Raw genomic sequence first — 115,343 nt, forward strand, 5'->3', positions numbered from 1 at the left:
GGTTCATGATCTGGCCGACCGTGATGGAGCTCAGGTGCAGTTCGTCGAGCGGGTTGGCGGACGGGTCGACGGTTTCGACCGGCAGTTCGGCCCGTTCGGCGGCCAGCCGGATCAGCACCTCCAGGCTGGAGGCGCCCTCCCCCGCAAGGGCGGCCGCGGGGCCGGCCTCGGCGGTGACGGCCTTGCGCGGAACGGTCTGCTCCAGCACGAATTCCTCGCCGCCGACCTCGCAGGGGCTGGCGAAGAACCGGAACTGCTTGTCGAGCGGCAGGGGCCGGGTGAAGCGGTCCGCGAACAGCTGCTCGTGCCGGACCGGCGCGCCCATCGTCCAGGCGGCGGCGACGGCGCCGAGCAGCCCGCCCAGCGAGGTCGCGTCGGCCTCGGTGGCGACGGCGGGCACGGCGGGCAGGATCTCGCCGGCCAGCGACTTGAGGATCTGCCCGGGGCCGACCTCGATCAGCAGGTCGACCTGTCCGGCCATCGCCTGCAGCGCCTCGGTGAAGCGCACCGGCTGGACGACCTGGCGGGTCAGCAGGTCCACCACGTCGGTGTCCGCGGGCAGCAGGCCGCCGGTGACGGTGGAGACCAGGCCCTCGCCGACCGGCGCGAAGGCCTCCTGGGCGAGGTGGTCGGCGAGGCCGGCCGCGGCGGGCGCGACGGCCGGGGAGTGGAAGGCGTGCGAGACGCGGACCCGGCCCACGCCGACGCCCTGGCGTTCGGCGAGCGCGCAGACCCGTTCGACCGCGTCCGCCGGGCCCGAGACCACCGTCTGGCCGGGGCTGTTGTAGCCGGCGATGACGACCGGCTCGCCGACGATCAGCGCCTCGGCGAGCGCCGGGGTGGTGGCGAGGGCGGCCATCGCGCCGCCGCCGTCACTGGCGGTCGCCATGATCCGGCCGCGGGCGGCGGCCGCGCGCAGCACCGTCTCCTCGTCCATGGCGCCCGCCCAGTGCAGGGCCGTGAGTTCGCCGAGGCTGTGGCCGGTGGCGCGGGCGGCCTCGATACCGAGCGTCTCCAGCACCCGCAGGCCCGCCACCGAGGCGGCGACGATGCGGGGCTGGGCGACGTCGGTGGCGACCTGGTCGCCGTCGACGGGCAGGCCGAGCCGGGCGTACAGCTCCTCGACGGCGGCGAAGCGGCGGCGCAGCGCCCCGCCGTCGCCGCGCCGGCCGGCGCCCTGGCCGGGGAACAGGTAGCCGATCCGGGGGGCGCGGCCGGCGCTGCCGAGGTAGATGCCCTGGGCGGTGCCGATGGCGGAGCGGGCGCCGGAGTCGAGCAGCGCGGTCAGCGCGGCGAAGCGCTCGACGGCCTGGTCGGGCGAGGCCGCCAGCACGGCGGCGCGCAGCGGCCGGTCGGCCAGGTCGCGTTCCAACGTGGCGGCGAGGTCGCCGAGTTCGGCGTACGACAGCTGGGCGCAGAACTCGCCGAGCCGGGTCGCCTTGGCGCGCAGTTCGTCCGGGTCGGCGCCGTCCAGCAGGAACAGTTCGACGTCCTGCCGGGAGGCGACCAGGCGGTGCGCGACGGTGGGCACGGCGGTGCGCAGGACGCCGTCGGCGTGCTCGACGACGACGTGCGCGTTGATGCCGCCGAAGCCCATGGAGGAGATGCCGGCCCGGATCGGCGCGCCGTCGGGCCACAGTTCGGCGCGGTCGGGGACGCGCACCGCCGGTGCGGGGCCGGTGAGTTCCGGGTGCGGGTCGACGTGGCTGGTGGCGGGCGGGATGACCTGGTGGCGGACCGCGAGGATCGCCTTGAGCAGCCCGGCGACGCCGGCGGCGGCCTTGGTGTGGCCGAAGTTGCCCTTGACGGTGCTGAGCGCGGCGGGCGTCTCGGCGCCGGCCGCCCGGCGGGCCTCGGAGAAGGCGCGCAGTTCGGTGGCGTCGCCGACGGCGGTGCCGGTGCCGTGGCCCTCGAAGTAGCCGACCGTCTCGATGCCGAAGCCCGCCGCGCGGTAGGCGCGGGCCAGGGCGAGCCGGTGGCCGCTGGCCTCGGGGCGGGTGATGCCGCCCTTGCCGTCGGAGGAGTAGCCCCAGCCGGGGATGGTGGCGTAGCGGAACCGGCCCTGGGCGCGGGCGTCCTCGTCGCGCATCAGGACGACCATGCCGCAGCCCTCGCCGGGCCAGAAGCCGTTGGAGCCCTTGTCGTAGACCCGCATCTCGCCGGTGGCGAGCGCCCCGGTCTTGGCGAAGCCGATGACCTCGAACGGGTCGATGCTGAGGTCGACGCCGCCGGCCACCGCGACGTCCATCCGGCCGTCGATCAGCGCGTCGCAGGCGGTGGAGACGGACAGCAGCGAGGAGGAGCAGGCGCCGTCGACGGTGAAGCCGCCGCCCTTGAAGTCGAAGTGGTTGCAGATCCGGCCGGCGATGGTGTTGGCCAGGCCGCCGGCCAGGGTGTCCTCGCCGATCGGCGGGAACGCGCTCTTGTAGCGGCCCTCCAGGCCGTCCAGGAAATCGCCCAACTGCGCGTCGTCCCAGCCCTGTTCGCGCAGGGCGGCGCCGACGGTGCGGCGCACGTACGGCCAGCGCAGGCGCATCAGGTTGGCGCGGCTGAACTCGCCGGTGAGGGTGTTGCCGATGACGACGCCGGTGTTGGCGTCCTCCAGGCCCTCGCCGAACGGGAAGCCGGCGTCCTCCAGGGCGCGGGCGGCGGTGTCCAGGGCCAGCCAGTGCGTCATGTCGGTGGCGCGGAAGGTGCTGCCGGCGACGCGGTGGCGGACCCGGTCGAACTCGAAGCCCTCGATGACGGCGGCCTTGGCGCTGTAGAAGCGGTCCGGGGCGGCCGGGTCGGGCGAGTAGTAGTCCTCGGCGCGCATCCGGACGTCGGGGAGCTTGCGGAACGCCCGGCGGCCGGCCAGCACGTTCTGCCACAGCTGTTCGGGGGACTCGGCGTCGGGGTAGCGGCAGGCCATGCCGACCACCGCGATCCGTCCGCGGCCGGTCGGCTCCTCGCCGTCCCGGGCCGGTCGGAGCTGTCGGTCCGTCACGCCGCCACCGCCTCGTTGCCCATGGGCCGCCCGGGGGCCGCCGCCTCTCCGGTCGGGCCGGCGAGGACGCCGTCGGCCTGCTTGCGCTTGTTCAGGAAGTGCGCGACCCACCAGCCGGCGCCGCGCAGGCCGCAGACCAGGGTGGTGGCGAAGAACAGGGTGTAGACCACGTTGAAGAGCATCAGCACGCCGTAGGCCATGGCCACCGAGGCGCCGAACATGAACTGGTTGCGGCCCTTGCTGGGCGTGGTGCCCGGGTCGGTGATCATGTAGTTGGTGTAGAGCACGAACGCGACGCCGCTCATCGGGCCGAGTGCGGAGAAGATCGCCACGTCCCAGATCCAGTGCCGCAGCAGCGCCTGGATGACGAAGCCGCCGAGCCAGCCGACGATCAGCGGGACGCGCTTGGTCAGCATGGCGTTGATGACGGTGCCGGCGGTGGTGATGATCAGCGGGATGCCGATCCGGAAGAAGGTGTTGGCGTTCTCGGTGAACTCGTACGGCGGGGCGATGCTGACCCACGAGCCGAACATCACCAGCGCCATCGTGATGCCGAAGTTCGACGGGTTCATGAAGTGCCGCATCCGGCCGTACACCGGGGCCTGCAGGGCGTGCTTGGCGGCGACGCCGATGAACACGGCGAGCAGGATCGGCAGCAGCCGGTCGTTCGCGTAGAGCAGCATGTTCGCGGCGAGGGCGGTGATGTGGGACGGCAGCAGGAACTCGTACAGGCCGCGGGCGCCGTTGCCGCGGAAGCGCGGGGTGCGATCCTGCGCCCAGGCGCTGACCATCTCCAGGACGATCTCGACGACGTAGGCGAACGGCGCGCAGATCAGCGGCCACAGCCAGGGCTGCTCGAAGCCCAGCAGGGTGTAGCCGAAGATGTTGAAGACGGACATCGAGAGGGCGAAGTTGCGCAGCGCCAGGTAGCGCGGGTCGCGGTTGGGCTGCCTCTTCTTCGGGGCGGCGTGCGGGCGGACGGCGGCGGTGGCCGCACCGGAGATGTCGGTCGCGGTCATCGGGCCGCCACCTCCTTGATGTCGTCGGTCAGCATGAGGGTGTGGGTGCCGGCGGTCAGCTGCTGGGTCTTGGTGTGCATGACGCCGGAGGCGTCGCGCCAGCAGAGGTCGGCGGTGACGGGGCCGCTCTGGTCGCCGAGGCCGAAGCGGACCTCGAAGCTGCGGTAGCCGCCGTGGCCGCCGCCGCCGTCGAGCTGGGCGATCTGCTTCTTGCCGTCGGGGGTGGTGACGGTGACGGTGGCGCCGTAGGCGGGCGAGCCGGTGTTGGCCAGGTTCTGGCCGGCGGTGGAGCCGGTGGCGGGCCGGAACAGGTTCAGCGTCAGGTGGTGGCCGAGCGCCGGGGCCTGGTTGGCGTAGAAGGCCGGCGGTCCCCACTGGCGGGCGATGGCGAAGTCGAGGGCGCCGCTGCCGGTGGTGTCGGCGGTGGCGATGCCGCGGGTCGGGATCGGCACGTCGAGGCCGAGCTGCTTGCTGATGTTGGCGAACTTGCCGTTGGCGGTGCGGGCGTAGAAGGCCATCGTCTCGTCGCCGGCCAGGTCGTCGCCGGGGCCGACGTTCGGCCAGATCTTCGGGTTCGACAGCAGGTCGTCGTTGGTCATGGCCATCTCCTGCAGCCACGGCCAGCGGTCGATGTCGCCCTTGACGAAGCCGTCGGCCTGCAGGATGTTCTGCTTGCCGTTGTTGAGGAAGTCGCCCATCTTGGCGTCCCAGCCCCAGCCGGTCCAGGCGACGCCCTGGTCGGCGGCCTCCTGGGTGAACGGGGCGATGCCGGCGGAGAGCTTCTTCTTCATGTCGGCCTGGTCCTTGGCCTGGTTGATCCAGAGGAAGTTGCTCTCCTCCAGGCCCCACGCCACGGTGATGTTGCTGACCATCATGTCGAAGCTGCCGTTGCCGTCCACGTCGCCGAAGTCGACGCCCATGCCCTTGAACGAGCCCTTGCCGAGCACGAAGGACTTCGGGGTGGTGGCGGTGCGCTCGCCGGTGGCCTCCTCGAAGCGGATCCGGCCCGGGGTGGAGACGTTGTGCAGCAGGTGCGCGTGGCCGAAGTCGTTGGCGATGTAGATGTCCGGCACTCCGGAGCCGGTCAGGTCGGCGCCGGCGATGGCCAGCGTCCAGCCGGTGGAGGCGTCGAACGGGATGGCGTCCTTCTCCTCGACGAACCGGGCGTCCGGCTCGTTGCCGGTCGCGGAGTCGTGGAAGCGCAGCACGTGGTCGCCGCCGGCGTTCTTCGCGCTGGACAGCGAGTCGTTCATCTGGACGTTGCGGATGCCCTGCGGGTCGAGCACGTCCGAGTCGGGGAAGTAGTTGCCGATGATGATCGACGGGTGGCCGCTGCCGTCCAGGTCGCCGACGTACGCGGCGTCGGTGTTCCAGCGCGGTCCGTGGTAGCGGCCGTCCAGGCTCTCCGAGGCGACCAACTCGCGTGGCACGTAGGAGTCGTGGCTCGGCGTGGCGGCGTCCGCCTTGGCCATGAACAGCACCGGGGTGCGGCCCCAGTAGGTGACCAGGAAGTCGGTGCGGCCGTCGCCGTTGAAGTCGCCGGGCGTGCAGCCGGTGGGCGCCATGGTGTCGTCCATCGGCAGCGGCTTGCCGTCCAGGACGAACGGCGTGAACCGGTCGGCCTCGGGGGCGGTCGGCGTCCAGGAGACGATCACCGAGTCGGTGCGGGTGTCGACGATGCACATGCCGTCGGCGCGGCCGTGGCCGGTGACGTCGTTGATGGCGATGCTGGCGCCGACCGAGGAGATCCAGGCGCGGATCTTCTCGTAGGCCGGGTTCACCTTGCGGATCGTGTTCATCGGCCGCGACTCGTAGCCCGGCGGCATCGCGATCGGCATCTCCTTGAATTTGTACGCCGCGGCTGCATCGTCACCGCCCGCGACCGCCACCGAGGAACGGATGACGAAGAACATCGAGGCAGCCACCAAAATGGTGACCAACCCGGGTACTAGTCTGCGGAATCGTCGTTGTTGCGACATTCCAATTCCCTCCCGTGGGCGACGATGAAAAGGGCGTCCGAGGCCGGTCCGAACGAATTCGTCGGCTATCCGCCATGCGGACCTGACACTTGAGGATGTCCGCCCTCCGCAAAGTGTGCTTCTCTGACGTTGCCAGGGTTCGAACGGCGGACCGGGCGCGGTACACGGAATATCCCGGACGGCCGGTCGGGCACTCTCGGAGAAGACCCGGCGCGGATGCGCTGTGAAACTCGGGTGAGATCGGCCCCTTCGAATCCCCCGTCTGGCGAGGTAATCCATGGTGCACACGTATGACGTGATAGTCGTCGGGTCCGGCTCGGCCGGCGCGACCCTGGCGGCCCGGTTGAGCGAGGACCCGGGCCGTTCCGTGCTCCTCGTCGAGGCGGGCCCCGACTTTCCCGATCCGGCCGACATTCCGCGCGAGATCGTCAACGGCAACGCGATGTCGATGCACGCGCACGACTGGCGGTTCCGCGCCGAGATCCTGGACGGCCGGCGGATCATCTTCCCGCGCGGGAAGATCACCGGCGGCTCCTCCGCGGTCGGCGCGACGATCGCGCTGCGCGGCGTCCCGGAGAACTTCGACCGGTGGGCCGCGGGCGGCAACCCGGCGTGGACGTACCAGCAGGTCCTGCCGTACTACCGGCGCCTGGAGGACGACCAGAACTTCACCGACGAGTACCACGGCAACAGCGGCCCGGTGCCGATCCGCCGGGTCCGGACGCAGGACATGTCGCCGATGGAGATCGCCTTCACCGAGGCCAGCCTGGCCGCCGGATTCCCCGAGATCACCGACCACAACCACCCCGAGGCGACCGGCATCGGCCCGATCCCGTCCAACCGCCGCGACGGCCTGCGGGTCTCCACCGCGATGGCGTACCTGACCCCCGACGTACGCTCCCGCCCCAACCTGACGGTCGTCGGGGACACCCTGGTGCACGAGGTGCTGTTCGAGGGCGATCGGGCCGTCGGCGTGCTGGCCGGCCCGGCCGGCCGGGTGCCGGAGGAGCTCCGCGCGCACCGCGTGGTGCTGTCCGCCGGCGCGGTCAACTCGCCCACGCTGCTGATGCGTTCGGGCATCGGCCCGGCCGACGACCTGACCCGCCTGGGCATCCGGGTGCGGCTCGACCGCCCCGGCGTCGGCGCCCACCTGCAGGACCACCCGCGCACCGGCGTCTTCCTGCGCCCCAAGGAGGGCATGCCCACCGACGTGCCGTTCCTGCAGGCGATGGTGCGGACCACCTCCAAGGGCTCCGCCGACTTCAACGACATGCAGTACTACATGGTCAACCACTTCGACCTGACGCTCTTCCCCGAGCTGCAGATGCTCGCCCAGGCCCCGATGATCTTCGGTGTGATGGTGGTCGACCAGCAGCCCGAGTCGGTCGGCCGGCTCCGCCTGACCTCCACCGACCCGGCCGCCGGGCCCGACATCCAGCTGGACTTCCTCTCCACCGAACGCGACCTGGAGAAGATGGTCGAGGGCGTGCGCACCTGCTGGGAGCTGGCCAACCACCCCGGCATCGCCTCCCAGGGCGACGGCTTCATCGTGCTGAGCGACCGGCTGATCGAGAAGGACGCGATGGTCGAGCAGTACGTCCGCACCAGCCTCGACAGCGGCTACCACCCGGTCGGCACGGCCCGGATGGGCGCCGCCGACGACGCCGGCTCGGTCGTCGACCAGCGGCTGCGGGTGCACGGCACCGAGGGCCTGTACGTGGCCGACGCCTCGATCATGCCGCAGATCGTCAACTGCAACACCAACCTGACCTCGATCATGATCGGCGAGCGGCTGGCGGACTGGCTGCGCGCCGAGTGACCCCCCTGCGCCCGTGACGACGGCCGCCCCGGTGCCCCGCGCACCGCGGCGGCCGTCGCCGTTCCCGGCCTCCCGGCCTCCCGGCCTGCGGGGTCTCCCGGCCGGCCGGCTCCCCCGCGGAAGTCAGGGCAATTTGGGAGACGAGCGGAGGGCCCCATTCCTGCCACCATGGGAAAAACCCCGCCGCCTCCTGCCCGGGACGGAATTCCGCGCTTTCCCCGCCGGAATTCCGAGCACATTCCCGCAGGACGGCGGCACCGTCGAATGGGAGGGCGAGCACCATGACCGATCCGAACGTGCTGAGCACGGTCCGCGTCCCGCTGATCGAGGAGGACCAGGCCGAGGGCCGCACGAAGGAGCTGTACGACGCGATCAAGTCGCGGATGGGCATCCCCTTCGTTCCCGACATGTTCCGGCTGGTCTCCAGCCGCCCCGACCTGCTGGAAGTGGTGATCACCGGCTACGGCGGCGTCTTCAACGACGGCGTGCTGCCCCGCGCGACCCGCGAGATGATCTCCGCCTGGAGTTCCAAGGTCAACGGCTGCCCCTACTGCGTCGGCACCCACAACTGGTTCCTCGCCCAGTTCGGCGGCCCGCAGGAGCTGACCGACGCGATCCAGAACTCCGGCTCCGTCGAGGAGCTGCCGATCGACGAGCGCACCAAGGTGCTGATGCGCCTGGTCACCAAGGTCGGCACCGGCGCGTTCCGGATCACCGACGAGGACTGGGCCGCCACCGAGGAGGCCGGCTGGAGCAACGAGGAGATGCTGGAGGCGGTCTTCACCGCCGCCCTGTTCGCCTTCATCAACCGCCTGGTGGACGGCCTGGGCCTCGGCAACTCGGTGACCCGCAGCCGGATCGCCTCCCAGCCGGAGGACGCCACCGTCTCCGCCGAGCGCCTGGCGGAGGGCACGTGAGCGGGCGCTCGCGCGCGATCCTGCTGACCGGCGCCTCCTCCAGCACCGGCAAGTCCTCCGGGACCGGCCGGGCCGCGGCACTGCGGCTGCACCGGGCCGGCTGGCCGGTGTACGCCACCGCCCGCCGCCCCGAGGCGCTGGCCGACCTCGCCGCCGAGGGCATCCGGGTGCTGCACCTGGACGTCAACGACGAGGAGTCGATGACCGCCGCCGTGGAGAAGATCACCGCCGAGCACGGCGCGGTCGGCACCCTGATCAACAACGCGGCGTACAGCCTCAACGGCACCATCGGCGAGACCCCGTTGGACGAGGTGCGCAGCCAGTTCGAGACCAACCTGTTCGGGCTGTGCCGGCTGACCCAGCTGGTGCTGCCCGGCATGCGGGAGCAGGGCGGCGGCCGGATCGTCATGATGTCGTCGATCTTCGGCCAGTTCGCCACCCCCGGACGCGGCTACTACCAGGCCACCAAGCACGCCCTGGAGGCGGTCAGCGACTCGCTGCGGCTGGAGGTGGCCCGGGACGGCATCAAGGTGGTGCTGATCGAGCCGTCGCCGGTGCTCGGCGGGTTCGTGCCGATGTCGGTCGCCGACCTCGGCATGACCGGGCAGGAACGGACCGGCCTGTACGACGACTTCTGGAAGTATTTCGTCGACTGGCACGGCGCCTACCGGGAGACCGAGAACCCCACCGGCCGGGGCCGGATGGCGGTGCGCGCGGAGACCGTGGCGAAGGTGATCGAGAAGGCCGTGGCCAGCGAACACCCGCGGATCCGCTACCGGATCGGGGTGCCGTCCCGGCTGCTGCCGCGGATGCGCTGGACCATCGGCGACGCGCTGTTCGAGCGCTTCGTCCGGGCGTTCTTCCCGATCCCGTAGGCCTCCCGGGCCCCGGTTCCGCGCTTCGGCGTCCGTGAGCCGGGGCACACCTCCGCAAGGACGAAGAAGGACGCGCCCGCTCCGAATGTCACGATCGGGTGTAGCACCGGCGCACGCCGCCGACGAGCCGAGGGAGATCGCGCGAATGCCTGCGGGGGACGGAAGACGGACGCATCGCGGCGGCCCTCGGGCCCGGGCCGGGGCCGGGGCCGAGTCGTGAGCGCCGCACGGCGGCTCGTCCAGGCGCCCCTGCGGGGGCTGTCCCTGCTCCAGGTCCGGCACGTCGGGACGGTGTCGTTCGGCGCGGCGGCCGGCGACACCGCGCGGGTCTACCGCGAACTGGAGCGGGACTTCGGGGTGCTGGCCCCGCCGGTGGTGCTGCACGCCCCCGTCCCCGCGCTGCTCGCCGCGTGCTGGACGGTCCTGCGCGAGACGATGCTGGCCGAGGGGCGCGCCCCCCGGGCGGCGAAGGAGGCGGTGGCGGCCGCCGTCTCGGCAAGCAACCGGTGCCCGTTCTGCATCACCGTGCACAGCGGCATGCTCGACTCGCTGTCGGCACGGCCGATCTCCCGCCGCCGGACCGAAAGCAGGCCCGCCACCGAGGAGTTGACGGCGTGGGTGCGCGACGGCGGCAAGCCGCCGTTCCCGCCCGAGCTGCTCCCCGAGCTGGCCGGGACGGCGCTCTGCCTGCAGTACCTCAACCGCATGGTCAACATCTTCCTCGGCCCGATGCCGCTCCCGCCGAACGCCCCCGCGCAGGCGCTGGGGCCGGTGCTGCGGGTGCTGGTCGGCCTGATGCGCTCCTCCGCCGGGACGGGCACCGCCCCGGGCACCTCGCTGTCCCTGCTGCCGCCCGCCGAACTGCCGTCCGACCTGGACTGGGCCGCCGCCGACCCGCGGATCGCCGACACGCTGGCCCGCGCCGCGGCGGCCGTCGACCGGACCGGCGCCGAACTGCTGCCCGCCCCGGTCCGCGAGCCGGTGGCCGCCGCGGTGGCCCGCTGGGACGGCGCCGACCCCGGCCTCGGCCGGGCCTGGCTGGACGAGCCGCTGACGGCGCTGCCACCCGAGCAGCGCCCGCTCGCCGAGCTGGCGCTGCTCACCGCGCTGGCCTCCTACCGGGTCGACGAGCGGGTGATCGCCGCCGCCCGGCAGGCCGGCGCCGACGACCGGCAGATCCTCGCGGCCTGCGCCTGGGCGAGCCTGCTGGCCGCCCGGCGGCGGGTCGGGCAGCTGCTGTCCGACCACTGAACTCCGGCGCCCGCCGGCCCCGGCCACTTCGGCGGGGGCCGGTCGGCGTTCCGGCGCATTTCCCGTTCCGTTTTCTCCTCCGCACGTCGAAAGACGCGGATCCACCGATGTACACACGCTCCCGCTTTCGTCTCCGGAAATAGGCACATCCCCAGCCGAGGGAGAAAGGTCACAGCCCTCGGAATCCTCCGGAGGGCTGTCACCGATTCATCGACGAACTTGGAGATTCGCTGTGCAGATCGCCGTCGAACGCGCCATCGAGACCATGTGGAACAGATACGAGGAGCCGCTCTCGCTCGACGAGATAGCGAATACGGCGATCCTCAGCAAGTTCTACTTCTCCCGGGTGTTCCGAAATCTCACCGGGACCTCTCCGGGCCGATTCCTCTCCGCCGTCCGCCTGCACCAGGCGAAGACCATGCTGCTGGAGACCGATTTCAGCGTCACCGAGATCTCCTACCGCGTCGGGTACAACAGCCTCGGCACCTTCACCAGCCGCTTCACCCGGTCCGTCAGCCTCTCCCCCGCCCGCTACCGGACCCTCGCGCGGGCCGGCCTGACCGAGCGCACCGGTGCCGCGCACGACGGCCGCCGCACCTGTTCGGTGAGCGGCAGCATCCGCACGCCAGACACCGGCTGTCCGGTGCGGATCTACATCGGCGCGTTCCGTGAACCCATCGTGCAGGGCCGCCCGGTCGCCTGCGAAATCCTCGACGGCTCCGGCCAGTTCACGCTGCGCGTCCCCGAGGGCGTGTGGTTCGTCCGGGCGGCCGTGGTCGCCGCGAGCGACTTCCCCGCCCCGCCGTGGGAGCGGCGTCCGCTGCTGGTCGCCTCCGGGCCGGAGCTCAGCGTGCGCCACGGCCACGACCTGCCGCCCATCCGGCTGACCGCCCGTCCGCTGACCGCGCTGGACCTGCCGATCCTGCTGGCCCTGCCCGGGCTCGACTCCCCGCAGCGGCCCGCCCCGGAGGCGGCCGCGGTGCGCGTCCCCTCGTTGAGCGGCGCGTGAGGGGCCCGCGCAGGACGAACGGGCGGGACCGCTGACCGGCGGTTCCGCCCGTTCGTCGTTTCCGGTGCTCAGCGTCCGAGGACCGGCTCCACCTCTGCGGCGGGCGGCGCGAACGGGCCCCAGGCGAACGCCTGCGCCCAGCGGTCGGCCGGTTCGCCGGACCACTCCAGGCCCTCGATCTGCGGGCGGGTGCGGCGGCCGGTCAGCGACCGGAACACGTCCACCGCCGGCCCGCGGACCGTCGCCGCGGGCGCGCCCTCGCCGACCACCCAGCTCTGCCCTGGGGTCTCGATCCGCAGCGCCGGCAGCCCGCCGCCGTTCACCGCCAGGCCGAAGCCGATCGTGGACAGGTCGAGCGCGCCCTCGAACCCGGGGTGCGCGGTCGGCTCCACCGGCAGGTCCAGGCCCAGCCGCAGGTCGATCTCGTGCGAGACCACGTCCAGCAGCATGATCCGCCGCCGCAGCTCCGGGCTGCGCTCCAGCGCGGCGGGCAGCTCGGCGTCCAATTCGGCCCAGCGGTCGAGCAGTTCGGCCGCCGGGACGCCGGACAGCGGCACCAGGTCGATCTGGCTGTCCTCCAGGGCGACGAAGGACTGGCAGATGTGCACCAGGTGTCCGAGCAGGTCCCGGACGCTCCAGTCCGGGCAGGCCGGCACGGTGACGGCGGCCGGGTCGGGCAGCGCGGCCGCCAGGGTGGATATCGCCTCCCGGCTGCGCCGGTAGGCGGCGAGCTGTTCGGCCGGGTCGTGCTGGTCGGGTGCCGCTGTCACGTTCGTCTCCTCGGGGTCCGGAGTGCGGCTCGGTGCCGCCGTCATCGGGTGGTGCGCTCGGCCGCGCGGCCGATCTGCCGCTGCGTCAGGAATCCCGCACGGTACAGCCAGTGGGCGGTTTCGGCCATCGTCTCCTCGACCGGACGGGGCGCGGGGCCGCCCGCGGTGGCGGCCTTCGCGACGGGCACGGCGTGGACGCAGGTGTAGGCGGCGCCGTACTCGGCCGGGATGTGCCAGGGCCAGCCGCGCTGCAGGACGTCGGCGAGGCGGGCGGCGGGCAGCATGGCCCGGCCGGGGAGCCGGGCGGCGGGCAGCGCGCGGCCGGTGGCGGCGCGCAGCGCCGTCAGGTAGTCGGCGGTGGAGAGCCAGTGGTTGGGGGCGAAGATCCGGTCGGGGGTGTCGGCGGCGGGCGCGGTGGCGAGGCCGGCCAGCACGGCGGCGGTGTCGCGGACGTCGCCGAGCGGGAAGCCGCCGGTGGGCCAGAGCGGCATCAGGCCGCGCAGCGCGTCGCGCAGCCGCCCGGTCTGGTCGCCGAGCCGGGGGTCGTGCGGGCCGAGCAGCGCCGGCGGGTAGACGATGCGCACCGGCGCGCCCTCGTGCCGGTGCTGCCGGGCGACGTGTTCGCAGGCGGCCTTGCTGGCGAGGTACGGCTCGGCGGGCCGGCCGACGGCGCTGTCGGCGTGCAGCTCCGGGTCGGCGCTGGGGATCAGCGCGCCGACCGTCGACACGTGCACCACCGTGCCGGCGCCGGAGCGGACGGCGGCCCGCAGCACCGTCTCGGTGCCGAGCACGTTGGTGCGGGCGATGTCCTCGCGGCGGCGGCGGTCGAAGGAGTACACCGATCCGAGGTGCAGCACGGCGTCGGCGCCCTGGCAGACCCGGCGCGCGGCGTCGGCGTCGGTGACGTCGCCGACGACCGTCCGGACGGCGTCGGGGTCGAGGCCGAGCGGGGCGAGGGCGGGCGCGACCCGGGCCGGGTCGCGGACCAGCAGCCGCACCCGGGCCCCGGCGGCGAGCAGCGCGGCGACGGTGTGCGCGCCGAGGAAGCCGGTGCCGCCGGTGACGGCGACGACGGGGGCGGTCCGGCCGGCGTGGGCGGCGGGGCCGGCGTGGGCGGCGGGGCCGACGGGGTCGGCGGGGGCGTTCACGCCCGGTCCTGCGAGTGCTCGGCGTCCGTGCGGCGTTCGGCGTCCACCTGGACGTCCTTGGCGAAGGACGCCATCAGCACGGGGACGGCCTCGGCCTGGAAGTCGACCTCGGAGTCGAACTCCTTGATCATGCCTTCCAGCACCAGCAGCGACAGCAGCGGGAAGGCGAACTCCGATGCGGCGAACACCCCGTGGTCGCGCTGGAGCTGGAACAGGCGGGGGGCGAACGCGCCGAGTTCGAAGTCCTTGGAGAGCGCCCCGAACGCCTCGTCCACCAGCTCCGTCACGGCGGTCCGGAAGGCCTCCCGGTCGAGGTTCTCGGGCAGTCGGGCGGCGCTTTCGAGGACGATGTCGGCGCACTTGGGGCCGTTGCCCTGCGCCATGTTGAGGAAGAAGCCGGCGAAGGAGCGCCGGACGGCGTCGGGCAGCCGGACCACGAACCCGGCGTCGAGGACGACGACCCGGCCCTTGCCGTCCAGGCAGAGGTTGCCGGGGTGCAGGTCGCAGTGGACCAGGCCGTCGACGAAGAGCATCCGGTAGACGGCCCGCAGCACGTCGCGGACCACTTCGCGGCGGCGCTCCATGGTCATGCCGAGCGGCCGGAAACGGCCCAGGTCGGAGACGAACTCCATGGTGAGCACCTGGGGCCCGCACAGGCCGTCGACGGGGGCGGGGATGCGCAGGTCGGTGTGGTCGGCGAGGTTGGCGCGCAGCAGCAGCAGCGAGTCGCGTTCGGCAATGAAGTCGAGCTGGTGCAGGACGGCGCCGCCGAGTTGGCCGATCATCTCCTCGGCGGGCAGGTCGCGCATGCTCGGCAGCACCCGTCCGGCGCGGGCGCCGAGCAGGGCGAGCCGCAGGTCGGCCTCCAGCACCGGGCGGATGCCGTGGCGCTGGACCTTGACGGCGACCTCGGTGCCGTCGGCGAGCCGGGCACGGTGGACGCTGGCGATGCTGCCGCAGGCGACCGGCTCCCACTCGAACTCGGCGAAGGCGTCGGCAAGTCCGGCCTCGGCGAGGGTGCGGGCGACATCGGCGCGGCTCGGCGGGCGGACGTCGTCGGCGAGTTCGGCGAGCGCGTCGCACACGTGTGCGGGGAGCAGGTCGCGGCGGGTGCTGACCAGCTGCCCGGCCTTGACGAAGAACGGGCCGAGCGCGGTCAGCAGCCGCGGCGCGCGGTGGGCCAGCCGGGCCCGGCCGCCTCGGGTTCCCAGGTGCGGTAGGGCGGCTATCAGGTGTCCGGTGACGATGGCCGCGGTGGTGCAGGCCCGACGGGCCAGCAGCCACCCACTCGTGCGGTGTTCCGGCACGGTACCTCCAGGTCCCTCGTGGCGGTCGGGCCCGAACCGGCCCGACAGCGAGGAAACCAGGCCGCCGACCGGCCCATCTATACGCGATATTGCCCAATGCGCCGGGGCGGCGGTCCGGGCCGGCCGGCGTAGGTCTGCGCGATGCCCAGCCAGTGGTCGGCGACCGCGCCGACGGCGGTCAGCGCGAGGTCGTCGCGGTGCCGGCGGCGGGTGACGAGCAGGCAGAAGTCCGCGGCGGGGCCGGAGATCCGCTGCTCGGCGTCCTCCGGGCCGAACGCCCAGGCGACGCCGGACGGGCCGGTCAGCTCGAACCGGAACGGCTCGGCGGGCGGTTCCAGGCCGCGGACCTGGTACGCGAGGTCCCGGGTGCGGGTGCCGAGGTAGGCGATGTGGCCGATCCGGTCGGTGAGGTCGGCCGGGACGCCCAGGGCGTCGCGGATGTCCTGGCCGTGGGCGAACAGCTCCGTCAGCGCGCCCGCGGCGAGCACGCTCGCGGGCAGCGGGCCGGCCAGCCAGGGCACCTCCTCGCGCCGGGGCGTCGCGGCGAGACCCTTCTCCGCGGCGGCGCGCCACTCGGCCCAGTGCCGCAGCAACTCCGGGACGGGCTCGGCGAGGTGGGCGGCGAGCAGGGTGGTCAGGCCGGCGTCCAGGTCGTCGCGGACGGGAGCGGTCTCGGCCGTGAACGCGGCCGGCTCGCACACGGCGAGGTCGATCAGGCGGGCGACCAGCGCCAGGTGTGCCACCTGGTGCCGGACCGTCCAGCCCGCGGCCGGGGTCGGCTCGGACCACTGCCCGGGCGACAGTCCGGCCACCAGCCGGGCCAGTTCGGAGCCTTCTGCGGCCAGGTCGACGCAGACGTCCTGCATTGCGGTCATGTCGGCATTCCCTTCCCCGGTGAGGCGTGTTCAATCCGGTTCCGCGTCCATTTTCCGAACGCGTCACCGGCGTGTGCTTCTCCATGCGTGCCGCCCCGTTCCGGGCCCCGGACATTCAGGGACGTACGGGTCTGCGCCACAGATGGCCGAGTTCCGACACTGTGGACCACACCGCAATCCAGAAGGTGCGAGAGTCCCCCTTTGGCAAAACGATGTGTCTTGCCCCACATCCGTCCGGTCGAGCCCCGCGGCAGGGCCCGCACCGGGCCGGAGCGGCCGGGGCGCGACCTCACGAAGACCAGAGCCGAACCACGGATCCACGGCAAGCGAGACACCAACGAGCCCAGGCGGGGAGATCCGAATGCCGATTGCGGCGGCGATTGAGCGCAGCATTGACGTCATGTGGCAGCACCACGCGAACCCGATTTCCCTGGAGCAGTTGGCCGAAATTGCCGCCTACAGTAAATTCCATTACTGCCGCATGTTCAATCAGCTGACCGGTACATCACCCGGGCGTTTCCTCACGGCAATCCGAATTTACATGGCGAAGCGGCACCTGCTGGAGACCCCGGACAGCGTCACCGACATCACCTACCGGGTCGGCTACAACAGCCTGGGCACGTTCACCAGCCGTTTCACCCGCAGCGTCGGGGTCTCGCCGACCCGCTACCGCTCGCTGGCGCAGGGCGACGACCTGCCGCAGCTCACCCCGCCGGCCGCCCGGAGCTGCCACGGTCTGTCGGTCGTCACCGGGCAGCTGTACTTCCCGCCGTCCGAGGTCGGCCCGGTCCGGGTGTACGTGGGCGCGTTCAACACGCCGATCGTGGAGGGCTACCCGCAGGCCTGCGACGTCCTGGACGAGGCCCGCCCGTTCCGGCTCCAGGTGCCAGACGGCCTGTGGTTCATCCGGGCCGCCGCCGTGGCCACCGAGGACGACTCCCCCGGGCAGCTGCTGATCCGCCCGCCCAGGCTGGTCGGTTCGGGCTGGGCGGTGCGGGCCCGCGGCGGCCGGGCGTACAGCACGGACGTGCAGCTGCGCGACGTGACGGCGCTCGACCTGCCGATCCTTTTGGCATTGCCGGAACTCGACGGAGCGAGACGCATCCCGCAGGCCGCGACTCGCTAGAAATCCTCCAGAATGACCCGCTCCGCCCTTTTCCCGCGCCGACCACTCGGTCACCGCGCGACCACTCTGCGGACACAACCGGAATCCCCGGCGCGGTTTCGGCGCACCCGGAGCGGGTGCGCCGCGCGAACGCCCGGCCGCTGCCGGTAGAACGTGCCCGATGTGACGATTGCCTGTCAGGTGGTGTGCACAAGGAACCGTCGCTCGTGGACGGACTGCCGGGTCGCGGAACGCCCGGTCAGTTCAGCCCGTCGAGCGCGGCCAGCACGTCGGCCGGCTCGGCCCGCGTGATGTAGTCCGGGTCGACGAAGGCCCAACGGATCGTGCCTGCACGGTCGATGACGTACGTCGCCGGGATCGGCAGGGTGCGCGGGTGGCCGGCGTGGTAGCGGTCCAGGTCGATGCCCATCCGGGTGTAGACGGCGGCGAGCGCGTCCGGCACGTCGAAGGCCAGGCCGTACTGCTTCGCCGTGTCGCAGCCGGGGTCGCTGAGCACGTCGAAGGCCAGTTCGTGCTTCTCCGCGAGGGTCAGCGAGTCGTCCGGGTTCTGCGGCGAGACGGCGACCAGGCGGGCGCCGCGGGCGGTGACGGCCTCGTGGTGCTCCCCCAGGGAGCGCAGCGCGATGTTGCAGTACGGGCACCAGGCGCCGCGGTAGAAGGTGAGCACCACCGGCCCGTCCGCGAGGAGTTCGGCCAAATCGACGCTGCGGCCGGCGGCCGAGCGCAGGGTGAAACCGGGGGCCCGGTCGCCGACGGTCAGGGCCCGCTCGGCCCGACCGGAATCGGCCAGCTCCTGAGCGGCTTCCTGCATCACGGCGCGGACGTCGGCGGGGATCTGCTCGCGGCGGCTGTCGTAGAAGGCGCGCAGCTCGGCGTTGACGCTCATGGGTCTCCTCCTGTGGCACATCCTGGAACGGTCATTCCAAGATAGTGGTGCCGGTGCTCCTCCGGTCAAGACCGGCGCGGGATATCTTGGAATCATCGGTCCAAGAAGGGGGTGGCGAGGATGCCGGACGTCAAGCACTTCGATCCGGACGCGGCGCTGGACACCGCGATGCGGCTGTTCTGGCGGCAGGGCGCGGCCTCCACCGGCGTCCAGGACGTCGTGGCGGCCACCGGCCTCAGCCGCTCCAGCCTGTACGCGACGTTCGGCGGCAAGCAGGAGCTGTACCGCGCGGCCCTGGAACGCTACGCCCACGGCCGGTCGCAGCTGCTGCTCGGCCCGCTGGAGGAGGACGGGCGCGGCCTGCCCGCCGTCCACGCGTTCTTCGCCCGGCTGATCGACACCCGCTGCACCGGCGAGTTCGCCCGCTGGGGCTGCATGGTCTCCAACGCCCACGCGGGCGCCGAGAACGCCGACCCGGCCGTCCGCGCCGTCCTGGAGCGCCAGCACCGACGCCTGCGCGCCGCCCTGCACACCGCCCTTCTCGCGGCCCGGCGGAACGGTCAACTCGCCGACGACGCCGACCCGGAGACCGCCGCGGACGTGCTGGCCCTGCTCGCCCACGGCGTCAACCTCCGCTCCCGCGCCGGCGCGGACCCCGGCCGCCTGCGCGCCACCGTCACGGCGGCGATCACGGCGCTGACCGGCGGCGGGTGATCCGTCGCGGGATCGGCCGTCGCGGGATCGGCCGTCGCGGGATCAGCCGAGGTGGGATCAGCCGAGGCGGGATCAGCCGAGGCGGGTGGCGATGTCGGCGAGGAGTTCGGGTTCGGACGGCGTGAGGTAGAAGTGGCCGCCGGGGAACCACCGGTGGTCGAAGCGACCGGGGGCCGTGAGTTCGGACCAGGCGTGGACGCCGGCCGGGGTGCAGTCGGGGTCGGTGGCGCCGGCGTAGGCGGTGATGGGGGTGCGGAGGGGCCGGGGGTCGCGAGGGAGGTAGGTCTCGATCAGGCGGTAGTCGGCGCGGAGGGCGGGGAGGGTGAGTTCGCGCAGCTCGGGGTCCTCGTAGACCGACACGCCGGGGCCGCCGTGGCGGCGGACCGCGTCGATCAGGGCCTCGTCGTCGCGGGTGTGCCGGTCGGACGGGGCGGCCCGGTGCGGGGCGACGCGGCCGGAGGCGAGGAGGCGGGTGGGGGCGTGGCCGCGGTCCTCCAGCCGGAGCGCGATCTCGTAGGCGACGGCGGAGCCCATGCTGTGGCCGAACAGCGCCAACGGCCGGTCCAGGTACGGGTCCAGGGCGGCGTGGATGTCGGCGGCGAGAGTGGGCAGGTCGGGGGCGAACGGGTCCAGCAGGCGGCTCTGTCGGCCCGGGTAGCGGACGGCCAGCACTTCGACGTCGTCGGGCAGCAGCCGGGGCCAGCCCTGGAAGAACGTGGCGGCTCCCCCGGCATGCGGCAGGCAGAGCAGCCGGAGCCTGGGCGGCCGGGCCCGCCGGTGCACCTGGAACCAGACATCCGCGGCGGCGCCCGTGCTCGTCACTGACTGCGGGCGGGGGCGGTCGGTCTCGCGAGAGGTCGTCATCTGGGCTCCTGGTCTCGGGTGTCGGTGCGCCGGCCGGTCCACGCCTCCGCGACGGACCCGATTCGGCACAATGCCATACCCGTTGACCGCCTCCCACCCGGCGTCGGCCAACGCGCGGTCCGCACCGCCGCCCGGCCACCGGAACCACCCGAACGGACGTCCGCACGAGGCCCGCCTCCCGGCCCCCGAACCGGACGCACCCGGCGGGGGTGCTGTCGCCCGTCGCCGGGGCGGCCGGTTCGGGCGCCGGGCCGTTCAGGCACCGGGCCGTTCAGGCGCCGGGCCGTTCGGGGCGGACGGTTCAGCAGGCGATCGGTGCGGAGCCCAGCGCCACGTCGTCGTACCAGAGGGTGTCCGCGCCGTTGCCGTAGGCCTCCCGGCCGAGGTACAGGGTGGTCGGCCGCGGTGCGGTGCTGCGGGTGAGCCACTGCTGGTCGATGTCCGCGGTGGGGATGCCGTCGTCGTGCAGGCCGGGCACCTGCTGGTCGTTGAGCCAGGTGTCCATGGACTGCTTGGTGGTGTCCACCGCGAAGCGGACGCAGCTCCACTGGTTCACCGGCAGCGGCCCGCTCTGCGCGACACCGGCCGGGCTCTGCGCGGGCAGCGTGGCGTCGTCGGACTCGCGGTTCCACTGCAGGGCGCCGTTCTGGCCGCCCAGGCGCGGTTGCTTGTTGCCGTCGTTGGCGTCCTGCATGGTGACCATGGCGATGTGGTCGGCCGGCAGCGCGGTGGTGTGGCGCACCCAGTACCGGCCGTAGGCCACGGGGCCGACGGCGGAGATGTTCTTCGTGGTGGCCGCGAACACGTGACTGCAGTAGCCCGCCTGGCCGTTGACCCGTAGCGAGCGGCTGCCGATGTGCGTGACCGAGCTGTCGACGGTGACCGTGCCGGCGCCGGAGCAGTCGGGGGCGGCGACCGTCCAGTCACCGGTCGGGCTGCTGCCGCTCTGGTCCTCGAAACCCGAGCAGACCACGGCCCCGGAGCAGCCGGCTCCGCCGCTCGACGTGGGCGACGGGCTCGGGCTGGGCGACGGCGACGCACTGCCCGAACCATCTTGGCAGGACGCCCCGTTGAAGGCGAAGTCGGTGGGCGCCGGGTCGCTGCCCGACCAGGTGCCCTGCACCCCGAACGCCATCGAACCGCCGCTGGGAACGCCCCCGTTGTAGCTCAGGCTGCTCGCCGTGACGGCCGTGCCGCTCTGGCCGACCTGCGCGTTCCACCCCGACGTCACCCGCTGCCCCGCGGCGAACGTCCAGGTCAGCTTCCAACTGCTCACCGCCGAGGCCGAGTTGGTGACCGACACCTGCTCGGTGAAGCCTCCGGTCCATTCGTTGGTCGTCCACGCGACCTGGCAGGCGGCGCTGCCCGCGCCGCCTGCGCTCCAGGCCGGGCGCCCACCGAACCCGATCGGCAGTCCGAGGACCACCGCGAGCGCGGCGAACACCGCCCCTCTCCCGGTCCGCGCTGCTGGACGGCACCTATCGGGAGGTTGCCGCCCGGTTGCCGACGAACGCGCAGATCACCGCCGACGGCGACGGACGGCTGCACTTTGCGGCGCTGGAGCCGGAGACCGAACCCGCGTCGCTGCTCGCGCTGCGGTCGGCGGTGAACGCGATGCCGACGAGCCGTCCTACCGTCGCCAGATCAAGGCTCAGGCCAACCTGCAAGAGGGCCGCGACCAAGACGTCGCCCGCCTCTCCCCGTTCGTCCGGCACCACGTCGACATGCTCGGTTCTCTCACCAGTCCTCCTGTGTTGCCGACCACCTTCGCCGGGGGGCAATGCGATGGGGCGGGGACCGGTGAACCGGTCCCCGCCCCATCGTGGAAGCGCTCTTGGAGAGAAGTCCCTGGCCGAGTCGTCGGCTCACTCCTCGGCGAGGACTGTACGGAAACCGGCGAGCAGCTTCTCGAGGTCATCAACCTTGTCGGCGAGATCGGCAAGCTTGGCATCCTTGGCCTTCTCGGCCTGCACCGCGTCCGAGGTGTTCAGCCGACGGAGAGCCGATTCGGCATCCGCCGTGCTGCTGCCGTTGCGGACCGCTGCGACGACGGCGCCCGCCTCGCTACCCACCTTGTAGAGGACGACGCTTTGGTGCTGGTTGTTGGGGAGGTCGAACGGAAGGTGGCCGACGCCGATGTCAGCGAGCTTGTTGTGAATGCTGGTGAGGACGCGGACACCGAGGCGGCCATAGCCGTCGATGTCACGAAGCGCCCACATGGCGACGCGGAGGACGCCTCCGTTGGCCTTGATGGCCTTGTCGAGCTCGGCCCAGGTGGAGAACTCAGGGGACTCGGGCTCAAAGTCGTCGGGGCTGGCCATGATTCCTCCAAGGGGCGACCGCAGTTTCGATACGACAATCCTAGGATAATTTCATGATGGCAGTCAAGAAAGTTTTTTCATGATCTAGCGTTTGCGCCAACCCTTCTTCCACCTCCCAACCTCACCAGCTACCGGAACAGTTGGCGATGCGTCAGTAGACAGGGCGCCCGCTCGGCGCTTGGGAGATGGCACGGATGTCGTCGAGGAGCTGGTCACGCTCCGCAGTGACACGGTCGAGCTCGACGGAACGCAGGGGGATGCCGTCCAGCAGCCGGTCGGCGGCAGCTCGGATGGCGTCCCGGTCGATGTGGGCGGTGGATGTCACGGCGTCACCGGCCGGGTCCGGTCGTGGTCAGCGACGAGTGCGGTGATCCGGGCCAGTTCGTAGCGCTCGCGTTCCTGGCGGGGACCGGGGCTGAGCGGGTCGTCCACGAGGTCCTCCAACTCGGCGATCCCCATTTGGGAGCACTCCCAAAGCTCAACGTAACCGCCCGCCCGGCAGGTGTAAACGGGCCGCTCAGGGCACCGAACCGGATCAAGTCCATTGCTTTCCTTCGCAGTTGAGATCCCGCACCGTTCGACCGGCGCTCGATCCGCACGCTCCCACGCTCGATTCGATTGTCCGGACCGTTGATTCGAGCGTCCGAATCCGGCATGGTGTCCCTCACAGCGTTCCGGGCTGCTGTTTCCGCAGCGGAGAGGTGCTTCATGGACGAGATCGACCGGGCCATTCTGCGGGAGCTCCAGGTGGACGGCCGGATCCCCTACGCCGAGCTGGGACCGAAGGTCGGGCTGTCGCCGTCCGCCGCCCGGCAGCGGATGCAGCGGCTGATCGACGCCAAGGCGGTGCAGGTGGTGGGGGTGACCGACCCGATGACCATGGGCCGCCAGTCGATGGCCCTGCTGGGCCTGCACGTCGACGGCGACCCCCGGGCGGTGGCCGACGAGCTGTCCCGGCACGACGAGGTCGTGTACGCGGTGCTGACCGCCGGAAGTTTCGACCTGTTCGTCGAGGTGGTGTGCGACCGCCCGAACGACCTGCTGGATTTCGTCAACGACGTGGTGCGCGCCGTCGAGGGCGTCGCCTCGGTCGAGAACTTCCCGTACTTCGCGATCCACACCCACCGCTTCCTCTGGCACGTGAACTAGCCCCTCCCCCTCCCTCTCCGATCCCGCACCACGCCGAGGACCTCGCCATGCCCCACCCCGAGCACCGCACCGTCGACTTCTTCGCCGAGGACGCGCTTCCCGTGCCGGTCGTCACCCCCGCCGAGGCCGAACTCCTCGCCGCCGAGCGGCTCGGCCTCCCCGGGCGCGCCGAGCCGCTGGGCAGCCAGCAGGACGCCAACTTCCTGCTGCGCGACGCCGACGGGGCCGCCCTCGCGGTCCTGAAGATCGCCAATCCGGCCTTCGGCGCGCTCGAGGTCGAGGCGCAGGACGCCGCCGCCGACCTGATATCGGCCGCCCACCCGGAGCTGCGGGTCGCCACCGTGCTGCACCACTCCGACGGCGCCCCGCGCCGCGCCGCGGTACAGGTCGGGGGCGCGGAGACCACGGCCCGGCTGCTGCGCCACCTGCCGGGCGGGGCGCTGTCCGGCCCCCGGCACCTGTCCGCGACGACCGTCGCCGCGATGGGCACGCTCGCCGGGAAGGTCAGCGCCACGCTGCGGTACTTCCGCCACCCCGGCCTGGACCGCGTCCTGCAGTGGGACCTGCGGCACGCCGACCGGGTGGTCGCCAGGCTCGCCGGGCACGTCGCCGAGCCCGAGCGGCGGGACGCCGTGCTGGCGGCGACCGCCGAGGCCTGGTCGCGCGTCGCGGCGCTCGCCGACGGCCTGCCGCTGCAGGCCGTGCACCTGGACCTCACCGACGACAACCTGATCCGCCGCCCCGGCAGCTGCCCGCCGCTGCCCGACGGGATCATCGACTTCGGTGATCTGACGACGAGTTGGGCGGTCGCCGAGCTCGCCGTGCAGCTCTCCTCGATGCTCCACCACGAAGGTTTCGAGCCCCACCGGGTACTGCCCGCCGTCCGGGCCTTCCACGCCGTCCGGCCGCTGTCCGCCGCCGAGGCCGGGGCGCTCTGGCCGCTCGTGGTGCTGCGCGCGGCCGTGCTGGTGGTCAGCGGGCGGCAACAGGCGGCGGTCGACGCCGACAACGCGTACGCCACGGCCGCGCTGGACCGCGAGTGGCGGGTGTTCGAGCAGGCCACCCGCCTGCCGTTGGCGGTGATGACCCAGCTGGTCGCCCACGCGACCGGCTTCGCCGCCGCCCCCGACCCGGTCGCTCCGCCCGCGCACCCCCTGCTGCGCGACGTCCCGGCCGGCGGATTCGCCGTCCTCGACCTGTCCACCGACGCCGACGCGATGGACGGCGGGGCCTGGTTGGAGGCCGGGGTCGAGGACCGGGCGGCGGCCGCCGCACTGGCCGGCGGCCCGGCGGCCGTCCGCACCCCGCACGGCGGCGTCCGCCTCTCCCGGACGCCCGCGCTGTCCGCCGTCTCCCCCGCCACCGTCGCCACCGGCGTCGACCTGTGGCTCGGCCCGGCCGCCGTCGCACAGGCCCCCGAGGCCGGCCGGGTGCTGTCCGCCGGGCCCGGAAGGCTCGAACTCACCTGCGGCGCACGGGTTTTGACGCTGTCGTTCGCCCCCGGGACGAGCCCGCTGGTGGCCGAAGGCGCGCAGCTCGACGCGGGCGCGGACCTGGTCCGCCTGCCGGCCGGCGCCACCGTCCGCCTCGCGCTGCGGGACGCCGACGCCCCGGACGTCCCGCCGCTGGTGCGCCCCGAGTACGCGGCGGGCTGGCTGCCGCTCACCGCCGACCCCGCCCCGCTGCTCGGCCTCACAGCCGACGCCCCGGCGAACGGGCCGGACGACCTGCTGGAGCGGCGCGGCGCGGTGTTCGCCACGGTGCAGGGGCACTACTACGACGCCCCGCCCCGGATCGAACGGGGCTGGCGCCACCACCTGCTGTCCACCGACGGCCGCGCCTACCTCGACATCGTCAACAACGTCACCCCGCTGGGCCACGCCCACCCCCGGGTGGAGCAGGCGGTGGCCCGTCAGCTGCGTCGGCTGAACACCAACTCCCGTTTCCACTACGCCTCGGTGGTGGAGTTCACCGAGCGCCTCGCCGCCCTGCTGCCCGACCCCCTCGACACGGTGTTCCTGGTCAACTCCGGTTCCGAGGCGGTCGATCTGGGCCTGCGCCTGGCCATCGGCGCCACCGGGCAGCCCGACGTGGTCGCGCTCCGCGAGGCCTACCACGGCTGGACGTACGCCTCCGACGCCGTCTCCACCTCCCTCCAGGACAACCCCAACGCCCTTGCCACCCGGCCGAGTTGGGTGCACACGGTGGACTCGCCGAACTCCTACCGGGGCCGCCGCCGCGGCGCGGACGCGGCCCGCTACGCTCCCGAGGCCGTCGCCGCGATCGACGCCCTGGCCGCCGCCGGCCGCCCGGCGGGCGCGTTCGTCAGCGAGACCTTCTACGGCAACGCGGGCGGGGTGGCGCTGCCGGACGGCTACCTCGCCGCGGTGTACGCGGCGGTCCGTCGGCACGGCGGCCTGGCCGTCGCCGACGAGGTGCAGGCGGGCTACGGCCGGCTCGGGCACTGGTTCTGGGGCTTCGAGCAGCAGCAGGTCGTGCCCGACATCGTCTGCGTCGCCAAGGCGATGGGCAACGGGCACCCGCTCGGCGCGGTCGTCACCACCAAGGAGATCGCCGACCGGTACCGCGAGCAGGGCTACTTCTTCTCCTCCACCGGCGGCAGCCCCGTCTCCAGCGTGGTCGGCCTGACGGTGCTGGACGCCCTGCGCGACGAGGACCTCCAGGGCAACGCCGTCCGCGTCGGCGGCCACCTGAAGGACCGGCTCCGGGCGCTCGCCGACCGGCACCGGATCGTCGGCGCGGTGCACGGCTCCGGCCTCTACCTCGGGCTCGAACTCGTCCGCGACCGGGGCACGTTGGAGCCCGCCGGCGAGGAGACCGCCGAGCTCTGCGACCGCATGCTCGACCTCGGCGTGGTCGTCCAGCCCACCGGCGACCACCTCAACATCCTGAAGATCAAGCCCCCGCTGTGCCTCGACACCGCCGCCGCGGACTTCTTCGCCGACACCCTCGACCTGGCCCTGACCCAGCTCGGCCACGCCCACTGACCCCCGCGGCCCTCCCCCACGGCTCTCCCCCGAGCCCTGCGGCCCCCGAACTCCCTGGAGCAGTGAAGATGTTGGACACGATCGTCGTCGGCGCGGGCATCGCCGGCCTCACCGCCGCCCGCCTGCTGCACGCCGCCGGACAGCGGGTGGTCGTCCTCGAAGCGCGCGACCGCGTCGGCGGCCGGATGTGGACGGACCGCACGGCCGGGTTCTCCGTCGACCGCGGCGCCTCCTGGATCCACGGCCTCACCGACAACCCGCTCACCGACATCGTCGCCGAACTCGGCCTGGAGACCGTCGAGTTCACCGTCGGCAGCTTCCAGGCCGGCGGCCGGCCGATCGCCGACCACGACGAGTCGCGCCGCCGCTTCGACCGGGCCGCCACCGCGCAGTGGCTCGCCGACGTCGAGACCGCCGACGCGCTCTTCCTCGACACCGTCGCCGACTCCGGCGACGACGAGAGCTACGCCGACGCCGCCGAACGCACCCTCGCCAGGACCGGCTGGGACGCCGAACGCGCCGACCGCGTCCGGGTGTTCTACCGGCACCGCACCGAGGAGCAGTGCGGCGCGGAGATCGAGCAGGTCGCCGCGCACGCCCTCGACGAGGACGCCATCGACGGCGACGAGGTGATCTTCCCCGGCGGCTACGACGCCATCCCGCGCGCCTTCGCGGAAGGCCTCGACATCCGCCTGCACACCACCGTGACCGCCGTCGACCGGTCCGCGTCCGGCGTCCGCGTCACCACCGACGGCGGCGAGTTCGAGGCCGCCAGGGCGATCGTCACCGTCCCGCTCGGCGTCCTGAAGGCCGGCGCGATCGCCTTCACCCCCGCGCTGCCCGACACCGTCGCGGGCCCGATCGCCCGCCTCGGCATGGGGGCCTTCAACAAGGTCTTCCTCCGCTTCCCCGAACGCTTCTGGCCCGACGACGTCTACGCGATCCGCCAGCACGGCCGCCCGAGCCTCCCCTGGCACTCCTGGTACGACGTCTCCGCGGTCAGCGGCCACCCGATGCTGCTCACCTTCGCCGGCGGCGACCTGGCCCGCGCGATCGAGCAGCAGAGCGACGAGGAGATCGTCGCCTCCGTCCTGGACGCCCTGCGCGGCATCCACGGCGACGCCGTCCCCGCCCCCGTCGCCCACTGGATCACCCGCTGGGCCTCCGACCCGCTCGCCCTCGGCTCCTACTCGTACGTCGCCACCGGCTCCTCCCACGCCGACCACGACGCCATGGCCACCCCCGTCGACGGCACCCTCCACTTCGCCGGCGAAGCCACCTACGGCCACGAACCCGCCACCGTCCACGGCGCCCTCCTCTCCGGCCACCGCGCCGCCGAACACATCCTCGGCGCCCCCGTCCCGCTGGCCGAGCTCACCCGCGGCCTGCACCCCGCCGGCTGACGGGGGCTCAGCGCTCGCGGGCGACGGACCAGGCCGGCAGGTGTTCGAAGAACGCCACCGCGTCCCGCCGCCAGTGCCCGTACCAGCCTGCGGCCCGCGCGGCGGCCTCCCGGGCGTGGCGGTCGGCGTCGGCCCGTACCGCGCGGTCGACGCCGTGGGCGCGGGCGGTGCGGCGGATCCGGTCGAGGTCCCGGTCGTCGCAGTCCGGGTCGCCGAGGACGGCCTCCAGTTCGGCGCGTCCGCGCTCGTCGGCGGCGGCCAGCAGGGCGTGCACGACGTAGTTCCGGCGGCCGGCCCGGATGTCCGTCCCGACGGGCTTGCCGAGCGTGTCCGGGTCGCCGAACAGGTCCAGCCAGTCGTCGTGGATCTGGTTGGCGATCCCCACCGCGCCGGCGTAGTCGCGCAACTCCTGCTCGTACGGGCCGGGTTCGGCGCCGGCGGCGAGCAGGCCGAGGCGCAGCGGCGCCAGCACCGAGTACCGGGTGGACTTGAACTCGGTGACGGTGTGCAGGAGTTCGGTGCCGGCGTCGGGGCGGAAGTCGCGTTCCAGGTCGAGGATCTGCCCGTTGACGGCGGCGGCCCCGGCGTCGGCCGTGACGGCGGCCATGGCGAGGGCCCGCTCCGGGGGCAGCGCGCCGGTGAGCAGGACCCGCACGGACAGGAACGCGGCCAGGTCCCCGGCGAGGACGGCGAGGGCGAGTGCGGTGTCGGGCCGCCCGGGGAAGCGGCTGCGGTAGGCGTAGTAGGTGGACGGGCCGCCCCGGCGCACGGGCGTGTCGTCGATGATGTCGTCGTGGATCAGCCCGTGCGTGTGCAGCAGTTCGATGCTGACGGCGGCGGCGTCCAGCCCGGGCACGGCCCGGTCGGTGACCAGGGCGGCGGCCTCGTGCAGCAGGGCCACCCGCAGTCGTTTGCCGCCGCGCAGGGAGAGTTCCCGCACCAGGGCGAGGGCGTCGGCGGGGTACGAGCCGTGCGGCGGCGCGGTCGGCGTCCCGCCGTCCGGGTCGGTCAGGGAGTCGAAGTACGCGGCGAAGCGGTGCTCGAACCGCTGCTGGTGGCCGGCCGCGCGGGACAGGGCGGCGTGGAGGACGTCGTTCACCGCACCAGGCTGTCACGGCCGCCGCCGGGGCCCGCACCGAGTACCGGTGCGGGCCCCGGGCGCTCGGTGCGGCGGGTTCGGGAGCTTGTCGAACCGGTGGAGTCTCCGGCGGAGTTCGATCAGCTGCTCGGGTCCTCCGCGCTCGCGGGCTCCGCCGCCGGCACCCGTCGCGGCCGTGAGCGCGAGACCGCCACGCCCGCCAGGCAGAGCACGCCGCCGCCGAGCGTCAGCAGCGCGGGCACCTCGCCGAGGAACAGCCAGGACATCAGGACGACCAGCGCGGGCACCGCGTACGAGGTCGCGGCCAGTCGGCTCGCGGTGGTCCGGGCCAGGGCGTAGGCCCAGGTGGTGAACGCGACGGCGGTCGGGAAGACGCCCAGGTAGACCATGTTGAGCGTGGCGGACAGCGGCGCGGCGGACGCGTCGTGGACCAGCTGCCCGGCGAACGGCAGGCAGGCGACCGTGCCGACGAAGCACGCGAACGTCGTCACCTGCAGCGCGCTCGCCGTCCGCAGCGCCGGCTTCTGCGAGACCACTCCGGAGGCGTAGGTGATCGCGGCGACCACGCACAGCGCGACGCCGAGTATGGACGAGCCGCCGCCGCCCGACATCGACAGCCCCACGGTCACGGCGCCCGCGAACGACACCGCCAGCCCCGCGAACAGCCGCGGCGGCATCGGGTCGCCCAGCAGCCGGACGCCCAGCAGCGCGATCAGCAGCGGCCCGACGTTGACGATCAACGCGGCGGTCCCGGCGTCGACCTGACGCTCACCCCAGTTCAGCACCACCATGTAGAGGCCGAACCAGAGCACCCCGGACACCAGGATGCCCCGCCACGCCGAGCGGGGCGGCAGCCCCTCCCGCCGCACCAGGCAGAACACCCCCAGCATCAGCGACCCGGCCAGCAGCCGTCCCAGCGCCAACGCGCCCGGCGAGTACGCCGCGCCCGCACTGCGGATCGACACGAAGGCGGAGGCCCACAGGATCACCGTGACCAGGGCCGCGCCCGCGGCCAGTCGGGGGGAAGGACGAGTGTTCATCATGCTCCTGAGGACGAGAAGGAAAAGCTTCGACGGACAACACTGCGAGTCTCCGAACCGGTACCGCCCCGACGCAACGTCTCGGCCGAGATCGTGCGACCGGACCGCTGCGGACGCCCAGCGCAATCTTCCGGCCAAATGTCTAGACCTCTGTAAAGAGCAGAGATCTGATGGGTAATCACATCACTACCCCCACAGTGATTTTGGAGACCTGCATGACCATTCGCGCGCGCTTCCGCCCCCTCGCGCTCACGGCACTCCTCGCCCTGGCCGCCACCGGATGCAGCTCCGGCTCGGGAGGCGGTTCCGACGCCGGCGGCACCTTGACGGTGTGGCTGGCCGTGGACGCCCAGGAGAGTTGGCCGGAATTGGTCCAGTCCACCAATGACCGGTTCGCCAAGGCCCACCCCGGGGTCAAGGTCGAGGTGCAGTACCAGCAGTGGACCACGAAGAACCAGAAGCTGGACGCCGTCCTCGCCGGGAAGAACGTGCCCGACGTGGTGGAGATGGGCAACAGCGAGACCACCAACTACATCGTCAACGGCGCGTTCTCCGCCCTCGACCCGGCCGGGTACGAGCAGTCGGACGCCTGGCTGCCGGCCCTCGCCGACGCCTGCCGCGCCAACGGGAAGACCTACTGCGTGCCGTACTACGTCGGGGCCCGGGTCGGCATCTACCGCACCGACTACTTGGCCGAGGCGGGCGTCACGGGCGCGCCGAAGACGTACCCGGAGCTGCTCTCCGCGCTGGACCGGCTGAAGGCCACGTACGGCGCCAAGGACCCGAACTTCTCCGCCCTGTACCTGCCGGGCCGGTACTGGTACGCGGCGATGGCGTTCGTGAAGGACGCGGGCGGCGAGATCGCGGTGAAGGACGGCGACCGCTGGAAGGCGTCGCTGTCCTCGCCGAAGTCCGTCGCCGGGCTGACCGAGTGGAAGCGGCTGATCGACACCTACTACGTCGGCGACCGCGCCAAGGACAACGGCGACCAGCCGGGCGTCGTCGCCCAGGGCCGGGTGGGCGTCTTCTACGGCAACACCTGGGAGGCCGACTCCGCCGCCGACCCGCTCTCCGGCGGCGACCCGAAGCTGAAGGACAAGTTCGCCACCTTCCCGTTCCCCGGCCCGTCCGGGAAGCTCCTGCCGCCGTTCCTCGGCGGCTCCACGCTGGCCGTGCCCGCCAAGTCGACGCGCAAGCAACTCGCCGCCGACTGGATCAAGTTGTTCACCGACCGGCAGTCGCAGCAGGCGCTGATCGCCGCCAACACCCTGCCCAACAACACCGCCCAGCTGGCCGAGGTCGCCGCCGGCGGCATCAACGGCCCGGCCGCCCAAGCCGCCGCCACCGGCGGCTGGATGACCCCGTTCGCGCCGGGCTGGACCTCGGTGGAGAAGTCCAACGTGCTGCCCGAGATGCTGGAGCGGATCGCCAACGGCAAGGCCTCGGTGCAGGACGCCACCGCGGAGGCCGACAAGCGGATCGACGAAGTGATCAATGAGCGCTGACCGGCGCGGGCGGCGTCGGCACCGCCTGCTGCCCTACCTGCTGATCGGCCCCACCGTCCTGGCGCTCGTCCTCGTCCTCGGCTACCCGCTGGTCGACATGGTCGTGCTCGCCTTCCAGGACATGACCCGCGAGCAGCTGTTCAGCGGCTCCTCGCCGCCGTGGGCCGGGCTGGACCAGTTCCGCAGGATCCTCGGCGACGGGTTCTTCTGGACGGTGGTGGCGCGCACGGTGGTCTTCACCGCCGTGTGCGTCGCCCTCACCGTGCTCTGCGGGCTGTTCACCGCGCAGCTGATGCACCGCGTCTCGCCCTGGGTGCGCGCCACCATCGCCGGGATGCTGGTCACCGTCTGGGCGATGCCCGTCATGGTCGCCTCGTCGATCTTCCGCTGGCTCTTCGACGCGGACTACGGCGTGGTGAACTGGCTGCTCTCCCGGCTGCCGGGGGTCGAGATGTCCCGCCACAACTGGTTCACCGACCCCTGGCAGGGCTTCGCCGTGATCGTCGCCGTCGTGGTGTGGGGCTCGCTGCCGTTCGCCGCCATCACTCTGCGGGCCGCCCTCGCCCAAGTCCCGCCCGAACTGGAGGAGTCGGCGGTCCTCGACGGGGCCCGGCCGTTCCAGATCATGCGGCACATCACGCTGCCGACGATCAGGCCGGTGCTCGTCATGGTCACCACGCTGTCGGCGATCTGGGACTTCGGGGTCTTCAACCAGGTCTGGATGATGCGCGGCGGCCAGCCCGAACGGGAGTACTACCTGCTGGGCGTCTACTCCTTCATCGAGTCCTTCGCCGTGAACCGGTACAGCGTCGGCGCCGCGATCGCCCTGGTGACGGTCGTACTGCTGCTCGCCGGATCGGTGGTCCACCTGCGTCAGATGTTCCGGACGGGAGAGGTCGAATGAGACGACGGCGCTCACTGGGCCACGACCTGCTGGGGCTGCTGGTCGCCGCGGTGATCGGCTTCCCGGTCTACTGGATGGTGCTCACGGCCTTCCGCCCGGCCACCGAAATCCTCAGCGTGCCACCGAAGTTCTGGCCCGGCCGACCCACCCTCGGCAACTTCTCCCGCGCCCTGCACAGCGAGACCTTCTGGGCGAACGTCCGCTCCAGCGCGGTCATCGGGCTCGGCACCGTCGTGCTGTCCCTGGCGGTCGGCGCGCTCGCCGCCTTCGCCCTGGCGCGGTTCCGCTTCGTCGGCCGGAAGGCCTTCGTGGTGGTGATCCTGATCGTCCAGACCGTCCCGCTGACCGCCCTGATCATCCCGCTCTACCTGCTCCTGAACGACGCCGGCATGACCGACAGCCTGGTCGGCGTCGTCCTCACCTACCTGGTCTTCACCCTGCCCTTCACGGTCTGGATGCTCCGCGGCTTCATCGCCGGCATCCCGGTCGAACTGGAGGAGGCCGCCATGATCGACGGCTGCACCCGACTCGGCGCCTTCCGCCGGGTGGTCCTCCCGCTGCTCGCCCCCGGCATCGTCGCCACCTCCGTGTTCGCCCTCGTCCAGGCCTGGAACGAGTACGTCCTCGTCTACATCCTGCTCTCCACCCCGACCAAACAGACCGTCAGCATCTGGCTGGTCTCCTTCCAGACCAGCTTCGGCACCGACTACGGCGGCCTGATGGCCGGCGCCACCCTGACCGCCCTCCCCGTCGTCCTGTTCTTCCTCGCCGTCCACCGCCGCCTCGCCTCCGGCCTCACCGCCGGCGCGATCAAGGGCTGACCGCCTCCCGGCGCAGGCGGCCCCCCGCGGGCTTCCCGCGCCGGACGCGGTTCCACGCCACGACGTCGAGGACCCGCAGCAGGGAGACGTCCTCCGGCGCCGCCGCGGCGATCGTCCGCCACTGCTCGGGCTGCGACTCCAGGTCCTCGGCCACGGCCTCGGCCAGGAGCGCGAAGAACTCCGTCCAACTCCGCCTGCGATCGGGCTTGATGGGGTGCTCGGCGGCGCTGCCCCGGTAGCAGGCGTCGATCCGGCTGTCGTACAGCGGCACGAACAGCGGACGCTTGCGGTGCAGGACCTTCATCAGGGTCGTCCCGCCGACCCCGGGCAGGCCGCCGGGGCGGTCGAGCACCCCGGTCAGCGCGGCCAGCAGCGGGCGGTGGCTGCCCTCCGCCACGGCCGCCTGCAGGGTGAGGTCCTCGGGGATGCGCGCGAGGCCTGCCTCCAGGGCGGGGCGCACCGCCCTGAGGTTGAACACCGCCCTGATCGTCGGGGCCGCGTTCAGCAGCAGCGGGGCGAGCAGGTCCCCGTCGTCGAGCCGGTCCGGACCGCTCCCGGTGTCCAGGCGGTCGTACACCGGGTAGGCGTACGGCTTTCCGCCGCTCGCCGCCGCGGCCGCGGTGTTGGCCTCCTCGTCGAAGTAGGCGCCGACCCACCGCGTGGCCTCGGCGACCGTGGCCCGACGTCCGCCGACCTTGACCTCCACATCCGCCCCCTCCCGACCGGCGGCCCTCCGGCCGCCTCGGTCTCCCCGGTATTGTCCGCCCCCGGGCCGGGAGTTCTCGACGAGGTCCCCGGGTCTCCCGCACGGCCGGACAGCCGGTCCGCCGCCCGGGCGCCGCGGACGGGCCGCCCGCTCACCGGTCGCGGGTCAGCGCCCGGAAGCCCTCCAGCGTCTCCAGCAGGCGGCGGCCGTCCTCGCGAGCGGTCGGCGGCAGGCCCGCCAGCAGCTCGCCGACGGGGACGGGCGTCCGTTCGGCGAGGCGGTGCAGCAGCGGTTCCGCCTGCTGCCGCGTCAGCGGGCTGCGCAGCACGTGCCCGTTGGCGGCGCACAGCAGGGCCGCGCCGAGCGGCTCGTACAGCACCCGGGCGCGGGCCCGGACCGTCGTGGTGTCGGCCAGCGGGCGGGGCGTCCCGGGCGGCGGGGCGGGGCAGAGGCCGGATGCGCTCCAGGTGGCGAGCGAGGCGGTGGCGACCTGCTCGCGCATCCGGTCGGGGTCGAGGTACTCGCGGAAGACGCGCAGGGTCTGCTCCAGCGCTTCGGGCAGCGCGCCGTCCGCCGGCGGTTCGGGCGCCGACAGCGGCGCGGTGGCGGCGGGCAGCCGCACCAGGGCGGCGTCCGGGTCGACCGTCGCGTCCGGGGACCTGCCCAGCAGCAGGTCCTCCACGTCGTAGACCGCGCGGTGCTCGCCGCGCGGCACGCCGACGTTGACGCTGGTCGCGGCGCGGCCGTCGACGCTCTCGCCGACGTGGTAGTAGTCCGCGGGCCAGTACAGCAGGTCGCCGGGCTCCGGCTCGGCGGTGAACGAGTCGGCCAGGTGGGCCCGGTAGTCCAGCTTGGTGGTCACCGGCTCGGTCCACGGGCGCCGGCGCCAGAACCGCATCCGCTTGCGGCCTTCGACGGCGAACATGAAGGTGGCGAAGCGGTCCTGGTGGACGCCGACCGGGGTGTGCTCGTAGTTGCCGTGGAAGAGCGTGGTGATCGCCCCCGACAGCGGCAGCCCGGAGCGCTCCCACAGGGGTTCGAAGAACGCCCGCTGGCGTTCCCACTGCCCGGCGTGGAAGGCGTGGAAGGCGTGCACGACCAGCGCGTACCGCCGCTCCGCCGAGAAGGCCGCCAACTCGCCGTCCAGTCGCCGCCGGTAGCCGTCGAAGGTGCCGTCCTCGGCGCGCGGGAACCAGTCGGCGGGCTCGGTCTGCTGGAAGCGTCCGACGGCGAACTGGGCGTTCGGCGGCAGCAGGTACGGGCCGGCCGGACGGGTGGCGAGGGTGGCGGCGGCGAAGACCTCGGGCAGCTCGAACGGCGCCGGGCGGACGGCCTTGATCAGCACCGGGCGCCGGTCCCAGTGGCGTGCGGCGAACTCGTCCCAGTCGAGCGGGCCCCGGACGACGTCCAGGTCGCTCACGGGGGTGGTGGTCATCCGTCCGCCCTCCCGCCGTCCGTCAGGTCGACTCCGCGCAGTCGGTGGAGCGTGCGCAGCAGGGCGGTCACGGCGCCGTTGTGCTCGTCGGCGCCCACCGCCCGGCACAGTTCGCCGACCGTCGGTTCGCGGCCGGGCTCGAGCTGTCGGGCGATCCGTTCCCCGGCGGCCCCGCCGATCGGGAAGGCGTGCCCGTTGACGGCCCAGATCCATCGGCCGGGCCCGTCCGGCACCCGGACGATGTCGCTCACCACCCGCAGCCGCTGCCCGGGCGCGAGCGGGACGTCGGCGCGCGGCTCGGGCACCGGGTCCAGCCCGGCCGAGGAGCACCAGGCCGCCCACCGGACGCGCAGGGCGGCGGCCAGTTCCTCGCCCCCGGCGGCCGCGCGGACCGCCTCGCCGACGGCGCCCACCGGCGCGGCCGGGCCGAGCGGCCGGTCGGCGGGCGGCGGCCAGGGCAGGTGCGGCACCGTGCCGTCGTACGCCAGCCGGCCCCGGACCTCCTCGGCCAGCAGGTCCTTGACGACGCCGGTCGCCAGGTGCTGCGCGCGGGGGACGGAGATCCGCAGCGTCAGGCAGCCGTCGAGGTGGCGCTCGCGCCAGCGGGTGCCCTCCGGCCAGTACAGCAACTCACCCGCAGTGGCCCGCAGGACGCGCAACTCCCCGTCCTCCCGGTGCAGTTCGGCCTCCAGGGCGCCGGCCGTCACCCAGGTCAGCACGGCGTGTCCGGAGGGGGCGGCGAGGCCCCGGACGCGGGTGAAGTCGTCCCCCTCGGTCAGCTCGGCCTCGACCGGCAGGCACGGCCTACCGACGTGCCGCCACAGTTCGGCCAGGGCGTCGCGGACCGCCGACCACAGCGCCGGGTCGAGGTGCAGGCCTTGACGGACGCTCAGCAGGTAGCCGGCGTCCGTCCCGCTGCCGGGCGGTTCGCGGCGCAGCCTGGCCCGGTGGTCGGCCGCGCTCTCGGCGGCGTCGGGCAGCAGCCGGCCGGGCGCGCCGAGCCAGCCGAACGGGGTCTGCAGGCGGACCTGCGGCAGGGCCCGGAACACCGTGCCGGCCCGGAACGGCTCGCAGGCGGCGACGATCGTGCGGTGCAGGTGCGCCGGGTCCGCCGGGGCGGCCGCCGGGAGCAGGGCGGGTTCCTTGCCCCAGACGCGGGCCAGGGCCGGTCCGGTCCGGTCCGCGGCGGTCACGCCCGGGCTCCTTCGGGCTCGGGCGCCGGGTACTTCGCGGCGAGCAGGGCGGCGTAGTCGGCGAGCGGGCCGAGGCCGGCGGCGGCGCGGCGCTCGTCCACCCGGTCCGCGTCCTCGATCGGGCAGGGCCGCAGTTCGCCGCCCGGCGCCCGTTCGAACTTGGTGCCGTACAGCTGGCGGCCGCCCTCGGCGCGGCGCAGCGAGTCGGTGAGGTAGGCGACGTCGCTGCGGAGCATGTCGCCGCGTTCGGCCGCGGCCTCGATCAGGGTGAGGCAGGCGCGCAGGAACGCGAGGTCGCCGGTGTGGTGCTGGAGCAGGGCGCTCGCCGCCGCGGCGGCCTCCGCGCCGACCAGGCTCCGGCCGGGCCAGCCGTGTTCGGCGACCACGCCGCGCAGCCAGCCGATCCCGGTGCCGGTCAGCCGGTCGAGTTTCGCCTCCAGCTCGGGGTCGGTGAAGCCTCCGGCGGCCCAGGGGGTGCGCAGCGAGGCGTCGAGCCGGCCCAGCCGGAGCAGCCGGTCGCGGATCTCGTCGGCGTGCGGGTCGCCGAGCGGGTCGATGTGCAGCCGCAGTGTCGTCTCGTTCCACCGGTAGGTGATGCGGCGGGAGGCCTCCGGCCAGTCGAAGGACGCTTCGCCCTCGCGCGGGCCGCGCAGCACGAGCCGCACCCCGCGGTCGGGGTCGTGCAGTTCGGTCCGCTGCGGATCGAGGTCGCCGTGGACGTGTTCGACGGCGTCGCGCAGGGCGATGCCGAGGCCGGCGAGGTCCAGTTTGCCGCCTTCGCGGACGGCGGCGACCGGCGGCAGGGCGCCCTCGCCCCGCGTCGGGGCGTCGGCCGGTTCGGTGCGCAGTTCGCGGCCGGGCGGCATCCGCATCGCGAGCAGCGGGCCGCCGTCGGCCGTGCGGAAGAAGTACGGCACGTCGCCGCGGCCGAGTTGCTCCGACTCGCCGGTGGTGAACGGGACTTCGCCGCCGTCCGGGTACTCGGCCGTCGGGCGGGCGATCACTCGCAGCACGTGTCCGGCGGCCCGTTCGGCGAGGAACTCGGCGATCCGGGCGCGGTTGCGGCACATCAGGGTCCAGGCGTCGAACATGCCGCGCAGCATGGCGGTCAGGTGCGGGCCGTACCCGGTGCGGCCCTCGGTGTCGCCGACCACCGTGCGGGTCGTGGTCCGGGTCAGCGACCGGGTCCGGCGTTCCAGTCGCAGCGAGCCGTCCGGTCGGGTGCGCCAGCAGGTCGCGGGGCCGTCCGGTTCGCACCAGCGCGCAATGTTCTCCAGCCCGGCGTGGTGGTGCGTGGAGACTGCGGGGTCGAACAGCAGCCCGGTCTCGAACAGGCGCTTCGGGTCGGCGAAGTACGCCTCCAGGTCGACCGGGAACGGCAGCGGTTCGCCGTCCTCCGGGCGCTGTCCGATCAGCACGTTGCCGTCGATCAGGTCGGTGATCCCGAACGCGAACGCGGCGGCGGCCAGCGACCCGGCGCGGTGCCAGTAGCGGGCCGCAGCCCCGGGTTCGAGGACGGCGCCGCGCATGACCGTCCCGCCGTCGGCGCGCAGCACGCCCCACGCGTCCGGTGGCTCGATCCACTCCTGCCAGGAGTAGCAGGCGCGGTCCGGGCCGCTGCCCGGCCGGCTCCGCAGGGTCGGCAGCCGGATCGGGCCGGACGCCGGGGGCAGCGCGTCGAGCAGGGCGAACACCGAGTCCTCGACGTTCAGGAACAGCGTCTCGCCGGTGGCCGGCCGCGGCTTGTACGCGAGCCGCGAGCCGTCGGCGAAGTCGACGCGCAGCACCCGCTGTCCGCCGTTGTGGGTCTCCTCGCCGCTCGCCCACAGGCCGGTGACCGGGCGCTCGGACGGCCGGTCGCGGGCCAGCCGTTCCAGGAACAGCATCAGCGAACCCAGGAACTGGCCCACCCGCCGGGCCGCGAACGCGGCGGCGCACTCGGGCCGTCCGTCCGCGCAGGTCTCCAGCACCTCGGTGAGCAGCGGCCCGAACAGGTCGGCGTTCTCCAGCCGCAGCACCTTTGGATCGATCTGCCGGGCGTCGACCTCGACGCCCGCGGACCAGTCCTCGATCCGCCGCAGCACCTCGTGCAGCGGCGCGAACCGCCCGTCGGCCAGCGCGTGCGCCAAGGCCCGCGCGTCGGACGGGCCGCCCAGTGCGCGGTCGACGGCGAGCGTGCCGTCCGGCCCGGGGACGACCACCGGCGGGAACGCCCGGCCCACCCGGCCCTCGGCCAGCGCCGCCATCAACCGCCGCGTACCGGACGGGAGTTCGGGCGCGCGGGTGGCGCCGCCGAAGTCGCGCAGTTCCATTCAGCCCCTCGTCAGGTGGTCGATGCACGCCGCCGCGCGGCCGGCCGGGCCGGCACCGCGCGGCGGCGTGGTGCTGCGTCGCGCCCCGGGCCGGACAGGCCCTAGAACTCGGGGGAGCAGTAGATCCGGGTGCAGGTCGGCCAGGTGGACTGCTGGTGGGCCGGTGCGCCCTGCTCCAGCTCGCCGATCACCAGGTCGAACTCCGCGTCGGCGACGAGGGTGTCGCCCTGCGGCGGCTGTGCGGTCGAAGTCTCCATCGATGTTTCCCCTGTCGGTAGAAGTGGCGCGGCGACGGTCGGGGGCCGAACGGACTCGACGCCCTACGCTGCGCGGGGGGGGCTGTTTCGAGAGAAGGCGAACTCGGAAAACGCCTACTGCAGAACGCAGTAGAGGTGCAGGCCACAGGTCGTGGCACTCGGCGCGTGCTCCGGAGCGAGCTGCTCCAGTTCGCCGACCACCAGGTCGAACGCCTCGTCGAGGACGAGGGTGCCGGCCGGCGACGCTTGCAGGGTAGGAGCTTCCATGGAGGGTCCTCCTGACAAGAGCGCGGGGCAGGCCACCGCACCATCCGGTGACCGGGCGCCGTGCGGTTGACTGAATCTGCCGTGGTCGCGGACATGACACGACCGCCAGCAAGTGTTGCCCAGCCCGACCGCTTCGTCAACACAACTTACGCACCAGTACGCCGATTTCGGCGCGCCCGGCATCACCCGGACGGTTCGTGCGGAGACCGCGCGGGTCAGCGTCCGTCGGCGAGCGGCTCACCCTTCTCGAACCGCAGGATCTGCTCGCGCAGCACCCGCTTGGCCCGCGGCAGGAACGCACTGCTCGGGCCGCCGACGTGCGGGGTGATCAGCACCCCCGGCGCGCGCCAGAGCGGGTGGTCGGCGGGCAGCGGCTCCGGGTCCGTGACGTCGAGCGCCGCCCGCAGCCGCTCCGCGGAGAGTTCCGCCAGCAGCGCTGCGGTGTCGACGACCGGCCCCCGGGCGACGTTGACCAGCAGCGCGCCGTCCTTCATCCGGGCCAGGAACCCGGCGTCCACCAGATGACGGCTCTCCGGGGTCAGCGGCGTCAGCAGCACCACGACGTCCGCGGCCGGCAGCAGCTCCGCCAACTCCCCCACCCCGTGCACCCGTTCCTCGGGCCGGGCGCGCCGCGCGACCTTCACGACCTCGCACTCGAACGGCTCCAGCCGCGTGGCGAGCGCCCGCCCGATCGAGCCGTAGCCGAGGATGAGCACCGTCCGGTCGGCCAGCGACCGGTGGAACTCCTGCCTCCAGAGCCCCTGCTCCTGACGGCGCACGAACTGCGGCACGCCGCGCAGCGAGGCGAGGATCAACGTCACCGCCAGTTCGGCCGTACTGGCGTCGTGCAGCCCGCGCGCATTGCACGCGACGACCCCGTCCGGCACGTGCGGCAGCACATCGTCCATCCCCGCCGTCAGCGTCTGCACCGCCTTCAACGCCGGCAGCCGCCCGATCACCGGAAGCGCGACGGCGTGCCGCAGGTACGGCAGGCAGAAGAACTCCACCCCCCGCACCGCCTCGTCCGACGGCGCCGGCCCACCCCCGTCCCACACCACGGCGTCGAGCCCGTCGGGCAGACCCCCGATCTCCTCGGGCGGGTACGGAAGCAGGTAGCGAGCACTCATACCCCGACCCTAACCACCTCCGACCCCGCCCGACCGGGCGGCCCGGCAGCGCCGCTCGGCTCGGCTCGGCTCAGCGGCCGAAGCGGAGCACGAGCGTCGAGTCGACGGCGCGCTCGCCCGCCGACGTGCCGCAGCCGGCGCCGGTGCTGGTGCCCAGGCCCCGGACAGTGTCGTCGGCGAAGCGCGCGCTGTTCGCGGCGACATGACCGCTGACGTCCAGTGAGGCGGTGCCGTTCACCTTCACCACCTCGGTCCGGTCGAGTTCGAACGTGGAGATGGCGGTGTCGCTCCAGTACACGGTCGTGCTGGAGGTGTCGCCGTGTTCGTCCCCCGTGCACCGCGCCGCCGGCACCGTCACCGTCCGCGCGAACTTCCCGGACGCCACGGGCGCACCGCCCTGGTCCACGCAGGTCACCGTCCCGGTCACGACCAAGGTGTCGGCCACCGGAACACTGACACCCCCCGGCTCCACGGCATCGGCGAACGTCCCGCGCCCGTTGAACACGCACGTGGCGTCGGTCGTCGGCGCGTCGGAACCGGTACGGGCATAGGCGTCGGCCATCAGCGGCACCAGCGAGAGCAACGGAGCGGCAGCCAGCAGGGTGCCGCGGACAGCGGTCGTCATGAGGTCGGCATTCTCCCGTTCTCTCGTCGGCAAGCGGTGGCAAACGGTGGCAACTCGGCGGACCAACGACCCCCACCCCCCGGGGTTACGCCCACTACCCCACCCGGGTGAGCGGACGGCCGCGCGGCGGCATCCCGGCCTCGGGCCGGTTCGGGACCCGAGGGCGAGGCCCCGCCCGGGGCCGTCCGAGGTAAGAACCGTGACAGGTTCGCAGGGAGTCGCGCACGATCCGTTACGTTCCGTGCTGGACAGCCGTCCACCCCGTCCCACTCTTCGCACGGAGCGCCAGAAATGCGTCTTCGCTCGTTGTTCACCGTCTCACTCGCCTGCGCCCTGCCGCTGACCGGCCTGGCAGGCGTCGGAACCGCCGCCGCCCGACCGGGGGACGTCCGGAGCGTTCTCCCGGACGACTGTCCGGTGCGGACCGTCCCGCCGGTCGAGCACCCGGAGCTCTACTACTGCAAGGACCCGCGGCTCGGCCCCGCCGTCCTGCCCAACACCGAGCCGGTCGCGACCCTCCTGAGGGGATATCAGCGGTTCGGCGGGCTGAGTGCCACCAACTTCGTGAAGCTGTACGCCAAGGCGGACACCGGCGACTGGGAGTACCCTGCCGACCGCGGCTTCCAGCGGCTCGACGGCAAGGTCGACCAGACCAGGTGGACCGTCCCGGTCGGCACCAAGCTGGACCGCTTCGGCGAGCTCAAGGGCGGCTACATCTCCGACCCCGGCACGCCGCTCACCCAGCGCTCGATGACACCGGACACGCTCAACCCGGACAGCAACGGCAAGGTCTACCACTGCCTGAACACCCTGAAGCCGTTCGACGTGCAGCGTGGGCACATCGCGGCCTTCGCCGCCATGCCCGGCGGCGGCATCCAGGAGTGGCTCGACCGGACGCTCAAGCCCGCCGAACTGGGCGACAAGGACTACAAGATCGACGTCCTGATCGCGGAGAAGTACCTCGAAGAGGTCTCCGCCGACCACTGCGTGGTGACGCCCACCGGCGCCTGACGACCCGCCGCACCGCCCCCGGGCGCGTGGCCCGCGCCCGGGGGTGTGGCCCGCGCCCGGGGGTGTGGGCGTCACTTCCAGCCGGCGTGGACGGAGTTGGCGTCCTGGATCTTCTTCCAGGACTTCGGTTCCGCCGGCAGCGCCCCCTCACTCGGGCGCGCGGTCGCAGCCGCGGCGGCGTTCGGCACCGGGCCGACGGCGGGCTTGCCGAGGGTGAACAGCCAGGTGGTGAACACGTCGGCGAGGCTCCGGCCGGAGAGCCTCTCCGCGAACGCCTGGAAGTCCTGGACGGTGGCGTTGCCGTACCGGCGCTCGGTGGGCCAGCCCTTCAGGATGCGGAAGAACGTCTCGTCCCCGACGGTGTTGCGCAGCGCCTGGAGGGCCATCGCGCCGCGCAGGTAGACCGGCCAGGCGAAGAGGTGATCGACCCCCGGGTCGCCCGGCTTGACGGTCCAGAACACGTGGTCGGCCGGGTAGCGGGCGTAGGCGTAGTCGGCCAACTCCTGTGCGGTGCCCTCGTTCTCGTGCTCGGACCAGAGGAACTGCGCGTATTCGGCGAAGCCCTCGTTCAGCCAGATGTCGCTCCAGCGGGAGAGCGAGACGCTGTCGCCGTACCACTGGTGGGCCAGCTCGTGCACGACGACCGAGGTGTTGGAGCCGTCCGCGAACAGGCCGGGGCCGTAGACGATCCGGGTCTGGGTCTCCAGGGCGCCGCTGGACGGGATGTTGGGCACCAGGCCGCCGACCGAGCTGAACGGGTACGCGCCGAAGTAGTCGCTCAGCCAGTCCACCAGCTCGCCGGTGCGCTCCACGCTCGCCCGGGCCGCGGCCGCGTCCTCCCCGAGGTCCTTGCTGTAGGCGTTGTAGATCGGCACCCCCTTGGACGAGGTGTCCTGGGTGATGTCGAACTTCCCGATCGCCAGGGTCGTCAGGTAGGTGGCCTGCGGCTTGTTCTCGCGCCAGTTGAACCGTGTCCAGCCCGCCTGCGAAGTGGTACTGGTCAGCACGCCGTTGCTGACCACCTGGGTGCCGTTCGGCACCATCACCGAGACGTCGTAGGTCGCCTTGTTGCTCGGGTGGTCGTTGTTGGGGAACCACCAGGTGGAGCCGTAGGGCTCACCGGACACCACCCCGCCGTCCGGGGTGCGGTGCCAGGCGCTGTAGTCGTACAACGTCGCGGCCGACGGCACGTCCTTGTAGCGCACCACCACGGTGACCGGGGTCCCCTTGGGCAGCGGCCGGGCCGGGGTGATCTCCAACTCCTGGTCGCCGCTGGTGGCGAAGGTCGCGGGCCGCCCGTTGACCAGGACCTCGGAGACCTTCAGCACGAAGTCGAGGTTGAACCGGGAGAGGTTCTCGGTGGTCGTGGCCAGGATGGTCGTGGTGCCCTCCAGCTCGTCGGTGGTGGGCTGGTACTTCAGCCGGATGTCGTAGTGCGAGACGCGGTACCCACCGTTGCCCGCGGTGGGGAGGTACGGGTCTCCCACGCCGTCCGCACCCGGCTGGAAGCCGGAGGCCGAGGCGGGGACGGCCAGGAACAGGCTCAGGGCACTGGCAGCAGAAACGATCAACCTCTTGCGCACGTGGTCCTCCAGGGATCATCGGGACGATCGGGGTTGCCTCGATCCTTGTCCCGGCGACCGCCCTTCCACTCCCCGCCGATGAGAACTTCATGAAACGTCGACACGGCGGTACAGCGGCGGCACAGCGGCGGTACAGCCGCGGCACAGGGCTGCCACAGCATCGGTCAAATCCCTTTGACACGACCGGAGTTGACCGCGTATCGGGTCAGCCGGCGCGGAAGGCGCCCGCCCTGGCGGCGGCTTCGGCGGCAGCGGCGGCCCGGTCGGCGGCGGCCTCGTCCAGCGGTTCGGCCGTGGTGAGCATCCGGTAGTAGAGCGGTGCGGAGACGGCGCGGACGACCTCCTCCGGGTCGGTGCCGGCCGGCACCTCGCCGCGTTCGACGGCCTCGGTCACGCAGGGGGCCCACTCCGCCACCCGGACCCGGTAGAAGCGGTGCAGCGCCTCGGCGGCGGCCGGATCGCCGGCGGCGGCGACCAGCACGGCCCGGAAGAGCGCGCCCTGCCGGGGATCGGCCAGGGTGCGCCGGACCAGGCGGGCGTTGGCGCGCAGGTCCTCGTGCAGCGATCCGGTGCGGGCGCGCGGCAGCGACTGCTCCGCCATGCCGGTGAGCACGTCGGCGAGCAGCGCGCCGACGGTTCCCCAGCGCCGGTAGACGGTGGTGCGCCCGACCTCGGCGCGCCGGGCGACGTCGCCGAGGTCGAACCCGGCGAACCCGACCTCGACGAGCGCGTCCTCGGCGGCGCGCAGCACGGCGGCCCGGACCCGGGCGGTGCGGCCGCCCGGCCTCTGCATGCCGGCGGGGGTCGATGATGTCATTAACGGGACTCCTGTTCCATTAGCGCGGCCCAGCGTGTTACGGTCTCCCCATCTTAACGGCACCATAGTCCCGTTAGCGAAGGAGTACCTGTCATGGAGTACCGCCGCCTCGGCGCATCCGGCCTCGTCGTCCCCGCCCTCTCGCTGGGCACCGGCACCTTCGGCGGCCGCGGCCCGCTGTTCGCCAACTGGGGCGCCACCGACGCCCGGGAGGCCCGCCGCCTGCTCGACATCGCGATCGACGCGGGGCTGACCATGTTCGACTCCGCCGACGTCTACTCCGACGGCGCGTCGGAGGAGGTCCTCGGCCAGGCGATCAAGGGCCGCCGCGACCAGGTCCTGATCTCCACCAAGGCCGGCCTGCCCACCGGTGACGGCCCGCTGGACGCCGGCACCTCCCGGGCCCGGCTCACCACCGCCGTGGACGCCGCGCTGCGCCGGCTCGGCACCGACCACATCGACCTGTTCCAGTTGCACGCCTTCGACGCCGGCACGCCGGTCGAGGAGGTGCTGGCCACCCTGGACGACCTGGTGCGCGCCGGGAAGATCCGCTACACCGGCGTCTCCAACTTCGCGGGCTGGGAGTTGATGAAGTCGCTGGACGCCGCCGACCGGCACGGCCGCACCCGCTACGTCGCCAACCAGGTCTACTACTCCCTGATCGGCCGGGACTACGAGTGGGAGCTGATGCCGCTCGGCCGGGACCAGGGCGTCGGCGCGCTGGTGTGGAGCCCGCTCGGCTGGGGCCGCCTCACCGGCCGGATCCGCCGCGGCACCCCGCTCCCCGCCGACAGCCGCCTGCACGCCACCGCGGACTACGGCCCGCCGGTGGACGAGGAACTGCTGTACGACGTGGTGGACGTGCTGGACGCGCTCGCCGAGGAGACCGGCCGCACCGTCCCGCAGATCGCGATCAACTGGCTGCTGCGCCGGCCCACCGTCTCCTCGGTGATCATCGGCGCCCGCAACGAGGAGCAGCTCCGGCAGAACCTCGACGCGGTCGGCTGGGAGCTGACGCCCGAACAGGTGGCCCGGCTCGACGCGGTGAGCACCCGCGAGGCGCCGTACCCCTACTTCCCCTACCGCCGCCAGGAGGGCTTCGCCCGCCTCAACCCGCCCATGGCGGGCTGACGTTCGGCGGAAGGAAACCGGCCGGTGCCCGACCGGGCGTGAAAGGCGGCTTGCAGCGGGGTGGACACCGGCAGTCGAGCGCAATCACGCCGTGCCGCAACAACGGGTTGCCCGCCGCCCGCGAGGCGATCGGCGATACCACGCATGCGAAGAGACGGCCCGCGCCTGCGGCGATCGGACTGCGGCGGCCCGGTTCGATTTTCGACGATGCCCGTTCGCCGTCGATCTGCCGGGAAATCCGCTCTGCACGCGGGTATTTTCTCGGCTTCGCACATGGTATTCCGCGGGGATTTTCCGGATTTCCCGCCGGGCCGAGGACGTGCGAGCTCCGGTATCAACGGCCTTGCCCCGCAGCGGGGTTGCCCCGCCCGGTGTCCTGCTGCCGGGGCGGCGCCGTTTCGGGCCCGCGGTGGGGGCAATGCCCACCCGCGTATCACCGGCCCGCTTCCCGCCGGGCCGTTCCGTCCGCGGTTCTCGCCCACACCGGCACCGGCCCGCGACAGCGCGACGGCCGGCCCGCGACAACAGAGCGACCCGACGGCCGGGCTCGCGGCGAGCAGGGCGGCCCGACGGCCCGACGGCCCGACCGGAGACCGCCCGCAACGACGCGGCGCCGGCCCGGACCACGGGGGTGAGGTCCGGGCCGACGCCGGTCGGCCTGTGGGGAGTTCGGCTACTTGGACTCTGCCGTCATCTTGTCGCCGTCGATGGTGAGCTTGAGTTCGGGCAGCGGATCCTTGGCGGGTCCGTGCTTCACCGAGCCGTCGGCGATGTCGAAGTCGGTGTCGTGGCAAGGGCAGTGGATCGCGCCCTTCTTCACCTTCGTCACCAGGCAGCCGTGGTGCGTGCAGATCGCGCTGAAGGCGCGGAACTCACCGCTCTTGGGCTGCGTGACGACGACCTTCTGGTCGGCGTAGATCTTTCCGCCGCCGACCGGCACGTCACTGGGCTTGCCGAGCGAGACCGGTTCCGTGGGCACGGCGCCGGGGGTGTAGTGCGTGGTGGGCGCGCAGGACGTGGCGGTGACACCGACGATCGCGGTGACGCCTGTCGCCGTGGCGCCCTGCAGCACGGTGCGGCGGGAGGGGGGCTTCGATTCCGAGGCGTTGTCAGTCACATGAGCATGTTCCGACAGGCGACTTGAGCGGCACTGGAGTCGCGGGCGGCCGGCTCGCGGGCGGGCGCCCGCCCGCGAGCCACTCCCCCGCCGTCCGGCGGCGCGGCCCCGCCCCGCCCCGCCCTGCCCTGCCCTGCCGGAAGAACAGGCGCACCGCCGGAACGAAATTCCAAACACCCGACTCGGCGCGCCGATCACGCTCCGGCCCGACAACCGCTCACCGGCAGCCGACTTCACCCGCCCCACCCTCGCCGCAGCACAACCGACCTGGTCCTGACAGGACTTGCAGATACTTGCAGAGCCCCGTGACGGGATGATTCCATTGCGCCCAATGGCTTCGTTGGCATATCCGTACGGGGGTTCACATGGAGCGTTCAGGTCAGCGTACAAGAGAATTCGGTGGAGAAATCAGAATTCTTCTCCTCGCCGAAGACTCTCTCATTCGTGTCGGAATTACTGCTCTTCTTCAGCTGTCCGACGATCTGTCGGTCATCGCCGAAACGCAGGACGAGGAAATAGCCCACACTCTCGCCCTGGAGCTGGAGCCGGACATCACGGTGCTCAGCGCTTCCGCGGAGGCGCCGTTCCGGGGCGCCGTGGTCGAACGGCTCTCCGCGGTCAGCCGGCTGGTCTACGTCGGCGCCTGCCGGCCCGACGTCGCCCACCAGGTGATCACCTGCGGGGCGGCGGCCGTCTTCGACCCGCGGGGGCGGCCACAGGCGCTGCCCGACATCATCCGGGTGGCCGCCGCGGACGACACGCTGATCATGCCGACCTGCGGTCCGCTGCGGATGAACCGGCTCCCGGCGGCGTGGCGGGCGTCCGAGGACCGCGACCTGCCGCTGGCCCCGGACGCGCTGACCAACAGGGAGGCCGAGGTGCTGCTCCTGCTGGCGCAGGGCTACGCCAACCAGGAGATCGCCGACAAGCTCTCGGTCTCCTCGGCCACCATCCGCTCGCACGTCCACCACCTGCTGACCAAACTCAGCGTCCGCAGTCGGGCCCACGCGGTGGCGCTCGCCTATGAATCCGGGCTGATCAGGGCGGTCGAACAGGGGCTGCGACAGCCGGCCTGACCGGGCGACGGGGTCGGCACCGGGCAGGGCGCCGGGTCGGGGGGCCCGCCGGGTCGGGGGGCCCGCAGCGGACTGCCCGCCGACCCGGCACGCGCTACGCCAGGTTGCCGACCGGGTCGGCGTCGAGGGCCCCGGCGACCGTGCCGAGGATCTCGACCACCGAGGCGTGCAGGAAGAAGTGGTCCCCGGGCAGCAGCTCCAGCCGGGCCCTGGCGGTGGTCTGGGCCCGCCAGCCGTGCAGTGCCTGCGGTCGCACGGACGGATCCGCCGTGCCCCCGAAGACGGTGATCGGCACCGTCAACGGGGGCTCCGGGCGGTAGTGGTAGGTCTCCAGCACCGAGAAGTCGGCCCGCAGGGTGGGCAGCATCAGCTCCATCAGCTCCCGGTTGTCCAGCAGCTCCGGCGGGGTGCCGCCGAGGAAGCGCAGCTCCCGCTTGACCTCCTCGTCGGTGGCCGCGTGGATCTGCGGACGGGTGCGCGGCGCGTCCGGCGCCGAGGCGCCGGAGAGGAACAGGTGCTCCGGCCCGGCCGCACCGCGCCGCCGCAGCTCCCGGCAGAGCTCGAACGCCAGCAGCGCGCCCATGCTGTGCCCGAAGAACGCGAACGGCCGGTCCAGCGCCGGTTCCAGCTCGGTCGCCAGCAGGGCGACCAGCGACCGCAGTCGGGAGACCGGGCTCTCGCCCAGCCGGCGTCCGTGGCCCGGCAGCTCCACCGGGCAGACCTCGACCCGGTCGTCGGCGAGCGCGCTCCATCCCCGGTAGAGCGAGGCGGCTCCGCCCGCGTACGGCAGGCAGAGCAGCCGGACCCGGCCGGGAGGCAGCTGCCGCGGAACGTCGGCGAGGGCCGCGGACCGGGCGGGGCCGGTGGCGGTGGCGGTGGCGGGGTACATCAATCACCTCCGGTCCGTCCCGGCGGGCGGACCCGCCGGGACGAATGGTAAAAGAATAGTAAACGAATCATTGATCGTGGATCAGTCCTGTCGAATTACCGCTACCAGCTCGGCCAACCGCCGGTCCGGATCGACCGTCAATTCACTGAGCAGAACATGCCATTGGCGCATCATCGCCGCCATCGTCCGCGGCTCGACCACGTCCAGGCCGTACAGCCACATGCCGCGCAGCGACCCGTCGTCGAAGCTGCGGAGGATCAGCGCCAGGTCCACGGCCGACGCCTCCATGTCGACGATGACCTCCGGGAAGACATAGTCGTCACCGATCCGGAGGTCCAGCGGAGCGGCGGTCAGGCCGCTCAACTCCAGTGCCGGCACAGTGGCGTTGAGCAGATTGAAGGAGATCGAGAAGGGGTCTCGACCACGCTCCCGGATGCCCTCCTGGTGCCACAGCGGCACCCCTTGGTTGGCGTAGGCGTCGAGGGTCTCCTCCCGCACCCGGCCGACAAGTTGGCGGAAAGTCAGCGATGTGGCCAGATCTGTTCGAACCAGCAGGTGACTGACGAAGAATCCGATCATGTTCTCGGTCTCCGGCTGCTCCCGGCCGGCCACCGGGAAGGAGACGGTGATGTCCTCCCGGCCGGCGTAGCCGGACAGCAGCAGCTGGAAGGCCGCCATCACCACCATGAAGAGGGTCGCCCCCTCCTCGCGGGCCAGTTCGGCCAGCGCCGTGCCCTCCGCGGCCGGCACGGCGAACCCGCGGGTCGCACCGGTGGCCGCCTCCAGACGCTGGTGCTCCGGGGCCCGGAAGACCGGCGACGGGGGCAGCGCGGCCAGCCGCCGCTTCCAGTGCGCGGCCCGCCCGCACAGCGCCCCGGCCGCCCGGCGGCGCTGCTGCCAGTCCGCGAAGTCCGGGTACTGGACGGGCAGTTCGGGCAGCCCGGACGGCTCGGCGCCGTCCAGTCGGGCCGCGTACTGCACGCGCAGCTCCTGGAAGAGCACGCCGTACGACCAGTTGTCGGTGACCAGGTGGTGCATCACCAGGGCCAGCACGTGCTCGTCGGGGCGCAGTGCGATCAGCGCGCCGCGCACCAGCGGCTCGTCGGCCACCCGGAACGAGCCGAGCTCCTGCTCGGTGAGCAGCCGCCGCAGCTCCTTCTCGCGGGTCTCCTCGTCCAGGTGGGTCAGGTCGACGACGTCCAGCGGCCAGCCGCCGGCCTCGTCCACCAGTTGGTGCGGCACGCCGTCGACGGCGCCGATCCGGGTGCGCAGCGCCTCGTGGCGCCGGGTGATGGCGTCGAGGCTGTCGCGCAGCGCCGCCCGGTCCAGGGCGCCGCGCAGCACCAGGGCGGTGAGCACGTTGTGGAAGTGGTGCTCGATCGGGACGGGGTGGTGGCTGACCAGGTCTTCCTGGGAGAAGGAGAGCGGGATGCCCGCCGTGCGGTCGGCGAGCGGGATCCGCTCGCGCTCCGCGTCGTCCCGGTGGTCGCCGAGCCAGGCCGCCTGGCCGGCCGGCGTGGGCCGGTCGAACAGGACCCGGATCGGCACCTGCACGCCGTGCTCGGCGCCGAGCCGGGCGGCCAGCTGGGTGGCCAGCAGGGAGTGCCCGCCGAGGTCGAAGAAGTCGTCGTGCACGCCCACCTCGGGCACGCCGAGCAGCGCCGACCAGGCGGCGGCGACCGCGCGCTCCAGGGCGGTGCGGGGGGCGATCCGCTCGGCCCAGGCCGCCTCGCCGGCCTCGGGGGCGGGCAGGGCCGCCCGGTCCACCTTGCCGTTGGGGGTCAGCGGCAGCTCGGCCAGCAGCACGCAGGCGGCCGGGACCAGGTGGGCGGGCAGCTGCCCGGCCAGGTGGCCGCGCAGGGCCGCCGGGTCCGGGGCGGTGCCGGCGACGGGCACCACGTACCCGACCAGCTGCTGCACGCCGGGCCGGTCCTCGCGGACCACCACCACGGCCTGCGCGACATCCGGGTGGGCGAGCAGCGCCGAGGCGATCTCGCCGGGCTCGATCCGGAAGCCGCGCAGCTTCACCTGGTCGTCGATCCGGCCGAGGAAGTCCAGCTGCCCGTCGGGCAGTCGGCGCACCAGGTCGCCGGTGCGGTACAGCCGCTCCCCGCCGGGGCCGTCGACGAAGCGCTCGGCGGTGAGGTCCGGGCGGCCCAGGTAGCCGAGGGCCACGCCGCTGCCGCCCACCAGGAGTTCGCCCGGCACGCCGACCGGCACCGGCCGGCGGCGTTCGTCCAGCACGTGGACGCGGGCGTTGACGATCGGACGGCCGATCGGGGGCTTGGCCGGGCCGCCGGTGAGCGGCTCGCTCATGGTGGCGCAGACGGTGGTCTCGGTCGGGCCGTAGGCGTTGATCATCCGGCGGCCGGCCGACCAGGCGGCGACCGTCTCCGGCGGGCAGGCCTCGCCGGCCGTGACCAGCGTGGTGACGGTCGGCAGGCAGGCCGGGTCGAGCACGGCCAGCACGCTCGGCGGCAGCGTCACGTGGCTGACCCGGTGCTCGGCGCAGGTGCGCACCAGCGGGTCGCCGGGCAGCAGCCGGTCGGCGGGCGCGACCACCAGCGCGGCCCCGGAGAGCAGCGTGACCAGCATCTCCGCCACCGAGGCGTCGAAGCTCGGCGAGGCGAACTGCAGCATCCGGCTGTCCGGGCCGACCGCGAACCGCTCGGCCTGCCCGGCGACCAGGCTGCCGATGCCGGTGTGCGGCACCAGCACGCCCTTGGGGCGCCCGGTGGAACCGGAGGTGTAGATCACGTACGCCGGGTGCTGCGCGGTCGGCCGCTCGGCGTCCGGGGCGCCCGGGTCCGCCGCGGCCGGCTGCGCCACGGTCGCGGGCGCGTCCAGCAGCAGGCGCGGAACCGGGCCGTCGGGCAGGTCGTCGGCGTCCGCGCCGAGGGTGACCAGCAGCGCCGGGGCGGCGTCCCGCAGCATGTAGTCGATCCGCTCGGCCGGGTAGCCCGGGTCGACGGGAAGGTAGGCCGCGCCGGTCTTGGCGACCGCCAGCAGCGCGGTCACCAGCCGGGTGGAGCGGCGCAGCGACACCGCGACGATCCGGCCGGGGCCGGCGCCGCGGGCGAGCAGCAGCCGGGCCAGTCGGTCGGCCTCGGTGTCCAGCTCCCGGTAGGTCAGCTCGCCGGGCTGCTCCGGGTCGGCGGAGACGACGGCGACGGCGTCGGGGGTACGGGCCGCCTGGGCCTCGAACAGTTCCGCCAGGGTGCCCTGCGGCACCGGGCGGGCGGTGTCGTTCCAGCCGGGCAGGGCGCGGCGCTCCGCGTCGGTGAGCACCTCCAGGTCGTCCACCGGGGCGTCCGGGTCGGCGAGGACGGCCCGCAGCACCAGGCCCAGCCGCTCGGCGAGTGCCTCGACCGTGCCCCGGTCGAAGATGTCGGTGTTGAACTCCACCACGCCGTCCACGCCGGCCGGGGAGCCGTCGGCGGCCGGGCGGCGCTCGGTGAGCGCGAAGTGCAGGTCCACCCGGGTGGAGTCGGTGTCCACGGTGAGGCGCTGTACCGCCACGCCCGGCATCGTGGCCTCCGCGTCGGGGGTGTTCTGCCAGGCCAGCGCGGTCTGGTGGAGCGGGTGGTGGGCCAGCGAGCGGGACGGCTTGAGCAGGTCCACCAGGTACTCGAACGGGATGTCCTGGTGGGCCAGGGCGTCCAGGCTGCGCTCGCGCACCTGGGCCAGCAGCTCGCGGAAGCTCGGGCGGCCGCCCAGATCGGTGCGGAGCACCAGGGTGTTGACGAAGAAGCCGATCAGCTCGGCGGCCGCCTCGTCGAGGCGGCTGGCCACCGCGATGCCGAGCGGGATGTCGGTGCCGGCGCCCATCCGGTGCAGCAGCGTGGCCAGCGCCGCGTGCACCACCATGAAGGCGCTGGACCCGTTCTCCCGTGCCACCCGGGCGACTTCGGCGTGCAGGCCGGCGTCCCAGGAGAACTCCAGCGTGCTGCCGCGGCGGGACGAGCGGGTCGGATGGGGGCGGTCGGTGGGCAGCGCGATCCGCTCCGGCAGTCCGTCCAGTGCCCGGCTCCAGTAGGCGCACTGCTGGGCCAGCAGGCTCCCCGGGTCCTCGGCGTCGCCCAGCAGCCGACGCTGCCACAGCGCGAAGTCGGCGTACTGGACGGGCAGCGGGCTCCACTGCGGGGCCGCGCCGTCGCAGCGGGCCGCGTAGGCGGTCGTGAGGTCGCGGCCGAGCAGGGCCAGCGACCAGCCGTCGGCGGCGATGTGATGGATCGTCAGCACCAGCACCCGGTCGCGTTCGCCGAGGACCAGCAGCTCCGCGCGGAGCGGCCGTTCGGTGGTGAGCTCGAAGGCGTGCCGGGCGGCACGGGCCATCGCCCCGGGCAGCTCCTCCTCGGTCAACTCGGTGAGGTGCAGCTCGGGCGCCGCCGCGGCAGCGGGCAGCACCAGCTGGCGGGGCACGCCGTCGGTGTCGGGGAAGACGGTGCGCAGCGCCTCGTGCCGGGCCACCAGGTCGCCCAGCGCCGCGTGCAGCGCCTGCGGGTGCAGTTCGCCGCGCAGGCGCAGCACCACCGGGATGTTGTAGGTGGGCGACGGGCCCTCCAGGCGGTGCAGGAACCAGAGCCGCTGCTGGGCGAAGGAGAGCGGCAGCACCTCGGGGCGGTCGGCGGGCAGCAGCGCCGGGCGGACCGGGCCCGCGGCGGCGCGCAGCTGCTCGGCCAGCTTGGCCGGGGTGGGCGCCTGGAAGAGCGTGCGGACCGGCAGTTCGACCTCGAAGGCGGAGCGGATCTGCGACATCAGTCGGGTGGCCAGCAGCGAGTGGCCGCCGAGCTCGAAGAAGCTGTCGTCGATGCCGACCTCGGCGGCCTCCTCGTCGCGGTCCAGCACCCGGGCGAAGAGCCGGCACAGCAGCGCCTCGTCCGGGTCGCGCGGGGCGGCGTACGGGGCCCGCAGCTCGCCGCGGCCGCCCTCGGGGGCGGGCAGCGCCCGGCGGTCGATCTTGCCGTTCGGGGTCAGCGGCAGGGCGTCCAGGACGAGGAAGGCGGACGGCAGCATGTAGTCCGGCAGGGTGCCGGCCAGCGCCGCGCGCAGCTCGCGGGCCAGGGTCGGCCCGTCCGGGGCCGGGTCCGCGTCCTCCAGCACCAGGTAGGCGACCAGGCGCTGGTCGCCGGGGGTGTCCTCGCGGACCAGCGCCACGGCCTGGGCGACGACCGGCTGCTCGGCCAGCACCGACTCGATCTCGCCGAGCTCGATCCGGTAGCCGCGCAGCTTGACCTGGTGGTCGAGCCGGCCGAGGAAGTCGATCCGGCCGTCGGGGCGGCGGCGCACCAGGTCGCCGGTGCGGTACAGGCGCTCGCCCTCGGCGCTGTCGGCGAACTTCTCGGCGGTCAGCTCCGGGCGGCCCAGGTAGCCGCGGGCCAGGCCGTCGCCGCCGATGCACAGCTCGCCGGGCACGCCCACCGGAACCGGGCCGCCGGCCGCGTCCAGCACCTGGAGCGTGGTGTTGGCGATCGGCTCGCCGATCGAGATCGGGCCGCCGTCGACGCGGGAGACCGAGGACCAGATGGTGGTCTCGGTGGGGCCGTACATGTTCCACACGGTGGCGTCGGTGGCCAGCAGCCGGGCGGCCAGCTCGGCGGGCAGCGCCTCGCCGCCGACCAGGGCGGTCAGGCCGTGCCCGGCGGTCCATCCGGCGTCCAGCAGCATCCGCCAGGTCGCCGGGGTCGCCTGCATCACGGTGGCGCCGCAGTCGGCCAGTTCGACGGCCAGCCGGCCGCCGTCGGCCGCGGTCTCGCGGCGGGCCAGCACCACCCGGGCGCCGGTGACCAGCGGCAGCAGCAGCTCCAGCATGGCGATGTCGAAGGCGGCGGTGGTCACCGCGAGCAGCACGTCGTCGGCGGCCAGGCCCGGGCGCTCGCCCATCGAGTGCAGGAAGTTGCCGAGCGCCCGGTGCGGGATCTGCACGCCCTTGGGGCGGCCGGTGGAGCCGGAGGTGTAGATGACGTAGGCCAGGTCGTCCGGGCCGGTCCCGACGCCGGGGTCGTGCGCGGCCCCGGCGGTGAGCTCGGCGGTGAGCTCGTCCAGGCAGAGCACCTCGGCGCCGGTCTGCGGCCCGCGGTCGCCGAACAGCTCGTCGTGGACGCTCCGCTGGGTGAGCAGCACCCGCAGGCCGGAGTCCTCCAGGGTCCAGGCGATCCGGTCGGCGGGGAAGCCCGGGTCCAGCGGCACGTAGGCGCCGCCCGCCTTGAGCACCGCCAGCATCGCCACCGGCAGCTCCGGCGAGCGCTCCAGGCAGATCCCGACCAGCACGTCGCGGCCCACCCCGAGGCCGATCAGGCGGTGCGCCAGCCGGTTGGCCCGCTCGTTCAGTTCGCGGTAGCTCAGCGGGGCGCCGGCGGCCTCCGGGCGGAGCGCCTCGCGGTCCGGGGTGCGGGCGGCCAGCTCCTCGAACCGCCGGTGCGCGGCGAGCGGCAGCGGCCAGTCGCGCGCGGTGTCGTTCCAGCGCTCGCGCAGCTGCCGGCTCTCGTCGTCGGACAGCATCGGCAGCCGGCCGACCGGACGGTCCGGGTCCGCCAGCAGCGTCCCGACCAGCCGCTCCAGGTGGCGGGCGAAGCCGTCCACGGTCTGCGGCTCGAACAGGTCGCGGTTGTACTCCAGGCTGCCGCCCAGCCCGTCGGGCCGCTCGAAGACCTCCAGCACCAGGTCGAACCGGGAGGTGGCGCTCTCCACCTCCATCGTCTCCATCCGCAGGCCGACGCCGTCGAACCGGGGCAGCTCGATGTTCTGGTAGATGAAGGAGACCTGGAAGACCGGCGAGCGGGACAGGTCGCGCTCCGGCTGGAGCTCCTCCACCAGCCGCTCGAACGGCAGTTCCTGGTGGGCGAAGGCGCCGAGCGCCGTCTCCCGGACTCGGGCGACCAGTTCGCGGAAGGTCGGCGCCCCGGAGAGGTCGGTGCGCAGCGCCAGCATGTTGACGAACAGGCCGATCAGCGGCTCGACTTCGCGCCGGCCGCGGTTGGCGACCGGCACGCCGACGACGATGTCGTCCTCCCGGCTGTACCGGTGCAGCAGCACCAGGAAGGCCGCGAGCATGGTCATGAACGGGGTGGCGCCCTCGCCGCGGCTGAACTCCCGCATGGCGTCGGCGGTTTCGGCCGGCAGCCGGAACGGGCGGGAGCCGCCGCGGCTGCCCAGCACCGCCGGGCGCGGGCGGTCGGTGGGCAGTTCGAGCATCGGCGGCGCGCCGTGCAGGGTGGTGCGCCAGTACTCCAGCTGCGGGCCGAGGGCGTCGCCGGCCAGCCGGTCGCGCTGCCAGAGCGCGTAGTCCGGGTACTGGATCTTCAGCGGCGGCAGTCCGGCGTCCTCGCCGGTGCTGAACTCGCGGTAGAACGCCACCAGTTCGCGGAACGCGACCGAGGTGGACCAGAGGTCGCCGGCGATGTGGTGCATGGTGAGGAGCAGCACGTGCTCCTCGGCGGCGAGGCGCAGCAGGGTGATCCGCAGCAGCGGGCCGTGCCGCAGGTCGAACGGGCGGGCGAACTCGGCGCGGGCCAGCTCCTTGATGCCCTCCTCGCCGTCCGGCCCGTGCAGGTGCTCGCAGGCGACGACGGTGAACTCCGGCGCGCCGGACTCGGCGATCACCTGCACCGGCTCGCCGTCCACCTCCTCGAAGACGGTGCGCAGCGCCTCGTGCCGCTGCACCAGCGCCACGCAACTGCGGTGCCAGGCCTCGGTGTCGAGGGCGCCGTGGACGCGCAGCGCACCCGGGATGTTGTACGCCGCGCTGCCCGGGGCGAGCTGCTCCATGAACCAGAGGCGCTTCTGGGCGAAGGACGCCGGCACCCGCTTGGGGCCGGCCTTGCGGCGCAGCTTCCGGGCGAGCAGCGCGCGCTTCTGCTCGGCCGTGAGCCGGCTCAGGTCGACGTTGTCGGTCATGCCAGGTCCTCCAGGTCATCGGTCTCGGCGGCGAGCATCTCGGCGAGCATCGCTTCCACTTGTTCGTCGGACAGGTCGTCCAGGTCGGCCGACCCGTCGTCGGAGCGGGCTGTGATGGCGTCCGCCGGGTCCTCCTCGGATCCGCCGGCGGCCAGCAGGGCGACGGTGTGCGCCACGGTGGGGTCCTCGAAGAAGCCGCGCAGGTCGAGCGGGACGCCCAGCCGGCTGCGGATCTTGGTGCCGATCTGCACGGCGGCCAGCGAGTGCCCGCCGAGGGCGAAGAAGTCGTCGGCGGTGCCGACCTGTTCGACGCCCAGCACCTCCTGCCAGATCTCCGCGACGGCGCGTTCCTCGTCGGTCGCCGGCTCCTGGTAGGGGGTCGGCAGCTCGGGGCGCGGGTGGCGGCCGGCCGCCGGGGCAGCCCGGTCGTCCCCGCCGGCCAGCAGGGCCGGGGTGATGCTCCGGGCCACCGCCCGCATGTGCGCCAACTCGTGGTGGGAGAGCACCAGTTGGGCGGGGGCCCCGGGGTTGGCCAGCACCCGGGCGAGCGCCTGCTGCCCGTCCTGCTCGGTGATGCCCTCGGCCAGCAGCCGCAGTGCCTCGGGGAGTTGCGGCGCGGCCGGGGCGGGGGCGGTGCCGGCGGCCACGGCCTCGGCGACCTGGTCGCGCATGCCGTCCAGGTCGTTGATCCGCTTCAGGGTGAAGTCGGTGATCCGGACCAGCACCCGGCCGTCCTCGGCCAGCATGTCGATGTCGCAGGTCAGGCTCTCGCCGCCGTCGGGCGAGCCCTTGAGCACGACGTCGCAGGTGATCTCGGCGGTGAGCGGGGCCAGCACCTTCAGCGAGCGGTAGGTGAACGGCAGGTAGTAGCCCCGGTCCGGCATCTGGATCCGGGCCGAGACGCCGGCCACGTCCAGCAGCGCCGGGTGCAGCAGGTAGGCGTCCAGGTCGCCGGCGTGCTCCTCGGGCAGCCGGAGGGAGACCAGCAGCCGTCCGGGGGCGACCCGGGCGCTGCGGAGGCAGTGCCAGCGCGGGCCGAGGGTGAACTCGATGCCGTTGCCCTGCACCAGCAGGTCGAGCTTGAAGAGCTGCTTCAGCTCGTCCTCGTCGTCGACCGGCGGCACCTCGGCGAACTCGGCGCGCAGCGCGGCCGGGTCGCGCACCGGCGGCGCCTCGTCGAGGGCGACGGCGGTGCCCATGGCGTGGATCGGCCCGGTGGCGGGGTGGTGGCTGCGGACGGTGAACCGCAGCTCCTCGCCGTCCGCGGCGAGCGTCGTCCACAGCGAGCGGGACTGGCCGTCCGGCACGATCACCGGCTGGGCGAAGAGCACGTCGCGCAGTTCCACGGCGGCCGCGCCGGTCCGGTCGGCGACGGCCGCCCGGACCAGTTCCAGGTAGGCGGTGCCCGGCACCAGGCCGTGGCCCATGATCCGGTGGTCGGCGATGATCCAGCTGTCGGCGGTGCTGATCGAGCCCGTGTAGCCGCCGTTCTTCTCGTCGCCGCCGGGCAGCCGGCGCAGCAGCGGGTGCGCGGTCGGGACGCCGGGGGCGGCGGGGCGGTCGAGTCCGGCGGCCATGCCGACGCCGCGCCAGGTGTCCCAGGCCACCGCCGTCACCGGGGCGCCGGAGCGGCGCCGCCACTGCGCATAGGCGTCCAGGAAGGCGTTGGCGGCCGCGTAGTCGCTCTGGCCGGGGCCGCCGAGCAGGCCGGTCAGCGAGGAGCAGAGCAGCAGGAAGTCCAACTCGTCGGCCGCGCAGGCCCGGTCGAGCACCAGGGTGCCGAGGGTCTTGGCGGCCAGCACGGCGGCGGCGTCCTCGGGGGTCTTGCCCATCAGCAGGCCGCGGGAGGGCAGGCCGGCCGCGTGCACCACGCCGTGCACCGCCCCGGCGCGGGCCCGCAGCAGGGCGACCGCCTCGGCGGTCTGCGCGGCGTCGGTGACGTCCGCGCGCAGCGGCAGCACCTCGGCGCCCAGCTCGGTCAGCCGGTGCAGCGCCGGGTCGTCGGCGGCCAGCGGCGAGCGGCCGAGCAGGCCGAGCACCGGCCGGTGCACGGTGCGGGCGATCTGCTCGGCGACGGCCAGGCCGACGCCGCCGAACCCGCCGGTGATCAGGTAGCCGCCGCCGTCGCGCAGTCCGCCGGGGCCGGTGTCGGCGGCGGGCAGCTCGACGGCGTCGAAGGTGCGGCTCCACCAGTGCCGGCCGCGCAGCGCCAGCTGCGGTTCGTGGCGGGCGGCGGCGTCCAGCAGGCCTGCCGTGACGGCGGCGGGGTCGCCCGCGCCGACGTCCAGCAGCCGGCACTCGACCCCGGTGACCTCCTGCGGGACGACGGTGCAGGGGCCCAGCAGCAGGGCGCTCCCGGGGTGCAGCGGCTCGTCGCCGGTGACCTCGAAGACGCCGTCGGCGAGCACGTCGAGCAGCACCGGGCGGGCCGGGGCCGCGTCCAGGATGCCCTGGGCCAGGGTGACCAGGGTGTCGAAGCCGGTGCGCTGCGCGGCGGCCAGCCGGTCGGCGTCGAGTGCGCCGTCGGCGGCGGGGTCGGTGAGCGCGCCCAGGTGGACCAGCCGGATCGAGGCGGCCTCGCCGGTGGTGTCCAGCGAGCGGATCAGGGTGGCGCAGGCGTCCCGGTCCAGGCCGTCGGTGCGGCCGATCCGCCGCACCGTGGCGCCGCGGGCCTCCAACTGCCGTGCCAGCTCGGCGCCGAGCGGCTGCTCGCTGCCGAGCACCGCCCAGACCGCGTCGGCGGCGTCCTCGGGGCGGGCGCCGGCGGGCAGGCGGCGCCAGCCGGGGGTGGTGAACCAGTCGTCGATCGGCAGGGCCCGGCCGCGCGGCGCGGGCGCGGTGCGCGGACCCGCCTCGATCCAGTACCGCCGACGCTGGAAGGCGTAGCCGGGCAGCGCGGTCGGCGTGCCGCCGCCGCAGACCGCCGAGCGGTCCACCGGGGCGCCCGCGCTCCACAGCGTGCCCAGGCCGGCCAGCAGGTGGGTGCGGTCGTCGGTGCTGTCCTTGGGGTGCGGCAGCGAGTCCACCGCGATCCGCTCCGGGCTCCAGGAGTCGTGCTGCTGGGCGAAGCCGGTGAGCGAGCGGCCCGGGCCGACCTCCAGCAGGAGCAGCTCGGGGTCGTCGAGCAGCAGTCCCAGCGCGTCGCGGAACCGGACGGTGCCGCGCAGGTGCTCGCCCCAGTAGGCGGGGCTGGTGGCCTGCTCGTCGGTGATCCACTGTCCGGTGAGGCCGGAGCAGAACGGGATCCGCGGGGCCCGCAGTTCGACGGTGCGCACCACGTCGGTGAACGGCCCGACGGCGGCGTCCATGCTCGCCGAGTGGAAGGCGTGCGAGGTGTACAGCCGGCGGCAGGCGGTGCCGTCGGCGACCAGGCGCTCGCGCAGCCGCTCCACGGCCTCGGCCGGGCCGGCCGCCACGCAGAGCGCGCCGGAGTTGACGGCGGCGAGGTCCAGTTCGGGCGACTCGGCCAGCAGCGGCGCGAGTTCGGCCTCGGGCAGGAAGACGGCGAGCATCTCGCCGGCCGGCATCGACTGCACCAGCCGGCCGCGGGCGGCGACCAGCCTGACCGCGTCGGGCAGCGAGAACACGCCGGCCAGGCAGGCCGCGACGTACTCGCCGATGCTGTGGCCGGCCATCGCCCGCGGGTGCAGGCCGCGGGACATCCAGAACCTGGCGAGCGCGTACTCGACGAGGAACAGCACCGGCTGGGTGGTCTCGGTGCGGGCCAGCGCGGCGGCGGCCTGCTGCGGGTCGGCGTCGGGGCCGGGGAACAGCAGGGTGCGCGGGTCGGCGCCCAGCTCGGCGGTGAACAGCTCGGCGCAGGCGTCGAGTTCGGCCGCGAACTCGGGCTCCTCGCGGTACAGGCCGTGGGCCATCGCGACGTACTGGGCGCCCTGGCCGGGGAAGAGGAACGCGACCGGGGCGTCCTCGGCGGCGGCGCGGCCGGTGAGGCGGCGCAGCGCGGCGACGGCGGCCGAACGGCCCTCAGGGCCGGCCGGGGCGACCACGGCGGCCCGGTGCTCGAAGCCGCGCCGGCGGGCCAGCGTGTGGGCGGCGTCGCCGAGCGGCAACTCGGGCTCGGCGTCCAGCCGTTCGGCGAGCCGCTCGGCGTTGGCCGCCAGCGCGGCGGGGGTGCGGCCGGAGAGCGTCAGCAGTTCGGCGCGCCCGGTGGTCGCCGGGGCGGCGGGCGGCTCGGCGGCTTCCTGGAGCACCACGTGCACGTTGGTGCCGCCGATGCCGAAGGCGCTCACCCCGGCCCGGCGCGGGTGCTCGGCGGCCGGCCACTCCCGCAGCTCGGTGGGGACGTAGAACGGGCCGGTCTCCAGTTCCAGGCCCGGGTTGGGCGCGTCGAAGTTGACGGTCGGCGGGATCGCCCGGTGGCGCAGCGCCAGCACCGTCTTGATGAACGCGGTGACGCCGGCGGCGGCGTCCAGGTGGCCGACGTTGCCCTTCACCGCGCCGAGCGCGCAGTAGCCGGTCTCCTCGGTGGCCTCGGGGTGCAGCCGGTACGCCTGGCGCAGCGCGGCGACCTCGATCGGGTCGCCGAGCGCGGTGCCGGTGCCGTGCGCCTCGACGTAGCCGATGGTGCGCGGGGCGACCCCGGCGACGGCCAGTGCCTCGGCGATCACCTCGGCCTGCCCGTCGACGCTGGGCGCGGTGTAACCGGCCTTCAGCGCACCGTCGTTGTTGATCGCGCTGCCCAGCACCACGGCCTGGACGGCGTCCCGGGCGTCGCGGGCGTCGGCCAGCCGGCGCAGCACCACCACGCCGGCGCCGTTGCCCGGCACCGTGCCGCCGGCCGCGGCGTCGAACGGGCGGCAGTGGCCGTCGGCGGAGAGGATGCCGCCCTGCTCGTAGAGGTGGCCGCCGGCCAGCGGGCTGCTCACCGAGACGCCGCCGGCCAGCGCGATGTCGCACTCCCCGGACAGCAGGCTCTGGCAGGCCAGGTGGACGGCCGTCAGCGAGGTGGAGCAGGCGGTCTGCACGGTGATGCCGGGGCCGCGCAGGCCCAGCTTGTAGGAGACCCGGGTGGCCAGGAAGTCCTTGTCGGAGGCGAGCAGGGTGCGGTGGATGCCGCTCTCCTCCAGCGCCTCCGGGTCGCCCGGCAGGTTGCGCAGCAGGTAGGAGTTGAGGCTCGCGCCGGCGAAGACGCCGATCCGGCCGGTGAAGGTGCGCGGGTCGCAGCCGGCCGCCTCCAGCGCCTCGAAGGCGCACTCCAGGAAGACCCGCTGCTGCGGGTCGAGGAGTTCCGCCTCGCGGGGGCTGAAGCCGAAGAAGCCGGCGTCGAAGCGGTCGGCGTCGGCCAGCACCCCCTTGGCCTTGACGTAGTCGGGCCGGCGCAGCAGCTCCGGGTCGACGCCGGAGGCCAGCAGCTCCTCGTCGGTGAGGGCGGAGACGGTCTCCCGGCCCGCGGCGAGCTGCTGCCACAGCGACTCGACGTCGGGGGCGCCGGGGAACCGTCCGGCCATGCCGATGACGGCGACGTGCTCGTCCTGCTCGTCGTGCGTGAAGTCGGTCTCGTACACGTCCATCACCTGTCACTTGCGTCAGTTGCGGGGGTGCTGCGGCCGCGGCGCACGGCGGCGCGCTTTCGGCGGATCGCGGCGCGGTCCCGGGCCGCGCCCAGCAGCGAGTCGTCCTGGCGGCCGGACCGCTCCAGGTGGCCGGCCAGCGAGGCGACCGTGGGGTGCTGGAACAGCTCCACCATCGACAGCTCGTGGCCGGTCCGGGCCAGTCGGGCGCGCAGTTCGACCATCAGCAGCGAGTGGCCGCCGAGGTCGAAGAAGTTGTCGTCCCGGCCGACCCGCCGGGCGCCGAGCAGCTCGCGCCACAGCCCGGCCAGGGTCTCCTCCAGGCCGGCCCCGGGCGCGGTGTAGCTGCTCGCCAACTCCGGTCGGTCGGCGGGCGGTTCGGGCAGCGCCCGGCGGTCGGTCTTGCCGCTGACGGTCAGCGGGAAGGCGTCCAGCACCATGAAGGCGGACGGCACCATGTACTCGGGCAGCCGCTCCTTGAGGAAGGAGATCAGCCCGCCGGTGGCCGGGGCGTCGCCCTCGGCGGTCAGGTGGGCGACCAGCCGGACGTCCCCGGCGGCCTGCCGGCGGGCCGTCACCACGGCCTCGCGGACCTGCGGGTGGCCGGTCAGCACGGACTCGATCTCGCCGAGCTCGATCCGCAGCCCGCGCAGCTTGACCTGGTGGTCGAGCCGGCCGAGGTACTCGATGGCCCCGTCGGAGCGCAGCCGGGCCAGGTCGCCGGTCTTGTAGAGCCGGGCGCCCGGCGCGGGGTCGAACGGGTCGGGGACGAACCGCTCCGCGGTGCGCCCGGGGTCGCCGAGGTAGCCGCGGGCCAGGTTGTCGCCCGCGATGTGCAGTTCCCCGGCGACGCCCGACGGGACCGGCCGCAGCGCCCGGTCCAGCACGTACATCCGGGTGTTGGCGATCGGGTGGCCGATCGGCACCGGCCGCGGGTCGTCGTCCCGGCGGCAGGCCCAGGCGGTGACGTCCACGGCGGCCTCGGTCGGCCCGTACAGGTTGTGCAGTTCGGCGCCGGAGCGGGCGAAGAACCGGTCCTGGAGGCTGCGCGGCAGCGCCTCGCCGCTGCACATCACGCGGCGCAGCGCGGTGCACTCCTCGACGCCGGGCTCCTGCACGAACGCCTGCAGCATGGACGGCACGAAGTGCGCCGTGGTGACGGCCTCCTCGCGGATCGTCCGCACCAGGTACTGCGGGTCGCGGTGCCCGTCCGGCCGGGCCACCACCAGGGTGGCGCCGGCCATCAGCGGCCAGAAGAACTCCCAGACCGAGACGTCGAAGGAGAACGGCGTCTTCTGCAGCACCCGGTCGGTGCCGTCCAGCCGGTAGGCGTCCTGCATCCACAGCAGCCGGTTGCGGATGCCGGCGTGCACGTTGACGACGCCCTTGGGGCGGCCGGTGGAGCCGGAGGTGAAGATGACGTACGCGGCGTGCTCGCCGGACAGTTCGACGTTCGGGTCGGTGTCGGTGCCGCCGGCGGCGTGGTCCTCGACCAGCAGCACGGTCGCGGAGCCGGTGTCCGGCAGCCGGTCGCGGACGTGGCGCTGGGTGAGCAGCACCGGCACCGGGGCGTCCTCCAGCATGCCGGCCAGCCGCTGGGCGGGCTGGCCCGGGTCCAGCGCGACGTAGGCGCCGCCCGCCTTGAGCACCGCCAGCAGCGCGACCACCAGCTCGATCGAGCGTTCCATGGCGACGCCGACCAGCGTGTCGGGGCCGGTGCCGAGCCGGATCAGGGTGTGCGCGAGCCGGTTGGCGCGCCGGTTGAGCTCCGCGTAGTCGATGCTCTCGCCCTCGAAGCGGAGCGCCTCGGCGTCCGGGGTGCGGTGCGCCTGCTGCTGGAAGACCTCGTGGATCCAGCCGACGCCCGGCCAGGTGCGGGCGGTGTCGTTGCCCGCCGCCAGCACCTGCCGGCGCTCGTCGGCGTCCAGCAGCTCCAGCTCGGCCACCGGGGTGTCGGGGGCGGCGACCACCAGTTCGGCGAGGCGCCGGAAGTGCCGGGCCATCCGGGCCATGGTGTCGGGCTCGAAGAGGTCGCGGTCGTACTCGAACCAGCCGCTCAGCGCGCCGTCCCGGGCGAAGGACTGGAACTCCAGGTCGAACCGGGCGCCCTGGGCGGGCAGTTCCAGGCGCTCCAGCCGCAGCCCGCCGATCCGGCGGGCCGCCACCGGGTCGTCCTGGTAGGAGAAGCAGCTCTGGAAGATCGGCGGGCGGCTGAGGTCGCGCTCCGGGCGCAGTTCCTCCACCAGCCGTTCGAACGGCACGTCCTGGTGCGCGTACAGCCCGAGGCAGGCCTCCCGCACCCGGCCCAGCGCGGTGCGGAACGACGGGTCGCCGGCCAGGTCGACCCGCACCGGCAGGGTGTTGACGAAGAAGCCGATCAGCGGCTCCAGTTCGGCCCGCTCCCGGCCGGCGGTGGGCACCCCCACCACCACGTCGCGCTGGCCGCTCCAGCGGTGCAGCAGCACGTGGAAGAGCGCCAGCAGCACCATGTACGTGGTGGCGCCGTCGGCCCGGCCGAGCGCGGCGAGTTCGGCCATCAGCGGCCGCTCCAGCTCCACCGGGCAGGACGCGCCGTTGAAACCCTGCACCGGCGGGCGCGGCCGGTCGGTGGGCAGCGTCAACTGCGCGGGGGCGCCCGCCAGGTGCTCGCGCCAGTGGGCGAGGTGGTCGGCCCGGCCGGCGGCCCCGGCCTGCTTCTGCTGCCAGGCCGCGAAGTCGCCGTACTGGATCGGCAGGCCCGGCAGCGGGGACGGCCGGCCCGCGCCGAACGCCTCGTAGAGGGTGCCCAGTTCGGTGATCAGCAGGCCCATCGACCAGCCGTCCGAGACCAGGTGGTGCATGGCCACCGCCAGCACCTGGTCCTGCGGGCCCAGGTGCAGCACCCGCAGCCGCAGCAGCGGGCCGGCCGCCAGGTCGAACGGTCCCTCGACGGCCGCGGCGATCGCGTCCTCCAGCGGCTGCCCCTCGGCGGCGGGCAACTCGGCGAAGTCCAGCGGCAGTTCGGGGCGGACGACCTGCACCGGGCGGCCGTCGCGCAGTTCGAAGACGGTCCGCAGCGACTCGTGCCGGCGCACCACCTCGGCCGCCGCCGAGCGCAGCACCGCGGTGTCCAGGGCGCCGCGCAGCCGCACCGCGCCCAGGATGGTGTAGGCCAGGTTGCCGGGGCGCAGCTGCTCGAAGAACCAGATGCCCTGCTGGGTCACGGACAGCGGGAAGACGGTGCCGGCCTCGGCCCGCTCCTTCAGCAGCCGCTCGTACGCGGCCCGCCGCTCGGCCGGCAGCGCCGCCAACTTGCTTTGCAGCGCGGCGAGTTTGGTGTCCAGGGTGTCGGTCATCGGGTCTCTCCTCGGCCCGGCGCCTCCGCGGAGAACTCGGGCAGGCTGTCGGGCAGGCTGTCGATCTCGGCGAGCAACCGGTCGGCCAGGTCCTCCAGTCGGTCGGCGCGGCCGATCGCCGGGGCGGCGGAGGCCGGGGCGGCATCGGTCAGCGCCTCGGCGACCAGGCGCTCCGCCAGCGAGCGCACGGTGGCGCCCTTGAGGAAGTCGGAGATCGGCAGGTTGACGCCGAGCGCCTGGTCGATGGCGTTGCGCAGTTCCACGGCCATCAGCGAGTCGAGGCCGAGGCCGATCAGCGGCGTCTGCGGGTCCAGCGCCTCGGGGCCGGCGCCGAGCACCGCGGCCACCGCGGTCAGCAGCTGCGCGGCCAGCGCGGCGGAGCGCTCCGGCGCGGGCAGCGCGGCCAGTTCCTCGCGGCCGGGCAGCACCGGGCCGCCGCGCCGGGCGGACCGGGAGCCCGTCGAACCGTCGGCGGCGCCGACCAGCTCGGTCAGCAGGCGCGAGCCGGAGACCTCCTGGTAGCGGCGGCCCCACTCGTCCCAGTCCACCGGGACGACGGCCAACCGGTCGGCGTCGTGGCCGAGCAGCCGGTGCAGCACCCGCAGCGCCTGGGCCGGGCGCAGGGTGCCCATGCCGCGGCTCGGGCCGGAGGTCTCCTCGGCCTTCCGGGCCGCCATGCCGGTGTCCTCCCAGATGCCCCAGTCGATCGCCAGGGCCGGCCGGCCGGCGGCCCGGCGCAGCTCGGCGAGCGCGCCGAGGAAGGCGTTCGCGGCGGCGTAGGCGGCCACGTACGGGGAGCTGAGCACCGCGCTGGTCGAGGAGCAGAGCACGAAGAAGTCCAACTCCCGCTCCGCGAAGGCCTGGTGCAGCACCCAGGCGCCGAGCGCCTTGGGGCGCAGCTGGCGGTCCAGCTCGGCGGCGTCCAGCTCGGCCAGCGGCACCATCGCGCCGACGCCGGCGGCGTGCAGCACGCCGCGGACCGGCGGGCGGCCCTCGCGCTCCTCCTGGGCCAGGAAGGCCTGCACGGCCGCCCGGTCGGCGACGTCCAGCGACACCAGGCGGACGTTGGCGCCGAGCGCCTCCAGCTCGCGCACCGCGGCCGCCCGGTCGGCGAACGGGTGCTCGGCAGGCAGCGCGGACCACTCGCCGCGCGGCGGCACGGCGGAGCGGCCGACCAGCACCAGGTGCCGGGCGCCGGCCCGGGCCAGCGAGCGGGCGGTGGCCAGGCCGACGCCGCCCAGGCCGCCGGTGATCAGGTAGGAGGCGTCGCGCCGCCAGCGGACCGGGCGGTCCGGGCCGGACTCGGCCGGCTCCCGGACCAGGCGGGCCGCGTGCCGCACCCCGTCGCGCAGCGCGATCTGGTCCTCGCCGTCGGCGTCGCGGCGGGTGACGGCGTCCAGCAGCTGCTCGGCGCCGTCGGCCGGCCGCTGCTGCGGGTCGAGGTCGACCAGGCCGCCCCAGGCGGCGGTCTGCTCGGCCTGGAGCGAGCGGCCCAGGCCCCACAGGGCGGCGGCGAGCGGGGCGGGACCGGTCGGCTCGCCGCCGACCCGGACGCCGCCGCGGGTGACCAGCCAGAGGCGGGCCGCCCGGCCGTCCAGCGCCTGCGCGGTGCGGACGGCGGCCAGCACGCCGGTCCAGCTGCCGTCGGCCGGGTCCTGCGCGTCGAGGCCGGCCGGCTGCACCACCTCGACGCGGCCGCCGTGCCGGGCCGTCAGCTCGTCCACCAGGCGGGCCAGGTCGGCGGGCCGGTCGGCGCGGATCTCGGCGGTGGCGGACCCGGCGGTGTGCCGGTAGTCGGCGCCGGCGCGGACCAGGACGCACGGCTCGCCGCGTCGGGCGACGGCTTCGGCGAGCCGCTCGGCGAAGCCGGAGCCGTCGGGGTCGGAGCCGCCGGGGTCGGAGCCGCCGGCCAGCAGCACCCAGCCGCGGGCCTCGGCGGCCGGGGCCCCGGCGGCGTCGGCGGCGTCGGCGAGGGGTCGCCAGGCCAGGCGGTGCAGCAGGCTCCCGTCGTCCATCTCGTCCTGCTCGGCGGCCTGCTCCTCGGCGCTCTCCGGCAGGTCGGCGTCCGCGGGGCGGCGCTCCCGCCGACACGGCGTGGGCTCGAACGGGTAGCCGGGCAGCGCCACCCGGGCGCGCCGGTAGTCGCGGTCGAAGCCCTGCCAGTCCAGGTCGGTGCCGCGGGTGTACAGCTCGGCGACACCGGACAGCAGCACCTCCCAGTCGTCGTGCTTGGGCCGCAGGCTGGGCAGCAGCAGGGTGTCGTCGTCGGCGGGCAGGCTGTCGCTGATCAGGCCGAGCAGGGTCGGCGCCGGGCCCATCTCGACGAAGGTGCGGTAGCCGAGCTTGCGCAGGGTGCCCACGCCGGAGGCGAAGCGCACGGCGCGGCGGGCGTGCCGCACCCAGTACTCGGCGTCCGGCGCCTCCGCCCAGTCCCACAGCTCGCCGGTCACGTTGGAGATCAGCGGGATCTGCGGCGGCCGGAAGTCCACCCGCAGCGCGGCCTGCCGCAGCGGCTCCAGGAGCGGTTCCATCAGCGGGGAGTGCGAGGCGGTGGTGATGTGCAGCCGCTTGGCCTGCACGCCGAGCGCGGTGAAGTGCGCGCAGACCAGGTCGACCAGCGCGGCGTCGCCCGAGATCGTGGTGTTGGCGGGGCCGTTGACGGCGCCGACGGCGATCCGGTCGGGGTCGTCGGCGATCTCCATCAGGGCCTCGGCGACCTCCATCTCGGAGGCGAAGACGGTGGCCATCGCGCCGGTGCCGGACAGCGACTCCATCCGCTTGGAACGCTCGACGGCCAGCATCAGGCCGTCCTCCAGGCTCATCACGCCGGCCACGCAGGCGGCGACGTACTCGCCGAGGCTGTGCCCGAGCACCGCGCCCGGCTCCACGCCCCACGAGCGCCACATCTCGGACATCGCGAACTCGACGGCGAACAGCGCGGGTTGGGCGTATCCGGTGCGCTGGATCAGGTCGCGCTCGGACTCCTCGGGGTAGAGGTAGGAGAGCAGCGGGCGGTCCAGCAGCGGGCGCAGGATCGCGTCGCAGCGGTCGATCGCCCGGCGGAAGGTGGGCTGCTGCTCGTAGAGCGCGCGGGCCATCCCGGGGCGCTGCGGGCCCTGGCCGGTGAAGAGGAAGACCACCTCGGAGGGCTCGGTCGCACCGGCCGCCGGCAGCCCCTCCTCGACCAGCTCGGCCAGCCGCTCGGCGGCCTGGGCGCGGTCGGCGCCGACCACGGCGAGCCGGTGCCGGAAGTGCGAGCGGCCGGTGGCGGCCGAGTGGCACAGGTCGGCCAGCGGCGTGGCGTCGGACGCGGTCAGCCGTTCCCGGTAGCGCTCGGCCAGGCGCAGCAGCGCGGCGTCGCTCTTGGCGGAGAGCGGCAGCACGGACAGCGGGCGGTCCGCCCCGTCCTGCCCGGTCTGCCCGTCCTGCCCGGTCCCCGGGGTCCCCGGACGGGCCGGGGCCTGCTCGACGATCAGGTGCGCGTTGGTGCCGCTGAAGCCGAAGGCGCTGATGCCCGCGGTCCGGGGGCCGCCGGTGGCCGGCCAGGCGGTGCGGCCGGTGGGCACCTCGAAGGTGGTGCCGTCGAACGAGACGTTCGGGTTGAGCTTCTTGAAGTGGACGGTGCCGGGGATCTCGTCGTTGCGCAGCGCCAGGATCACCTTGAGCAGGCCCGCGATGCCGGCCGCCGCCTCCGGGTGGCCGATGTTGGTCTTGCACGAGCCCAGGTAGACCGGGTTGCCCTCGGGGCGGCCGTAGACGTCGGCCAGCGCCTCCACCTCGATCGGGTCGCCGAGCAGGGTGCCGGTGCCGTGCGCCTCGATCAGCGAGACCTGCTCGGGCCGGACGCCCGCGGCGGCCAGCGCGGCCCGCAGCACGTCGCGCTGGGCGGAGCCGTTGGGGGCGGTGAGGCCGGCGCTGCGTCCGTCCTGGTTGACGGCGCCGCCGCGGATCACCGCCAGCACGGTGTCGCCGTCGCGCTCGGCGTCGGACAGCCGCTTGAGCACCACCACGCCGCAACCCTCGCTGCGGACATAGCCGTTGGCGTCGGCGTCGAAGGCCTTGCAGCGGCCGTCCGGCGAGACCATCCGGCCGAACTGGGTGAACGAGACGCTGGGCAGCGGCGACAGCACCGCGTTGACGCCGCCGGTGAGGGCGGTGTCGCACTCGCGGTTGCGCAGGCTCTGGCAGGCCTGGTGGACGGCGACCAGCGAGGAGGAGCAGGCGGTGTCCACCGCGACGCTCGGGCCGTGCAGGTCGAGCACGTAGGAGAGCCGGCCGGTGAGCACGCTGTGCGCCGAGCCGGTGCTGGCGTAGGCGCTGAAGTCCAGCGGGCCGCGCAGGTGTTCGGTGGCGAAGTCCCAGCTGGAGACGCCCATGAAGACGCCGGTCCGGCTGCCCGCCAGCGAGCTGGGCGCGATGCCCGCGTTCTCCAGCGCCTCCCAGGTCACCTCCAGGCTGATCCGCTGCTGCGGGTCCATGAGCAGGGCCTCGCGGCGCGAGATGCCGAAGAAGTCGTGGTCGAAGCGGTCGACGTGGTCGAGGAAGCCGCCCCAGCGGGTGGCCATCCTGCCCGGGCGCGGCTCGCCCTCGTGGTGGAAGGCGTCGGCGTCCCAGCGGTCCGCGGGGATCTCGCTCACCGCGTCGATGCCCTGCCGGAGGATCTCCCAGTAGCTGTCCGCGTCCACGGCGCCGCCGGGGAGGCGGAGGCCCAGGCCGACCACGGCGATGGGTTCGGTGCGGGCGCCGGAGAGCTCGTCGATGCGGCGCTGCATCTTCTCCATGGCCAGATAGGCGCGCTTGAGGGTGTCGTTCGTCGCGGTCATGGTCAACGCCCTTCGTGAATCTGCTCGAACTGTGCGGACTTGGCGGCGAGGAGGGCTTCGAGGTCCTCGGTGGACAGCTCGTCGAGCTCGTCCTCGGCGACCGACTCCTCGGCGACCGACTCGGCGGCGGCCGGCGCGGGTTGCCCGGCGGCGGCCTCCAGCGCGATCTCCATCTGCTCCGCGAGGAACGGCACCATCACCTCGATCGAGGGGAAGCGCCAGGTGAGGGTGGCCGGCAGGCCGGTCCCCGTGGATGCCTCCAGGCGCTTGCGCAGCTCCAGGGACATCAGCGAGTCGAAGCCGAGGCCGACCAGCGGCGCCGCCGGGTCGACCAGCGACTGCTCCAGGCCCAGCACCTTGGCGGCCTGGTCGACACAGTGCCGCACCAGCAGGGTCCGGCGGCGCCGGCCCGGCTCCACGGCCAGCAGCCGGCCGCGCAGTTCACCGGACGCCTGCCGGGCGGCGGCCCCGCCGGCCGCGCCCGCCCGGTCGGTGACCAGGTCGAGCAGCAGCGCGGGCAGCAGACCGCCGGCCGCCGCCTCGGCGAGGCGTTCCCGGTCCAGTGGCAGCACACAGGCCAACGGGTCGGTGGTGCGCATCAGCCGGTCGAACGCGGCGATGCCGTCGGCCGGGCTCAGGCTGAGCACGCCGCGGGTGGAGAGCGCGCCCCCGCGGTCGGGCCGGGCGGCCAGACCCACCTCGGACCACGGGCCCCAGGCGATGCTCAGCGCGGGCAGGCCCCGGGCCCGGCGGTGCAGCGCCAGGCCGTCCAGGAACGCGTTGGCGGCGGCGTAGTTGGCCTGGCTGGCGGAGCCGAGCAGCGCGGCGGCCGAGGAGTAGAGCACGAAGAAGTCCAACTCCCGTTCCCGGGTGGCCTCGTGCAGGTGCCAGGCGCCGGCCGCCTTCGGCCGGGCGACCGCCTGGAAGCGCTGCTGGTCCAACTGCAGCAGCAGGCCGTCGTCCAGCACCCCGGCGGTGTGCACCACACCGCCCAGCGGCGGCAGTTCGGCGTCCACCTCGGCGAGCAGCGCGTCCAGCTCGGCGCGCCGCGAGACGTCCACCGGGCGCACCAGGACGGACACCCCGCACTCCCGCAGCTCCGTGATCGCGGCCTCGGCCTCGGCGGACGGGGCGGAGCGGCCGACCAGCACCAGGTGGCGGGCGCCCTGGTCGGCCAGGTAGCGCGCGGTGGCCAGGCCCAGGCCGCCGAGACCACCGGTGACCAGGTAGCTGGCGCCGGGGCCGACCGGCGGCAGGTCCGCGCGGACCGCGACCTCCGCCCGCTCCTCGGGCCGCAGCACGATCTTGCCGGTGTGCTTGGCCTTGGCCATGTACGAGAAGGCCGCGCCGGCCTCGCCGTAGCCGAAGGCGGTCACCGGCAGCGCGCCGAACTCGCCCCGGGCGAAGCCCTCGGCCACCTCGGCGAACAGGTGCCGCACCAGGGCGGGCTGTTCGGCGAACGAGTACTCCAGGTCGACGGCGAAGAACGACCGGTTGGCCTTGAGCAGGCCCATCCCGAGCGGGCTGTCGCCGTAGACGTCGCGCTTGCCGATCTCCACGAACCGCCCGCCCGGGGCGAGCAGTTCCATGCTGCGGGTGAGCGCCTCACCGGCCAGCGAGTTGAGCACCACGTCGATCCCGCGCCCGCCGGTGGCGGCCGCGATCCGGTCGGCGAACTCCAGCGAACGGGAGTCCAGCACGTGCTGCACGCCGAGCGAGCGCAGCAGTTCGCGCTTCTCCTCGGTGCCGGCGGTGGCGAACACCTCGGCGCCGCAGCGCCTGGCCACCTGGATCGCGGCCAGCCCGACGCCGCCCGCGGCGGAGTGGATCAGCACCGTCTCGCCCGGCGCCAGCCGGCCGAGGTACTCCAGGCCGTACACGGCGGTGAGGAAGGCGATCGGCACACCGGCCGCCTGCTCGTCGGTCAGCCCCTCGGGGCGGGGCGCCACCAGGTGGCGGCCGGTGGTGGCGAACTCGGCCATGGCGGAGCCGGCCACCGCCATCACCGGGTCGCCGACCCGCAGGTCGTCGACGCCCTCGCCGACCGTTGCCACCCGGCCGGCGCACTCGCCGCCCAGCGGCACCACGCCGCTCGGCATGCCCGGGCAGTCGCCCATCGCCTTCAGCAGGTCGTTGAAGTTCAGGCCGGCGGCGGCCACCTCGATCTCCACCTGGCCGGGGCCCGGCGCGGTGCGCCGCCACACGGTCGGCACCAGGCTCTCCAGAATGCCCGGCCGCTCGGCCAGCACCCGCAGGTTGGTGTCCCGGACCCGGTCGTAGCGGCGGCGGCGCCAGGCGCCGCCGTCCACCGCGCGGCGCGGCTCCAGACGGGGCGTCAGGCAGGTCCCGCCGCGCACCGCCAGCTGGGCGGGGCCGGACTCGGCGAGCAGCCGGTCGGCCAGCAGCGCCGCCTCGACGGCCGAGCCCGGAGCGGTCGCCGGGTCCAGGTCCACGACGAGCGGCCGCAGTTCGGCGTGCTCCAGGACGGCCACCCGGGCCAGACCCCACAGCGGGGCCTGGGCGAGCGCGACGGCCGGCCCGTCGCCCGGGACGTGCTGGGCGCCGCGGGTGAGCAGCGCCAGCCGGGGCGGGGCGGCGAAGCCGGCGCCGGCCAGCGCCTGCACGGTGTGCAGGGCGGCGGCGGTGGCCGCGTCCTGCCCGGTCCACAGCAGGTGCTCGCCGCCGTCCGCCTCCGGCTCGGGTGCGTCCAGCGCCCAGGCGCTCAGCACGCCGAGGCAGCTGCCGGGGCGGGAGTCGCGCAGCTCGGCGAGGAGCCCGGGCAGGGCGCCGGGGGCCTGCGGCGACAGCCGGTGGGCGTCCGGGCCGAGTCGTTCGGCCTGTTCGCCGGCGGTGGCGGTGACCACCTGGGCGCCGCGGGAACGCAGTTCGGCGGCGAGCGCGTCGGCGGTGCCGCCCCGGTCGGCGAGCAGCAGCCACCAGCCGTCCGGCTCGGCGCCCTCGGCGGGCGCGGGGGCGTCGGCCGGCTGCCAGGCGAGGTCGAGCAGGGCCTCCGCGCCCGGCTCGGTGTCCGCGGCGCCGCCGAGGCGCTGCAGGGTGATGCCGTCCAGGGTGCCGAGGACGGTGCCGTCGGCGGCCAGCAGCTCCACCCGGCAGCCGGCGAAGCCGTCCGGCTCGGCGGTGCCGCGCACCGCGTGCGCCCAGGCCGGCACGGCGCGGGCGGTGTGCAGGGTGAACGAGCCGACGCCGACCGGGAGATGGGTGGCGGTGCCGTCCAGGGTGCCGTCCAGCGCGGCGGCCAGCGCCTGCAGGCAGCTGTCCAGGACGGCGGGGTGGACCGGGTGGGCGGCGCTCCCGCCGGTGAGCTCGGCCGCGTCGCGCAGCTCGGCGAGCGCCTCGCCGGCGCCGCGCCGCAGCGCGCGCACACCCTGGAAGGCGGGGCCGTAGCCGATCCCGGCCCGCTCCAGCGCCCGGTAGAAGCCCTCGGTGTCGACCGGCTCGGCGCAGCGGGCGCGCAGTCCGTCCAGGTCGACGGTGGCCGGCGCGGCCTCGTCGGCGGCCCGGTAGCGGCCCGCGGCGGCCTCGGTCCAGCCGCCGTCCGCGCCGCCGGTCGGCCCGGACAGCTGGCGGAAGGAGCCGGTGTTCCCGGCGCCGGGCTGCAGCACCAACTGCCAGGTGGCGTCGGCGGCCTGGTCGGGCAGCACGTTCATGGCGGTGAGCGCGACGCCCTCCAGCGTCACCCGCTGTTCGCCCAGCGCCTCCCGGGCGGCGGCCAGCGCGGCGTCCAGCAGCAGCGCGGCGGGCAGCACGGCGGTGCCGCCGACCCGGTGGTCCGCCAGCCAGCCGAAGCCGGCCCGGTCGACGGTGGCGCTCCAGTGCAGGGTGCGGGGCTCGACGGCGGAACGCAGCGCGGTCTCGCGCAGCGGGTGGCCGCCGGCGGTGCGGCGGCGGACCGCCGGGCCGTCGGCGGGCCGGCTCTGCCGGTGCTGCCACGGGTAGGACGGCAGCGTCAGGTTGGGTCCGTCCGCGGGGAGCAGCCGGCTCCAGTCCACCGGATGGCCGGCGCAGTGCAGTTGGGACAGCGCGGCGAGCAGCGCGGGACGGCCGGGCTCGTCGCGGCGGAGCGAGCCGACCGCGACGCCCTCGGCGCCGTCGGCGTCGAGCCGGTCCGCGATCGGGCCGAGCAGCGTCGGGTGCGGGCCGACCTCGACGAACGCGCCGTGGCCGGACTCCACCAGCGCGGACACCGCCCGGTCGAACAGCACGGGGCTGCGCAGGTTGGCGCCCCAGTAGGCGGCGTCCAGCTCGGACCCGTCCAGCACCCGGCCGTGCACGGTGGAGAGGAACGGCACCTCGGTCGGGCGCGGTGCCAGGCCCTGGAGCAGTCGCCGCAGGTCGTCGGCGGGCCGCTCCATCAGCGGGCAGTGCGAGGGGAATTCGACCGACTCCAGCACCCGGCAGAACAGTCCGTCGGCGGTCAGGCGGGCGGCCAGCTCCTCGATCTCCGCGCCGTCGCCGGAGAGCACCGCCGACTGCGGGCCGTTCGCCCCGGCGACCCAGACCCGGGCCAGGCCGGAGCCGGCGACCAGCCGCTCGGCCTCGTCGAAGGCGACGCCGACCACGGCCATCCGGCCCCGGCCGACCGCCGAGTGCAGCACCCGGCCGCGGTGCAGCGCCACCAGCAGCGCCTCCTGCAGGGTGAGCGCCCCGGCGACGTGCGCGGCGGCGATCTCGCCGACGCTGTGGCCGACCACGGTGTCCGGCCGCACGCCCCAGGCCTGCCACTGGGTGGCCAGCGCGATCTGCACGGCGCACAGCGCGGGCTGGCCGACGGCGGTGTCGGTGAGCCTGGACTCCTGCTGCCCGGCGGCGAGTTGCGCCAGCAGCGACCAGTTGGTGTGCGGGCGCAGCAGTTCGTCGCAGCGCTCCAGGACGGCGCGGAACACCGGCTCGTCCATCAGGTCTGCGGCCACCGGCCACCAGCGCGGCCCCTGGCCGCAGAACACGAACGCGGTGCGCGCGGTGCGGCCCAGCACCCGGCCGCCGTGCAGCACGGCGGGGTGCTGCTCGCCGGCCAGGAACGCGTCCAGCCCGGCCCGCCACTCCTCGGCGCTGCCGCCCAGCACGGCGAGGCGGTGCTCGGGGTGCTGGGTGCGGCGCAGCGCGGCGGTCGCGGCGGTGGCGGACACCGGCGCGCCGTCCGGGCGGTCCAGCAGCTCGCGGTAGCGCTCGGCCAGCGCGGTCAGCGCCTGCGGGTCGCGGGCCGACAGCAGCAGCGGGACGGCGGACGCGTCACCGGCGGCGGGCGCGGCCGGGCGGGTGCGCGGGCCCTCCTCCAGCACCAGGTGCGCGTTGGTGCCGCCGAAGCCGAACGAGCTGACGCCGGCCAGCGCCGGGCCGGCGGTGGCGGGCCAGGGCTGCGCCCGGTCGACCACCCGCAGTGCCAGTTCCTGGAACGGGATGTGCGGGTTGGGGGTCTCGAAGTGCAGGCTGGCCGGGATCGAGCGGTGACTGAGCGCCAGCGCGGCCTTGATCAGGCCGCCGATGCCGGCCGCCGCCTCCATGTGGCCGAGGTTGGACTTGACCGAGCCGATCAGCATCGGCCGGTCCGGGGCGCGGTCGGCGCAGAGCACCGCGGACAGCGCCCGGGCCTCGATCGGGTCGCCGAGCAGGGTGCCGGTGCCGTGCGCCTCGACGTACTGCACCTGGTCGGGGCCGACCCGGGCCGCGTCGTAGGCGGCGCGCAGCACCGCCTCCTGGGCGAGCGGGTTGGGGGCCATGATGCCGTTGCTGCGCCCGTCCTGGTTGACGGCGCTGCCGCGCACCACGGCGTAGATCCGGTCCTTGTCGGCGAGCGCCCGGCCGAGCGGCTTGAGCACCACCACGCCGCAGCCCTCGGCCCGGACGTAGCCGTCGGCGCGGGCGTCGAAGGCCTTGCAGCGGCCGTCCGAGGCCATCGCCCCGGCCTTGGAGAAGTTGACGGCCAGCGCCGGGGAGAGGATCAGGTTGACGCCCGCGGCCAGCGCCAGCGTGCACTCGCCGGAGGCCAGCGCGGCGGCGGCCTGGTGGACGGCGACCAGCGAGGACGAGCAGGCGGTGTCCACGGCCATGCTGGGGCCGCGCAGGTCGAACAGGTAGGAGAGCCGGTTGGCGGCGATGCTCAGCGCGCTGCCGGTGCCGGTGTAGGCGTCGATCTTCTCGATCTCGTGGAAGTTCTGCACACCGTGGTCGAAGCTGGAGATGCCGACGAACACGCCGGTGGCGGTGCCGGCCAGCTGCTCGGCGGGCAGGCCGGCGTCCTCCAGTGCCTCCCAGGCGACCTCGGCCAGCAGCCGCTGCTGCGGGTCCATCCGGGCGGCCTCGGCCGAGGAGATGCCGAAGAACTGCGCGTCGAAGCCGTGCACGTCGTCCAGGAAGCCGCCCCAGCGGCTGGTGGTGCGGCCCGGCTCGGCGGGGTCGTCGGTGGCGTAGTCGGCGAGCTTCCAGCGGTCCTCGGGCACCTCGGTGACGGCGTCACGGCCCTCGGTGAGCAGCTGCCAGAAGCCCTCGGGGCCGTTGGCGCCGCCGGGGAAGCGGCAGCCGATGCCGACCACGGCCATCGGCTCGGCGGCGTACTCGGCGGTGGCGGCCGGAGTCAGGAACGCCGGGACGGAGGCGGACTCGGCGGACTCGGCGGGCTCGGCGGGCTCGGCGGGGGCCTGCGGGGTCCCGGCCGCCGCGGGCCCGGCGCCGGCCAGGTGCGCGGCGAGCGCCTCGACGGTCGGGTAGGCCCAGGCGAGGGTGGCCGGGAGCGTGCGGCCCAGGTGGCGCTCCAGCTCGCCGATCAGGGCGACCAGGTCGACCGAGCGCAGGCCCAGCCCGGCGATCGGCGCGGTGCGGTCGATGCCGGCCGGGTCGCAGTCCACGGTGCGGGCGATCCGCCCGGTCAGCCAGGCCTCGATCTCCTCGGCGCCGGGGGCCTGCGGCGCGTCCTCGGCGCCGGGCTGGGCGACCGGCTCGGCGACGGTGGCGACAACGGGCGCGGGCGCGGCGGCGGGCGTGCTGCCGTCCGCGGTCCAGGCGGCGAGCGCGGGCAGGCCGCCGGCCAGGTAGGTGTCCAGGCAGAGCGAGCGCTGCAGCTTGCCGCTGGAGGTCTTGGGCACCCCGCCGCGCCGCACCAGGGAGATGGCGTGCACGGGGATGCCGTGCGCCTCGGCGACCCGGGCCCGGATCGCGGCGAAGATCGCCTCGGCGTTCAGGTCCTGCGGCCTGCCGCCCACCTCGTGCACGATGATCAGCCGCTCGGCGCCGTCGATCTCGCGGGCGCCGGCGATGCCGCAGCCGGGGCGCAGCGCCGGGTCCACCGACTCGATGGAGCGTTCGATGTCCTGCGGGTAGTGGTTGAGGCCGTCGATGATGATCAGGTCCTTGGCGCGGCCGGCCACGTAGAGCTCGGGGCCGTCCAGGAAGCCCAGGTCGCCGGTGCGCAGGAACGGGCCCTCGTCGGTGCCGTCGATGGTGGCCCGGAAGGTGTTCTCGGTCTCCTGCGGGCGCTCCCAGTAGCCGTGCGCCATGCTCGGGCCGGCCAGCCAGATCTCGCCGACCCTGCCCTCGGGCATCCGCTGCCGGGTGACCGGGTCGACGATGGCCAGCTGCTGGTCCTCCAGCGACCAGCCGCAGCCGATGCCGGTGCGGTACTCCTCGCCGTCCCGCGCGTCCACCGCGGCGCCCTGCTCGGCGAGCGCGGCGGCCTGCAGTCTGCGCACCACCGGCTGGCCGTCGAGCTGCCCGCCGCTGACGGCGAGGGTGGCCTCGGCCAGCCCGTAGGAGGGCATGAAGGCCTGGCGGCGGAACCCGGACGGCGCGAAGGCCCGGGCGAACCGGTCCATGCTCTCCACCCGGACCGGCTCGGCGCCGTTCAGGGTGACCCGCCAGTTGCTCAGGTCGAGCGCCGCCCGCTCCTCCTCGGTGCTCCTGGCCACGCACAGGTCGTAGGCGAAGTTGGGGGCGCCGCTGAGCGTGCCGCCGGCCGCCGAGATCGCCTCCAGCCAGCGCAGCGGGCGCTTCAGGAAGGCGAACGGCGGCATGAAGGTGACCGGGTAGTTGCCGAAGGCGGGCGCCAGCAGACCGGCGATCAGGCCCATGTCGTGGTACGGCGGCAGCCAGATGACCAGGTGGTCGTCGGGGGTGGCGTCGAAGAAGCGGCGGTTGAGCGCGGCCAGGTTGTGCACCAGGTTGGCGTGGCCGACCATCACGCCCTTGGGGCGGCTGGTGGAGCCGGAGGTGTACTGCAGGAACGCGAGGGAGTCGCCGGTGATGTCGGGCCGCTGCCAGGAGTCGGCCGCGGTCAGGTCGAGCCGGTCCACGCTGATCCAGAGCAGCTCGGCGAACGACGGGACGTGCACGGCGAACTCGTCCGCCGTCGCGGTCACCGAGGCCGGGGCCAGCACCGCCTTCGGCCGGGCGTCCTCCACCACCCCGATCAGCCGGGGCAGGGTGCGCTTGAGCAGGGTCGGATCCGGAGGGTAGACGGGGACCGCGATCACCCCGGCGTACAGGCAGGCGTAGTACGACACCACGTAGTCCAGCCCCGGCGGGCAGACGATCAGCGCCCGCTCGCCGGCCCCGACCTGCTCGCGCAGCAGCACGGCGAGCGCGCGGGCCCGCCGGTCGAGCTCGGCGTTGGTCAGGCAGACCGGGGCGCCCTCCCCGTCCGGCAGGAACCGGTACGTCCGGTCCTGCGGATGCTCCAGGAAAATCTCCCGGTAGTGGTCGACGAGTGTCGTGTACTCGCTGCGGTGCCCGGCCTTCGCCATCTTTCGCTCCAGGAATTCAGGTTGCCCAGTGGCTGCCTCCGGCGGGTCGTCTGGGAATTCCCGCTCCTCGGCGCCCGCAGCTTATTGGCGCACTTTGTCAGGTGTCTTCGGCATAACGGTCGAACCTTTTTGCGTCGTCCGTTTGATTCAGTCGGTCCGGAAACTCCACCAAAAGGTTGAGACGCGGCCGGGGCGGTCAACATCTGATGGGACGCGGGCAGCCGGAGCGGCTCGGCGCTCCGGCGGAGCCGCGGCCGTCCACGAAAACGACGAGGCCCCGGGCGGCAGTCGCCCGGGGCCTCGCGTACGGGGGATGGATCGGTGCGGGTGCGTCAGCCGGCCACCTCGACCAGTTCCACCAGCACGCCGCCGGCGTCCCTGGGGAAGACGAAGTTGATCCGGGAGCCCGCGGTGCCGCGCTGCGGGGTGTCGTAGAGGAGCCGCACACCGCGGACCCGCAGCTCGGCGCAGGCCGCGTCCAGGTCGGTCACGGTGTAGGCCAGCTGCTGCAGGCCGGGGCCCGACGTGCCGATGAAGCGCCCGATGACGGAGTCCGGGGAGAGCGGGGCGAGCAGCTGGATGCGGCTGCCCTCGGCGTCCAGCGGGTCGACCGCGAGCATCGCCTCGCGCACGCCCTGCTCGACATTCTCCTCCACGTGCACACACTGCATTCCGAAGACGCGCTGGTACCGGTCGATGGCCTCGTCGAGGTCGGGGACCGCGATACCGACGTGGTCGATACGGCGCAGGCCGATTGACGTGCCCGCCATTGCTAGAGTGTCCGTCATGCGTCGAGAGTAAGTCAGGGAATGCCCGGGGAACAGGCCCTCCTAGGAATTCATCAGGAATTGTCGAGGCATTCTCCAGGGCGGCTCAAGCGGCGCTCAAGCGGTTCTGCGGCGACCCGGGCACCGGACGGCCCCCGATCTCGTACCCTGAGGGCGAGGTCGGAAAGGTCGGGAGCCCGCTCAGGGCCGGGGAGGACACGCGTGATCCGGATTCTGCTCGCCGAGGACATGTCCATGCTCCGCGGCGCGCTCGTCGCCCTGCTCAACCTGGAGGACGACCTGGAGGTGGTCGCCGAGCTCGCCCGGGGCGACCAGATCGTGTCCGAGGCGCTGCGGGTGCGGCCCGACGTGGCGGTCATCGACATCGACCTGCCCGGCCTGGACGGCCTGAGCGCCGCCGCGCAGCTGCACGACCGGCTCCCCGAGTGCCGCGCGCTGATCCTCACCAGCCTGGGGCGGCCCGGCACCCTGCGCCGCGCCCTGGAGTGCAAGGTCTCCGGTTTCATCCTCAAGGACGTGCCGCCGCGTCAACTCACCGAGGCGATCCGGGCGGTGGTGGCCGGGGAGCGGGTGGTCGACCCGCAGCTCGCGCTCTCCGCGTTCGACGCCGGGGCGGAGAACCCGCTGACCCAGCGCGAGACCGAGGTGCTGCGGCAGGCCGGGCAGGGCGCGGAGGCCGACGAGATCGCCGACCGGCTCTTCCTCTCGGTCCGCACGGTGCGCAACTACCTGACGGCGGCGGTGACGAAGCTCAACGCGCGCAACCGGGTGGACGCCGTCCGGATCGCCCGCGAGGCCGGCTGGCTCGACCACCACGGGCACTGACCGCGAGGCACGGGCCCCAGGGCCTACGCCTGCGCGGGCACCTGGGCGGACAGCCGGAAGCAGTCGGTGCCCTCGACGGCGCCGACCTCCAACAGGCCACCGACCCCGGCGATCCGGTCGGCCAGGTTGGCCAGGCCGGTGCCGTTCTCCCGGGCGCCGGCGCGGTCGGCGGGCACCCCGTCGTTGGTCACCAGCAGGCGGACGTCGGGCCCCTGGGCGGTGAACTCGATCCGGCAGACCTCCGCCCTGCTGTGCCGCAGCAGGTTGGTGACGCTCTCCCGCAGCACGGTGGCCAGCACGGTGTTCGCCTCGCCCGACGGCGCCGGCGCCGAGACGTCCACCTGCGCCCGGATGCCGCCCGCCGCCAGCACCCCGCGGGCCGACTCGATCTCGGTGAGCAGCGACATCTCCCGGTAGCCCCGGGCCACCGTGCGCACGTCGGCCAGCGCCTGACGGGAGATCGCCAGCACGTCGGTGAGCTCGGAGAGCGCCTGTTCGGGCCGGACCCGGACCAGCGCGGAGGTCAGCTCGCACTTCACGGTGATGGTGGAGAGGCTGTAGCCGAGCAGGTCGTGCAGGTCGCGGGCGAACCGCCGGCGCTCCTGCTCGACCGCCATGGCGGCCATCGCGGAGCGCGCCTCGTACAGCCGGTCGACCAGCTCCACCAGCCTGGTGATGCCGTAGAGCACCAGCGAGGACAGCACGTTGGCCACCACCAGGTAGACCGACGCGGCCGGTGTCATGCCGAGGACCGGCCCGGTCGGCGCCAGCGCCAGCAGAAAGGCGCCGTACCCGATCCAGGCGTCCCGGCCGGCCGGGACCAGCAGCAGCGACGCCCCGGCGAAGCCCATCATCGCGCCGGTGTTCCAGCCCGCCAGGTAGAGCGGCAGGAAGGCGAGCGCCCCCTGCAAGGCCAGCGTCCAGCGGCCGTGGCGCCGTCGCAGGCCGGCCGCGCACGGCAGGCAGTGCACCGCCTGGAGCCCGGCGATCAGCAGGAAGTCGACCATCAGGGAGGTCAGATGGACGTGCCCGGCGGTGCTGGTGCAGATGTCGACCATGCTCTGCGCGACGAAGCCGGCCATGATCACGCCGAGCAGCGCCGGGGCCAGCCGGCGCGGCGGGACCCCGCCCATCAGCCGGGCCAGCAGCGCGGACGAGCCGGCCGCCCCGTCCAGTTCCTCGGGCGGCCGCCGTCCGCCGGAGGCCCGCTCGTCCTCGTGGCGGCGGCCGGCCGGCCGTGTGTGTCGCGTGCGTCCGGTCACCGGCTCCCCCATCAGTCCCGCAGCAGCAGCCCGACGTCCCATTCGATCTTGAGACGCTCCGACGAAGCATAGGCCCGCTTACCTGGCAGTCCAGCCCTCGGCGAACACCGGCTGCCGGCGGCCTCCGGTCGAAGGCGGTCGACGGGCTCCGACGGGAATCCAGTCGGCTTCGAGGTTTCGTGCGCACCATGGCGGTGCCGTCGCGGCACAGGGCTGTGGGCCCGTCCGGCGGATCCTTCCGGGCGCGACCCGCCGGGCATCCCGGCCGGACCGCCCGACGACCGCGTCGCGTGACGACCGCATCGCTCAAGAACGGGGGAGATCTGGGCATGAGATACCCGGGGATCTTCATCGCGGGGGGCGCGACCGAGCTGCCGCCCGCGCAGGACGTCGAGGCCGCCGTCGCGGCCGGGCGGCTGGACCGGCGCACCGCCGACCGCACCGGGGCCCTGGCGGTGACGGTGTCCGACGGCCCCTCGGGTCCCGAGCTGGCCGCCCGGGCGGCGCGCCGGGCGTTCACCGAGGCCGGCTCGCCCGGGCTCGACCTGCTGCTGCACGCCACCGTCTACTACCAGGGTCACGACCTGTGGGCGCCGGCCTCCTACGTGCAGCGCGAGGTGCTGGCCGGCACGCCGGGCTGCGTGCCGTGCCCGGCCGTCGAGATCCGCCAGCTCTCCAACGGCGGGATGGCCGCGCTGGAGCTGGCGGCCGGCCACCTGGCCGCCGCGCCGGGGCGGGGGCACGCGCTGCTCACCGCCGGCGACCGGTTCGAGGAGCCCGGGTTCGACCGCTGGAACGGCGACCCGGGCACCCTCTACGCCGACGGCGGCTCCGCCCTGCTGCTCTCCAACCGCGGCGGTTTCGCCCGGCTGCGTTCCCTGGCCACCGTCTCCGCGCCGGAGTTGGAGGGCATGCACCGCGGTGACGACCCGTTCGGCGCCGCCCCCTTCGCGCACCGCCCGGTGGTCGACATGGAGACCGCCAAGCGCGCCTTCGTCTCCCGCACCGGGGTCGGCCGGTGCACCGCGCTGGTCTCGGCCGGGCAGCGCCGGGCACTGGAGACGGCGCTGGACGAGGCGGGCAGCAAACTCGCCGACATCGACCGGTTCGTTCTGCCGCACCTGGGCCGGCGACGGCTGGAGGCGGCCTTCTTCGCACCGTTCGGCATCGACCCGGAACGGTCCACCTGGCCGTGGAGCCGCACCGTCGGCCACCTCGGCGCCGGGGACCAGTTCGCGGGCCTGGACCACCTGCGGCGCAGCGGTGCGCTGCGGCCCGGCCAGCTGGTGCTGCTGGCCGGCATCGGCGCCGGCTTCACCTGGTCGTGCGCGGTCATCGAGGTGCTCGGGCCGCCGTGCCCGGGCGGAAAGGGCACGGAAGCAGCGTGACGAGACAGAGAACACCCGACCGGCGGGTGGTGATCACCGGCCTGGGGGCGGTGGCCCCCGGCGGGATCGGGATCAAGGCGTACTGGGAGCTGCTCACGTCCGGGCGCTCCGCCACCCGCACCATCACCCACTACGACCCCTCGCCGTTCCGCTCCCGGGTCGCCGCCGAGGTCGACTTCGACCCGGTCCGCGAGGGCCTGACCCCGCAGGAGATCCGCCGCATGGACCGGGCCGCGCAGTTCGCGGTGGTCGCGGCCCGCGAGGCGCTGGCCGACAGCGGGCTGGCCGTGGCGGCGCTCGACCCCGGCCGGATCGGCACCGCGCTGGGCTCCGCGGTCGGCTGCACCACCAGCCTGGAGCGGGAGTACGTGGTGGTCAGCGACGGCGGCCGGCGCTGGGAGGTCGACCACGACTACGCGGTCCGCGACCTGTACCGCCACTTCGTGCCCGGTTCGATGGCCGTGGAGGTGGCCCACCTGGCCGGGGCCGAGGGCCCGGCCGCGGTGGTCTCCACCGGCTGCACCTCCGGCCTGGACGCGCTCGGCCACGCGGTCGAGCTGATCCGGGAGGGCTCCGTCGACGTGATGGTGACCGGTGCCACCGAGGCGCCGATCTCGCCGATCACCTCGGCCTGCTTCGACGCGATCCACGCCACCACGCCCCGCAACGACGACCCGGAGCACGCCTCCCGACCGTTCGACCGGACCCGCAACGGCCTGGTGCTGGGCGAGGGTTCGGCCGTGCTGATGCTGGAGGAACTGGAGCACGCCCGGCGCCGCGGCGCCCGGATCTACGCCGAGATCGCCGGTTTCGCCTCGCGCTGCAACGCCTACCACATGACCGGTCTGAAGGCGGACGGCGTGGAGATGGCCGCGGCGATCACCGCCGCCATGGACGAGGCCCGGCTCGGCCCCGACGGCCTGGACTACATCAACGCGCACGGCTCCAGCACCAAGATGAACGACCGCCACGAGACCGCGGCCTTCAAGGTCAGCCTGGGAGAGCACGCGTACCGCACCCCGGTCAGCTCGATCAAGTCGATGATCGGTCACTCGCTGGGCGCCATCGGCGCGTTGGAGATCGCCGCCTGCGCGCTGGCGATGGAGCACAGCGTGGTGCCGCCCACCGCCAACCTGCACGAGCCGGACCCGGACTGCGACCTGGACTACGTCCCGCTGCACGCCCGGGTGCAGCGCACCGACGCGGTGCTCAGCGTCGGCAGCGGGTTCGGCGGCTTCCAGAGCGCCATGGTGCTGGCCCGTCCGGATCGGAGAATGCCATGACCGCCGTCGTCACCGGCATCGGGGTGGCCGCCCCGAACGGCCTCGGCACCGACGCCTACTGGCAGGCCACGCTGGCCGGCCGCGGCGGACTGCGCCCGCTCACCCGCTTCGACGCGTCCTCCTACCCGTCCCGGGTGGCGGGCGAGATACCGGACTTCGAGGCCGCGGAGCACCTGCCCAGCCGGCTGCTGCCGCAGACCGACCGGATGACCCGGCTGGCGCTGTTCGCCGCCGAGGGCGCCCTCGGCGACGCCGGTCTGCGCACCGAGGAACTGCCGCGCTACGGCGTCGGCGTGGTGACCGCGGCCTCCGGCGGCGGCGTCGAGTTCGGGCAGCGCGAGCTGCAGGCGCTGTGGTCGCAGGGCAAGGAGCACGTCAGCGCCTACCAGTCCTTCGCCTGGTTCTACGCGGTCAACTCCGGCCAGATCTCGATCCGGCACGGCCTGCGCGGGCCGAGCGGGGTGCTGGTGACCGAGCAGGCCGGCGGCATCGACGCGCTGGGCCACGCCCGGCGGCACATCCGCCGCGGCACGCCCGTGGTGGTCTCCGGCGGGGTCGACGGGGCGCTCTGCCCGTGGGGCTGGGTGCCGCAGATCGCCACCGGGCTGCTCTCCACCACGACCGACCCGGAGCGCGCCTACCTGCCGTTCGCCTCCGACGCGGGCGGCTACGTGCCCGGCGAGGGCGGGGCCATTCTGGTCCTGGAGGACGACGAGCAGGCCCGCGCCCGCGGCGCCCGCCGGTACGGCGAGGTCGCGGGGTACGCGGCCACCCTGGACCCGGCCCCGGGGAGCGGCCGCCCGCCCGGGCTGCTGCGGGCCGTCCGGCTCGCCCTCGACGACGCCGGGATCGGCCCGGACGAGGTGGACGTGGTGTTCGCCGACGGCGCCGCCGTGCCCGAGCTGGACCGCATCGAATCCGACGCCCTGACCGAGCTGTTCGGCCCGTACGGGGTACCGGTCACGGTGCCCAAGAGCATGACCGGCCGGCTCTTCGCCGGCGCCGCGCTGGACACCGCCACCGCGCTGCTGGCGATCCGCGACGGGCTGATCCCGCCGACCGCGCCGGTCGACGGGCCGGCCGCCGAACACCGCATCGACCTGGTCACCGGGGCGCCCCGCCCGGCCCGGCTGCGCACCGCGCTGGTGCTGGCCCGCGGCTACGGGGGCTTCAACTCCGCGCTGGTCCTGCGCGGTTGCACCGACACCACCGAGTCCGAGGAGACCACCCGATGAGCGTTCTCGACCTGCCCACCCTGACCCGGATCCTGCGCGAGAACGCCGGCGTCGACGAGTCCGTCGACCTGTCCGGCGACATCCTCGACATCCCGTTCCCGGAGCTCGGCTACGACTCGCTGGCGCTGCTCCAGGCCATCGGCGTGATCCAGCGCGACCTGGGTGTCGCGCTGGACGACGACGCCGCCTCGGCGGAGACGCCCCGGGAGTTCCTCACCGTGGTCAACGGCGGGGAGCTGCCGTCGGCCGGGAACGCCTGACCCGGTGGACGCCGACACCGCACTGCGGCCGCCGCGCCCGGTCGCCCTGCTGCTGCCCGGCCAGGGCTCGCAGTACCCGCACATGGCGCGCGGCCTCTACGGGCAGGTGCCCGCGTTCACCGAGCCCTTCGAGGAGGTGCTGGGGCTGCTCGGCCCGCCGGGCGAGGAGGTGCTCGCCGACTGGCTGGCCGAGCGGCCCGCGGTGGACATCGACCACGTGTCCCGGGCCCAGCCGCTGATCTTCGCGGTGGACTACGCGCTGGCCCGGATGCTGACCGCCTGGGGGCTGCGGCCCGCCGCGTTCGTCGGGCACAGCGCCGGCGAGGCGGTGGCCGCGGTGCTGGCCGGCGTGCTGTCGCTGCCGGACGCCGTCCGGCTGCTCGCCGAGCGGGTCGAGCTGATCGCCGACGCGCCGCCCGGCGGGATGCTCGCGGTCGCCGCGACCCCCGCGCAGCTGGCGCCGTACCTCACCGCCGAGGTGGTGGTCGGCGCGGTCAACGGGCCGCAGCAGGTGCTGCTGGCCGGCCCGGACCCGCAGCTGGAGCAGGTGGCGCAGCGGCTGCGGGCCGCCGACCTCGTCTGCATGCGGGCCAGGGCGACGAGCGGGTTCCACAGCCCGTCGCTGGCCGACTGCTGCCGCCGTGCGCTGCCCGGCTTCGCCGGGGTGCGGCTGTCCCCGCCGGCCGTTCCGCTCTACTCCGGCCGGGTCGGCGGGGAGCTCGACCCGGGCTCGGCCTGCGACCCGCTGTTCTGGGCGATGCAGCCCGCCGAGCCGGTGCTGTTCGCCCCGGCCCTGGACGCGCTGCTGAGCCGTGGCCCGCACCTGCTGGTCGAGGCCGGGCCCGGGCAGGGCCTGACCGCGCTGGCCCGCCGGCACCGCGAGGTGGCGTGCGGGCGCAGCGCGGCGGTGCCGCTGCTCGGCACCCGGGCCCGGCAGCCCGAGGCGGACCGGCTCGACGTGCTGCGGGCGGTCCGCGCCCTGGTCGAGGAGGGCCACCCGGTGCGGCCGCTCGGCCTCGACGAGCTCGCCCCGGCCGCCGCCCGAGGCTGAACCCCCTTCCCTTAGACGGCTTTTGACGACACAACCTCAGGGAGCCCCACCATGGTCGAGAAGACCACCCCCCGACACCGGCCCGCCCTGGTCACCGGCGGCACCAGCGGCATCGGCCTGGCCGTCGTCGAGCAACTCGCCGAGGCCGGGCACCCGGTGTACTTCTGCGCCCGTGACGCCGACCTGGTGGCGGCGGTCACGGAGAAGCTCCGCGGTCGCGGCCTGGACGTCCGGGGCGGCGCCGCCGACGTCCGCGACGCCGCCGAGGTGCGCGCCCTGGTGCAGGACGCGGTCGCCGCGTACGGCCCGCTGGACATCCTGGTCAACAACGCCGGCCGGGGCGGCGGCGGCATCACCGCCGAACTCCCGGACGAGCTCTGGGACGACGTGATCGCCACCAACCTCACCGCGGTCTTCCGGGTCACCCGCGAGGTGCTGACCACCGGCGGCATGCGGGAGTCCGGGCACGGACGCGTCATCAGCATCGCCTCCACCGGCGGCAAGCAGGGCGTGATGCTGGCCGCGCCGTACTCCGCGTCCAAGCACGGCGTGGTCGGCTTCACCAAGGCGCTCGGCCTGGAACTGGCCGGCAGCGGGATCACCGTGAACGCGGTCTGCCCCGGCTACGTGGAGACCCCGATGGCGGAGCGGGTCCGGCAGGGCTACGCCGCGCACTGGGGGATCACCGAGGCGCAGGTGCTGGAGAAGTTCCACGCGAAGATCCCGCTCGGCCGCTACTCCACCCCCGAGGAGGTGGCCGGCCTGGTCGGCTACCTGACGAGCGACACCGCCGCCTCGATCACCGCGCAGGCCCTCAACGTCTGCGGCGGCCTCGGCAATTACTGACCGACCCGAACTCCAAGGAGGTTCGCCGTGGCTGAACCACGCATCCGCACCACCCTGCACCGCACCACGGTGCCGGCCGATCCCGACCAGGTGTACGCACTGCTCGCCGACGCCGGTCAATGGCCGCAGATCTTCACCCCGACCGTACACGCCGAGGTCACCGAAGTACCGGACGCCGACCAGCAGTTGATCCACCTGTGGGCGCTGGCCAACGGCGAGGTCCGGGACTGGACCTCGCGCCGCACGCTGGATCCGGCGGCCCGCCGGATCACCTTCCGACAGGTGGTCTCCTCGCCGCCGGTCGCCTCGATGGGCGGCGAGTGGCTGATCGAGGCGGCGCCGGACGGCGGCTCCTCGGTCACCCTGCTGCACGACTTCGCCGCCGTGGACGACGACCAGGAGGCGGCGGAATGGATCGAGCAGGCGGTGGAGCGCAACAGCACCGCCGAACTGGAGGCGCTGAGCCGCGCGGTGACCGCCGGCCCGGACGGCGAGCCGCTGCGGTTCGCCTTCTCCGACTCGGTGGACGCCGAGGGGCCGGCCGAGGCGGTCTTCGAGTTCCTGGCCCGGGCCGAGCTGTGGCCCGAGCGGCTGCCGCACGTCGGCCGGCTCGACCTGACCGAGCAGGGCGACGTCCAGCGGATGGAGATGGCCACCCTGGCCCCCGACGGCTCCGAGCACACCACGGTCTCGCTGCGGGTGCTCCGCCCCGAGCAGCACACCCTGGTCTACAAGCAGACCGTGCTGCCCGGCGCGCTGGCCTCGCACACCGGGCGCTGGACGGTCGAGCCGCACGGCGCCGGGGTGCGGATCACCTCCTGGCACGGCGTCACCCTGGACGTGGACGGGGTGGCCCGGCTGCTCGGCGCGGACACCGCCCTGGCCGACGCCCGCGCCCGGGTCCGGCACAACCTGGGCGCCAACAGCACCGCCACGCTGCGGCTCGCCAAGGAGTTCGCCGAGCAGCACGCCGAGCGGCAGGGGGCGGCGTGGACGCGATGAGTCTGAGCGGCCGCACCGCCGTCGTCACCGGCGCCAACCGGGGCCTCGGCGAATCGGTGGCCGAAGCGCTGCTGGCCCGCGGCGCCCGGGTGGTCTGCGCCGCCCGGGACGAGGCCGCCGCCGGGCCGCTGCTGGCCCGCGGCGGCGACCGGGTGCACTTCCACCGGACGGACGTGCGGGACCCGGACTCGGTGGAGCGGGCGATGGCGTCCGCCGTCGACCGGTTCGGCGGGCTGGACATCGTGGTCGCCAACGCCGCCGTCAACGCGCCGGGGCCGGTGGCCGCGATCTCGCCCGAGGCCTGGGCGGAGGCCGTGTCGATCAACCTGAGCGGCACCTTCCACTGCCTGCGGGCCGCCGTGCCGCTGCTGCGGGAACGCGGCTGGGGCCGGATCATCACGCTCTCCTCGGCGCTCTCCACCCGGCCGATGCCCGGCGCCGCCGCGTACTGCGCGACCAAGGCGGCGGTGGAGGCGCTCACCCGGGTGACCGCCCTGGAGGTGGCCGCCGACGGAATCACCGTCAACTGCCTCTCCCCGGGCGTCGTCGACCGGGGCATGGGCAGCGCGCTGGTGGCGAACGAGCGGCTGTGGGGGCAGTTCCTGCCGAAGCTCGCCTCCGGCCGCCCGGGCCGCGGCGAGGAAGTCGGCGCGGTGGCCGCGTTCCTGGCCGGCGAGGAGAGCTCCTACGTGAACGGCGCGGTGATCGAGGTGGACGGCGGCATGGGGCACTGAGCCGCCGGACATGCGGGAGGGGGCGCGGACCTGATGTCCGCGCCCCCTCCGTCGTACGGCGGGCAGGTCGTCCGTCACACGGCGGGCAGCTCGTCGACCAGGTCCAGGTAGCCGACCGGGTGGCCGTCCGACCCGGCCTCCGAAGCCGCCGAGGCCGCCGGCGCCGTCGAGGCCGCCGATACCACCGAAGCCGTCGAGGCCGCGGCATCCGGCTCAGCCTCCGCCGCCGCCGGCGTCCGGGCGGCGTTCCGGTCGATGAACAGGGCCGCCACGGCGCCCGCGGCCACCACCGCCGCGCCGATCCAGACTGCCGGGCGCATGCCGTCGACGTACTGGGCGGCACTCTGGTAGCCGCCGTGCGCGATGAACACCGAGGAGAGCACCGCGACGCCGAAGACGCCGCCGAGCTCGCGGATCGTGTTGTTGGCGCCCGAGGCGATGCCCTCCTCGGAGCGCTCCACCGCGCCGAGCGCGACGTCCGCGCTGGGCCCGAAGAACAGGCCCATGCCGAAGCCGTTGAGCGCGAAGCCGGGCACCAGGGCCGGGTAGCCGGTGTCGGTGCCGGTCACCAGCGCCAGGTAGACCAGCCCGGCCGCCTGCAGCGCCAGACCGGCGGTGAGCAGCGCCCGCCCGCCGTACCGGCCGGCCAGCACCGCGCCGAGCGGCGCGCCGATCATGGTCAGGCCGGTCCAGGAGAGCAGCCGCACGCCCGCGCCGAGCGGCCCGGCGTGCTGCACGTCCTGGAGGTACTGGGTGATCAGGAAGATCGAGCCGAACATCCCGAAGTACATCAGCAGCGACACCACGTTGACGGCGGCGAAGGTGCGGTTGCGGAAGTGCCGCAGCGGCAGCATCGGGTGGGCGGTGCGCTGCTGCCACCACAGGAAGGCGGCGAGCAGCAGCAGGCCGCCGACCAGCGGCAGCAGCACCCCGGCGGACGTCCAGCCCGCCTGCGGGCCGCGGATCAGTCCGTACACCACGCCCAGCAGACCGGCGCTGGCCAGCACCGTGCCGGGCAGGTCCAGCGGGCGCGGCTCGCCCCGCTGCTCGCTCAGCCAGAGCGGGGTGAGCACCAGCATGGCCACACCGATCGGCACGTTGATCCAGAAGATCCACTGCCAGGAGGCCCACTTGACGATCACTCCGCCGACCAGCGGGCCGAGCGCCACCGCGAGCCCGCCGACGGCGCCCCAGATGCCCAGCGCGGCGGCCCGCTTCTCGGGCGGGTAGGCCGCCGCCACCAGCGTCAGGGTGAGCGGCAGCAGGACCGCCGCGCCCAGCCCCTGGACGGCCCGGCCGGCCACCAGCAGCACGACGTCGGAGGAGAGCGCCGACAGCAGCGAGCCCAGGGTGAACAGGCCGATGCCGATCATGAAGAAGCGTCGCCGGCCGAACCGTTCGGCGACCGCCGAGGCGGTCAGCAGCAGCACGGCGTAGGTCAGCGTGTAGGCGTTGACGGTCCATTCCAGGCCGTCGATGCCGATGTGCAGATGCTCGCGGATCTGCGGCAGCGCGGTGGTCACCACCAGGTTGTCGAGCGAGATCATGAAGACCACGACACCTGTGACCAGCGAGGTGCGCGCGGTACTGCTCATGCTCATGAGGTTGCGGTCCTTTCCGTCGTTCCCGAGTCGCGGGCCATCCCGCGCAGCGTGGAGCGGTCGAGCTTGCCGTTGGGCAGCCGGGGCAGCGCGTCCACCAGCCGGACGCGGGACAGCTGCTGGTGCTTCGTCAGGTCGGAGTTGGCGCGCCCGAGCAGGTCGGCGGCGTCGGCCGGGCCGCGGGTCACCAGGTAGGCGACGGGCTGCGCCTGCGTACCCGCGTCGACTGCGGGGGCGTCGACCACGGCGCTCTCGGCGACCTCGGGCAGCTCGTCCAGCAGCGCCTCGATCTGTCCGGGGGAGACCAGGGTGCCGTCGGCGGCCTCGAAGACGTCGCGCACCCGGTCCAGGAAGAACAGGTTGCCCGCCGCGTCCAGCCGGCCGATGTCACCGGTGGAGAGCCAGCCCTCGGCGTCCACCGCCGACGGGACGGCCAGGTAGCCCTGCATCACGTTCGGGCCCTGGATCTGGACCTCGCCCAACTCGCCCGCCGGCAGCGGGACTCCGGTGCGCGGGTCGATCACCCGCAGCCGGCTGCCGGGCAGCGGGCGGCCCACCGAGCCGGGGCAGCGGGTGTCCGGCCGGTCCGAGGTGGCCAGCGAGGAGGTCTCGGAGAGGCCGTAGCCCTGGAGCACCGGCGCGCCGAACCGCTCCTCCAGCCTGCGCAGCACGGCGGGGCGCAGCGGGGCGCCGCCGGTGGAGAGCATCCGCAGCGCGCGCGGCGCCGGGCCGGGCGGCTCGGGCGCGTTGGCGGCCGCGACCAGCCGGAACGGCAGGGTGTAGAAGTGCGTGGCCCGGTGGTCGTCGGCGTGCCGCAGCGCCTCGCCGATGTCGTTGCCGGAGAGCACGTGGGTCGCGCCCGCGTGCAGCGAGGCGTTGAGGTGCATCGGGTGGTAGATCGGCAGGCCGTTGAGCACCAGCGAGTCGGGGCCCTGGCCGTGCGCGGCGGCCAGTTGGGTGGCGCCGGTCAGCAGGTTGCGGTGGCTGAGCCGGACGGCCTTGGGGCTGCCGGTGGAGCCGCTGGTGAACAGCAGGCAGGCGGTCCCTGCGCCGCCGGCGGCCGCCGGGCCGCCCTGGCGCGGCAGCTCCCCGGCGGCCTCGTCGAGGGTGAAAAGGTGCTCCAGCTGCGGCAGTTCGCCACGGAGCGCGGCCAGCCGGGCGTGCGCCTCGGGGGTCAGGACGGCGGCCCGGGCGCCGGAGAGCGCCGCGACGTGCTTCAGCAGGTGCGGCGGATAGAACGGGTTGACCGGGGCGACGGTGTTACCGCTGCGGATGATGCCGTGGTACAGCGCGCCGAAGTCGGGCGTCATCGCGGCGGACAGCAGCACCACCGCGCCGGAGTCGCCCAGCAGCCGCCGCAGGCCCCGGGCGTAGGCGTCGGCGCGCTCGTCCAGCTGCGCGAACGTCAGCTCCGCGCCGCCGGGCACGATCACGGCGGGCGCGTCCGGGCGGGCGGCGGCCGCCCGGGAGAGCAACCGGTCGGCGGTGCCGGTCGGCACGTCGGGCAGCGGACCACCGCTGCTGACCGCCTCGGCGGTCTCGGACAGGGCGGTGACTTCGACCATGTTCGCCTCCTGCGGCACACGGGACGGACCTCCGCGCCATCGTCGGGCGGTCCACTCGACAGCCGCTCGACCGACGCCGGAGCCGCCCGGCTCCGCCAGGGCTCCAGAGCCGGCTGGCATCGTCGCCCCGCACCGCACGCCCACTCCGGCAAGGAGCCCTCATGACCGACCTGTTCAGCCCGTTGGCGCCGTCGGGCAGCAGCACCGACGCCCAGCTGTACACCGCGATCCAGCAGTTCTACGCCCGCCACATGCAGGCCATCGACGACGGCGACGCCCTCACCTGGGCGCTCGGCTTCACCGAGGACGGCGTCTTCGACAGCAACGCCCTCCCGGCGCCGGTCCGCGGGCGGGAGACCATCGAGACGGCCACCCTGGCCGCCGAGGAGGCCCGCAGGCCCACCGGCGTCACCCGCCGGCACGTGATGACCATGCTCGCCGTCGAGCCCGAGGACGAGACGGCCGCGGTGGTGCGCACCCGCTCCTACGTCGCGGTCTTCACCACGCTGCCCGGACAGCCCACCGGCATCTACTGCATGACGTCCTGCCAGGACGTGCTGGTGCGCCAGGCGGACGGCGGCTGGCGGATCCGCAGCCGGCACGTGCTGCGCGACGACCTGCCGCCGCGCGACTGACGGCCCGCGCACACGGGTGTGCCCGGTACGGCTCGTGGCCGTACCGGGCACCTGCGCGTGCGCGGAAAGTCACTCGGGGTCGGTCACCCGGGCCACCGCCCTGGTCCAACCTGCGCCGCCGCCCCGGATCTTGACGGGGAAGCAGGTCACCGAGAAGCCGTGCGGCGCGGGCAGCGCCTCCAGGTTGGAGAGCCGCTCGATCTGGCAGTACTCGCGCTCCCGGCCGGCGAAGTGCGCCGGCCAGAGCACTCCGGGGTCGCCGGTGGCCCGGTACTTCTCGATGATGGCGCCGAACGGGGCGTCCAGGCTGAACGCGTCGGTGCCGATCACCCGCACCCCCAGGTCCATCAGGTACCGGACGGCCGAGCCGTCCAGGCCGATGAAGTCGGTGAAGTAGCGCCGGGTGCCGGCCCATTCGGCGGCGCCGGTGCGGAACAGTGCGATGTCCATCGGCTGCGGCCGGTGGTCGATGGCCTTCAGGGCCAGCTCCACGGCGGCCGCGTCCACGGTGCGGCCCGCGACGTCCCGGACGTCCAGCACGAAGGCGGGCCGGTCGAACCAGTCCAGCGGCATCTCGTCGATGGTGCGGGCCGCCTGCCCGTCGGCGCGGGTGCCGTAGTGCGCGGGGGCGTCGACGTGGGTGCCGGTGTGCGAGGAGAGGTAGAGCATGTCGTTGGTGAGGAACTCGCCGCCCGGCAGTTCCTCCGGGCGCAGGTCGATGCCGAAGTTCTTGCGCATGCCGTCGGTCATGTGCCGGGCGCCCTCGGCGGCCGACATCACCGCGTGGGTGACCGGCTCGGGTTCCCAGCCGGAGGCGTCCACAGGTGAGGAGAGGTCGATCAGTCGCACGGGCGCTCGGCCCTTTCGCATTGACGGGGCATCGTTGGCTTGTTCGGGTGCAGGGGGTGCGCGGGCCCGCCGGTCACACGCCGGCGGCCTTGTCCGGCCGCAGGCAGGCGCCGACCAGGAGCAGCGCCGAGAGCACCGCGCAGACGGTGCGCACCACGTGCCAGTTGTTCCAGGCGTGCTCGATGGCGGCCCGGGCCTGGTGGAACTGCTCCGGGGTGGTGGTGACCGCCTCGGCCAGCCGGGTGTTCATCGGCACCTCCACCGCCAGCGAGACCACGAAGGCGGCGAGCGAGAGCAGGGCGGCCGCACCGATCAGCCAGACCCGGGTGTCGGCGCCGCGCCACGGCGTGCGGGTCAGGAACGCGAGCAGCGGCCAGACCACCGAACCCACGATCACCAGGAAGAACAGCACACCCGGCACCGCCTCGTTGAGCCGGCGCATCGTCGTCACGTACGCCTCGTCGTCCAGCCGCTCCAGGGCGGGCGTGACGACGACGGCGTAGCAGAAGCAGAAGCCGGCGAAGAGCCCGGCCGACACGGCGGCCAGGTGGAGGAAGACGCGGAACGGCACGGTGCCGCCTCCTTCGTGGGTAGTCCTGGGGGAAGGATCGGGGCCGGTGCTAGAGACCTGCTCAAGACCGCCGGCCCGGCGGCGGGACCGTGATCGGTGACCGGGTGCACCCGTGACGGAATCACGGATTTCCCATGATCCTGACACTGTCCTGTCAGCCCCCCTGCTGTCGAGAATGGGATCCCAAGATCGTGGGAACACAGGGGGTACCGCCATGAAGGTCCGCGTCTTGGGCGAGTTCGAGGCCACCGAGGACGGCAGATCCGTCGCACCGAGCGCGGCCAAGCCCCGTCAGATCCTGGCGCTGCTGGCACTCTCGGCGGGCCAGGTCGTCCCGGTGACCTCGCTGATGGAGGAGCTCTGGGACCACGCGATGCCCCGGAGCGCGGCCACCACCCTGCAGACCTACATCCTCCAGCTGCGCCGCCAGGTGCAGCGGGCGCTCGCCGACCAGGGCCACGCCGACCCGGCGGCCGGCGCCAAGTCCGTGCTGGCCACCCGCTACAACGGGTACCTGCTGGACCTGCGCGGCGAGGAGACCGACGTCCAGCAGTTCGAGCGGCTGGCGACGGCCGGCAGCCGGGCCCAGGAGGCCAACGACCCGGAGGCGGCCTCCCGGCTGCTCGGCTCCGCGCTGGCGCTGTGGCGCGGCCCGATGCTGGCCGACGTGCAGACCGGCCCGCGGCTGGCGATCGAGGTGATGCGGCTGGAGGAGACCCGGTTGGGCATCCTGGAGCGCCGCATCGAGGCGGACCTGCGCCTCGGCCGTCACCACACGCTCCTCGGCGAGCTGGCCGTGCTGGCCGCCGAGCACCCCTGGCACGAGAACCTGCACGCGCTGCACATGGTCGCGCTGTACCGGTGCGGCCGGCAGTGGCGCGCCCTGGACATCTACCAGCGGCTGCGCGCCACCCTGGTCGAGGAGTTCGGGCTGGAGCCGTCGGCCCGGCTGCAGCACCTCCAGCGGGCGATCCTGGAGTCCTCGCCCGAGTTGGACGGCGTCGGGCGCTGGGCGCCGACCCGATCGGCCCACGAACTGACCGGTTGACCGATGGCGGGGGGCAGGGTCATGCAGATCGTCCGCGGCGGCGGCCTCGGCGGCCCCGCACCCGCGGCGCCGGACCGGGACACCGCCCGGCGCCCCCGGCTGATGGTCTGGTCGGCGGCCGACCTGCGGGACGAGCGGAACGTCCGGCGCTCGCTGCGCCGCTGGCTGCGAGCCCGTGGCGAGAGCGGGTTCGCCCGGGCTGCTCAGGTGTGGGGGCAGGCCGAACCGGGCCCGGTGCGCGGGGCCGTGGTGGCCGCCGACTGCGCCGAGGCGCTCGCCCTGCTGGACGGGCCGGTCCCGTCGGCGTCGTCGTCCGCGCCGTCGTCCGCGCCGTCGTCGGGGGCCGCGCAGGTCCGGCAGGTCGGCGCCGCGCCGCTGCCGGTGGTGCTGCTGCTGCCCGGCCAGGGCGCCCAGCGTCCCCGGATGGCCCGCGGCTGCTACGGGTGGGACCCGGTGTTCACCCGGGCCGCCGACGAGGTGTTCGACCTGGCCGGCCGCGGCGTCCGCGAGGACTGGCTGGCCGAACCCGCCGCCCGCACCCGCCGGGACGCGTTCGGCCCGGGGCGCGCCGCCCGGATCCACCACTCCTTGCTCCAACTGTTCGCGGTGGACCACGCGTTGGCCCGGATGCTGGTCGGCTGGGGGGTGCGCCCGGCCGCGCTGCTCGGCCAGGGGATCGGCGAACTGGTCGCCGCCGTGCTGGCCGGCGTGATGGCGCTGGAGGACGCGGTGCGGCTGCTGGCGCTGCTCGCCGAGGAGACCGCCGCGCTGGCCCCCGGCGGGATGCTGGCGGTGGCCGCCGGTGTCGAGGAGGTGCGCGGGCAGCTGGCCGACGGGGTGGCGGTGGCCGCCCTGAACGGCCCGGCCCAGACGGTGCTGGCGGCCGGCCCAGGGCGCGCCCTGGCCGACACCGCCGACCGGCTGACCGGCGCCGGGTACGAGTGCCTGCCGGTGCGCACCGAGGCGGCCTTCCACACCCCGCACCTGGCGCAGGCCTGCGCCGGGGTGGCCGCGCGGCTGCCCGCCACCGTCCTGCGACCGCCCCGGCTGCCGCTCTACTCACCGTCGGTGGGCGCCCGGCTGTCCGCCGACGCGGCCCAGGACCTGCGCCACTGGACCGACCTCGCGGCCGCCCCGGTGCGGCTGCGCGACGCCCTGGACGCGCTCTTCGCGGACGGCGACTGGGCGTGCGTGGAGTCCGGCCCCGGGCAGGGGCTCGGCACCCTGGTCCGCCGCCATCCGGCGGCCGCGCGTGCGGCGGCGCAGACCTTCGGCGCGCTGCGGGCCCGGCCCGGCAGCGGCGCGGACGACCAGCGGGCCGTGCTGTCCGCCGCCGCCGGCCTCTGGCTGAGCGGCCACCACATCGACTTCGAGGCGATCCGGGGCGCCGGCTGACCGGGGCCGCCGGACATCCGCTCCGCACCGCGGGCGGGGAGCCGCCGCGGAGCCACCGGCGAGAGAGGGGAACACCGATGGCCGACGGGCCGATCGACGTGGCGGCGCTGTCCCGCCTGCTGCGCGAGTGCGGCGGCGAGGAACCGGGCGGCCCGATCGGGCCGGGCGACCTGGACGTGCCGCTGTACGAACTGGGCCACGACTCGCTGACGGTCGCCCAGTTGCTGACCAGGGTCGGACGGGAGTTCGGGCTGACGGTGCCGCTCGACCTGCTGGAGGACGCCGACACCGCCCGCTCGCTGCTGGACATGCTGGCGACGATGCCGCGGGTGCCCCGGGCGCCGCGCCCCGAGCACCTCCCCTCCCCCGGTCCGCGCGACGCCGGACAACGCCGCCGCCCGTGAGCCGCCGCCCGGGAGCGGGCGGTCGGGAGCGGGCGCCCGGGAGCGGGCGGTCGGGAGCGGGCGGCCGCTCAGCGCGGCAGCAGTTGCAGCGGCACCGTGAAGCGGTCCAGGGCCGGGACGGAGTCGATGACGGCGCGGTGGAGTTCCCGGAGCGCCGGGCCGGGTTCGACGGAGAGTTCGGCGGCCATGCCGTTGCGCAGCCGTTGGAAGGTGCTCAGGGCGTCGAGCCGACGGCCGCAGCGGTAGAGGGCGACCATCTGCTGGGCGCAGTGACGTTCGTTCATGGGGTCCTGGACCGTCAGGGCGGCCAGTTCGCCGAGGAGTTCGGCGTGCCGGCCGATCGCGAGTTCGGCGTCGATGCGGCGCTCGGTCAGCGCCGAGCGGCTCAACTCCAGTCGCTGGGCCTCCGGTTCGAGGGCCGGGCCGCGTTCGACGTCGAGCAGCGCGCCGGGTCCGCGCCACAGCCGCAGCGCCTCGCGGAGCAGCCGGGCCGCGTCCTCGTGGGCGCCCAGGGCGGCGGCGCGGTCGCCGAGGGCGGCCAGCGACTGGTACTCGTGGACGTCGACGGCCTCCGACGGCAGCTCCAGGCGGTAGCCGCCGCGCACGGTGCTGATCAGGCGGCTGGACAGGCCGGCCCCGCGCAGGGTCCGGCGCAGCTGGAAGATGTAGGTCTGCAGGGTGGCGGCGGCGCTGGCCGGCGGGCGGCCGGACCAGAGTTCGCGGATCAGCGTCGCCGCGGGCACCGCCCGGCCGTGCCGGGTGCTCAGCAGCGCCAGCACGGTGCGCGGTTTGCCGGCGGTGGGCGCCACCGAGCGGCCGTTGACGGTGAGCGCGAACGGGCCGAGGACCTCGATGCGGATGCGGCTGGGTACTGCGCTGGTCATGACGGTTCTTCTCCCCGTTGCGTGGTGGTGCGCGAGTGTGCGTCAGCCGCCGCCGCGCGGCTGGTGGGCCGCCGCCGCCTGCCGTTCCCAGAGCACCTGGACGGTGCGGTGGTCGAGGGCGGTGGTGAGCCCGGTGTCGAGGTTGCGGCCGCGGCCGTCGTCCCGGACGGCGGCCGCGGCGAGGTAGCCGCCGGCGAACCGCCGGGTGTGGAAGGTCCACCAGTGCTCGTTCACCGGGTCGCCGTGCGGGCGCAGCAGCCGGGCCCGGCCGCAGGACTCGGGCAGGTCGAAGCCGAAGTGCGTGAACGAGAAGGCCAGGCCTTGGCCGAGCGCCTTGGTGTAGGCCTCCTTGAGCGTCCAGCGGCGCAGCAGCGCGAGGTTGCGCTCCGGCTCGGGGGAGGCGGCGAGGCGGCGCAGCTCGTCGGGGGTGCACATGACCCGTTCGATGCCGCTGCCGTAGACGCGGCGCTCCTCGTGCTCCAGGTCGACGCCGATCAGGCCGAGCGAGGTGATGCCGACCAGCGCGACGTCCTTGGTGTGGCTGAGGTTGAGGTCGACCTGGTCGCAGCCGCGCACGTAGAGCCGCCCGGTGAGGCCGTAGGCGAGCTCCAGTTCGTGCGGGCGGGCGCCCACCGCGGTGGCGGCGACGTGCTTGAGCAGCAGCCGGGTGGCCCGGAACCGGTCGGCGTGCGGGCGGCCGGCCAGCTCCCGGTAGCGGGCCCAGTCGCGGCCGAGCAGCCGCCGCAGTTCGCCCTCGCCGCCCGGCGGGGCGGGCCAGTCGGAGAGGCGGCTGTGGACCAGGGCGACGCCGTAGCGGTCGAGGTCGGCCCGGACGGGTTCCCAGGGGCCCGCGGGCCCGAGGACCGGCCGCGGTGGTGGCACCAGGCCGGCGCCGCTGCTCATCCGGCCAGCTCCAGTCCGTACAGGTCGTAACCGATCGCCCCGCGGGCGCGCCGCAGCGCCTCGGCCGCGAGCTCGGCCGTGGCGGCGTCCGGCACCCGGGGCCCGGCGTGGCCGAGCCGCCGCAGCAGCCGGTTCAGTGCGGCCACCAGCCAGGTGGGGCGGGCCTGGAAGGAGCCGGGGTCGGCGCACCGCCAGACGCCCAGGCAGGCGCAGGCGACCAGCAGCAGGGCGTAGCGGTCGGTGAGCGGAAACGCCGAGGTGTCGGTGACGAACCGCCCGTCGGGGCCGTCCAGCGCCGGGCAGCCCTCCCGGATCGCCGCCAACTCGACGTCCAGCAGCGCCAGTTGGTCGGATAGCAGGCGCAGCAGCGGGGCGTCGGGGTCGCCGGGCGGGGCCGGCTGCGGCTCCTCGCGGCAGCGGGCGATCCAGCCGATCAGCCCGTCCCGGCCGCCGAACGCGGCGAGCCGCTCGGAGGCCAGCGGGGGCAGTGTGCCGTCGGTGCGGAACAGCTCGGCGGGGGCGGCGAGTTCGGCCGGCCAGTCGTGGGCGAGCAGGCTGGGCAGGAAGGGCGCGATGGTGGCCTGGCAGACCGCGCTGCTGACGTGGCCGAAGCTCACCATGGTCAGGTCCCGGACGTGCTTCTGGAAGATGGCGTGCTCGCCGCTGCGGGTGTGGAAGGCGTCGCCCATCAGTGCCGAGAGCCGGTAGAAGGTCTCCCCCACGATCTTGGGGACCAGGTACTTGGCGGCGGCGGCCAGCACGTTGCACTCCTCGGGGAGCACGTGCAGCGCGCGGGTGGCGGCGAGTGCGATGCTGTCGCAGGCCAGCAGGTCGACCAGGGCTCCGGCGATCGCCCCGCGGGCCGAACCGGACAGCCTCGCAGGGTTGTTGTGCACCGAGCCGCCGACGGCGAACCGGATCGCGGTGCGCAGTCCGGTGTCCGCCATGCCGATGATCATCGACGGCACGGCGGCGGAGTTCACCTGGAGGGCCCGCAGCCCGAGCGTGATCCCGTCGCCCCACTCCCCCAGCATCACCCCGGCCGGCGCCGGGCAGTCCCGGAACCGCAGCCCGGAGATCTGCAGGCCCTGGGTGCCCTCGGTGCGGTAGCGCGGCAGCCGGTCGCAGGCCGCGGCGGGCATCGCGCCGGGCTCCAGCAGCAGCAGCGAATAGCCGTCCTCCGGGTCCTGCGGGCCGACCGTGCGGGCGTAGGTGAGCATCAGCGCGGCGCGGTCCGCGTTGTTGACGGCGGCCTTGCGCCCACCGAGCAGCAGGGTCCCGTCGGCGGCGCGCCGGACCCGGAACTCGTCCGCGACGAAGTCGTTGCCGTGCTTGAACTCCTGGTAGGCGACGGTCGCCCGGCCGCCGCCGAGCAGCACCCGGGCGGTCCGCCGCTGCTGTTCGGCGTCCCCCACCAGCCACACCGCCATCGACCCCATCAGCGAGGTGAGCGCCTCCCCGACGGCCAGCGTGGCGTCCCGCCGGAACAGCGGACGCAGCATCATCCCGAGCGTGTCGATCTGCTCCAGGCAGCCGCCCAGCGCGGCCGGCACGTACTCCGCGTTCATGCCGACCCGGTGATACAACTCCACGGCCGCCCGGGGCAGTTCGGCCCGGTCATCGGCGTCCAGCAGCGCCGCGAACCCGGTCGGGTTGGCTCTGTCCCACGGATCGCCGAACGCCTCCTCGACCGCCGCGTGACGCACTGCGGCCGTACTGGTGTCCATGATGCGATCCGTCATTGCCGCTCCCAAGGACGCATGACCGGGCGGGCGTTCGACGCTTCCACCACCCGGTGGAGCGGCGATCGAGCCCCGCTCGACCGGGCGGCCACCGCTCCGCCCCGCGGGGTGGCTCCCTCGATCGGGGGAGGATCTTCTCCCGTCTTCGCGTGATGTGCGGCCGCGCCCCCGACGGCCATGATCGGTCCGGCCCGGCCCCGGCTTCCGCTCCCGGGCTCCTCGGCCTCCGCGAGGACGCGGAGGGCTCATCATCCGATCACTCGAAGGATCAGCATGACGGTGCGACACCTACGCATACCCTCCCTCGTGACCGTCGGCGCCGCCGCGGTGCTGGCTGCCACGCTGACACCGGGAGCGGCCGCCGCCGAGGACCCGATGCGGCCCTACACGCAGCAGACGCTCCACTGGGGGCCGTGTGATCGGCAGACGCCCGCCGCGTTCCGGTGCGCGGCCGTCAAAGTGCCGCTGGACTACGGCAATCCCGGCGGCGCGCAGCTCGACGTCGTGGTGAACCGGTCGAAGGCGGCCAGTGCGCACCAGCGGCGCGGCGTCCTGCTGTTCAACCCCGGCGGTCCCGGCGCGTCGGGCCTGGAACTGCCGGTGGCGATGGAGCCGGTCCTCCCGCAGGAGGTGAAGGACCGGTACGACCTGGTCGGCTTCGACCCGAGGGGCGTCGGGCGGAGCTCCCCGATCAGCTGCGGCCTGACTCCCGACGAGCTGAACATCGACCGCGCGTACCACCCCGAGACCTTCGCGAAGGACGTGCAGTGGGCGCGCACGGTGGCCGACAAGTGCGCCGCCGCGGCGGGGGACGAGCTGCGGCACATCACCACCCGCAACACCGCCCGCGACATGGACCTCGTCCGCACCGTGCTGGGAGAGCAGCGGATCTCCTACTACGGGGGCTCGTACGGCACCTATCTCGGCGCCGTCTACCTGCAGATGTTCCCCCGGCGGGCCGACCGGTTCGTGCTGGACAGCGCGGTCGACCCCACCCAGTACGGGCGGGGCACCTTCCAGCAGATGGCGCAGGCGACCGAGCCCGCCTTCACGCGGTGGAGCGAGTGGACCGCAGGACAGGACGCCACCTACCACCTGGGCCGGACCCCGGCCGACGTCCGCGCCGCGTTCTGGAACGTCGTCGCCCGGGCGGACCGCCGGCCCGTCGACTCCGGCGACGGCCCCCTCACCGGCGACGACATCCGCGCCGCACGCGACATCTTCTTCACGAGGCAGAAGGCCGCCGAGTGGGTCGCCGGGCTGAAGAAGGCCGCCGAGGACGGCCGGCCCGCCGCACCGGCGCCCGACCCCGAACTCCCCCCGGAGAACCAGCTCGCGAGCCTGTGGACGATCATGTGCGGCGACACCGCCGCGTCCTGGCCGCACGACCCCGAGCAGTACCGGCGCGACGCCCTCCGCGGCAGGGCCCAGTACCCGCTGTACGGCGACTTCGCGGCCGGCATCAAGCCGTGCGCCTTCTGGAAGCCCGGCGCCGAGGCCCCGACCACGGTGGACAACGACGTCCGGGCGCTGATCGTGCAGAACGAGTGGGACTCCCAGACTCCCCTGGACGCCGCCCGGAGCATGCACCGGTCCCTGCACGGCTCCCGGATGATCACCGTCCTGGGCGGAGAGGGACACGGCGTCTACGGCCGGGGGTCCTGCGCGGACGCGCCCACCACGCGCTACCTGACCACGGGCCGGCTCCCGGACGGCGACCTCGCCTGCTCGGCCGGACCCGCCTGAGCGGCGGGGCTAGATGTAGCCCTCGCGCAGCGCGTACGCCACCGCGTGGGCGCGGTTGCGCAGTTGGAAGCGCGTCGTGACGGTGTGGATGATGTTCTTGATCGTCCGCTCCGAGTAGAGCAGCTTGCCCGCGATCTCCCCGGTGTCCATGCCGTCGGCGACCAGGCGCAGCACGTCCACCTCGCGCGGCAGCATGCCGAAGTCGGTGGAGCCGCTCTCGTGCGCCTGGCCGTCGCCGCCGCGCTGCCGGCCCATGCAGCCGATCAGCTTGCCCAGCAGGTCGGGCGGGAGGTCGCCGTGGCCCCGGTCGGCGGTGAGGACGGCTTGGCGCAGGCGTTCCCTGGTCACCTCGCGGCGCCACAGGATGGCGGTCACCCCGAGCGAGACGACGTTGAGCAGTTCCGGTTCCTGGATCCGGTCCAGGACCAGCACCACGCGGGTGCGCTCGGCCCGGACGAGCCGGGACAGGCTGGTCAGGGCCGTCTCGTCGAAGGTGTCGGCGACCAGCAGGGTCACGCCGGTCCGGCCCTGGTGGTTGTCGTCCACCAGCGACACCTCCGGGCACTGCCGGAGGAAGCTCACCACTCCGGCCCTGGAGAGCGGGTCCAGGGCGTGGACGGCCACCGGGATCGTCCGGGTGGTCTGCGTCGGGATGGGTCGGATCGTCGTACGGACGTCGTCGGCGTACTGCAGCACGGCGCTGGATTCCTTTCGTTGCGCTCGGCGGTGCGCCCACCGCCCCCCACAGGCGGTGGCGCACCGTCAGAACCGGCCGGCCGGCGTCGTCCGCACGAGACGCCGTCCCTCCTCCCGCGGCCCGGCCGGCGCCGCGGGAGTTCCCCGTGTCCGTCGGAGGTTCGGCGGACACGGGCCAAGCTATCCGCCGCCGGTCAATAAAAGATTGACGGATGCGCATCTGCGCCGTTGGTTCCCGTTCCCCGGGAGAAATTTCCATTCCTTTGCCCACCGGCAGGACGGCCCGCGGCCCGCGGCCCGGCGGAATCGAATGCGCGCGGGCGGGTGAGCGACAAGTCCCGCCCGCGGCGGTGGAATTGCACCCGCCCCGGCCCGGCGGTCCGGCGGTCCGAACCGCTACCTTCTGACGATGACGGAAATCGGAGAGCCCCACGGTACGTCGGCCCCGGCGGCGGACGGCGGGGAGCGGCTGCGCCTGTGTCTGCTCGGGCCGGTGCAGGCCTGGTGCGGGGAGCGGGAGTTGGAGCTCGGCCCGCCGCAGCAGCGGGCGCTGCTGACCGCGTTGGCGCTGCGGGCCCGCCGGATCGTGTCCGTCGACGAGCTGCTCGACGCGCTGTGGGAGGAGCCGCCGGCCCGCGCCGCCGCCATCGTGCGCACGTACGTGTCGCGGCTGCGGCGGGTGTTGGAGCCGGACCGGGTGCACCCGACGGTGCTGGTGTCCTCGGGCAGCGGCTACGTGCTGCGGCTCCCGGCCGACGGCACGGACGCCGAGGTGTTCGAGAACCGGGTCGCGGCGGCGGGCCGGGCCCGCGCGCTGGGGGACACCGCCGGGGCGCTCGGGCTGCTGCGGGAGGCCTGCGGGCTGTGGCACGGCGAGCCGCTCGCCGGGCTGCCCGGGCCGCTCGCCCAGGCGCACCGGGCCCGGCTGGTCGAGCGCCGGCTGAACGCCGTCCAGGCTTGGCTGGAGACCGAGTTGGAGGCCGGGCGGCACGCGGAGGTGATCGGCGAGCTGACCATATGGGTCAGCCAGTACCCGCTGCTGGAGCCGATGCGCGAGCTGCTGATGCTGGCGCTGTACCGCAGCGGGCGGCAGGCCGAGGCGCTGGGCGTGTACGCGGACGCCCGCCGCACGCTGCTGGAGCAGCTGGGGGTCGATCCGGGGCCGCGGCTGCGCGAGCTGCACCTGGGCGTGCTGTCGGGCGAGCCGAAGCTGGCCGCGCCGACCGCGGCGCCCGCGCCGGCGTTCGAGCCGGGCGGCGGTCCGACCGGGTCCGCGCCGCTCGCGCCGGCCCAGCTGCCCGCCGACATCGCCGACTGGACCGGCCGGGACGGGCTCTGCGCGGCGCTCTGCGCGGACCTGGCGCCCGGCGGTCCGGCGATGCCGGTGGTGGGGGTGTCGGGCCTGGGCGGGGTCGGCAAGTCGGCGCTGGCGGTGCACGTCGCGCACGCGGTGGGCGGGCAGTACCCGGACGGCCAGCTGTACGTGAACCTGCAGGGGGCCGGGGCGTTCCCCGCCGATCCGGGCGAGGTGCTGGCCGGCTTCCTGGGCGCGCTGGGCGTGGCCGACGCGGCGATCCCGCAGGGGACGGCGGACCGGGCCGCCATGTTCCGGTCCCGGGTGGCGGGCCTGCGGGTGCTGATCGTGCTGGACGACGCCCGCGACAGCCGGCAGGTCGGTCCGCTGCTGCCCGGCAGCCGCTCCTGCGCGGTGCTGGTGACCGGCCGGGCCTGGCTGTCGGGCATGGCGATGACCCGGCAGGTCGCCCTGGAGCCGCTGACCCCGGACGAGTCGGTGCGGCTGCTCACGGCGATCGCCGGGGAGCGGCGGGTGACGGCCGAGCCGGCGGCGGCCCGTCGGGTGGCGGCGGCCTGCGGGTTCCTGCCGCTGGCGGTGCGGACGGCGGCGTCCCGGCTGGCGGCCCGCCCGGCCTGGCAGCTCTCGCACATGGCGGACCGGCTGGCGTCCGAGCGGCGGCGGCTGGCCGAGTTGGAGGCCGGGGAGCTGGCGGTCGCCGCGTCGTTCCGGCTCAGCTACGACCAGCTCGACGCGGAGACCGCCCGCGCGTTCCGGCTGCTGTCGTTGGCGGACGGCCCGGGGGTGTCCTCGGCGGCGGCCGCGGTGCTGCTGGGGCTGCCGGAGCCGGAGGCCGAGCGGCTGGCCGAGTCGCTGACCGATCTGGGGCTGCTGTCCTGCCCGTACCCCGGCCGCTACCACTACCACGACCTGCTGCGGCTGTTCGCCCGCGAGCTGGTCCGGGAGGTGGACGGGGACGCCGCCGGGCGGGCCGCCGTCGAACGGCTGCTGCGGCACTACCTGGTGACGGTGGCGGGCCTGTACCGGGTGGTCCGGCCCGGCTACCCGTTCCCGGACCTGGTGGCGGCGGAGGCCGGCGCACCGGCCCGCACCGGATCGGCCTTCGGCGGGCCGGCCGAGGGGCTGCGCTGGGCCAGGCAGGAGATCGCCGCCGTGCTGGCGGTCGCCGAGCAGGCCACCCGGGACCCGGACGGCCCGCTGGCGGTGGTCGCGGACCTGACGCTGGTGCTGATCCAGCTGATCGACCTGGGCATGGCCGTGCCGGAGCTGTGCGACCTGGCCGGACGGGTCGCGGAGGCCACCGCGGCGGCGGGCCTGCCGGAGAGCGAGGCGCGGGCCCGGTACACGCTGATGTGGGCGCAGCGGGAGTTCCAGCGCACCCTGCAGGCCCGGTCCGAGGCGGCCCGGGTGGTGGCGCTGGCCCGGCGGACGGGGCAGGCGGCGCTGCTGCCCGGCGCGCTGATCGTGCTGGCGCTGACCGGCCTCCCGCACTGCACGGACGAGGAGGTGACGGCCCGGTGCGACGAGGCGGTCGCGCTGAGCGCCGAGCTGGGCGACCCGTCCTTGCAGGCCTTCGTCGAGGGGATGGCGGCGCTGGTCGACCTCGCCGTGGACCGGCCGGAGTCGGCGCGGCGCCGGGCCGAACGCAGCCTGACGGCCTTCACGGAGCTCGGCGACTTCGTCGGCCAGGTGCACATGCTGTACGCCCGGGCGACGGCGCTGCACGGGATGGGCCGGTTCGAGGCGGCGTGCGAGGACTACCGGGAGTGCCTGGGGGCGCTGCGCGCGCTCGGGGCGCGGGACCGGATGCCGGGAGTGCTGGTCGGCCTGGCCGAGTCCTGCCGGGCCGCCGGGCGGCCGGCCCAGGCGCTGGAGGCGGCCGAACAGGCGCTGGCGATCGCCCGGAAGCTCGGCCTGGAGCACCGCCGGGCGAACGCGCTGGCCGCCGTCGGGCGGGCGCTGCTCGACCTCGGGGAGCAGGACCGCGGCCGGGCCTGCCTGGCGTAGCCGGCGCCCTTCGGGGCGGCCCGAATTCGAAGGCCTTCGCCGAATCCGGAACATCTCCCCCGCAAATCCGTGATCTCCCCGAGATATTCGGCGCAGGGTGCGCAACGATCATCACGAATCGATTTCGGAGCGGGTGCCGAAGCGGCGAATAGGCGTTCAGGAGATCAATCGGCCGGGCCGGGTCCGGGCCCGACGGACTTCGGGTACGGAAGTCGGGCCGGGCCGGCCGCGGGCGATTCCCCGCCGGATTCCGCGCGACCGTTCTCCGTTCACCCGGAGGGTCCCGAAGCGCACGCGAACCGATCCGCTCCGGGCCCGCCCCGGGGCAGTGCCGACTGCCCCATCGGGCAGTGTCGGCGGGCGGTGCGGGCGGCCCGCGAGCAGAGCGTTGACACCCCGGTTCGGGCTGGTCCAGTGTGGGGCGAACCAGGTCATCCACGGTGCCGCCGCAGCCTTCCGCACCCGCCGTCGGCCGGACAGGCCCTGGTCCGGGACGGCGCGACGGGCCGGTCCGGGCTCCGGGTCCTCGCTCGACCGGCCACTGCCGCACCGCATCTGACGATCAGACGGAGATTCCCACACCATGCAACGAGTCTGCCTCGCCCTGCCCACCATGCGGGCCTGTCCCGGCACCATCGTGGATCTCGCCGAGGAGGCGGCCTACGCCGTCGCGACCTTCGGGGTCGAGGTCCACCTCCTCGTCCTGGACACCACCGTGGCCGCCGAGTTCGCCAAGAACGCGGACGCCGTGGCCGCGCTGACCCCCGCCCCCGGCGTGTTCGTCCACCACCTCGGCAACGAGGCGCAGCGGGCGTTCTTCCTCGACGTGGCGCGGCGCTCCGGCGGCGCCGACCCCGAGCTGCTGCTCGACCTGATGCTGCCGTCGGACGTCGCGTACGGCTCCTGCGTCAACCGGATCTTCCTGGGCGCCGCCGCCCTCGGCTGCACCTCGGCGCACCTGCGCAACGACGACTTCGACTACCGGGTCGTCGACGGCGACAAGATGTTCCCGATCCACCACGAGCTGCTGTCCCTCGGCAAGCCGGCCGGGGAGGCGCTGGCCGGGGTGGCCCGCTCCGAGCTCGACCCGGCGGACGCGGACCGGCCGGTGATGCTGGTCAGCGCCTCCTTCATGGGCGAACTCAACGTGGACATCGGCGAGATCAACGAGCTGGACCCGGAGGTCTACCGGGACCTGGTGCGCCTGTGGACGCCGCGGGTGTGGACCCGGGAGCAGCAGGACGCCATGGTGGAGATCTCCTTCAAGGGCGCCGAGCCGGAGACCTTCGACCGCGACGACTCGGTGCTCGGCGTGCCGGACATCTGGGACGTCTACATGTGCAACGTCGCCCTGGACCACCGGGGTTACGAGGTGCTGCCGCTGGTGCCCTCGCTGCGCACCATCGGCGCCGACTACGCCCTGCTGCACGCCCTGGTGCACGCCGAGCTGCCCGCCGTCGTCCACAAGCGGCACATCGTCAACTACTACACGCCCGAACGCCGGGTCGGCCCCGGGTTCGTCTCGTACCAGCTGCGCTTCGTGAAGATGCTGCTCTCGATGCTGTACCTGTACCCGGTGTACGGCCAGATGATCGACCTCGGACGCGAACTGCTCGACGAGCGGCACGAGTTGAAGGTCGAACCGATCCTCGGCCTGGTGCGGAGCACCATCGACCTGGACCGGGACGTGAACGAGCAGTGCCTGGACGAGGTGGACCGCCTGTACCGCAAGCTGGGCGGCAAGTACGCCGACCTGGCGGACGCGGTGGCCGGGCAGCGGCAGCAGCTCCTGGACGAGGCCCGGGAGGACGCCGAGCGCTGGGCCGTGCTGATCGAGGCCTGGGCGCCGATGGTGGCCGCCGCCCGCGAGCGGGGGCTCGGCGGGTGACCGGGGAGTTCCTGATCCGGCAGCTGGCCGACGGGGACTGGGACGCCGTGGTCGCGCTGGAGCACGACGCCTACGCGGCCGACGGCCTCTCCGAGGGCCGCGAGGCGCTGCAGTCCCGGGCCCGCCGCTCGCCGGAGACCTGCTACGTGCTGGAGCAGCACGGCGCCGTCCGCGGCTACCTGCTGAGCCTGCCGTACCCACCGCTGGAGTGCCCGGACCTCGCCGTGCCGGAGCAGGACGGGGCGGTCGAGTCGGACAACCTGCACGTGCACGACCTGGTGCTGGCCGAGGAGTTGCGCGGCCGGGAGCTCGCCTCGAACCTCATGGACCACGTGCACGCGCGGGCGGTGGAGGGGGGCTTCACGCAGATCTCGATGGTCGCGGTGCGCGGCTCCGACATCCTGCTGCGCTTCTTCGGCTACCGCGCGCACCGGGAGGTGTCCCTGCCCGCGTCCTACGGGCGGCGCGCGGTCTACATGTCGAGGCCCGTGGGCTGACGGCACCACGACGTCGAGCCCGACCGGCATCCTGGCCGGTCGGGCTCTTCGTGCTGTCGGCCGGTCAGGCCCAGTGATGCCGGCGGACGGTGAAGGGGCGGTCCCCGTCGGCGGCGACCGCCGCGCGGAACGGGCCCGGGACGGGGACGTCGGCCAGCCGGAGCGGGCCGGGGCCGAGCGGGCCCGCGTCGGGCAGGCGCAGCGGCGAGGGCCCGGCGAGCGGGAGGCCGAGGCCCTGGGCGAGCCGGCCGCCGTACACCTTGACGCAGGCCTCGCGGCGACACCAGAGCCGGGTGAAGTGCTCGGCGCCGTCGGCCGGGGTGGGCGCGTCGAGGACGAGGGCCGCGTCGGCGGGCGGGAAGTGGCGGCGGGCGATCCGGGCGCCGACGCCGGGCGGGCGGAGCTGCTCGACGTCCGCGCCGACCCGGCGCCCGTCCGCGACGGCGAGCAGCGCGAGGGCGCCCGAGGCGGACCAGTTGACGTCGATCCCGCTGTCGACCGCGGGGCTGGGCCTGCCGTGCGGGCCGCGCCGCCACCCCAGGTCGGCGGGCGCGACGGCGAGCCGTTCGGCGACCAGCAGCCGGACGACGCCCCGGACCACGGTGAAGCGCGCGCCCTGCCGCGGGTCGTGGGCCCGGTCGGCCCGCTCCCGTTCCTCGGCGTCGAGCAGGCCGTACAGCCGGCGGACGACGGCCGGGGGCCGGTCGGTGGGGATGCTCCAGACGTCGATGACGTCGGGGTCGGTGTCCGGCACGGGGGTGTTCACGGCAGGGTCAGGGTGCTGAGCCGGCCCAGGCGCCGGTCGTGGTCGGCGACCAGCAGCGGCCCGTGCCCGGGGAGGCGGTCGGCGAGGCGGTCGGCGAGCAGGCTCCAGACGCCGGTGAACGGCTGTCCGGGGCGGGCCGCCTCCACGCCGTCGGGGAGGTCGCCACGGGCCAGGTCGGCGGCGAGCAACAGGCGTGCGCCCGGCCCGAGTCGGCGGTGTTCGTCGAGGACGGAACGCAGCGCCTGCACGCCGTCCGGCTCGGCCTGCCCGCGGACCCGCATCCCCTCCCCCGGGGCCTCCTCGCAGACCAGGACGACGGCGCGGTGCTCGGCGGGCAGCTCGACGGGCTCGGCGGGCCGGTGGTGCAGGGCGCTCTGCTCGGCGAGCACGATCACGGCCCGCCGGCAGCCGCCGGTGCGGTGGTGGGCGGCGGCGATCCGCAGCGCGGCGAAGGCGGTGGCGCTGCCCTGGTCGCAGACGGCGAAGGCGGTCGGCTGCCCGGGGCAGTGCCGGCTCAGGCGGAGCGAGGAGGGCGCGGCGGGCCGGACGTCCGGGGAGGAGAAGGCGAGGATCAGCAGGTCGGCGGGTTCGCCCCCGGGCAGCGCCTGCGCGAACAGGCCGGCGGCCATCTCGCCGTAGTCGTGCCCGGCGCCTTCGGTCAGCAGGTCCTCGCGCAGCGGCAGGCCGTACGGGCGGACCAGGTCGCCGGTGAAGACGCGCAGGTCGGGGTGGAGCGCGGCGGCGGAGTGGCCGTCGAATCCGGCGGCGACCGCCCTGGTCACGCGCAGGCCGCGGGTCTCGGCGGGCATCGGGTCAGTCCTCGTCGACGTGGTGCCCGACGACGTAGTCGGTGAGGCTGTCGACGGTGCGGATGTCGTCGATGGCGAGGTGCTCGACGTCGACCTGGATGGCGAGTTGCTCCTCGATGTCCAGGACCAGTTCGACGATGCCGGAGGAGGTGAGGCCGAAGTCGTCGAAGAAGCAGGCGTTCGCGGGGATGTCGGCGAGCTCGACGCCCAGGACGCGCGGCAGGATGTCCTCGATGCCGCGCCGGATGCGGACGCGGACCTCGGGGTCGACCAACTCGTGTGCGGGCACGGCGGTTGCGGGCAGGGCAGCCGTGGGGAGGGCGGATTCTGACATGGGTGGACCGTCCAGTGGTGGAAGGGGGAACGCGGAGCGGGCTCAGTGCCGCAGGACCATGGCCGCGAAGGTGGCGCCGATGCCGGCGGCGGCGATCAGGTAGTGGTCGCCCGGCCGGAGCGCTCCGCCGGTGGTGGCGGTGCGGAGGTTGATGAAGGCGTCCGCGGCGAAGCTGTGTCCGACCGTGAGCACGTTCTCCAGGACCACCTGCTCGACAGGGTAACCGAGTTGACGGCAGATCATCCGCCAGGAGGCCTGGTTGACGTTGTGCGGGAGCAGCAGCGCGATGTCGGAGAGGTCCAGACCTGCCTGGTCGAGTGCGGCCTGCACGGTCTCGATCATGGTGGGCTGGTACTCCCGCTGGTAGCGGACCATCAGCTCCGGGTCCTCGGCCGGTCGGCCGTAGAACTCGGGGCGTTGGCGGACCGCGTAGGACAGCACCCGGTTCCGGTCGCCGTCGGGGCTGACCAGGCAGGCCGTCGAGGCCTCGGCGAAGATCGTGGTCTCGGGGAGCACCTGGGCGTCCCGGGTGAAGGTCTTCTCCCCCGCCACCACCAGGGCCAGCGCCGACGGGTCGCCGTCGTCCGCGAGCAGCCGTCCGGCCAGGTCGACGGCCAACAGTGAGGCGGCGCAGGCCTGTTGGGTGACGGTGAAGGCGTCGGCGCGGGTGAGGCCGAAGCGTTCCTGGAGCTGGTGCAGGGGGTTGATCGGGTAGGGCGCGGCGACCGGCGTGTTGCGGGCGTGCAGCAGGTACCGGATGCGGTGTTCGTTGCCGCGCAGTTCGGGCAGCGCCCGGACGGCGGCGTCCAGCAGGTCGAGCAGCGTCCCGTCCGGGTCCAGGCGCACCTGGTCCAGGCCGTGGAAGCGGCGGAAGAGTCGGAGTTGACGTGGGGTAAGGCCGATCCGCGCGCCCACGTCCTCGATCGGTTCGAGTCGCGGGGGGAGGTGGACGGCCACTGCCTCCAGTGCGGTCACGGCGGTTAGTATTCCCACGCTCTGCGGGTCGCACAAGCGACGACCGCCTTGGAGCAGCCTCCCTCACTCCCGTTGCCGTCGAGCCGGTGGAGCCTTCCGATGACCGATTCCCCGCATTCCTCCGTACACCTAGAAACCGCTTCCGATCTGGCCTCCGGGCCGCCCGCCGGGCTCGACCCGGGGTTGTCGGCCGCGCTGGTCGAGGCCGCCGACGCGCTGCCCGAATGGGCAGAGTCGCTCGCCCCCGAGGACCGACTCGACGGCGATCTCGCCCTGGACGAGAGCGAGTTCGCCGCCCTGGACGCGCTGCTGCGGGAGCGCTTCGGCGCCGACCTGGGCGCGCTGCGGGCCGGCCTCGACCTGGACGGTCTGGCTGCACTGACCGTCGGCGACCTGGCGGAGCTGGTGCGCCGATGAGCCGCTTCCTGATGGTGGTGCCGCCGCTGGCCGGGCACGTCAACCCGGCGTCCGGGATCGCGAACGAGCTGGTCGCGCGCGGCCACCAGGTCGCCTGGACCGGCACCGAGACGATGCTGCGGCCGCTGCTCGGCCCCGACGCCCGGATCTTCGGCACCGGCAACCGGATGTTCCGCGCGATGGGCGGCCACGGCCTGGCCTCGCTGCGCTCGCTGTGGGAGGGCTTCGTCGTCCCGTACGCCAGGTTCACCCTGAAGCCGCTGGACGCGGTGGTCCGGGAGTTCCGGCCGGACGCGCTGCTGGTGGACCAGCACACCCCGGCGGGCGCGCTGGTCGCGCACCGGCACGGGCTGCCGTGGGCGAGCCTGGCGCCGGGGGCGATGGAGCTGGGCCGCCCGTACCGGGCGCTGCCGCAGGTCGAGGCCTGGACGGCGGGCCTGCTGGCCGGGCTGTGGGAGCGGGCCCGGCTGCCCGCCGACGAGTTCATCGACCCGCGTTTCTCGCCGCACCTGCTGCTGGCCACCACCGGGCGGGCGCTGCTCGGCGACCTGCCGACGCCGCCGCACCACGCCCTGGTGGGGCCGGTGCTGACGCCGCGTCCGGCCGATCCGGCGTTCCCGTGGGAGCGGCTGGAGCGGGGCCGGCGCACCGTGCTGGTCACCATGGGGACGATGTCGGACGCGGTCGGCGCGGACTTCCTGCACCGCACCGTCGAGGCGCTGGCGCTGCTCGGCGGGGACGTCCGGGCGGTGATCGCCGCGCCCCGCGGGGCACTGCCGGCTGCCCTTCCGGACTCCGTCGTGGTGGTCGATCGGGCACCGATCCTGGAACTGCTGTCCGGCGGCCGGTTGGACGCGGTGCTCTGCCATGGTGGGATGAACACCGTGGTCGAGTCGCTGGCGCACGGTGTCCCCGTGCTGGCGGCGCCGATCCGCAACGACCAGCCGTTCGTGGCGCAGCGGGTCGTGGAGGCCGGGGCCGGCCTCCGGGTCCCGTTCGCCCGGGTCAGCCCGCCGGTGATCGCCGAGCGGCTGCGGCGGGTGCTCGACGAGCCCTCCCACCGGACGGCCGCCGAGTCGATCGGTCGTCAACTGCTGTCCGGTGGCGGGGCGTTGGCCGCCGCCGACCGGATGGAAGCGCTGGTCGCCCCCTGATTCCGCCCCGCGCCCGCCGACTCCCTCTCCCTGTAAGGGAGTTGGCGGGCGCGGTCCCCCGCACCCCTTCCCAGCTCGGGAGTTCTGGTTGATCGAGACCAAGGGACTTCGCAAGTCCTATCCGTCCGGTAAGCACGGCCGCACCGTCGTCGACGCCGTCCGCGGCATCGATCTGGACGTCCGGGCGGGCGAGATCTTCGGCTTCCTCGGCCCGAACGGCGCCGGGAAGACCACCACCCTGCGCATGCTCGCCACGCTCATCCGCCCGGACGGCGGCGAAGCCCTGATCGCCGGCGCCGACCTGCTGGCCGACCCGGCCGAGGTCCGCCGCCGGATCGGCTACGTCGCCCAGGGCGGCGGCACCGCCGACGCCGTCACCGGCCGGGAGGAGCTGGTGATGCAGGCCCGGATGTACGGCATCCGCAAGGCCGACGCCCTGCGGCAGGCCGCGGACGCCCTCAAGGCGTTCGACCTGACCGAGTTCGCCGACCGCCACTGCAGCACCTACTCCGGCGGCCAGCGCCGCCGGGTGGACATCGCCCTCGGGGTGATCCACTCCCCGAAGGTGCTGTTCCTGGACGAGCCGACGGTCGGCCTCGACCCGGCCAGCCGCGGCCAGGTGTGGGCCGAGATCGAGCGGCTGCGCACCGAGGGCATGACGGTGGTGGTGACCACCCACTACCTGGACGAGGCCGACGCGCTCTGCGACCGGGTCGCGATCGTCGACCACGGCCAGGTCGTCGTCGAGGGCACGCCCGAGGCGCTCAAGCGCGAGATCTCCGGCGACGTCGTCCTGCTCGGCCTCGCCGCCGGAGAGGCCGGGCCTGCGGCCGACGCCCTGCGCGGGCAGCCGTACCTGCACCGGCTGGAGCCGGGCGAGGACGGACTGCGGCTCTACCTGGACGACGGCGCGGCGGCGATCCCGCAGCTGCTGAGCGTCCTGAACGGGGCGGGCATCGTCCCCGGGACGGTGCAGCTCCAGCGGCCGAGCCTGGACGACGTCTTCCTGGCCCGCACCGGCCGCTCCATCGAACAGTCCTGACGAGAGATCCCTGGGGTTCCTTCCGTGAAGCTCGCCCGTGACACCTGGCTGGTCTTCCAGCGGCAAGCGCTGCTGATGTGGCGCACACCGATCTGGATCGTCATCGGCATCACCCAGCCGGTCTTCTACCTGCTGCTGTTCGCCCCGCTGCTCAAGAAGGTGCTGGCGCCCATGGGCGCCACCAGCTATGCCGAGGCCTACCAGATCTACGTCCCGGGCCTGTTGGCGGTGCTCTGCATCTTCGGCGGCCTCTACACCGGCTTCAGCCTGCTCGGCGAGCTGAAGGCCGGCATCATCGAGCGCTCCAGGGTGACCCCGGTCAGCCGGCTCGCCCTGCTGCTGGGGCGGGCGCTGCGCGAGATGGTCGGGCTGCTCGTCCAGGCGGTCATCATCACGGTGGCCGCGCTGCCGTTCGGCCTGCGGGTCGACCTGCCGAGCCTGCTGCTGGCCTACGTCCTGCTCGGCCTGCTGGCGCTGATGACCTCGGCGCTCTCGTACGGCATCGCGCTGGCGCTGCCCAACGACGCCGCGATGGCGCCGGTGGTGAACACCATCGCCCAGCCCATCGGACTGCTCTCCGGCGTGCTGCTGCCGCTGGCGCTGGCGCCGATGTGGCTGCAGCGGGTGGCGGAGTGGAACCCCTTCTACTGGGCGGTGGAGGGCATGCGGGCGCTGTTCTCCGGGCACCCCGGCGACAGCGTGGTCTGGCAGGGGCTGCTGATCGTCACGGCGCTGACGGCCGTGGCG

84 protein-coding genes (2 of these 84 cut by a window edge) are annotated in these 115,343 nt (G+C 74.2%); 37 read left to right on the forward strand and 47 right to left on the reverse strand.

Annotation, left to right across the window (positions count from 1 at the left end; translation table 11 throughout):
- The 3 genes in view from AMK19_RS17840 to AMK19_RS17850 are tightly spaced (each overlapping or abutting the next) and all read right to left on the reverse strand, a layout consistent with a single transcriptional unit that may run on beyond the window.
- Positions 1–2,986 carry the 5' portion of a type I polyketide synthase gene (locus AMK19_RS17840; protein ID WP_073812821.1) on the reverse strand. It extends 2,882 nt beyond the left edge of the window, so 2,986 of the gene's 5,868 nt are visible here — the first part of the coding sequence; its start codon is at positions 2,984–2,986; its stop codon lies off the left edge, out of view.
- Positions 2,983–4,005 (reverse strand): enediyne biosynthesis protein, encoded by a 1,023-nt coding sequence (locus AMK19_RS17845; RefSeq protein ID WP_073812823.1) that lies wholly within the window; start codon positions 4,003–4,005, stop codon positions 2,983–2,985. The genes AMK19_RS17840 and AMK19_RS17845 overlap by 4 nt, the downstream gene beginning before the upstream one ends.
- On the reverse strand, positions 4,002–5,918 hold the full coding sequence (locus AMK19_RS17850) for an ASPIC/UnbV domain-containing protein (RefSeq protein WP_241844456.1): 1,917 nt from the start codon (positions 5,916–5,918) through the stop codon (positions 4,002–4,004). Before AMK19_RS17850 ends, AMK19_RS17845 begins: the two co-directional genes overlap by 4 nt.
- A gap of 343 nt (positions 5,919–6,261) precedes the next feature.
- On the opposite strand from AMK19_RS17850, the gene AMK19_RS17855 reads away from it, so the two are divergent.
- From AMK19_RS17855 to AMK19_RS17875, 5 genes are all read left to right on the forward strand, one after another.
- Positions 6,262–7,803: a GMC family oxidoreductase gene (locus AMK19_RS17855; protein ID WP_073812826.1), complete on the forward strand. Its 1,542-nt coding sequence runs from the start codon at positions 6,262–6,264 to the stop codon at positions 7,801–7,803.
- A gap of 281 nt (positions 7,804–8,084) precedes the next feature.
- On the forward strand, positions 8,085–8,720 hold the full coding sequence (locus AMK19_RS17860; protein ID WP_073812828.1) for a carboxymuconolactone decarboxylase family protein: 636 nt from the start codon (positions 8,085–8,087) through the stop codon (positions 8,718–8,720).
- Entirely contained in the window at positions 8,717–9,595 is an 879-nt protein-coding gene (locus AMK19_RS17865) for an SDR family NAD(P)-dependent oxidoreductase (protein WP_073812829.1), read from the forward strand. The genes AMK19_RS17860 and AMK19_RS17865 overlap by 4 nt, the downstream gene beginning before the upstream one ends.
- Before the next feature lie 216 nt (positions 9,596–9,811).
- Positions 9,812–10,846, forward strand: a complete 1,035-nt coding sequence (locus AMK19_RS17870; RefSeq protein ID WP_073812831.1) for a carboxymuconolactone decarboxylase family protein — start codon at positions 9,812–9,814, stop codon at positions 10,844–10,846.
- 232 nt (positions 10,847–11,078) lie between these two features.
- Positions 11,079–11,855, forward strand: coding sequence for a helix-turn-helix transcriptional regulator (locus tag AMK19_RS17875; protein ID WP_073812832.1), 777 nt, complete (start codon positions 11,079–11,081; stop codon positions 11,853–11,855).
- A 68-nt stretch (positions 11,856–11,923) separates the two neighbouring features.
- On the opposite strand, the gene AMK19_RS17880 is transcribed toward AMK19_RS17875, so the two are convergent.
- The 4 genes from AMK19_RS17880 to AMK19_RS17895 all read right to left on the reverse strand — a co-directional run bounded on the left by AMK19_RS17880 (position 11,924) and on the right by AMK19_RS17895 (position 15,955).
- Positions 11,924–12,625 (reverse strand): maleylpyruvate isomerase family mycothiol-dependent enzyme, encoded by a 702-nt coding sequence (locus AMK19_RS17880; protein ID WP_073812834.1) that lies wholly within the window; start codon positions 12,623–12,625, stop codon positions 11,924–11,926.
- A 41-nt stretch (positions 12,626–12,666) separates the two neighbouring features.
- Positions 12,667–13,773 (reverse strand): SDR family NAD(P)-dependent oxidoreductase, encoded by a 1,107-nt coding sequence (locus tag AMK19_RS17885; RefSeq protein WP_083646964.1) that lies wholly within the window; start codon positions 13,771–13,773, stop codon positions 12,667–12,669.
- Positions 13,770–15,080: an ABC1 kinase family protein gene (locus AMK19_RS17890; protein ID WP_073812835.1), complete on the reverse strand. Its 1,311-nt coding sequence runs from the start codon at positions 15,078–15,080 to the stop codon at positions 13,770–13,772. Before AMK19_RS17890 ends, AMK19_RS17885 begins: the two co-directional genes overlap by 4 nt.
- Positions 15,081–15,157: 77 nt before the next feature.
- Complete coding sequence (locus AMK19_RS17895) at positions 15,158–15,955, reverse strand: TIGR03084 family metal-binding protein (protein ID WP_073812837.1); 798 nt, start codon at positions 15,953–15,955, stop codon at positions 15,158–15,160.
- Between the two features lie 400 nt (positions 15,956–16,355).
- Between AMK19_RS17895 and AMK19_RS17900 the strand changes: the two genes are divergently transcribed.
- Positions 16,356–17,081 carry a helix-turn-helix transcriptional regulator gene (locus AMK19_RS17900; protein ID WP_274536980.1) on the forward strand — a complete coding sequence of 242 codons (726 nt, stop codon included), beginning with the start codon at positions 16,356–16,358 and terminating at the stop codon, positions 17,079–17,081.
- Between the two features lie 238 nt (positions 17,082–17,319).
- Here AMK19_RS17900 and AMK19_RS17905 read toward each other — a convergent pair whose 3' ends face one another.
- Positions 17,320–17,967: a peroxiredoxin-like family protein gene (locus AMK19_RS17905; protein ID WP_073812839.1), complete on the reverse strand. Its 648-nt coding sequence runs from the start codon at positions 17,965–17,967 to the stop codon at positions 17,320–17,322.
- Between the two features lie 120 nt (positions 17,968–18,087).
- Between AMK19_RS17905 and AMK19_RS17910 the strand changes: the two genes are divergently transcribed.
- Positions 18,088–18,681, forward strand: a complete 594-nt coding sequence (locus AMK19_RS17910) for a TetR/AcrR family transcriptional regulator (protein WP_073812840.1) — start codon at positions 18,088–18,090, stop codon at positions 18,679–18,681.
- 72 nt (positions 18,682–18,753) lie between these two features.
- Here AMK19_RS17910 and AMK19_RS17915 read toward each other — a convergent pair whose 3' ends face one another.
- From AMK19_RS17915 to AMK19_RS36025, 6 genes are all read right to left on the reverse strand, one after another.
- Entirely contained in the window at positions 18,754–19,545 is a 792-nt protein-coding gene (locus AMK19_RS17915) for a thioesterase II family protein (RefSeq protein ID WP_083646966.1), read from the reverse strand.
- Between the two features lie 301 nt (positions 19,546–19,846).
- On the reverse strand, positions 19,847–20,989 hold the full coding sequence (locus tag AMK19_RS17920; RefSeq protein WP_073812841.1) for a cellulose-binding domain-containing protein: 1,143 nt from the start codon (positions 20,987–20,989) through the stop codon (positions 19,847–19,849).
- A 34-nt stretch (positions 20,990–21,023) separates the two neighbouring features.
- On the reverse strand, positions 21,024–21,263 hold the full coding sequence (locus AMK19_RS35260) for a hypothetical protein (RefSeq protein WP_073812842.1): 240 nt from the start codon (positions 21,261–21,263) through the stop codon (positions 21,024–21,026).
- Between the two features lie 147 nt (positions 21,264–21,410).
- A complete protein-coding gene (locus tag AMK19_RS35265; RefSeq protein WP_073812844.1) occupies positions 21,411–21,866 on the reverse strand; it encodes a hypothetical protein in 456 nt (151 codons plus the stop codon).
- 151 nt (positions 21,867–22,017) lie between these two features.
- Positions 22,018–22,191 carry a hypothetical protein gene (locus tag AMK19_RS36020; protein WP_158071919.1) on the reverse strand — a complete coding sequence of 58 codons (174 nt, stop codon included), beginning with the start codon at positions 22,189–22,191 and terminating at the stop codon, positions 22,018–22,020.
- Positions 22,188–22,325 (reverse strand): hypothetical protein, encoded by a 138-nt coding sequence (locus AMK19_RS36025; RefSeq protein WP_158071920.1) that lies wholly within the window; start codon positions 22,323–22,325, stop codon positions 22,188–22,190. Before AMK19_RS36025 ends, AMK19_RS36020 begins: the two co-directional genes overlap by 4 nt.
- Before the next feature lie 249 nt (positions 22,326–22,574).
- Between AMK19_RS36025 and AMK19_RS17935 the strand changes: the two genes are divergently transcribed.
- From AMK19_RS17935 to AMK19_RS17945, 3 genes are all read left to right on the forward strand, one after another.
- On the forward strand, positions 22,575–23,015 hold the full coding sequence (locus AMK19_RS17935) for an Lrp/AsnC family transcriptional regulator (RefSeq protein WP_073812845.1): 441 nt from the start codon (positions 22,575–22,577) through the stop codon (positions 23,013–23,015).
- Positions 23,016–23,062: 47 nt separating this feature from the next.
- Positions 23,063–26,023, forward strand: a complete 2,961-nt coding sequence (locus AMK19_RS17940; protein ID WP_073812847.1) for an aminotransferase — start codon at positions 23,063–23,065, stop codon at positions 26,021–26,023.
- Between the two features lie 68 nt (positions 26,024–26,091).
- On the forward strand, positions 26,092–27,426 hold the full coding sequence (locus AMK19_RS17945; protein ID WP_073813066.1) for a flavin monoamine oxidase family protein: 1,335 nt from the start codon (positions 26,092–26,094) through the stop codon (positions 27,424–27,426).
- A 7-nt stretch (positions 27,427–27,433) separates the two neighbouring features.
- Here AMK19_RS17945 and AMK19_RS17950 read toward each other — a convergent pair whose 3' ends face one another.
- Both AMK19_RS17950 and AMK19_RS17955 read right to left on the reverse strand, forming a co-directional pair.
- Positions 27,434–28,525 carry a polyprenyl synthetase family protein gene (locus tag AMK19_RS17950; RefSeq protein ID WP_073812848.1) on the reverse strand — a complete coding sequence of 364 codons (1,092 nt, stop codon included), beginning with the start codon at positions 28,523–28,525 and terminating at the stop codon, positions 27,434–27,436.
- 119 nt (positions 28,526–28,644) lie between these two features.
- The gene (locus tag AMK19_RS17955) at positions 28,645–29,565 is read right to left on the reverse strand and encodes a DMT family transporter (protein WP_073812850.1); all 921 of its coding nucleotides are present in this window, start codon (positions 29,563–29,565) and stop codon (positions 28,645–28,647) included.
- 215 nt (positions 29,566–29,780) lie between these two features.
- Here AMK19_RS17955 and AMK19_RS17960 point away from each other — a divergent pair, with 215 nt between their 5' ends.
- Genes AMK19_RS17960 through AMK19_RS17970 form a run of 3 tightly spaced genes read left to right on the forward strand, consistent with a single transcriptional unit; the run spans position 29,781 to position 32,795 of the window.
- On the forward strand, positions 29,781–31,070 hold the full coding sequence (locus tag AMK19_RS17960; protein WP_073812851.1) for an extracellular solute-binding protein: 1,290 nt from the start codon (positions 29,781–29,783) through the stop codon (positions 31,068–31,070).
- Positions 31,060–31,974: a carbohydrate ABC transporter permease gene (locus AMK19_RS17965; RefSeq protein WP_073812853.1), complete on the forward strand. Its 915-nt coding sequence runs from the start codon at positions 31,060–31,062 to the stop codon at positions 31,972–31,974. The genes AMK19_RS17960 and AMK19_RS17965 overlap by 11 nt, the downstream gene beginning before the upstream one ends.
- Positions 31,971–32,795 (forward strand): carbohydrate ABC transporter permease, encoded by an 825-nt coding sequence (locus AMK19_RS17970; RefSeq protein WP_073812854.1) that lies wholly within the window; start codon positions 31,971–31,973, stop codon positions 32,793–32,795. The genes AMK19_RS17965 and AMK19_RS17970 overlap by 4 nt, the downstream gene beginning before the upstream one ends.
- Here the strand turns inward: AMK19_RS17970 and AMK19_RS17975 are convergent.
- The 8 genes from AMK19_RS17975 to AMK19_RS18000 all read right to left on the reverse strand — a co-directional run bounded on the left by AMK19_RS17975 (position 32,785) and on the right by AMK19_RS18000 (position 40,717).
- The gene (locus AMK19_RS17975) at positions 32,785–33,501 is read right to left on the reverse strand and encodes a DUF6308 family protein (RefSeq protein WP_073812856.1); all 717 of its coding nucleotides are present in this window, start codon (positions 33,499–33,501) and stop codon (positions 32,785–32,787) included. The two genes, AMK19_RS17970 and AMK19_RS17975, sit on opposite strands and share 11 nt — an antisense overlap.
- Before the next feature lie 151 nt (positions 33,502–33,652).
- A complete protein-coding gene (locus tag AMK19_RS17980) occupies positions 33,653–34,936 on the reverse strand; it encodes a JmjC domain-containing protein (protein WP_083646970.1) in 1,284 nt (427 codons plus the stop codon).
- Complete coding sequence (locus tag AMK19_RS17985; RefSeq protein WP_083646972.1) at positions 34,933–36,129, reverse strand: hypothetical protein; 1,197 nt, start codon at positions 36,127–36,129, stop codon at positions 34,933–34,935. The genes AMK19_RS17980 and AMK19_RS17985 overlap by 4 nt, the downstream gene beginning before the upstream one ends.
- Entirely contained in the window at positions 36,126–38,441 is a 2,316-nt protein-coding gene (locus AMK19_RS17990) for a DUF4135 domain-containing protein (protein ID WP_073812857.1), read from the reverse strand. The genes AMK19_RS17985 and AMK19_RS17990 overlap by 4 nt, the downstream gene beginning before the upstream one ends.
- A gap of 101 nt (positions 38,442–38,542) precedes the next feature.
- Positions 38,543–38,698: a hypothetical protein gene (locus AMK19_RS36545; RefSeq protein WP_198953360.1), complete on the reverse strand. Its 156-nt coding sequence runs from the start codon at positions 38,696–38,698 to the stop codon at positions 38,543–38,545.
- A gap of 114 nt (positions 38,699–38,812) precedes the next feature.
- Positions 38,813–38,965, reverse strand: a complete 153-nt coding sequence (locus AMK19_RS36030) for a hypothetical protein (protein WP_158071921.1) — start codon at positions 38,963–38,965, stop codon at positions 38,813–38,815.
- A gap of 215 nt (positions 38,966–39,180) precedes the next feature.
- Positions 39,181–40,092, reverse strand: coding sequence for a 2-hydroxyacid dehydrogenase (locus tag AMK19_RS17995; protein WP_073812859.1), 912 nt, complete (start codon positions 40,090–40,092; stop codon positions 39,181–39,183).
- Positions 40,093–40,162: 70 nt separating this feature from the next.
- Positions 40,163–40,717 (reverse strand): hypothetical protein, encoded by a 555-nt coding sequence (locus tag AMK19_RS18000; RefSeq protein WP_073812860.1) that lies wholly within the window; start codon positions 40,715–40,717, stop codon positions 40,163–40,165.
- 291 nt (positions 40,718–41,008) lie between these two features.
- Between AMK19_RS18000 and AMK19_RS18005 the strand changes: the two genes are divergently transcribed.
- Positions 41,009–41,728 carry a TNT domain-containing protein gene (locus AMK19_RS18005; protein WP_073812862.1) on the forward strand — a complete coding sequence of 240 codons (720 nt, stop codon included), beginning with the start codon at positions 41,009–41,011 and terminating at the stop codon, positions 41,726–41,728.
- A gap of 71 nt (positions 41,729–41,799) precedes the next feature.
- Here AMK19_RS18005 and AMK19_RS18010 read toward each other — a convergent pair whose 3' ends face one another.
- Both AMK19_RS18010 and AMK19_RS18015 read right to left on the reverse strand, forming a co-directional pair.
- A complete protein-coding gene (locus AMK19_RS18010; RefSeq protein ID WP_073812863.1) occupies positions 41,800–43,311 on the reverse strand; it encodes a M1 family metallopeptidase in 1,512 nt (503 codons plus the stop codon).
- A gap of 205 nt (positions 43,312–43,516) precedes the next feature.
- A complete protein-coding gene (locus AMK19_RS18015; RefSeq protein WP_073812865.1) occupies positions 43,517–44,128 on the reverse strand; it encodes a TetR/AcrR family transcriptional regulator in 612 nt (203 codons plus the stop codon).
- Positions 44,129–44,221: 93 nt separating this feature from the next.
- Here AMK19_RS18015 and AMK19_RS18020 point away from each other — a divergent pair, with 93 nt between their 5' ends.
- Positions 44,222–45,259, forward strand: coding sequence for an aldo/keto reductase (locus tag AMK19_RS18020; RefSeq protein WP_073812867.1), 1,038 nt, complete (start codon positions 44,222–44,224; stop codon positions 45,257–45,259).
- 673 nt (positions 45,260–45,932) lie between these two features.
- On the opposite strand, the gene AMK19_RS18025 is transcribed toward AMK19_RS18020, so the two are convergent.
- The gene (locus tag AMK19_RS18025) at positions 45,933–46,376 is read right to left on the reverse strand and encodes a Rieske (2Fe-2S) protein (protein WP_073812868.1); all 444 of its coding nucleotides are present in this window, start codon (positions 46,374–46,376) and stop codon (positions 45,933–45,935) included.
- Positions 46,377–46,933: 557 nt separating this feature from the next.
- On the opposite strand from AMK19_RS18025, the gene AMK19_RS18030 reads away from it, so the two are divergent.
- On the forward strand, positions 46,934–47,452 hold the full coding sequence (locus tag AMK19_RS18030) for a helix-turn-helix transcriptional regulator (RefSeq protein ID WP_073812870.1): 519 nt from the start codon (positions 46,934–46,936) through the stop codon (positions 47,450–47,452).
- Between the two features lie 94 nt (positions 47,453–47,546).
- Here AMK19_RS18030 and AMK19_RS18035 read toward each other — a convergent pair whose 3' ends face one another.
- From AMK19_RS18035 to mce, 7 genes are all read right to left on the reverse strand, one after another.
- Positions 47,547–48,341, reverse strand: a complete 795-nt coding sequence (locus tag AMK19_RS18035) for a thioesterase II family protein (protein WP_083646977.1) — start codon at positions 48,339–48,341, stop codon at positions 47,547–47,549.
- Between the two features lie 81 nt (positions 48,342–48,422).
- Positions 48,423–56,237, reverse strand: a complete 7,815-nt coding sequence (locus AMK19_RS18040; RefSeq protein ID WP_073812871.1) for a non-ribosomal peptide synthetase — start codon at positions 56,235–56,237, stop codon at positions 48,423–48,425.
- On the reverse strand, positions 56,234–61,762 hold the full coding sequence (locus AMK19_RS18045; RefSeq protein ID WP_241844457.1) for a type I polyketide synthase: 5,529 nt from the start codon (positions 61,760–61,762) through the stop codon (positions 56,234–56,236). The genes AMK19_RS18040 and AMK19_RS18045 overlap by 4 nt, the downstream gene beginning before the upstream one ends.
- Positions 61,763–61,767: 5 nt before the next feature.
- Positions 61,768–65,103, reverse strand: a complete 3,336-nt coding sequence (locus AMK19_RS18050; protein WP_073812874.1) for a non-ribosomal peptide synthetase — start codon at positions 65,101–65,103, stop codon at positions 61,768–61,770.
- Positions 65,100–69,926: a type I polyketide synthase gene (locus AMK19_RS18055; RefSeq protein WP_073812876.1), complete on the reverse strand. Its 4,827-nt coding sequence runs from the start codon at positions 69,924–69,926 to the stop codon at positions 65,100–65,102. The genes AMK19_RS18050 and AMK19_RS18055 overlap by 4 nt, the downstream gene beginning before the upstream one ends.
- Positions 69,927–69,928: 2 nt before the next feature.
- A complete protein-coding gene (locus tag AMK19_RS18060) occupies positions 69,929–78,679 on the reverse strand; it encodes a type I polyketide synthase (RefSeq protein ID WP_073812881.1) in 8,751 nt (2,916 codons plus the stop codon).
- Positions 78,680–79,011: 332 nt separating this feature from the next.
- The gene (gene mce, locus AMK19_RS18065) at positions 79,012–79,467 is read right to left on the reverse strand and encodes a methylmalonyl-CoA epimerase (RefSeq protein WP_073812882.1); all 456 of its coding nucleotides are present in this window, start codon (positions 79,465–79,467) and stop codon (positions 79,012–79,014) included.
- Between the two features lie 201 nt (positions 79,468–79,668).
- Here mce and AMK19_RS18070 point away from each other — a divergent pair, with 201 nt between their 5' ends.
- Positions 79,669–80,292, forward strand: coding sequence for a response regulator transcription factor (locus AMK19_RS18070; protein WP_073812883.1), 624 nt, complete (start codon positions 79,669–79,671; stop codon positions 80,290–80,292).
- Between the two features lie 23 nt (positions 80,293–80,315).
- Here AMK19_RS18070 and AMK19_RS18075 read toward each other — a convergent pair whose 3' ends face one another.
- Positions 80,316–81,554, reverse strand: a complete 1,239-nt coding sequence (locus AMK19_RS18075; RefSeq protein ID WP_158071922.1) for a sensor histidine kinase — start codon at positions 81,552–81,554, stop codon at positions 80,316–80,318.
- Between the two features lie 329 nt (positions 81,555–81,883).
- On the opposite strand from AMK19_RS18075, the gene AMK19_RS18080 reads away from it, so the two are divergent.
- The 8 genes from AMK19_RS18080 to AMK19_RS18115 are packed head-to-tail and all read left to right on the forward strand — an operon-like array spanning position 81,884 to position 89,353.
- Positions 81,884–82,942: a ketoacyl-ACP synthase III family protein gene (locus tag AMK19_RS18080; protein ID WP_073812886.1), complete on the forward strand. Its 1,059-nt coding sequence runs from the start codon at positions 81,884–81,886 to the stop codon at positions 82,940–82,942.
- A complete protein-coding gene (locus AMK19_RS18085) occupies positions 82,939–84,225 on the forward strand; it encodes a beta-ketoacyl-[acyl-carrier-protein] synthase family protein (RefSeq protein ID WP_073812888.1) in 1,287 nt (428 codons plus the stop codon). The genes AMK19_RS18080 and AMK19_RS18085 overlap by 4 nt, the downstream gene beginning before the upstream one ends.
- Positions 84,222–85,460 carry a ketosynthase chain-length factor gene (locus AMK19_RS18090; RefSeq protein WP_073812889.1) on the forward strand — a complete coding sequence of 413 codons (1,239 nt, stop codon included), beginning with the start codon at positions 84,222–84,224 and terminating at the stop codon, positions 85,458–85,460. Before AMK19_RS18085 ends, AMK19_RS18090 begins: the two co-directional genes overlap by 4 nt.
- Positions 85,457–85,720: an acyl carrier protein gene (locus tag AMK19_RS18095; RefSeq protein ID WP_073812891.1), complete on the forward strand. Its 264-nt coding sequence runs from the start codon at positions 85,457–85,459 to the stop codon at positions 85,718–85,720. Before AMK19_RS18090 ends, AMK19_RS18095 begins: the two co-directional genes overlap by 4 nt.
- Before the next feature lie 4 nt (positions 85,721–85,724).
- Positions 85,725–86,771: an acyltransferase domain-containing protein gene (locus tag AMK19_RS18100; RefSeq protein ID WP_073812892.1), complete on the forward strand. Its 1,047-nt coding sequence runs from the start codon at positions 85,725–85,727 to the stop codon at positions 86,769–86,771.
- A 51-nt stretch (positions 86,772–86,822) separates the two neighbouring features.
- Positions 86,823–87,617: an SDR family NAD(P)-dependent oxidoreductase gene (locus AMK19_RS18105; RefSeq protein WP_073812894.1), complete on the forward strand. Its 795-nt coding sequence runs from the start codon at positions 86,823–86,825 to the stop codon at positions 87,615–87,617.
- 27 nt (positions 87,618–87,644) lie between these two features.
- Complete coding sequence (locus tag AMK19_RS18110; protein WP_241844458.1) at positions 87,645–88,619, forward strand: aromatase/cyclase; 975 nt, start codon at positions 87,645–87,647, stop codon at positions 88,617–88,619.
- Entirely contained in the window at positions 88,616–89,353 is a 738-nt protein-coding gene (locus AMK19_RS18115) for an SDR family NAD(P)-dependent oxidoreductase (protein WP_073813074.1), read from the forward strand. Before AMK19_RS18110 ends, AMK19_RS18115 begins: the two co-directional genes overlap by 4 nt.
- Before the next feature lie 74 nt (positions 89,354–89,427).
- Here AMK19_RS18115 and AMK19_RS18120 read toward each other — a convergent pair whose 3' ends face one another.
- Positions 89,428–90,948, reverse strand: coding sequence for an MFS transporter (locus AMK19_RS18120; protein ID WP_073812896.1), 1,521 nt, complete (start codon positions 90,946–90,948; stop codon positions 89,428–89,430).
- Between the two features lie 2 nt (positions 90,949–90,950).
- Positions 90,951–92,519 carry a class I adenylate-forming enzyme family protein gene (locus AMK19_RS18125; protein ID WP_073812898.1) on the reverse strand — a complete coding sequence of 523 codons (1,569 nt, stop codon included), beginning with the start codon at positions 92,517–92,519 and terminating at the stop codon, positions 90,951–90,953.
- A 161-nt stretch (positions 92,520–92,680) separates the two neighbouring features.
- On the opposite strand from AMK19_RS18125, the gene AMK19_RS18130 reads away from it, so the two are divergent.
- Positions 92,681–93,154, forward strand: coding sequence for a nuclear transport factor 2 family protein (locus tag AMK19_RS18130; RefSeq protein ID WP_073812899.1), 474 nt, complete (start codon positions 92,681–92,683; stop codon positions 93,152–93,154).
- Positions 93,155–93,223: 69 nt separating this feature from the next.
- Here AMK19_RS18130 and AMK19_RS18135 read toward each other — a convergent pair whose 3' ends face one another.
- Positions 93,224–94,003 (reverse strand): cyclase family protein, encoded by a 780-nt coding sequence (locus AMK19_RS18135; protein WP_073812901.1) that lies wholly within the window; start codon positions 94,001–94,003, stop codon positions 93,224–93,226.
- A gap of 73 nt (positions 94,004–94,076) precedes the next feature.
- Positions 94,077–94,574: an anthrone oxygenase family protein gene (locus tag AMK19_RS18140; RefSeq protein WP_073812903.1), complete on the reverse strand. Its 498-nt coding sequence runs from the start codon at positions 94,572–94,574 to the stop codon at positions 94,077–94,079.
- 214 nt (positions 94,575–94,788) lie between these two features.
- Here AMK19_RS18140 and AMK19_RS18145 point away from each other — a divergent pair, with 214 nt between their 5' ends.
- The 3 genes from AMK19_RS18145 (at position 94,789) to AMK19_RS18155 (ending at position 97,421) form a co-directional block, all read left to right on the forward strand.
- Positions 94,789–95,622 (forward strand): AfsR/SARP family transcriptional regulator, encoded by an 834-nt coding sequence (locus tag AMK19_RS18145; RefSeq protein ID WP_073812904.1) that lies wholly within the window; start codon positions 94,789–94,791, stop codon positions 95,620–95,622.
- 21 nt (positions 95,623–95,643) lie between these two features.
- Positions 95,644–97,017 (forward strand): acyltransferase domain-containing protein, encoded by a 1,374-nt coding sequence (locus AMK19_RS18150; protein ID WP_158071923.1) that lies wholly within the window; start codon positions 95,644–95,646, stop codon positions 97,015–97,017.
- 77 nt (positions 97,018–97,094) lie between these two features.
- Positions 97,095–97,421: an acyl carrier protein gene (locus AMK19_RS18155; protein ID WP_073812906.1), complete on the forward strand. Its 327-nt coding sequence runs from the start codon at positions 97,095–97,097 to the stop codon at positions 97,419–97,421.
- Positions 97,422–97,489: 68 nt separating this feature from the next.
- Here AMK19_RS18155 and AMK19_RS18160 read toward each other — a convergent pair whose 3' ends face one another.
- The 3 genes from AMK19_RS18160 to AMK19_RS18170 are packed head-to-tail and all read right to left on the reverse strand — an operon-like array spanning position 97,490 to position 100,950.
- Positions 97,490–98,305 carry an AfsR/SARP family transcriptional regulator gene (locus AMK19_RS18160; RefSeq protein WP_241844459.1) on the reverse strand — a complete coding sequence of 272 codons (816 nt, stop codon included), beginning with the start codon at positions 98,303–98,305 and terminating at the stop codon, positions 97,490–97,492.
- Between the two features lie 42 nt (positions 98,306–98,347).
- On the reverse strand, positions 98,348–99,208 hold the full coding sequence (locus tag AMK19_RS18165) for a 4'-phosphopantetheinyl transferase family protein (protein WP_073812907.1): 861 nt from the start codon (positions 99,206–99,208) through the stop codon (positions 98,348–98,350).
- Entirely contained in the window at positions 99,205–100,950 is a 1,746-nt protein-coding gene (locus AMK19_RS18170) for an acyl-CoA dehydrogenase (RefSeq protein WP_143200256.1), read from the reverse strand. Before AMK19_RS18170 ends, AMK19_RS18165 begins: the two co-directional genes overlap by 4 nt.
- 306 nt (positions 100,951–101,256) lie before the next feature.
- Between AMK19_RS18170 and AMK19_RS18175 the strand changes: the two genes are divergently transcribed.
- A complete protein-coding gene (locus tag AMK19_RS18175; RefSeq protein WP_338015795.1) occupies positions 101,257–102,696 on the forward strand; it encodes an alpha/beta hydrolase in 1,440 nt (479 codons plus the stop codon).
- Between the two features lie 9 nt (positions 102,697–102,705).
- On the opposite strand, the gene AMK19_RS18180 is transcribed toward AMK19_RS18175, so the two are convergent.
- The gene (locus AMK19_RS18180) at positions 102,706–103,392 is read right to left on the reverse strand and encodes a helix-turn-helix transcriptional regulator (RefSeq protein WP_073812912.1); all 687 of its coding nucleotides are present in this window, start codon (positions 103,390–103,392) and stop codon (positions 102,706–102,708) included.
- Between the two features lie 409 nt (positions 103,393–103,801).
- Here AMK19_RS18180 and AMK19_RS18185 point away from each other — a divergent pair, with 409 nt between their 5' ends.
- From AMK19_RS18185 to AMK19_RS18195, 3 genes are all read left to right on the forward strand, one after another.
- On the forward strand, positions 103,802–106,714 hold the full coding sequence (locus tag AMK19_RS18185; RefSeq protein WP_083646989.1) for an AfsR/SARP family transcriptional regulator: 2,913 nt from the start codon (positions 103,802–103,804) through the stop codon (positions 106,712–106,714).
- A gap of 583 nt (positions 106,715–107,297) precedes the next feature.
- Positions 107,298–108,602, forward strand: coding sequence for a DUF6271 family protein (locus AMK19_RS18190; RefSeq protein WP_073812915.1), 1,305 nt, complete (start codon positions 107,298–107,300; stop codon positions 108,600–108,602).
- Positions 108,599–109,099 carry a GNAT family N-acetyltransferase gene (locus AMK19_RS18195; RefSeq protein ID WP_073812917.1) on the forward strand — a complete coding sequence of 167 codons (501 nt, stop codon included), beginning with the start codon at positions 108,599–108,601 and terminating at the stop codon, positions 109,097–109,099. The genes AMK19_RS18190 and AMK19_RS18195 overlap by 4 nt, the downstream gene beginning before the upstream one ends.
- 64 nt (positions 109,100–109,163) lie before the next feature.
- Here AMK19_RS18195 and AMK19_RS36035 read toward each other — a convergent pair whose 3' ends face one another.
- From AMK19_RS36035 to AMK19_RS18215, 4 genes are read right to left on the reverse strand one after another with little or no spacing between them, the layout of a single operon-like run.
- A complete protein-coding gene (locus AMK19_RS36035; protein ID WP_073812918.1) occupies positions 109,164–109,865 on the reverse strand; it encodes a 4'-phosphopantetheinyl transferase family protein in 702 nt (233 codons plus the stop codon).
- Complete coding sequence (locus AMK19_RS36040) at positions 109,862–110,674, reverse strand: hypothetical protein (RefSeq protein ID WP_073812920.1); 813 nt, start codon at positions 110,672–110,674, stop codon at positions 109,862–109,864. The genes AMK19_RS36035 and AMK19_RS36040 overlap by 4 nt, the downstream gene beginning before the upstream one ends.
- Positions 110,675–110,678: 4 nt before the next feature.
- On the reverse strand, positions 110,679–111,008 hold the full coding sequence (locus AMK19_RS18210; protein ID WP_083646991.1) for an acyl carrier protein: 330 nt from the start codon (positions 111,006–111,008) through the stop codon (positions 110,679–110,681).
- Between the two features lie 42 nt (positions 111,009–111,050).
- Positions 111,051–111,983, reverse strand: a complete 933-nt coding sequence (locus AMK19_RS18215) for a 3-oxoacyl-[acyl-carrier-protein] synthase III C-terminal domain-containing protein (RefSeq protein ID WP_073812921.1) — start codon at positions 111,981–111,983, stop codon at positions 111,051–111,053.
- 99 nt (positions 111,984–112,082) lie between these two features.
- On the opposite strand from AMK19_RS18215, the gene AMK19_RS18220 reads away from it, so the two are divergent.
- The 4 genes from AMK19_RS18220 to AMK19_RS18235 form a co-directional block, all read left to right on the forward strand.
- Positions 112,083–112,400 carry a hypothetical protein gene (locus AMK19_RS18220; protein ID WP_143200258.1) on the forward strand — a complete coding sequence of 106 codons (318 nt, stop codon included), beginning with the start codon at positions 112,083–112,085 and terminating at the stop codon, positions 112,398–112,400.
- The gene (locus AMK19_RS18225) at positions 112,397–113,554 is read left to right on the forward strand and encodes a glycosyltransferase (RefSeq protein ID WP_073812924.1); all 1,158 of its coding nucleotides are present in this window, start codon (positions 112,397–112,399) and stop codon (positions 113,552–113,554) included. The genes AMK19_RS18220 and AMK19_RS18225 overlap by 4 nt, the downstream gene beginning before the upstream one ends.
- An 88-nt stretch (positions 113,555–113,642) precedes the next feature.
- Positions 113,643–114,596, forward strand: a complete 954-nt coding sequence (locus AMK19_RS18230; protein WP_073812926.1) for an ATP-binding cassette domain-containing protein — start codon at positions 113,643–113,645, stop codon at positions 114,594–114,596.
- A gap of 24 nt (positions 114,597–114,620) precedes the next feature.
- Positions 114,621–115,343, forward strand: partial view of an ABC transporter permease gene (locus AMK19_RS18235; RefSeq protein WP_073812927.1) — the 5' portion only. 42 nt of this gene lie beyond the right edge of the window; the window shows 723 of its 765 coding nt (coding positions 1–723); the start codon lies at positions 114,621–114,623; the stop codon falls past the right edge of the window.

It is taken from the genome of Kitasatospora sp. CB01950 (genome assembly GCF_001905465.1).
In the GTDB taxonomy this organism is placed as follows: domain Bacteria; phylum Actinomycetota; class Actinomycetes; order Streptomycetales; family Streptomycetaceae; genus Kitasatospora.

What these genes read in the sequence shown, in the direction of transcription:
- AMK19_RS17845 (WP_073812823.1), bottom strand. Translation starts at nt 4,005, where the DNA reads ATGACCGCGACCGACATCTCCGGTGCGGCCACCGCCGCCGTCCGCCCG.
- AMK19_RS17850 (WP_241844456.1), bottom strand. Translation starts at nt 5,918, where the DNA reads ATGTTCTTCGTCATCCGTTCCTCGGTGGCGGTCGCGGGCGGTGACGAT.
- AMK19_RS17855 (WP_073812826.1), top strand. Translation starts at nt 6,262, where the DNA reads ATGGTGCACACGTATGACGTGATAGTCGTCGGGTCCGGCTCGGCCGGC.
- AMK19_RS17860 (WP_073812828.1), top strand. Translation starts at nt 8,085, where the DNA reads ATGACCGATCCGAACGTGCTGAGCACGGTCCGCGTCCCGCTGATCGAG.
- AMK19_RS17895 (WP_073812837.1), bottom strand. Translation starts at nt 15,955, where the DNA reads ATGACCGCAATGCAGGACGTCTGCGTCGACCTGGCCGCAGAAGGCTCC.
- AMK19_RS17900 (WP_274536980.1), top strand. Translation starts at nt 16,356, where the DNA reads ATGTGGCAGCACCACGCGAACCCGATTTCCCTGGAGCAGTTGGCCGAA.
- AMK19_RS17905 (WP_073812839.1), bottom strand. Translation starts at nt 17,967, where the DNA reads ATGAGCGTCAACGCCGAGCTGCGCGCCTTCTACGACAGCCGCCGCGAG.
- AMK19_RS17910 (WP_073812840.1), top strand. Translation starts at nt 18,088, where the DNA reads ATGCCGGACGTCAAGCACTTCGATCCGGACGCGGCGCTGGACACCGCG.
- AMK19_RS17915 (WP_083646966.1), bottom strand. Translation starts at nt 19,545, where the DNA reads ATGACGACCTCTCGCGAGACCGACCGCCCCCGCCCGCAGTCAGTGACG.
- AMK19_RS35265 (WP_073812844.1), bottom strand. Translation starts at nt 21,866, where the DNA reads ATGGCCAGCCCCGACGACTTTGAGCCCGAGTCCCCTGAGTTCTCCACC.
- AMK19_RS36025 (WP_158071920.1), bottom strand. Translation starts at nt 22,325, where the DNA reads ATGGGGATCGCCGAGTTGGAGGACCTCGTGGACGACCCGCTCAGCCCC.
- AMK19_RS17935 (WP_073812845.1), top strand. Translation starts at nt 22,575, where the DNA reads ATGGACGAGATCGACCGGGCCATTCTGCGGGAGCTCCAGGTGGACGGC.
- AMK19_RS17940 (WP_073812847.1), top strand. Translation starts at nt 23,063, where the DNA reads ATGCCCCACCCCGAGCACCGCACCGTCGACTTCTTCGCCGAGGACGCG.
- AMK19_RS17945 (WP_073813066.1), top strand. Translation starts at nt 26,092, where the DNA reads ATGTTGGACACGATCGTCGTCGGCGCGGGCATCGCCGGCCTCACCGCC.
- AMK19_RS17955 (WP_073812850.1), bottom strand. Translation starts at nt 29,565, where the DNA reads ATGAACACTCGTCCTTCCCCCCGACTGGCCGCGGGCGCGGCCCTGGTC.
- AMK19_RS17960 (WP_073812851.1), top strand. Translation starts at nt 29,781, where the DNA reads ATGACCATTCGCGCGCGCTTCCGCCCCCTCGCGCTCACGGCACTCCTC.
- AMK19_RS17965 (WP_073812853.1), top strand. Translation starts at nt 31,060, where the DNA reads ATGAGCGCTGACCGGCGCGGGCGGCGTCGGCACCGCCTGCTGCCCTAC.
- AMK19_RS17970 (WP_073812854.1), top strand. Translation starts at nt 31,971, where the DNA reads ATGAGACGACGGCGCTCACTGGGCCACGACCTGCTGGGGCTGCTGGTC.
- AMK19_RS17980 (WP_083646970.1), bottom strand. Translation starts at nt 34,936, where the DNA reads ATGACCACCACCCCCGTGAGCGACCTGGACGTCGTCCGGGGCCCGCTC.
- AMK19_RS17990 (WP_073812857.1), bottom strand. Translation starts at nt 38,441, where the DNA reads ATGGAACTGCGCGACTTCGGCGGCGCCACCCGCGCGCCCGAACTCCCG.
- AMK19_RS36545 (WP_198953360.1), bottom strand. Translation starts at nt 38,698, where the DNA reads ATGGAGACTTCGACCGCACAGCCGCCGCAGGGCGACACCCTCGTCGCC.
- AMK19_RS36030 (WP_158071921.1), bottom strand. Translation starts at nt 38,965, where the DNA reads ATGGAAGCTCCTACCCTGCAAGCGTCGCCGGCCGGCACCCTCGTCCTC.
- AMK19_RS17995 (WP_073812859.1), bottom strand. Translation starts at nt 40,092, where the DNA reads ATGAGTGCTCGCTACCTGCTTCCGTACCCGCCCGAGGAGATCGGGGGT.
- AMK19_RS18000 (WP_073812860.1), bottom strand. Translation starts at nt 40,717, where the DNA reads ATGACGACCGCTGTCCGCGGCACCCTGCTGGCTGCCGCTCCGTTGCTC.
- AMK19_RS18005 (WP_073812862.1), top strand. Translation starts at nt 41,009, where the DNA reads ATGCGTCTTCGCTCGTTGTTCACCGTCTCACTCGCCTGCGCCCTGCCG.
- AMK19_RS18015 (WP_073812865.1), bottom strand. Translation starts at nt 44,128, where the DNA reads ATGACATCATCGACCCCCGCCGGCATGCAGAGGCCGGGCGGCCGCACC.
- AMK19_RS18020 (WP_073812867.1), top strand. Translation starts at nt 44,222, where the DNA reads ATGGAGTACCGCCGCCTCGGCGCATCCGGCCTCGTCGTCCCCGCCCTC.
- AMK19_RS18035 (WP_083646977.1), bottom strand. Translation starts at nt 48,341, where the DNA reads ATGTACCCCGCCACCGCCACCGCCACCGGCCCCGCCCGGTCCGCGGCC.
- AMK19_RS18040 (WP_073812871.1), bottom strand. Translation starts at nt 56,237, where the DNA reads ATGACCGACAACGTCGACCTGAGCCGGCTCACGGCCGAGCAGAAGCGC.
- AMK19_RS18050 (WP_073812874.1), bottom strand. Translation starts at nt 65,103, where the DNA reads ATGACCGACACCCTGGACACCAAACTCGCCGCGCTGCAAAGCAAGTTG.
- AMK19_RS18055 (WP_073812876.1), bottom strand. Translation starts at nt 69,926, where the DNA reads ATGACCGCGACGAACGACACCCTCAAGCGCGCCTATCTGGCCATGGAG.
- AMK19_RS18060 (WP_073812881.1), bottom strand. Translation starts at nt 78,679, where the DNA reads ATGGCGAAGGCCGGGCACCGCAGCGAGTACACGACACTCGTCGACCAC.
- mce (WP_073812882.1), bottom strand. Translation starts at nt 79,467, where the DNA reads ATGACGGACACTCTAGCAATGGCGGGCACGTCAATCGGCCTGCGCCGT.
- AMK19_RS18080 (WP_073812886.1), top strand. Translation starts at nt 81,884, where the DNA reads ATGAGATACCCGGGGATCTTCATCGCGGGGGGCGCGACCGAGCTGCCG.
- AMK19_RS18090 (WP_073812889.1), top strand. Translation starts at nt 84,222, where the DNA reads ATGACCGCCGTCGTCACCGGCATCGGGGTGGCCGCCCCGAACGGCCTC.
- AMK19_RS18095 (WP_073812891.1), top strand. Translation starts at nt 85,457, where the DNA reads ATGAGCGTTCTCGACCTGCCCACCCTGACCCGGATCCTGCGCGAGAAC.
- AMK19_RS18105 (WP_073812894.1), top strand. Translation starts at nt 86,823, where the DNA reads ATGGTCGAGAAGACCACCCCCCGACACCGGCCCGCCCTGGTCACCGGC.
- AMK19_RS18115 (WP_073813074.1), top strand. Translation starts at nt 88,616, where the DNA reads ATGAGTCTGAGCGGCCGCACCGCCGTCGTCACCGGCGCCAACCGGGGC.
- AMK19_RS18120 (WP_073812896.1), bottom strand. Translation starts at nt 90,948, where the DNA reads ATGAGCAGTACCGCGCGCACCTCGCTGGTCACAGGTGTCGTGGTCTTC.
- AMK19_RS18125 (WP_073812898.1), bottom strand. Translation starts at nt 92,519, where the DNA reads ATGGTCGAAGTCACCGCCCTGTCCGAGACCGCCGAGGCGGTCAGCAGC.
- AMK19_RS18130 (WP_073812899.1), top strand. Translation starts at nt 92,681, where the DNA reads ATGACCGACCTGTTCAGCCCGTTGGCGCCGTCGGGCAGCAGCACCGAC.
- AMK19_RS18145 (WP_073812904.1), top strand. Translation starts at nt 94,789, where the DNA reads ATGAAGGTCCGCGTCTTGGGCGAGTTCGAGGCCACCGAGGACGGCAGA.
- AMK19_RS18150 (WP_158071923.1), top strand. Translation starts at nt 95,644, where the DNA reads ATGCAGATCGTCCGCGGCGGCGGCCTCGGCGGCCCCGCACCCGCGGCG.
- AMK19_RS18155 (WP_073812906.1), top strand. Translation starts at nt 97,095, where the DNA reads ATGGCCGACGGGCCGATCGACGTGGCGGCGCTGTCCCGCCTGCTGCGC.
- AMK19_RS18160 (WP_241844459.1), bottom strand. Translation starts at nt 98,305, where the DNA reads ATGACCAGCGCAGTACCCAGCCGCATCCGCATCGAGGTCCTCGGCCCG.
- AMK19_RS18165 (WP_073812907.1), bottom strand. Translation starts at nt 99,208, where the DNA reads ATGAGCAGCGGCGCCGGCCTGGTGCCACCACCGCGGCCGGTCCTCGGG.
- AMK19_RS18170 (WP_143200256.1), bottom strand. Translation starts at nt 100,950, where the DNA reads ATGACGGATCGCATCATGGACACCAGTACGGCCGCAGTGCGTCACGCG.
- AMK19_RS18185 (WP_083646989.1), top strand. Translation starts at nt 103,802, where the DNA reads ATGACGGAAATCGGAGAGCCCCACGGTACGTCGGCCCCGGCGGCGGAC.
- AMK19_RS18190 (WP_073812915.1), top strand. Translation starts at nt 107,298, where the DNA reads ATGCAACGAGTCTGCCTCGCCCTGCCCACCATGCGGGCCTGTCCCGGC.
- AMK19_RS36040 (WP_073812920.1), bottom strand. Translation starts at nt 110,674, where the DNA reads ATGCCCGCCGAGACCCGCGGCCTGCGCGTGACCAGGGCGGTCGCCGCC.
- AMK19_RS18210 (WP_083646991.1), bottom strand. Translation starts at nt 111,008, where the DNA reads ATGTCAGAATCCGCCCTCCCCACGGCTGCCCTGCCCGCAACCGCCGTG.
- AMK19_RS18220 (WP_143200258.1), top strand. Translation starts at nt 112,083, where the DNA reads ATGACCGATTCCCCGCATTCCTCCGTACACCTAGAAACCGCTTCCGAT.
- AMK19_RS18225 (WP_073812924.1), top strand. Translation starts at nt 112,397, where the DNA reads ATGAGCCGCTTCCTGATGGTGGTGCCGCCGCTGGCCGGGCACGTCAAC.